67 protein-coding genes, 10 tRNA genes, 1 other RNA gene, 3 pseudogenes and 1 riboswitch are annotated in these 85,347 nt (G+C 71.6%); of the genes and pseudogenes, 44 read left to right on the top strand and 37 right to left on the bottom strand.

Translation table 11 applies throughout. From position 1 onward, the window contains the following. Positions 1-635: 635 nt before the first annotated feature. Positions 636-1,745 (bottom strand): DUF1152 domain-containing protein, encoded by a 1,110-nt coding sequence (locus ABZ919_RS36170; protein ID WP_361256731.1) that lies wholly within the window; start codon positions 1,743-1,745, stop codon positions 636-638. Positions 1,746-1,826: 81 nt separating this feature from the next. Between ABZ919_RS36170 and ABZ919_RS36165 the strand changes: the two genes are divergently transcribed. From ABZ919_RS36165 to ABZ919_RS36105, 13 genes are all read left to right on the top strand, one after another. Beyond that, positions 1,827-2,567 (top strand): GntR family transcriptional regulator, encoded by a 741-nt coding sequence (locus ABZ919_RS36165; protein WP_361256728.1) that lies wholly within the window; start codon positions 1,827-1,829, stop codon positions 2,565-2,567. Positions 2,568-2,844: 277 nt separating this feature from the next. After that, positions 2,845-3,279 (top strand): ATP-binding protein, encoded by a 435-nt coding sequence (locus ABZ919_RS36160; RefSeq protein WP_361256725.1) that lies wholly within the window; start codon positions 2,845-2,847, stop codon positions 3,277-3,279. Between the two features lie 84 nt (positions 3,280-3,363). Continuing rightward, on the top strand, positions 3,364-4,092 hold the full coding sequence (locus ABZ919_RS36155; RefSeq protein WP_361256723.1) for a GntR family transcriptional regulator: 729 nt from the start codon (positions 3,364-3,366) through the stop codon (positions 4,090-4,092). Positions 4,093-4,217: 125 nt separating this feature from the next. Further along, positions 4,218-4,568: a hypothetical protein gene (locus ABZ919_RS36150; RefSeq protein WP_361256720.1), complete on the top strand. Its 351-nt coding sequence runs from the start codon at positions 4,218-4,220 to the stop codon at positions 4,566-4,568. Between the two features lie 5 nt (positions 4,569-4,573). Next, positions 4,574-5,947: an FtsK/SpoIIIE domain-containing protein gene (locus ABZ919_RS36145; protein ID WP_361256717.1), complete on the top strand. Its 1,374-nt coding sequence runs from the start codon at positions 4,574-4,576 to the stop codon at positions 5,945-5,947. Positions 5,948-6,079: 132 nt separating this feature from the next. Continuing rightward, positions 6,080-6,703, top strand: a complete 624-nt coding sequence (locus tag ABZ919_RS36140) for a DUF2637 domain-containing protein (RefSeq protein WP_361256714.1) — start codon at positions 6,080-6,082, stop codon at positions 6,701-6,703. An 18-nt stretch (positions 6,704-6,721) separates the two neighbouring features. After that, the gene (locus ABZ919_RS36135; protein WP_361256711.1) at positions 6,722-6,913 is read left to right on the top strand and encodes a hypothetical protein; all 192 of its coding nucleotides are present in this window, start codon (positions 6,722-6,724) and stop codon (positions 6,911-6,913) included. Next, positions 6,913-7,104, top strand: coding sequence for a mobile element transfer protein (locus ABZ919_RS36130; protein ID WP_361256708.1), 192 nt, complete (start codon positions 6,913-6,915; stop codon positions 7,102-7,104). The genes ABZ919_RS36135 and ABZ919_RS36130 overlap by 1 nt, the downstream gene beginning before the upstream one ends. 10 nt (positions 7,105-7,114) lie before the next feature. Further along, the gene (locus ABZ919_RS36125; RefSeq protein WP_361256705.1) at positions 7,115-7,309 is read left to right on the top strand and encodes a hypothetical protein; all 195 of its coding nucleotides are present in this window, start codon (positions 7,115-7,117) and stop codon (positions 7,307-7,309) included. A gap of 14 nt (positions 7,310-7,323) precedes the next feature. Beyond that, a complete protein-coding gene (locus ABZ919_RS36120; protein ID WP_361256703.1) occupies positions 7,324-7,581 on the top strand; it encodes a SpdD protein in 258 nt (85 codons plus the stop codon). Positions 7,582-7,714: 133 nt separating this feature from the next. Further along, positions 7,715-9,022 carry a replication initiator gene (locus ABZ919_RS36115; RefSeq protein WP_361256700.1) on the top strand — a complete coding sequence of 436 codons (1,308 nt, stop codon included), beginning with the start codon at positions 7,715-7,717 and terminating at the stop codon, positions 9,020-9,022. Beyond that, a complete protein-coding gene (locus ABZ919_RS36110; RefSeq protein ID WP_361256697.1) occupies positions 9,015-9,248 on the top strand; it encodes an excisionase family DNA-binding protein in 234 nt (77 codons plus the stop codon). Before ABZ919_RS36115 ends, ABZ919_RS36110 begins: the two co-directional genes overlap by 8 nt. Positions 9,249-9,259: 11 nt before the next feature. Beyond that, positions 9,260-10,510 carry a tyrosine-type recombinase/integrase gene (locus ABZ919_RS36105; protein WP_361256694.1) on the top strand — a complete coding sequence of 417 codons (1,251 nt, stop codon included), beginning with the start codon at positions 9,260-9,262 and terminating at the stop codon, positions 10,508-10,510. 79 nt (positions 10,511-10,589) lie between these two features. On the opposite strand, the gene ABZ919_RS36100 is transcribed toward ABZ919_RS36105, so the two are convergent. After that, a tRNA-Ser gene (locus tag ABZ919_RS36100) sits at positions 10,590-10,677 on the bottom strand. Positions 10,678-10,773: 96 nt separating this feature from the next. Here ABZ919_RS36100 and ffs point away from each other — a divergent pair. The 6 genes from ffs to ABZ919_RS36070 all read left to right on the top strand — a co-directional run bounded on the left by ffs (position 10,774) and on the right by ABZ919_RS36070 (position 19,988). Further along, positions 10,774-10,872, top strand: an RNA gene (gene ffs / locus ABZ919_RS36095) — signal recognition particle sRNA small type. Positions 10,873-10,946: 74 nt separating this feature from the next. After that, entirely contained in the window at positions 10,947-13,316 is a 2,370-nt protein-coding gene (locus tag ABZ919_RS36090; protein WP_361256691.1) for a DNA polymerase III subunit gamma and tau, read from the top strand. Positions 13,317-13,866: 550 nt separating this feature from the next. Continuing rightward, entirely contained in the window at positions 13,867-15,129 is a 1,263-nt protein-coding gene (gene purD, locus ABZ919_RS36085; RefSeq protein ID WP_361256688.1) for a phosphoribosylamine--glycine ligase, read from the top strand. Between the two features lie 264 nt (positions 15,130-15,393). Then, positions 15,394-17,313: a hypothetical protein gene (locus ABZ919_RS36080; RefSeq protein ID WP_361256685.1), complete on the top strand. Its 1,920-nt coding sequence runs from the start codon at positions 15,394-15,396 to the stop codon at positions 17,311-17,313. A 201-nt stretch (positions 17,314-17,514) separates the two neighbouring features. Continuing rightward, positions 17,515-18,996, top strand: coding sequence for a N,N-dimethylformamidase beta subunit family domain-containing protein (locus ABZ919_RS36075; protein WP_361256682.1), 1,482 nt, complete (start codon positions 17,515-17,517; stop codon positions 18,994-18,996). Positions 18,997-19,088: 92 nt separating this feature from the next. After that, positions 19,089-19,988: a phosphoribosylaminoimidazolesuccinocarboxamide synthase gene (locus tag ABZ919_RS36070; protein WP_361256680.1), complete on the top strand. Its 900-nt coding sequence runs from the start codon at positions 19,089-19,091 to the stop codon at positions 19,986-19,988. A 62-nt stretch (positions 19,989-20,050) separates the two neighbouring features. Here the strand turns inward: ABZ919_RS36070 and ABZ919_RS36065 are convergent. The 5 genes and pseudogenes from ABZ919_RS36065 to ABZ919_RS36045 all read right to left on the bottom strand — a co-directional run bounded on the left by ABZ919_RS36065 (position 20,051) and on the right by ABZ919_RS36045 (position 21,961). Continuing rightward, positions 20,051-20,126: transfer RNA gene (locus ABZ919_RS36065), tRNA-Gly, on the bottom strand. Between the two features lie 23 nt (positions 20,127-20,149). Then, a pseudogene (locus ABZ919_RS36060) lies at positions 20,150-20,612 on the bottom strand (LuxR C-terminal-related transcriptional regulator); the annotation flags it as partial. A 616-nt stretch (positions 20,613-21,228) separates the two neighbouring features. Then, positions 21,229-21,301 (bottom strand) — tRNA-Gly (locus tag ABZ919_RS36055). A gap of 82 nt (positions 21,302-21,383) precedes the next feature. Then, positions 21,384-21,455 (bottom strand) — tRNA-Gly (locus ABZ919_RS36050). Positions 21,456-21,643: 188 nt separating this feature from the next. Beyond that, positions 21,644-21,961 carry an Lsr2 family protein gene (locus tag ABZ919_RS36045; protein WP_031164632.1) on the bottom strand — a complete coding sequence of 106 codons (318 nt, stop codon included), beginning with the start codon at positions 21,959-21,961 and terminating at the stop codon, positions 21,644-21,646. Between the two features lie 310 nt (positions 21,962-22,271). On the opposite strand from ABZ919_RS36045, the gene purS reads away from it, so the two are divergent. From purS to purL, 3 genes are read left to right on the top strand one after another with little or no spacing between them, the layout of a single operon-like run. After that, the gene (gene purS, locus ABZ919_RS36040; protein ID WP_007383088.1) at positions 22,272-22,535 is read left to right on the top strand and encodes a phosphoribosylformylglycinamidine synthase subunit PurS; all 264 of its coding nucleotides are present in this window, start codon (positions 22,272-22,274) and stop codon (positions 22,533-22,535) included. Beyond that, on the top strand, positions 22,532-23,212 hold the full coding sequence (purQ, locus tag ABZ919_RS36035) for a phosphoribosylformylglycinamidine synthase subunit PurQ (protein WP_361256675.1): 681 nt from the start codon (positions 22,532-22,534) through the stop codon (positions 23,210-23,212). Before purS ends, purQ begins: the two co-directional genes overlap by 4 nt. Next, positions 23,209-25,467: a phosphoribosylformylglycinamidine synthase subunit PurL gene (purL, locus tag ABZ919_RS36030; protein WP_361256672.1), complete on the top strand. Its 2,259-nt coding sequence runs from the start codon at positions 23,209-23,211 to the stop codon at positions 25,465-25,467. The genes purQ and purL overlap by 4 nt, the downstream gene beginning before the upstream one ends. Positions 25,468-25,617: 150 nt before the next feature. On the opposite strand, the gene ABZ919_RS36025 is transcribed toward purL, so the two are convergent. After that, a complete protein-coding gene (locus ABZ919_RS36025; protein WP_361256734.1) occupies positions 25,618-28,344 on the bottom strand; it encodes a SpoIIE family protein phosphatase in 2,727 nt (908 codons plus the stop codon). Positions 28,345-28,681: 337 nt separating this feature from the next. Here ABZ919_RS36025 and ABZ919_RS36020 point away from each other — a divergent pair, with 337 nt between their 5' ends. From ABZ919_RS36020 to purM, 4 genes are all read left to right on the top strand, one after another. After that, positions 28,682-29,479, top strand: a complete 798-nt coding sequence (locus ABZ919_RS36020) for a sterol carrier family protein (RefSeq protein ID WP_361256669.1) — start codon at positions 28,682-28,684, stop codon at positions 29,477-29,479. Positions 29,480-29,558: 79 nt separating this feature from the next. After that, the gene (locus tag ABZ919_RS36015; RefSeq protein WP_361256665.1) at positions 29,559-30,011 is read left to right on the top strand and encodes an META domain-containing protein; all 453 of its coding nucleotides are present in this window, start codon (positions 29,559-29,561) and stop codon (positions 30,009-30,011) included. 202 nt (positions 30,012-30,213) lie between these two features. After that, on the top strand, positions 30,214-31,743 hold the full coding sequence (purF, locus tag ABZ919_RS36010; RefSeq protein ID WP_361256663.1) for an amidophosphoribosyltransferase: 1,530 nt from the start codon (positions 30,214-30,216) through the stop codon (positions 31,741-31,743). A gap of 34 nt (positions 31,744-31,777) precedes the next feature. After that, a complete protein-coding gene (gene purM / locus ABZ919_RS36005) occupies positions 31,778-32,845 on the top strand; it encodes a phosphoribosylformylglycinamidine cyclo-ligase (RefSeq protein WP_361256660.1) in 1,068 nt (355 codons plus the stop codon). Positions 32,846-32,927: 82 nt separating this feature from the next. Here the strand turns inward: purM and ABZ919_RS36000 are convergent, their stop codons facing one another. Next, the gene (locus tag ABZ919_RS36000; protein WP_361256657.1) at positions 32,928-33,176 is read right to left on the bottom strand and encodes a DUF3073 domain-containing protein; all 249 of its coding nucleotides are present in this window, start codon (positions 33,174-33,176) and stop codon (positions 32,928-32,930) included. A 301-nt stretch (positions 33,177-33,477) separates the two neighbouring features. Further along, positions 33,478-34,584: a Glu/Leu/Phe/Val dehydrogenase dimerization domain-containing protein gene (locus tag ABZ919_RS35995; protein ID WP_361256654.1), complete on the bottom strand. Its 1,107-nt coding sequence runs from the start codon at positions 34,582-34,584 to the stop codon at positions 33,478-33,480. 200 nt (positions 34,585-34,784) lie between these two features. On the opposite strand from ABZ919_RS35995, the gene ABZ919_RS35990 reads away from it, so the two are divergent. Further along, entirely contained in the window at positions 34,785-35,627 is an 843-nt protein-coding gene (locus ABZ919_RS35990; RefSeq protein WP_361256652.1) for a hypothetical protein, read from the top strand. Between the two features lie 557 nt (positions 35,628-36,184). Next, complete coding sequence (bldC, locus tag ABZ919_RS35985) at positions 36,185-36,391, top strand: developmental transcriptional regulator BldC (RefSeq protein WP_003949541.1); 207 nt, start codon at positions 36,185-36,187, stop codon at positions 36,389-36,391. Between the two features lie 460 nt (positions 36,392-36,851). On the opposite strand, the gene ABZ919_RS35980 is transcribed toward bldC, so the two are convergent. The 3 genes from ABZ919_RS35980 to hrpA form a co-directional block, all read right to left on the bottom strand. Further along, positions 36,852-37,043, bottom strand: a complete 192-nt coding sequence (locus ABZ919_RS35980) for a DUF6274 family protein (RefSeq protein ID WP_361256649.1) — start codon at positions 37,041-37,043, stop codon at positions 36,852-36,854. A gap of 223 nt (positions 37,044-37,266) precedes the next feature. Beyond that, positions 37,267-37,341 (bottom strand) — tRNA-Asp (locus tag ABZ919_RS35975). A gap of 97 nt (positions 37,342-37,438) precedes the next feature. Continuing rightward, on the bottom strand, positions 37,439-41,383 hold the full coding sequence (gene hrpA / locus ABZ919_RS35970) for an ATP-dependent RNA helicase HrpA (protein WP_361256646.1): 3,945 nt from the start codon (positions 41,381-41,383) through the stop codon (positions 37,439-37,441). Positions 41,384-41,473: 90 nt separating this feature from the next. Between hrpA and ABZ919_RS35965 the strand changes: the two genes are divergently transcribed. Then, positions 41,474-42,484 (top strand): ABC transporter permease, encoded by a 1,011-nt coding sequence (locus tag ABZ919_RS35965; RefSeq protein ID WP_361256643.1) that lies wholly within the window; start codon positions 41,474-41,476, stop codon positions 42,482-42,484. 197 nt (positions 42,485-42,681) lie between these two features. Here the strand turns inward: ABZ919_RS35965 and ABZ919_RS35960 are convergent, their stop codons facing one another. The 7 genes from ABZ919_RS35960 to ABZ919_RS35930 all read right to left on the bottom strand — a co-directional run bounded on the left by ABZ919_RS35960 (position 42,682) and on the right by ABZ919_RS35930 (position 45,719). After that, positions 42,682-43,086, bottom strand: coding sequence for a hypothetical protein (locus ABZ919_RS35960; RefSeq protein ID WP_361256640.1), 405 nt, complete (start codon positions 43,084-43,086; stop codon positions 42,682-42,684). Next, positions 43,083-43,280 (bottom strand): DivIVA domain-containing protein, encoded by a 198-nt coding sequence (locus ABZ919_RS35955; RefSeq protein ID WP_361256637.1) that lies wholly within the window; start codon positions 43,278-43,280, stop codon positions 43,083-43,085. Before ABZ919_RS35955 ends, ABZ919_RS35960 begins: the two co-directional genes overlap by 4 nt. Positions 43,281-43,355: 75 nt before the next feature. Further along, a tRNA-Phe gene (locus tag ABZ919_RS35950) sits at positions 43,356-43,429 on the bottom strand. A 24-nt stretch (positions 43,430-43,453) separates the two neighbouring features. After that, positions 43,454-43,528: transfer RNA gene (locus ABZ919_RS35945), tRNA-Asp, on the bottom strand. A gap of 36 nt (positions 43,529-43,564) precedes the next feature. Continuing rightward, positions 43,565-43,637, bottom strand: a tRNA-Glu gene (locus ABZ919_RS35940). Between the two features lie 80 nt (positions 43,638-43,717). Next, a complete protein-coding gene (locus ABZ919_RS35935; protein ID WP_361256633.1) occupies positions 43,718-45,250 on the bottom strand; it encodes a metallophosphoesterase in 1,533 nt (510 codons plus the stop codon). Positions 45,251-45,368: 118 nt separating this feature from the next. Further along, the gene (locus ABZ919_RS35930) at positions 45,369-45,719 is read right to left on the bottom strand and encodes a metallopeptidase family protein (RefSeq protein ID WP_361256631.1); all 351 of its coding nucleotides are present in this window, start codon (positions 45,717-45,719) and stop codon (positions 45,369-45,371) included. 229 nt (positions 45,720-45,948) lie between these two features. Here ABZ919_RS35930 and ABZ919_RS35925 point away from each other — a divergent pair, with 229 nt between their 5' ends. The 4 genes from ABZ919_RS35925 (at position 45,949) to ABZ919_RS35910 (ending at position 50,818) form a co-directional block, all read left to right on the top strand. Continuing rightward, entirely contained in the window at positions 45,949-46,470 is a 522-nt protein-coding gene (locus ABZ919_RS35925) for a hypothetical protein (RefSeq protein WP_361256628.1), read from the top strand. Between the two features lie 348 nt (positions 46,471-46,818). Continuing rightward, positions 46,819-49,029, top strand: coding sequence for a DEAD/DEAH box helicase (locus tag ABZ919_RS35920; protein ID WP_361256625.1), 2,211 nt, complete (start codon positions 46,819-46,821; stop codon positions 49,027-49,029). 111 nt (positions 49,030-49,140) lie between these two features. Further along, positions 49,141-50,646 carry an amino acid permease gene (locus ABZ919_RS35915; protein ID WP_361256623.1) on the top strand — a complete coding sequence of 502 codons (1,506 nt, stop codon included), beginning with the start codon at positions 49,141-49,143 and terminating at the stop codon, positions 50,644-50,646. A gap of 99 nt (positions 50,647-50,745) precedes the next feature. Further along, positions 50,746-50,818: transfer RNA gene (locus tag ABZ919_RS35910), tRNA-Lys, on the top strand. 34 nt (positions 50,819-50,852) lie between these two features. Here ABZ919_RS35910 and ABZ919_RS35905 read toward each other — a convergent pair. From ABZ919_RS35905 to ABZ919_RS35880, 6 genes and pseudogenes are all read right to left on the bottom strand, one after another. Beyond that, positions 50,853-51,258: pseudogene (locus ABZ919_RS35905) on the bottom strand (site-specific integrase); the annotation flags it as partial. A gap of 3 nt (positions 51,259-51,261) precedes the next feature. Next, on the bottom strand, positions 51,262-52,221 hold the full coding sequence (locus ABZ919_RS35900) for a hypothetical protein (protein ID WP_361256620.1): 960 nt from the start codon (positions 52,219-52,221) through the stop codon (positions 51,262-51,264). Between the two features lie 17 nt (positions 52,222-52,238). Then, a complete protein-coding gene (locus tag ABZ919_RS35895) occupies positions 52,239-53,573 on the bottom strand; it encodes a Dyp-type peroxidase (protein ID WP_361256617.1) in 1,335 nt (444 codons plus the stop codon). Positions 53,574-53,594: 21 nt separating this feature from the next. Beyond that, positions 53,595-54,605 carry a hypothetical protein gene (locus ABZ919_RS35890; RefSeq protein ID WP_361256614.1) on the bottom strand — a complete coding sequence of 337 codons (1,011 nt, stop codon included), beginning with the start codon at positions 54,603-54,605 and terminating at the stop codon, positions 53,595-53,597. A 16-nt stretch (positions 54,606-54,621) separates the two neighbouring features. Then, a complete protein-coding gene (locus ABZ919_RS35885) occupies positions 54,622-55,155 on the bottom strand; it encodes a hypothetical protein (protein WP_361256611.1) in 534 nt (177 codons plus the stop codon). A gap of 283 nt (positions 55,156-55,438) precedes the next feature. Further along, on the bottom strand, positions 55,439-56,071 hold the full coding sequence (locus ABZ919_RS35880; RefSeq protein ID WP_361256608.1) for an XRE family transcriptional regulator: 633 nt from the start codon (positions 56,069-56,071) through the stop codon (positions 55,439-55,441). A gap of 122 nt (positions 56,072-56,193) precedes the next feature. Between ABZ919_RS35880 and ABZ919_RS35875 the strand changes: the two genes are divergently transcribed. Next, positions 56,194-57,030, top strand: a complete 837-nt coding sequence (locus ABZ919_RS35875) for an EamA family transporter (protein WP_361256605.1) — start codon at positions 56,194-56,196, stop codon at positions 57,028-57,030. A 220-nt stretch (positions 57,031-57,250) separates the two neighbouring features. Further along, positions 57,251-57,958, top strand: coding sequence for a phenylalanine--tRNA ligase beta subunit-related protein (locus tag ABZ919_RS35870; RefSeq protein WP_361256602.1), 708 nt, complete (start codon positions 57,251-57,253; stop codon positions 57,956-57,958). Positions 57,959-57,965: 7 nt separating this feature from the next. Here ABZ919_RS35870 and ABZ919_RS35865 read toward each other — a convergent pair. From ABZ919_RS35865 to ABZ919_RS35855, 3 genes and pseudogenes are all read right to left on the bottom strand, one after another. Further along, a pseudogene (locus ABZ919_RS35865) lies at positions 57,966-58,510 on the bottom strand (TetR/AcrR family transcriptional regulator). Next, positions 58,507-59,160, bottom strand: a complete 654-nt coding sequence (gene ribA, locus ABZ919_RS35860; protein WP_361256598.1) for a GTP cyclohydrolase II — start codon at positions 59,158-59,160, stop codon at positions 58,507-58,509. The pseudogene ABZ919_RS35865 and the gene ribA overlap by 4 nt, the downstream one beginning before the upstream one ends. A gap of 152 nt (positions 59,161-59,312) precedes the next feature. After that, complete coding sequence (locus ABZ919_RS35855; protein WP_361256596.1) at positions 59,313-59,834, bottom strand: MarR family transcriptional regulator; 522 nt, start codon at positions 59,832-59,834, stop codon at positions 59,313-59,315. A 63-nt stretch (positions 59,835-59,897) separates the two neighbouring features. Here ABZ919_RS35855 and ABZ919_RS35850 point away from each other — a divergent pair, with 63 nt between their 5' ends. Continuing rightward, on the top strand, positions 59,898-61,031 hold the full coding sequence (locus ABZ919_RS35850; protein ID WP_361256592.1) for a dihydrofolate reductase family protein: 1,134 nt from the start codon (positions 59,898-59,900) through the stop codon (positions 61,029-61,031). Between the two features lie 50 nt (positions 61,032-61,081). On the opposite strand, the gene ABZ919_RS35845 is transcribed toward ABZ919_RS35850, so the two are convergent. Continuing rightward, positions 61,082-61,155: transfer RNA gene (locus ABZ919_RS35845), tRNA-Met, on the bottom strand. Between the two features lie 156 nt (positions 61,156-61,311). Between ABZ919_RS35845 and ABZ919_RS35840 the strand changes: the two genes are divergently transcribed. From ABZ919_RS35840 to ABZ919_RS35830, 3 genes are all read left to right on the top strand, one after another. Then, complete coding sequence (locus tag ABZ919_RS35840) at positions 61,312-62,493, top strand: PP2C family protein-serine/threonine phosphatase (protein ID WP_361256590.1); 1,182 nt, start codon at positions 61,312-61,314, stop codon at positions 62,491-62,493. A gap of 234 nt (positions 62,494-62,727) precedes the next feature. Then, a riboswitch (cyclic di-AMP (ydaO/yuaA leader) is annotated at positions 62,728-62,906 on the top strand. A gap of 7 nt (positions 62,907-62,913) precedes the next feature. Next, positions 62,914-63,942, top strand: a complete 1,029-nt coding sequence (locus tag ABZ919_RS35835; protein ID WP_361256587.1) for a M23 family metallopeptidase — start codon at positions 62,914-62,916, stop codon at positions 63,940-63,942. 70 nt (positions 63,943-64,012) lie between these two features. Continuing rightward, positions 64,013-64,957, top strand: a complete 945-nt coding sequence (locus tag ABZ919_RS35830; protein ID WP_361256584.1) for an aldo/keto reductase — start codon at positions 64,013-64,015, stop codon at positions 64,955-64,957. Between the two features lie 81 nt (positions 64,958-65,038). On the opposite strand, the gene ABZ919_RS35825 is transcribed toward ABZ919_RS35830, so the two are convergent. The 4 genes from ABZ919_RS35825 to ABZ919_RS35810 form a co-directional block, all read right to left on the bottom strand. Further along, positions 65,039-66,358 carry a PrsW family intramembrane metalloprotease gene (locus tag ABZ919_RS35825; protein ID WP_361256581.1) on the bottom strand — a complete coding sequence of 440 codons (1,320 nt, stop codon included), beginning with the start codon at positions 66,356-66,358 and terminating at the stop codon, positions 65,039-65,041. A gap of 42 nt (positions 66,359-66,400) precedes the next feature. Beyond that, positions 66,401-67,249 (bottom strand): tRNA (guanosine(46)-N7)-methyltransferase TrmB, encoded by an 849-nt coding sequence (trmB, locus tag ABZ919_RS35820; RefSeq protein ID WP_361256579.1) that lies wholly within the window; start codon positions 67,247-67,249, stop codon positions 66,401-66,403. Positions 67,250-67,277: 28 nt separating this feature from the next. Beyond that, on the bottom strand, positions 67,278-68,495 hold the full coding sequence (gene lhgO, locus ABZ919_RS35815) for an L-2-hydroxyglutarate oxidase (RefSeq protein WP_361256576.1): 1,218 nt from the start codon (positions 68,493-68,495) through the stop codon (positions 67,278-67,280). A gap of 69 nt (positions 68,496-68,564) precedes the next feature. Continuing rightward, complete coding sequence (locus ABZ919_RS35810) at positions 68,565-69,992, bottom strand: MFS transporter (protein ID WP_361256573.1); 1,428 nt, start codon at positions 69,990-69,992, stop codon at positions 68,565-68,567. A 722-nt stretch (positions 69,993-70,714) separates the two neighbouring features. On the opposite strand from ABZ919_RS35810, the gene ABZ919_RS35805 reads away from it, so the two are divergent. Continuing rightward, positions 70,715-72,793: an asparagine synthase-related protein gene (locus ABZ919_RS35805; RefSeq protein WP_361256570.1), complete on the top strand. Its 2,079-nt coding sequence runs from the start codon at positions 70,715-70,717 to the stop codon at positions 72,791-72,793. Between the two features lie 248 nt (positions 72,794-73,041). Further along, the gene (locus ABZ919_RS35800) at positions 73,042-76,389 is read left to right on the top strand and encodes a BTAD domain-containing putative transcriptional regulator (RefSeq protein ID WP_361256567.1); all 3,348 of its coding nucleotides are present in this window, start codon (positions 73,042-73,044) and stop codon (positions 76,387-76,389) included. 3 nt (positions 76,390-76,392) lie between these two features. Here ABZ919_RS35800 and ABZ919_RS35795 read toward each other — a convergent pair whose 3' ends face one another. Both ABZ919_RS35795 and ABZ919_RS35790 read right to left on the bottom strand, forming a co-directional pair. Next, complete coding sequence (locus tag ABZ919_RS35795; RefSeq protein WP_361256564.1) at positions 76,393-78,306, bottom strand: sigma-70 family RNA polymerase sigma factor; 1,914 nt, start codon at positions 78,304-78,306, stop codon at positions 76,393-76,395. A gap of 249 nt (positions 78,307-78,555) precedes the next feature. After that, the gene (locus tag ABZ919_RS35790) at positions 78,556-79,308 is read right to left on the bottom strand and encodes a helix-turn-helix domain-containing protein (RefSeq protein ID WP_361256561.1); all 753 of its coding nucleotides are present in this window, start codon (positions 79,306-79,308) and stop codon (positions 78,556-78,558) included. Between the two features lie 375 nt (positions 79,309-79,683). Here ABZ919_RS35790 and ABZ919_RS35785 point away from each other — a divergent pair, with 375 nt between their 5' ends. Both ABZ919_RS35785 and ABZ919_RS35780 read left to right on the top strand, forming a co-directional pair. Beyond that, on the top strand, positions 79,684-81,063 hold the full coding sequence (locus ABZ919_RS35785) for an NAD(P)/FAD-dependent oxidoreductase (protein ID WP_361256558.1): 1,380 nt from the start codon (positions 79,684-79,686) through the stop codon (positions 81,061-81,063). Between the two features lie 131 nt (positions 81,064-81,194). Further along, entirely contained in the window at positions 81,195-82,841 is a 1,647-nt protein-coding gene (locus ABZ919_RS35780; RefSeq protein WP_361256555.1) for a SpoIIE family protein phosphatase, read from the top strand. Between the two features lie 150 nt (positions 82,842-82,991). Here ABZ919_RS35780 and ABZ919_RS35775 read toward each other — a convergent pair whose 3' ends face one another. Then, on the bottom strand, positions 82,992-84,281 hold the full coding sequence (locus ABZ919_RS35775; RefSeq protein WP_361256553.1) for an MFS transporter: 1,290 nt from the start codon (positions 84,279-84,281) through the stop codon (positions 82,992-82,994). Positions 84,282-84,391: 110 nt separating this feature from the next. Here ABZ919_RS35775 and ABZ919_RS35770 point away from each other — a divergent pair, with 110 nt between their 5' ends. After that, entirely contained in the window at positions 84,392-84,943 is a 552-nt protein-coding gene (locus tag ABZ919_RS35770) for a MarR family transcriptional regulator (RefSeq protein ID WP_361256550.1), read from the top strand. The last annotated feature ends 404 nt before the right edge of the window (positions 84,944-85,347 follow it).

The raw sequence follows: 85,347 nt of genomic DNA, 5'->3' as shown, positions 1-85,347 counted from the left end.
CAAATCCTTTTTTTGTGCTTTGGTTCGGGTATTACAGTGGTGTGCTCTCCGTTTCGGGCCCCCCGCCCCCCGGGTACGCCCTCACACCGGGGGGGGGCGGCGGGCCCGCCCCCCCCCGACGTCACTTCCGGCGCACGGCGCCTACCGATCAGATCTTTAGCGCGATCTTTATCCCTGCCAGAAGTTGCGGGTGTCCAGTACCCACCACCTTCCCCAGCTCCCATCCCGTCTGCCGTCGACCCACACACCGTGGAGCGGGCGTGGTTCAGGGGCGTCAAGGTGGAGCGCGCCACTGTACGAACGACCTTGACGCCCCTGGGCCGCGGCTGCTCGGCTCTGCCTGGGTCGACGGCAGACGGGATGGGAGCCCCCCGCGCACGCCACTCACCGGCCGGCACTCGCGAACGGAGCCCCCTCCATCTCGGAGCCTGAGCGCCCCCGCCGGAGGCTCGTTCTGACCGTGGCCGCTCCGTGCGGTGCTCGACTCATGGCCTTCGGCCCTATCCACACGTGGGCGCGCGTCGGCGCAGCGTGCGCGGAGCGGGCCGAAGGCAGGAGCGCAGCGCGCAGCGGAGCCGGGAAGCGCGCCCGGCGGAGCGGAGCGCAGCCGGGGCTTGAACCCGTGAAGAAAGTTGTTACTCAGGCTTCGTCGTGATGTTCGTCGTGATGTGCCACAGGGGCTCGTCGTACTGCTCTGGGCGGCTGTTGATGAGCAGTTGGCGCAGGGCATCGCGCTGGGAGCCGTTGAGGTTCAGGGCCTCGGTGATGTGGCGGAACGTCGTGTGGGTGACTCCGCGGCTGCGGGCCGCCGTCTCGAACTGGTCGAGCTGGAGCAGCAAGGCCTCGGTGTCGAGCTGTACCGGCGGCTGGTCCTTCAGCCACGCAGCCTTGTTGCGCTCGTAGTCGATCTCGGAAAAGCCGCAGATTTCGCGGCTGTAGGCCTCGACCTCGTCCAGGGTTGCGGTCGTCATGACGGCGCGGGCCAGGGTGTTGCGGCTCAGCGCTTCGTCCAGGTCGACCTCGTGCACCCTCGGGCTCTCGCCGGTGAGTGGCACGGGTAGGCCGGCGTCTCGAATCTCGCAGGTGCCCCGGACGCCTCGGGCTGTTGCAGCGAGCATCGCCGTCGCCTCGGAGGGGTGCCACTCCAGGACCGCGCTGATCGCCTCTACGTCCTTCGCCGTGAGGGTGTGTACGACGGCACCGAGCACGGGGCGAAGGTCATCTGCGGAGAGTTCGCCGTCCAGACCTGGCCCGGCAACCAACAGGCGGATGGACGCGTTGACCTGGCAGGCGGCAGCGAGGGTGAGGGCATCGCCGAGTGGACTCTTCAGTGTGGGCTCGTCGCCTCGCGCAAGGATGTCGCCGCCGACGTCCAGGAGGTCAATTGACTCCGGCTCCAGGTGACTGACCAACTCTTCCAACTGGCGCGTGACGCCCTCGGCGCCCTGGTGAGGGTCGAGCAATGCGAAGGTGTGCGGGAGCTCTGCCGCGAGTCTCGGGAGGGTGGACCCTGCCGGAGCGACCGGGCGGGCTTCGGCCGGCACTGCCGAGACAGCTGGGGTGATCTGGCTGAGGCCGGTGAAGGCGTGGGCTCCTCGCGGACCCGGTACCGGATCGATGAGCAAGCGATCCCACGCGTACGTGAGGACCACGGCCTGGTCCTCGTCGCCGTACAGGGCGGCGTCAAGCATTGCGGCGGCGACAGCGTCGCCCCCTCCTCCTGCTGCGACGATCAACCGCGTCATACCAACCAGCCTACGGGTTTCAAAGTTGGCCACTCGCCCTATAGTGGCTAGAGGCCATAGCCACTTGGACAGGGAGGGAGCATGCCTCAGATTGAGGAAGCTCAGCCGAAGTACCTGCAGATCGCCCACTTCATTCGTGATCAGATCCTTCGAGGAGACCTGCGGGCAGGGGACGAGGTCCCATCGGAACGGCAACTCGCCTTGGACTGGAAGGTGTCCAGGCCCACCGCGGCCCGCTCACTGGAGGCGCTGAGCCATCAGGGCCTGGTCGAGAAGCGGCAGGGATCTGGGACGTACGTCCGTAGTCTCGAAGTGAACCGACGAGCGCGGGAGTTGTACGGCCGCGCTCGCCAGACCGGGAAGATCTACACACCTGGGGAGTACGCCGTCATCACGTCTGCCGGCTGGGCGGACGCACCGGACCACGTGGCCGAGGCCTTGGGGCTAACCAAGGATCGACGGGCCGTGCATCGGCGCCGCGTGACCAACAACCAGGACGGGCCCATCACACTGTCCACCTCGTGGTTCGCCCCGGACGTCGGCCAAAGGGCCCCGAAGATCTTGGATCCTGAGCGGATCCAAGAGGGAACCCTCATGTACGTCGAGAACATGACGGGACGCCAGGGGAGCTACGCCGAGGACCGCATGTGTGCGCGGACCGCGACGGACGAAGAAGCAGCTGACCTCCGACTTGCCGCCGGTTCAGCTGTCCTGATTGTCCATCACGTCGTTTTCGACCTCCAGGATCGACCGCTGGAGTTCGCCGAAGCCACCTACCCGCCGCACCGCTGGGCGTTCGAACAGGGCTACCCACTCACCTGATCTGCCTCCAGTTGCGTCGAAGCGCTTGCAGAGCGTGAGTGGCTAATGCCACCATCCAGTAAGTGGCTAAGGCCACTTCGCTGGAAGGGGGCACGGCGTGACGAGTCGGCGGCCGGAACAGGACGCGCGCTTAGCTTGCCGGGGTTGCCGGGGGCGCGGTTGGAAGCGCGTCAGCACGCGTACCACGCTGGCGCATTCCACCGTCAACGACCGTGCCCGCGCCACATCGAAGCGACGGTGCCTCGACTGCGACGGCACCGGCAAGGAGTGAGCACGGATGGCCTACATGCTCGACCGTGACCCATGCCCCGAGTCGCCTCGGCTCGGAGCGATGACCTTGCATCCGACTGCTCAGTCGGTGCCACGCGCACGACGGTGGTTCCAGAAATTCATTGCTCCGTACTGCCCCACCTGCTCGATCGAGGACTGTGTCCTGTTGATCTCGGAGTTGGTGACCAACGCGATCCTCTACGGCCGGTCGGATGAGCCCTGGGTCGTTCGGGTGGAGTGGTACCGCGAGGGAAGCTCGCTCCGGATCGAGGTACACAATCCGGGCTTCCCCGCGAATGTGCGGATGCGTCGGCCGGAGCAGGACGACGCGCACGGTCGGGGCCTGCTCCTGGTCGACTCCATCGCTGACTCGTGGCACTGGGGCTCCAGCCGCTTCGGCGGCACCGTCGTGTCCTTCGCGATGGCTGATGCCTGGCAATGAGGGCACCCGCCTCTGGCGGTGCGTTGCCGGGCACCGCTAGTCTGGTTGACCAGTTGACTTGGCCAATCTCGATAGGCGGCGTTCATGGCGTATGAGGTGGAGGCACCGAAGTACGTACGCCTCGCGCAGACCATCCAGCGTCGCATCGAGGACGGCACGTACCCGCCCGGCACGAGGGTCCCCAGTGAGAATCAGCTGGTGCAGGCGTTCGGGATGTCCCGGCCGACGGTCGTGCGGGCTCTGGAGCTGCTGAAGCGTGACGGCTGGCTGGAATCGCGTCAGGGCTACGGCACGATCGTCCGCGGGCGCCCGGCCGTCGTGGAACAGAAGGATCGTCGAGGCCGTGAGGCGCTGGAGCGCGACGAGTCGCAGACACCGGGGCGCCTCGTTGAGGTCGGCGAAATCCCTGTGCCCGCCCGTGTCGCCTCTGCGCTCGGTCTACCCAAGCGGGCCAAGGTGCTCGTGCGTCGATTCTTGGTCGAAGAGGATGCCGAAACCGTCGAGCTCGTCTCCACCTACTTCCCCGCCGGCCTGGTCGACGGTACCGAGCTCGCAAGCGAAGACGTCCTGGTCGGCGGTGTCCGTGGGCACCTGGAGGCCCGGAAAAAGATCCGCTTCGACCATGTGACCGAGCGGGTCTCGGCTCGGCTGCCCGAAGCGAACGAAGCTGCTCTCCTCGGTCTACCCGAAGGGGTGCCGGTTCTCAGTGTCCTGGTCATCGCCTGCGACGCTGCCGGTCAAGCCTTGCAGGTCTCCGACGTGCTATTGCCTGCCGACCGGCAAGAACTCGAAGACACCTACCGCTTGAACTGAGCCCGGGCACGGCGCGCCTCTTCCGCCGTTTCCACGTGACAAGTCAACTTGGCATCTCCAGCTTCGAGCTTGCTAAGTCAACTTGTCAGGCGACAGGTTGAACGAACTCGAAGGAGACACTTCTTGTGCGTGTGATCCGTGTTGACGCCTCCTCCGCCACGATCCTGCTGACCGAAGCGCCGGCGCCGAAGGTGCGCGACCGGCAGACCGGTGAGATCGCCAAGGACGCCGTGTCCGGTGAGGCGCTGATGACCGTCGGCGTCGTCTACATCGATGAGGGCGAGTCGTCTCTGGTCCAGGTCACCGTTCCTGAGAGCGGTGTCACGGACGGTCTGACTGTCGGTGCTCCCGTGTCGCTGCCGGGACTCGTTGCCCGGCCGTGGGAGAGCGTGTTCAACGGCCAGCAGCGGCACGGCATCGCCTACCGGGCCACTGCCGTTACGCCGGGCGCGTTCCCGATGGCTCAGGCGGGCTGATCGACGTGACCGACCTGATGACTGTGGCCGAGCTGGGAGGGCCGCTCGCTGCAATAGGCGGCGCGGCCTATACCCGGCACGCTCACCCGGCGTTGTACTGGTCCACGGTTGGGCTGCCGGTCTCGGTGGCCCGGTTCGTGGCCTCGTACTCGTCCACCATGGACGCCTGTGGCCTGACCGTCGAACCGTCCCGGTGGCGGGCGCTGGCCGTCAAGGCGACCACTCGTCGTGAGGTGCGGCCGGTCCCGCCTCGCCGGGGTCTGATCCGACCCACCTCGACCGGTCTCCGGATCCGGTTGCGGTTGGCTCCGGGGCAGGAACCGGCTGACGTAGCGGCCTCGGCGGAACGACTCCGCCACGCTTGGGGCGTCCACGCCGTGTACGTACGGGACATCAAGCCCGGTGTGGTCGAACTCCGGCTCGTCGGCTTTGACGTCCTGCGGAAGGTGCGGATGCCTCGCCGGAATGACGGCGGTCTTCTCCAGGTCCCGGTGGCTCTGCGGGAGGACGCAACCGCCTTCCTTCGCGACTACCGCACCGTGCCGCATGAACTCGTCCTCGGCGCCACGCTGTCCGGCAAGTCCATGTTCCTGCGGAACCTGCTCACTGGGCTGGCGGCTCAACCGGTGGTCCTGGTCGGCATCGACTGCAAGCGCGGTGTCGAGCTGGCCCCGTTCGCCGCCCGCCTCTCCGCGCTGGCGACCGACCCGGACCAGGCGGCCGAGCTGCTGCCCGTGCTCGTGAAGGAGATGGAGGACCGATACGACCTGATCAAGGCCCGGCAGGGCATCGCGCCCGGCACCCCGGACGAGGAGATCACCTCGGACATCTGGGGCCTGCCTGAGGGCGAACGCCCTGCCCCCGTCGTACTGTTCATCGATGAGGTGGCCGAACTCTTCCTCGTGGCCACGCGGAAGGAAGAGGAGCGGCGGGACGAGATGGTCACCCAGCTGATCCGCCTCGCCCAGCTCGGCCGAGCGGCCGGCATCTATCTGGAGGTCTGCGGGCAGCGCTTCGGTGCCGAGCTGGGCAAGGGCGCGACCATGCTCCGCGCTCAGCTCACCGGACGTGTCTGCCACCGCGTCAACGACGAAGCCTCCGCCAAGATGGCGCTCGGCGACATCGCCCCCGATGCGGCCTCCGCCGCCTGTGCCATCGCCGCTGACAAACCGGGCTTGGCCGTCGCAGGGGATACCTCCGGCGGCTGGTCCAGGATCCGTACCCCTTACCTGTCCCTCGCTGATGCTGCGGCCGTGTGCCGAGAGTCCGCGCACCTCGCCCCGGACGTACCGGCGCTCACGCCCTTCAGGCCGTACGTGCCGCCCGCGCCCGTAGAGCCCACGAGACCGGCCACCGCCCCTCGTCCGGTCACCGAGTAGCCCACCGCAACCAACGGCCGGCGTGGCCGTCCCGCGCCAAGTCCCTACCCCCGCCATGTCTGGAGAAGGGAGATCACTCGCCATGCGCCCCCGCTGCGAGGACGACTCCGACTACCCCGGTGAGTCGTTCTGATGGCCCGGCCCGCCCCGCGCGTGGACGCGGTCCTGGTGCAGGCAGTCATCGCCGGTGCCCTGTCCTTCGCTCACCTCCATGACCTCGCTGCCGCCGCCGGACAGGCCGGCTGGAAGGCCTGGGCTTACCCGATCAGCGTTGACCTGCTGCTGGTCGCTGCCTGGCGGCGGCTCCGCTCCGGCGGGTCGAAAGCGGCGGCCTGGTGCTGGTTCCTCGTCGCGCTGGTCGCGTCGCTCGGCGCCAACGTCGCCACCGCCGGACTCCTCGACCTGGGTGCCGTACCGGCCTGGCTGCGCATCCTCGTCGCCGGATGGCCTGCCGTCGCCTTCCTCGGCGGAACCCTCCTCGTCCACGGCTCCCCGAAGCCGGAAGGAACAGCGGCCCACGGACAGGAAGGCAACCCGGCCCCGGCCGTTCCCTCAGCGCCTGAACTGCCCGCTGCAGAGCCCGAATCGCCCCCGCCCTCGACAACCCCCGTCCCGCCCGCGCTCGTCGCCCTGGGCCGCAAGGTCGCCGACGAACACCGCGCTCGGACCGGATCCGCAATCGACACCGCGACCCTTCGCGCCCGGCTCGGCGTCCCGCTGCCCCTCGCCGAAGCCGTCGCAGCCCAGCTCACCTGACCCGGAGGAACTTTCCCCTTGCGTCCGTCCACGCTGCGTGCGCTGAAGCGCGCCGCCGAGCTGACCCGCCAGAACCGCCTCACCGAAGCCGTGCTGATCGCCGAACCGGTGATCCTCGCCGCCGACAGCTACGAGGGCGACGAGATCTTGCGCTGGCTCGCCGAGCACGTCACCGACTTCACCGGCGAAACCGACAAGGAGATCCGCTGATGACCGCCAACCGCCGCTTTCGGAACGTCGTGCGCATCGGCCCGGTCCAGGTCGCCACGTACTACGACGGCCGAGGCCGTGAGAAGCACACCGCCGCCTGCACGGCTCCCCGCTGCGGCTTCTCCACGGACTACGACAGCCGCGCCGCCGCCGAGCTGGCCGCCCGCACCCACCGCTGCGCCGTCCGCTGAGGGAGCTCCCGTGACCGTCTCGCTGCCGCTCGTCTTCGTCCTCGGCGTCATCGCCTGGGCTGCGATCAAGTTCCTCGGCATCCGCCTCTGGGTCGCCGTCGTGATTGCCCTGTTCGGCTTTTACCTCTCCCACACCTTCCTGGCCCCGGCCATCGACACCGGCACCCGTTCCGGGGTCGGCGTCGTCGACGGCACTCACAAGTGACAAGGAGGTCCGCCATGTTTCGCCCCAAGCTGCCCGACATGCCGACCCTGCCGACCACGGCCGTCACGCCGCAGCAGATACAGCCCTCGGCTCCTTCCGCCGGCCGTCCCCTCGCCCCCTTTGTGGGCGTCGGCGTCGGCGCTGTCGCCGCGGTGGCCGTCGTCGGCATCGTCCTCACCGCGCTCCTGGCGGCCGTCGCCATCTCGGCCGTGGCCGTGGCCATCGCCGCCGTGGTCCTGCGCTCCCTCGTCAGCAACGCGCACAAGCGCTGACCGGCCTCCGGGGCGACAACAACGCCGCCAAGCATCCCGTCGCCCCGGGGCCGTCCCTTCCCGACCGCCGAAACAGTCGAAAGGAAGTCCCATCATCACCCGGCAGACTCCGCCCCCGCTGGCGGAACTCTCCATGCTGGCCTCCCTGGGCACCATGCCCGAGCTGGCTCGTCAGCTGTCCGGCCTGGGCGGCTGCACCAACCCCGTACGCCTCGACGGCCACCGCACCGAATACGACGTCGACACCACGACCGGAGAGATCGGCCGCGTCCTGCACCACCTCGACTCCGGCTCGCTCCCTGCCGGTCAGCTCCTGGTCCGATGCAACAACCGCCGTGCCACCCGCTGCGCGGCCTGCGCCGAGACTTACCGCCGCGACACCTTCCACCTGATCACCGCTGGCCTCCGCGGCGGCAAAGGCACCCCGGAACAGGTCGGCACCCACCCGCGCGTCTTCGCCACCTTCACCGCCCCCGGCTTCGGCCCGGTCCACAACCGTCCCACCAGCGGGAAGGGCTGCCGCTGCGGCATCCGGCACGACGAAACAGACCCCGTCCTGGGCACGCCGTTGGACCCGGACAGTTACGACTACGAAGCGGCCGTGCTCTGGAACGCGCACGCCGGGGCCCTGTGGCGGCGCTTCTCGATCTACCTCCGCCGCGAGGTCGCCAAGCGCGCCGGACTCACCCAACGCGACTTCCGCGATCACGCGCGTATCTCCTTTGCCAAGGTCGCCGAGTACCAAAAGCGCGGTGCCGTCCACTTCCACGCGGTCATCCGTCTCGACGGCCCGGAGGGTGGCGACACGGCTCCGCCGGCCTGGGCCACGACCGAACTGCTGGCCGGCGCCATCCGCTCGGCTGCCACTGCGGCGCGCATCGACGGCCCGGAGATCGACGGCCGGTCGCACACCTTCGTCTTCGGCCGACAGCTCGACGTCCGCCCGATCCGCTCCGCCGACTTCGACGGCGGCCAGGAGCTGACCGAGCGGGCCGTAGCGGCGTACATCGCCAAGTACGCAACCAAGGGCGCCGAGACAGCCACGGGCACCCTCGACCGGCCCATCCGGTTCCTCGCCGAACTGGCACAAGCACGGATCACCGAACACGCCCAGCGCCTGATCCGAACCGCCTGGACCCTCGGCGCACGCCCCGAGCTGGCAGACCTCCGGCTCCGCGCCTGGGCCCACATGCTCGGCTTCCGCGGCCACTTCTCCACCAAGTCCCGCCGCTACTCGACCACGCTCGGGGCTCTCCGCGATGCCCGCGCCGAATGGCGCCGCGCACAAGCCACCCCGGCTGTTACGCAGCAGGACGGCGAGACCACGCTCGTCCTCGCCCACTGGGTCTTCGCCGGAACCGGCCTCAGCGCTGCCGAGGCCTGGCTCGCCGCATCCCTCGAACCCGCCCCCGGAACGGAAGGAGAACCGACCCATGGTTGAGCCCCGACCGACCGTTGCCCTGCCGGAGACGGCTGATCCCACGCTGGTGCTCCTGACCGTGGAGGAGGCGGCTCGGCGGCTCCGTATCGGCCGTACGACGTGCTTCCGGCTCGTCCTCGCCGGTGAGATCGAGTCGGTCACCGTCGGGCGGCTTCGTCGAGTCCCCGTCGATGCCGTGCTCGCCTACGTGGCCAAGCTGCGCCATCAACCTGCCGAAGCGGCCTGAGGGGGAGCGGCATGGCAGAGCAGAAGCGCACTCGTCAGCCCAACGGTGCCTCCTCGATTTACCTCGGCAAGGACGGCAAATGGCACGGACGAGTGACGGTCGGCGTCCGCGATGACGGCAAGCCTGACCGCCGCCACATCGAGCGAAAGACCAAGGCCGAGGTGACCAAGGCCGTTCGCGAGATGGAGCGGGCGCGGGATGAGAAGAAGCTCAGGAAGGTGGGCAAGAGCTGGACCGTCCAGTCCTGGCTGGAGCACTGGGTCGAGAACATTGCCAGGCCGTACGTCTCCGAGAACACGTACGACGGGTATGAGGTCGACGTACGCGTGCACCTGGTGCCCGGCCTCGGTGCCCACAAGCTGGACCGCCTGGAGCCCGAGCACCTGGAGCGCTTCTACCGGAAGATGCAGGATTCCGGGAGCTCCGCCGGCACCGCCCACCACGTCCACCGGACGATCCGGGTCGCCCTCGGTGAGGCGGTGCGGCGCGGGCACGTCGCCACAAACGCGGCTGAGATCGCCAAGGCTCCTCGCCTCGAAGAGGAGGACATCGAGCCGTACACGATCGAAGAGGTTCAAAGCCTCCTCGTGGAGGCGGCCAAGCTCCGCAACAGCGCGCGCTGGGTCGTCGCCCTGGCTCTCGGTCTCCGCCAAGGGGAAGCGCTCGGGCTGCACTGGGAGGACGTCGACTTGGCCGCAGGGTATGTCCGTATCCGCAAGAACCGGCTGCGGCCCAAGTACGCGCACGGCTGCGGTGCGGATCCGTGTGGCAGGAAGGCGGGCTACTGCCCCAAGCGGTCGCAGATCCGCCGCGAGCACAAGTCGACCAAGTCACGCGCGGGGCGGCGCACCATCGGGCTGCCTGACCCGCTGATCAAGATTCTCCGCCAGCACCAAGAGGTACAGGACCGGGAGCGGATCGCGGCCGGGGCCGACTGGGAGGGCAAGGGGTACGTCTTCGCCTCCCCGATCGGCGGGCCGCTGAGCCCGAACACGGACTTCCACGTCTGGAAGCGGCTTCTCCGGGACGCGGGCGTACGAGACGGCCGTCTCCACGACGCTCGCCACACCGCCGCGACCGTGCTCCTGATCCTCGGTGTCCCGGACGTCGTGATCGACGCGATCATGGGCTGGGAGCCTGGGGGAGCGGCGCGGATGCGCGCCCGCTACATGCATGTGACGGGAGTCATGCTCCGGAAAGTCGCTCAGCAAGTCGGAGACGCGCTCTGGGCGCTGCCTGGCACCGAAGAAAAATCCGACTGAGACGGAAACTGAGACGGACAACGTCGAAGGGCCCCACTGCGAACAGTGGGGCCCTTCGACATCGTGCCCGGTGAGGCACTGGCGGAGGATACGAGATTCGAACTCGTGAGGGGTTGCCCCCAACACGCTTTCCAAGCGTGCGCCCTAGGCCTCTAGGCGAATCCTCCGCCGGAAACATTACATGACCGAGGGGAGTGCTCGCGAACCCGTTCCCGCTGGCCGTCATCGGGTACAGCCCGTGGGCTGCGATCGGGTAGGGTGGGCGCAGCCCCTCACGCGGCGCTATCTGACTGAACTCCCCCAGGGCCGGAAGGCAGCAAGGGTAGGTTGGCTCTGGCGGGTGCGTGGGGGGCGCTTGCGTTTCCGGCCGCGCCGGATCCGCCCGGGCGTCCGCGGCCGGGACCGGTTGTCAGTGGGCGCCTATAACCTCGTATGCGTGTCGTCTCTCGCGCTGTACCGCCGCTATCGCCCGGAGACCTTTGCCGAGGTCATCGGGCAGGAGCATGTCACCGACCCGCTGCAGCAGGCGCTGCGGAACAACCGGGTCAATCACGCGTACCTGTTCAGCGGGCCGCGTGGGTGCGGGAAGACGACCAGCGCGCGCATCCTCGCCCGCTGTCTGAACTGTGAGCAGGGTCCCACTCCCACCCCCTGCGGGGAGTGCCAGTCCTGCCAGGACCTCGCGCGCAACGGCCCGGGCTCGATCGACGTCATCGAGATCGACGCGGCTTCCCACGGTGGTGTGGACGACGCCCGTGAGCTGCGCGAGAAGGCGTTCTTCGGCCCTGCGAGCAGCCGCTACAAGATCTACATCATCGACGAGGCCCACATGGTCACGTCGGCCGGCTTCAACGCGCTGCTGAAGGTCGTCGAGGAGCCGCCGGAGCATCTCAAGTTCATCTTCGCGACCACCGAGCCCGAGAAGGTCATCGGCACGATCCGGTCGCGGACCCATCACTACCCCTTCCGGCTGGTGCCGCCCGGCACCCTGCGGGACTACCTCGCCGAGGTGTGCGGGCGGGAGGACATCCCGGTCGAGGAGGGCGTGCTCCCGCTCGTCGTGCGCGCCGGCGCCGGTTCCGTGCGTGACTCCATGTCCGTCATGGACCAGCTCCTCGCCGGTGCCGGAGAAGAGGGTGTGACCTATGCCATGGCCACCTCTCTCCTCGGGTACACCGACGGGTCCCTTCTCGACTCCGTCGTCGAGGCCTTCGCCACCGGGGACGGGGCGGCGGCCTTCGAGGTCGTGGACCGTGTCATCGAGGGGGGCAACGACCCGCGGCGGTTCGTCGCCGACCTGCTGGAGCGGCTGCGTGACCTGGTGATCCTCGCCGCCGTGCCGGACGCCGTGGAGAAGGGGCTCATCGACGCCCCGGCCGACGTCCTGGAGCGTATGCAGGCCCAGGCCTCCACCTTCGGCGCCGCCGAGCTGAGCCGCGCCGCCGACCTGGTCAACGAGGGCCTGACCGAGATGCGCGGCGCCACCTCGCCCCGCCTCCAGCTGGAACTGATCTGCGCGCGCGTGCTGCTCCCCGCCGCCTACGGGGACGAGCGCTCGATGATGGCCCGCCTCGACCGCCTCGAGCGCGGCGTCAGCTTCACGGGCGGCGCAGGCGCGCCCGCCATGGGGTACGTCCCCGGGCCCGAGGCCCATGGCGGCGCCCCCCTGCCCTCCGTACCGCCCGGCGGCGGCCCGGCGGCGGCCCGCGCTGCCGTACGAGCGTCCGGCGGGCCGGGTGCCGGTGGCCCGGGCGTCGCCGGCCCTGCCGGTGGTCCCGGTACGGGTGGTGCCGGTGCCGGTGCCGGTGTCGGTGGTGCGGGCGTCGGTGGTCCCGCGGGCGGTCCTGATACCGGTGGGCCGGCCGCCGGTGGCCCGGCTCCCGCTGCTCCCGCACCTACGGCCCCCACGCCTTCCCAGCCTCCGGCGACGCCCGCGCCCGCCCCGGCAGCGGCCGCCCCGACGGCACCCGCCCCGGCAGCGGCCGCCCCGACGGCACCCGCCCCGGCGTCCGCCGCCCCCGGCGCCTGGCCCACCGCGGCTGCCGCCGGCAGCGGCCGACGTCCCGGTGGCTGGCCCACAGCCGCGGCACCGGCGGGCGGCGCGCCGCAGGGGCCCACCCCGGACCGTCCCGCTCCCGCCCAGCAGCAGCCCCCGGCGCCCCTCGCGGCCCCGGCACCGTCCGCGGGCGCCCCCGCCGGCGGTCTCGACCCCCGCACGCTCTGGCCGAACATCCTGGAGGCCGTCAAGAACCGCCGCCGTTTCACCTGGATCCTGCTCAGCCAGAACGCCCAGGTGACCGGCTTCGACGGCACCACCCTCCAGCTCGGCTTCGTCAACGCCGGCGCCCGCGACAACTTCGCCGGCAGTGGCAGCGAGGACGTGCTGCGGGCGGCGCTCGCCGAGCAGTTCAACGTGCAGTGGAAGATCGAAGCGATCGTCGACCCGTCCGGCGGCGGCTCCGCGCCCCCGTCCGGCGGTGGCGCGGGCTTCGGCGGCGCAGGGGGGCACGGCGGTGCTCCCGTCGGGGGCGGCGGGGGCTACGGCGCCCCGGCCGCACCCCGCCCCGCGGCTTCCCAGCCGGTCCCGCAGGCGTCCGCGGCCCGGCAGTCCGGCCCCGCGGTCGCCCCGGCGGCTGTCGGCCCCGGGCCGCAGCCCGCCGCCGCGCCCGAGCCGCCTCCGGTCGCCCCCGAGGACGACATCCCCGAGGACGACGACCCGGACCTGGACGAGTCGGCCCTCTCGGGCCACGAACTGATCGTGCGGGAACTGGGAGCGACGGTGGTGGAGGAGTTCTCGAACGAGTAGGGCTGCCGAGCGGGGCCCTCGCGGCGTCGGCCGGGGCACGTCTCCCGGCGTCCGACGGGTGCATGCCTCCCGGCTCCCGGCCGGTGCGCTTCGGCTCCCGCCGGTGGATGCCTCCGGGCTCCCGCCGGTGCACCACTCCCCGCGTCCCGTCAGGGCGCCCCTCCTGGGCTCCGGCCGATGCACCCCTCCGGACTCCCGGCCGGTGCACTTCGGCTCCCGCTGATCCACCCCTCCCCGCGCGTCCCGTCAGGGCGCCCCTCCTGGGCTCCCGGCCGATGCACCCCGGCTCCCACCGGTGCACCCCTCCGTCCCGCCAGGGCCCTCCGTCCCGCCAGGGCCCCCTCCGGCCCCGGGCGATGCACCCCGGGCCCCCCAGGGGCCCCCTCCCCGCGTCCCGCCAGGGCCCCCTCCCGGCCACCGGCCGATGCACCCCGGGCCCCCCAGGGCCCCCCTCCCCGCGTCCCGCCAATGTGCCCGGTGCGCCCTTTGGAGGAAAGCCCAACAAACCCGGCTCCCGGACTTCGGCAACCTTGCCATTAGGCTGACCCCCGTGAAGGTCCTCGTCATCGGCAGCGGCGCCCGCGAACACGCCCTGTGCCGCTCCCTGTCCCTCGACCCCGACGTCACCGCGCTGCACTGCGCCCCCGGCAACGCCGGCATCGCCGAGGTCGCCGAGCTGCACCCGGTCGACGCGCTCGACGGCAAGGCGGTCGTCGAACTGGCCGCCGGCCTCGGTGCCGACCTGGTCGTCGTCGGCCCGGAGGCACCGCTGGTCGCCGGTGTGGCCGACGCCGTCCGCGCCGCGGGCATCCCGGTGTTCGGCCCCTCGAAGGAGGCCGCCCAGCTGGAGGGCTCCAAGGCCTTCGCCAAGGACGTCATGGCGGCGGCCGGGGTGCCGACCGCCCGCTCCTACGTGTGCACGACGGCCGAGGAGGTCGCCGAGGCCCTCGACGCCTTCGGCGCCCCCTACGTCGTGAAGGACGACGGGCTCGCCGCGGGCAAGGGCGTCGTCGTCACCGACGACCTGGAAGCCGCCAGGACCCACGCCGCCGCCTGCGACCGCGTAGTCATCGAGGAGTTCCTCGACGGCCCCGAGGTGTCCCTGTTCGCGATCACCGACGGGGAGACGGTCGTACCGCTCCAGCCCGCCCAGGACTTCAAGCGCGCCCTGGACGGCGACGAGGGTCCCAACACCGGCGGCATGGGCGCGTACTCGCCGCTGCCGTGGGCCGAGCCGAAGCTGGTCGACGAGGTGCTCCAGACCGTCCTGCAGCCGACCGTGGACGAGCTGCGCCGCCGCGGCACCCCCTTCTCCGGGCTGCTCTACGCGGGCCTGGCGATCACCGGCCGCGGTGTCCGGGTGATCGAGTTCAACGCCCGCTTCGGCGACCCGGAGACCCAGGTCGTGCTGGCCCGGCTGAGGACCCCGCTGGCCGGCCTCCTCACCGCCGCCGCCACCGGCAACCTCGCCGACCTTCCGCCGCTGCGCTGGAGCGATGACGCGGCCGTCACCGTCGTCGTCGCCTCGCACAACTACCCGGACACCCCGCGCACCGGCGACCCGATCACCGGCCTGGACGAGGTGGCCGCCGAGGACGCCCCGCACGCGTACGTCCTGCACGCCGGGACCAGGCGGGACGGCGACGCGGTGGTCAGCGCGGGCGGACGGGTGCTGTCCGTCACCGCCATCGGCAAGGACCTGACCGAGGCCCGCGAGCGGGCGTACCGGGCGGTGGGCCGGATCGGCCTGGACGGCTCCCAGCACCGCACCGACATCGCCGCGAAGGCGGCGGCCCAGGCGGCAGGCGCCTGACCTGCCCTCCTCCCGATGCGGGCCCCGGATCCCCGATCCGGGGCCTGATCTTTGCTTTCTGTCACCCACCTCTGACCAAGGCCATTCCATCGAGTGAGCAATCGCCCATACGGCTGACGGGGGCCGGGGGCCCAACTAGGGTGCCGCGCAAGCGTTCCGGCACTTGGCCCACCGGCATTGCGATGTCAGTGGCGGGTGTCACAGTGGGGGAGTGAGCACCACCAGGACAGCACGGGATCGGCAGCGAGGGGGTGAGGGCGGGACGTGACCGGAATCGGTGCGGAGGCGGGCGCGCAGGCCGCGCGCTCCCGGGCCCTCGCCGTACTGCGGGTCCGGGGCCGGGCGCTGGCCGTGTCCCTGTTGCCCGCGGCCGCCGCGGTGATCCTGCTGACCGGCGGTTCCACCGGCCACTTCGTCGGCCGGGGCTGGGACGTGGCCCGCTGGGTCGTGGGTGTGCTCGCCCTGCTGGTCCTGCTGGCCGCCGCCGGCATCGCCCTGGTCGTGGCCCGGGCCCGCCCCGCCGTCAGTCCGACGGTCCCGATCCAGGAGGACTCCGCCCCGGACCTGTACCGGATGGTGCGCGACCTCGCCGACCGTCTGGACGTGCCGGCCCCCTCGGCCATAGCGCTCACCCCGGACTGCGACAGCTGGCTCGAGGACCGCACGCACTCCGCTCACGGCCCGCCTCCGCGCCCCGTGCCCGACGAGGACGAGATAGCGGGCCCGGGCCGCCGCCGCGCCCCCGTCGCCCCGGTGCTCGTCATCGGCTCCCCGTTCCTGTGGTGGATGCGGGTGGGCGAGCTGCGCGCGGTCCTCGCCCCGGTCATCGCCGGTACGGGCCCTTCGGCCCACCCCGACATAGCCGCCGCCCGGCGCTTCGTGCGCGGTCTGGACGCGGCCGTGGCGGTCGCCTCGACACCCGGCCGCTGCCCGCTCACCCGTGGCGTGTGCGCGGCCCTCGGCTGGGTGGCCCGGCTGATGCTGCGCGGCTGCCGGGAGCACGCGACACAGATGGAGCGCGGGGTCGCCGCGGCGGCGGCCGAGCGCGCCCAGACCGTGGACTACGGCCTGCGGATCGTCGCCCAGGAGCAGGTCGGTCTCGCCTACGCCGGCTGGGACCGGCTGCTGACCAGGGTCGCGCTGCCCGCCTGGCGCATGGGCCGCTGGCCCTCCCGGCTGGACGCCGGCGTGGTGGCGGCGCTCACCGAGCTGTCCCGGCGCGACCGCCTGGCCGAGGGCTTCACCTCGCGGCTCGGCGAGCGGCCCGCCTGCGACCTGCTGGAGGAGCCCGGGGTGGTGGACGAGGCGGCCTCGTTGCTCGCCGCGCGCCTCTTCCACGGCGGGCCCGCGGAGTGCGGTCCGGACTGGGCGCCGGTGGACTGGCAGGCGTATCCGGAGGAGGTCGTGGACCGCACCTGGCGCGCCGGCGCGGCCCGCCTGCACCGCGTCCTGGACTCCCTCGGCGTCCGCCCCAGTCCCGACCCCGCGGCCGCCCATCCCGGCGGCCCCACCCTGGCCCGCGTCCTGGACCACCTCGCCGAGCCGGGCACACGAGCAGCGGCACAGGAGACCCCGCTCGTGCCGCTCGCCCCGCCGACCGGCCCGCAGGCCGCCGGCGGCGAGGACACTCCGCAGGGGCCGTCCGCACCCGGCCACGAGAGCGGCACGTTCGGGGGCGGGAACCCGGGCGGCGGAAGCGAGGCCGAGCCGGAGGCCTCCCGCGCCGAAGCGCCGCCGGCGTCCCACGAAGCCGAGGCGGTACCGGCGCCCGACGACCCCGGCACGGAGCGCAGCGCCACCCTCGCCGCCGGCCTGAGCGCCGAGCTGGCCCGTGAGGAAGCCCGTGCGCCGAGAGCCGGGGCGACCGCTTCCGGCCAGAGTCCCGACAGCGCCCTGTGGGACGACGGCGGGCTGCCGCTGTTCCCGCTGCAGCCCCCGCGCACGGCCCGCGACCTGCTCACCGAGCACGTCACGGCGATGGTGTGCTGCGCGGCCGTCGACACCGCCGGCGCGGTCCCCGCCCTGGACTGGCTCGACGGCCCCTCCCTGCTGCTGGGCGGCGAGCGGGCCACCGACCTCACGCCCAAGGTGCTCAGCCTGATCGAGGAGGGGGACCCGGGCCCGCTGCGCGACTGGCTGGCCGCGTCGGGGATACGCCCCGAGAAGCCGGTACGGCTCGTATAACAGGAGCCCTGTCTTCCACTTCAGGTCAATTCGCAACGACTAGTGACCGCCCCCGTGCGTTATGTGATGTGCTGGGAGCGACCACGCACCTGGCAAGGGCGTGCGACATACGACAGCACGGCCGAGCACAGCGCCCACCACCGAGCACAGCGAGCACCACCGAGACAGGACGACACGGGGGCACGAGGGAGGGGACCGACCATGGCCTCGGACCACATCCGCCGCTGGGAGTCCGGAGCGCTCGCGCATGCCGTCACGGACCCCTTCGGTCAGGGCCCGGTGCCCTGGCTGCGCGGCAGTGAGACCTACTTCGACGACACCGGTCATGTGGTGCCGTGGTACGTCGACCCCGGCGCGCAGCCGCTCACCGGGGTCGGGCCCGCCCCGCGCGTGCCCGGACCCCGTTCCGCCGACGACGTGCGCAGGCAGATCAAGGGCTTCACCTCCACCGGGGCGGTCGCTCCGGGCGAGGCGATCGACTTCCACATCACGGTCGACCCGCCCCAGCAGTTCAGCGTCGACATCTACCGGATCGGCCACTACGGCGGCGACGGCGCCGCGAAGATCACCACGAGCCCGCGCCTCTCCGGCATCGTGCAGCCCCCGCCGCTGGCCGCCGACCGCACGGTCTCCTGCCACCACTGGTGGCTGTCCTGGCGCCTCCAGGTGCCCTCCCACTGGGGCATCGGCGCTTATGTGGCCGTGCTCACCACCGACGACGGCTACCGCTCCCACGTGCCGTTCACGGTCCGCGACGACCACCCCGCCGACCTGCTCCTGCTGCTGCCCGACGTCACCTGGCAGGCGTACAACCTGTATCCGGAGGACGGTCGCACCGGCGCCAGCCTCTACCACGCCTGGGACGAGAAGGGCAGCCTGCTCGGCGAGGCCGACGCGGCCACCACGGTCTCCTTCGACCGCCCGTACGCGGGCGCCGGCCTGCCCCTGCACGTCGGGCACGCCTACGACTTCATCCGCTGGGCCGAGCGCTACGGCTACGACCTCGCCTACGCCGACGCCCGCGATCTGCACGCCGGGCGGGTCGACCCCGGCCGGTACCGGGGCCTGGTCTTCCCCGGGCACGACGAGTACTGGTCGGTGCCGATGCGCCGGGCCGTCGAGGACGCCCGTGACCGGGGCACCTCGCTGGTCTTCCTCTCCGCCAACACCATGTACTGGCAGGTGGAGTTGGGACCGTCCCCGTCCGGTGTCCCGGACCGGCTGCTGACCTGCCGCAAGCGCAAGGGCCCCGGAAAGCCGGTGCTGTGGCGCGAGATCGACCGGCCCGAACAGCAGGTGGTCGGCATCCAGTACGCGGGCCGGGTGCCCGAGCCGCACCCGCTGGTCGTCCGCAACGCCGGGCACTGGCTGTGGGAGGCGACCGGCGCGCACGAGGGCGACGCGATCGACGGCCTCGTCGCCGGCGAGGCCGACCGGTACTTCCCGCGCACCCCGCTGCCCGCGCACGAGGAGCGCATCCTGCTCGCCCACTCCCCGTACACCGACAACGACGGCGTCCTGCGCCACCAGGAGACCTCCCTGTACCGCGCCCCCTCCGGCGCCTGGGTCTTCGCCTCCGGCACCTTCGCCTGGTCCCCCGCCCTGGACCGCCCCGGCCATGTGGAACCCCGTATCCAGCGCGCCACGGCCAACCTCCTGGACCGCATCTGCAAACGCGACTGACCCCCTCGGGCCCGTCTGCGACCCCCTGGCCGGAACCCATCACCCCCATAAGGGAGAATCGAGGCACTTGGACAGAACCACGGGGAGGAACCGTGTCCGGATTCGTAGAAAAGCCCGAGCCGACTCAGGTTCCGGGCCTGGTGCACCTGCACACCGGAAAGGTGCGCGAGCTGTACCAGAACGAGGCGGGCGACCTCGTGATGGTCGCCAGCGACCGCATGTCCGCCTACGACTGGGTGCTGCCGACGGAGATCCCCGACAAGGGCCGCGTCCTCACCCAGCTCTCCCTGTGGTGGTTCGACCAGCTGCGCGACCTGGCCCCGAACCACGTGATCAGCACCGAGCTGCCCGAGGGGGCTCCGGCCGACTGGGCGGGCCGCACGCTGGTCTGCAAGTCCCTGAAGATGGTCCCGGTCGAGTGCGTGGCCCGCGGCTATCTCACCGGTTCGGGCCTGCTGGAGTACAACGAGTCCCGTACGGTCTGCGGCCTCGCCCTCCCCGAAGGCCTCGTCGACGGCTCCGAACTCCCCGGCCCGATCTTCACCCCGGCCACCAAGGCCGAGGTCGGCGAGCACGACGAGAACGTCTCCTACGAGGAGGTCGCCCGCCAGGTCGGCGCCGACACCGCCGCCCAGCTGCGCCAGGCCACCCTCGCCGTGTACTCCCGCGCCCGCGACATCGCCCGCGACCGGGGGATCATCCTGGCCGACACCAAGTTCGAGTTCGGCTTCGACGGCGACACACTCGTCCTCGCCGACGAGGTCCTCACCCCGGACTCCTCCCGCTTCTGGCCGGCCGACCAGTGGCAGCCGGGCCGCGCCCAGCCGTCGTACGACAAGCAGTTCGTCCGGGACTGGCTGACCTCCGCCGAGTCCGGCTGGGACCGGAAGAGCGAGCAGCCCCCGCCGTCGCTGCCCGAGGAGGTCGTGGCGGCGACCCGGCAGAAGTACGTGGAGGCCTACGAGCGGCTGACGGGCTTGAGCTGGAGCTGACGCCCCGCCCCCGGCGCGCCGGGGGCGACGCAAAAGGCCCCCGGGGAACCGGGGGCCTTTCCTGGAGCGGACGACGAGGCTCGAACTCGCGACCTCAACCTTGGCAAGGTTGCGCTCTACCAACTGAGCTACGTCCGCGTTGCGCCGTGGCGCGAGAGCAACTATACCCAACCTCGCTCCTGTGCGAGACGCACCGCGGCACGTCGGTTCTCGGCGCCGAGTTTCGTGACCGCCGAGGAGAGGGGGTTGCGCACGGTCCCCGGTACCGGCGGGCCCGCTCTGCGATCTCCGCGACCGGCGTTCCGGCGGCCGCCGGCTTTCGCACCTCGGCCTGCCGGGCGGTCGGCGGGCAGGCCCCGGCGCAGATCACGCCTGCGGCCAACTCCGGGTCCGCCGAACGGTTTCCGGCGTGCGCGGTGCGGCTGCTCGCGCGGGCCGCCGGCGCCGACCGTCGTCGGGGCGGACCCGCGCACACCGGTCCCGAGCGCCCGTTCTGGACGGCCGGGCCGCCCGCGTCCGGCGGTGATCCGTACCTGGCAGCCGTGCAGTTCGAGGTGCAGGGATGGGTGGCGATGTGGCGACCTTCACACCGTCGGCGCCCGGCATCCGGAGATCCGGCACGGCCCCAGCGGGCGCTGGGCCTGGGCATCGCCGGTACCCCGCACCACCGGCCGCCTCCGTCTCCGGCACCGTGGCCGCGGTGACCTCGGCCGCGGTGCCGGAGACGGCGGTACGGCCCTCGTGCCGGACGGCGAGCCGGTCGGCGAGGCCCCTCGGCGAGGCCCCTCGGCGAGGCCCTCGGCATCCTGCAGGCAGTACGTGGGGAGGGGCAGGCCGTCCGCGCGGCCGTACGAGCGTCCGGCGCACCAACTCCCGGGTGTCACGTCGGGCTTGCGTGCCGAACCCGGCCGTCGGCTCGTCGAGGAGGAGCACCTCGGGAACGCCGAGCAGGCCGCGCGTCGAAGCGATCCGGCGCCGCTGGCCGCCGGAGAGCGGCTCGCCCCGGACGCCGGCCCTGCCGCTCGGCCCCGGGCTCCAGCGCCTCCGCCTCGGGTCGCGTCCCGCTCGTGGCGGGCATCGTGCTCCAGCACCCGGATGCGGCCCCGGCGGGCGAAGATCTCCCCGCGCCACCGGGAAGGTGATCTCCGCGTACGGCGGGTGAGCGGGTGAGAGCGGGGGCGGGCGGACGAGCGCGGACAACGAGAAGACCCCGGTCCGATGGACCGGGGTCTTCTTCCCGAGCGGACGACGAGGCTCGAACTCGCGACCTCAACCTTGGCAAGGTTGCGCTCTACCAACTGAGCTACGTCCGCACTGCTCCCGACCGGCTCCCACCGATCGGTGCGAGCACCAGCCTACCTGATCCACAGGAGTGGTCGTGACGACCGGTGCCGGAGCGGGTGACAGGAATCGCACACTGCGCCTTCCCCCTGGAAGGGGGATGTTCTGCTACTGAACTACACCCGCACGTCCTCGGGGTTCCGGTTTCCCGGCCTCACCCCTCGGCGTGTCACAGACATTAGCTGATCAACAGGGGGGTTGCGCAAGTCGGCTCCCCGCTTGCTGCCCGTTGGGCCCAAGTGCACGGCCCTCAGGGCCCGCTGACGGGCCCTGAGGGCTGCCCCTTCGCGGGCTTCGCCGCCCCTGGGCGGGGCTCACTGCGCGGCGCTGAACGCCTCGTAGACCTTCTTGGGGATGCGCCCGCGGGCCGGGACGTCCATCTTGTTGGCCTGGGCCCAGGCCCGGACGGCCGCCGGGTCGGGGGCCACCTCGGTCTGCTTGTACGCCTTGCCGGAGCGTGACCGCTTGCGGCCGGCCTCGACATAGGGCGCGAGCGCCTTGCGCAGTTTCTTGGCGTTGGTTTCGTTCAGGTCGATCTCGTACGACTTGCCGTCGAGTCCGAAGGCGATCGTTTCCGCCGCTTCCGAGCCGTCGATGTCGTCAAAGAGCGTGACCACGACCTTTTGCGCCACGAATATCGGTCCCTTCGTGCGGCACGTCGATACAGCTCAACGGCGATGACGTGCCGAGTATCGGCTATTGCCAATTCATTTGTACAGTGCCCGGCAATGCAAAGTGAAGCCCGACTAAATCCGTCCGCGTGTCCGAAGCCAATAGGTGAACGGGGCGGACTGTCGAACTTTCCCAGAACTTTTCATGGCGGTGCGGCTTCGACACCCGATCGTGATGCGCCTCACGTAGTTTCCTACAACTCTACTCGCGTAGAAATTTTGTGCGGGTAGTCTGAAGGGACCTGCTCAGCACCACACACCGGGAGTGCCAGTGGCACGCGTCGTAGTCGACGTCATGCTCAAGCCGGAGATCCTCGACCCCCAGGGCCAGGCGGTCCAGCGTGCGCTGCCGCGCCTGGGTTTCGACGGGATCTCGGACGTCCGTCAGGGAAAGCGTTTCGAACTGGAAGTTGACGGGCCGGTCGACGAGGCCGCGCTCGCCCGCATCCACGATCTTGCGGAATCCTTCCTCGCCAACACGGTGATCGAGGACTTCACCGTCAAGGTCGAAGAAGTGGCGGAGGCGGCCAAGTGACCGCTCGTATTGGCGTCGTCACTTTCCCGGGCAGCCTCGACGACCAGGACGCCCAGCGTGCCATCCGCCTCGCGGGCGCCGAACCGGTCGCCCTGTGGCACAAGGACAAGGACCTCAAGCAGGTCGACGCCGTGGTTCTGCCCGGCGGTTTCTCCTACGGCGACTATCTGCGGGCCGGGGCCATCTCCCGGTTCTCGCCGGTGATGGAGCCCGTGATCGAGCAGGCGAAGGCCGGCCTGCCGGTCCTCGGCATCTGCAACGGTTTCCAGATCCTCACCGAGGCCCATCTCCTTCCGGGCGGCATGCTCGGCAACGACCACCTCCACTTCATCTGCCGCGACCAGAAGCTGCGGGTGGAGAACGCGGAGACCGCCTGGACCGCCGACTACCGTGCGGGCCAGGAGATCCACATTCCGCTGAAGAACATGGACGGCCGGTACGTCGCCGACGCGTACACGCTGGACAAGCTGGAGGCGGAGGGCCGGGTGGTCTTCCGGTACCTCGACTTCAACCCGAACGGCTCGCTCAACGACATCGCCGGCGTCACCAACGAGGCCGGCAATGTCGTCGGTCTGATGCCGCACCCGGAGCACGCCGTGGAGCCGCTGGTCGGTACGGGCCGCACCGACGGGCTGCCGTTCTTCACCTCGATCCTCAAGAAGCTGGTCAACGCATGAGCCGGACGCCTCTGGACACGGTCGAGCACGCGGCCGCGACCCCCGACGTCGAGCTGCCCTGGGCCGAACTGGGCCTGAAGAAGGACGAGTACGAGCGGGTGGTGGAGATCCTCGGCCGCCGCCCGACCGGCGCCGAGCTCGCCATGTACTCGGTCATGTGGTCCGAGCACTGCTCGTACAAGTCCTCCAAGGTCCACCTGCGCCAGTTCGGCGAGAAGGCGCCCGAGTCGGACGCGCTGCTCGTCGGTATCGGCGAGAACGCCGGCGTGGTGGACGTCGGCCAGGGCTACGCGGTCACCTTCAAGGTCGAGTCGCACAACCACCCGTCGTACGTCGAGCCCTACCAGGGCGCGGCCACGGGCGTCGGTGGCATCGTCCGCGACATCATCGCGATGGGCGCCCGCCCGGTCGCCGTCGTGGACCCGCTGCGCTTCGGCGCCGCGGACCACCCCGACACCAAGCGGGTCCTGCCCGGCGTGGTCGCCGGCATCGGCGGCTACGGCAACTGCCTGGGCCTGCCGAACATCGGCGGCGAGGTCGTCTTCGACGCCTGCTACCAGGGAAACCCGCTGGTCAACGCCGGTGCCATCGGTGTGATGCGGCACGAGGACATCCACCTCGCCAAGGCCTCCGGCGCGGGCAACAAGGTCATCCTGTACGGCGCCCGGACCGGCGGCGACGGCATCGGCGGCGCCTCGATCCTGGCCTCCGAGACCTTCGACGACGCCAAGCCGTCGAAGCGCCCCGCGGTCCAGGTCGGTGACCCCTTCCAGGAGAAGCTCCTCATCGAGTGCACCCTGGAAGCCTTCCAGGAGAAGCTGGTCGTCGGCATCCAGGACCTCGGTGCCGCCGGTCTGTCCTGCGCCACCTCCGAGCTCGCCTCCAACGGCTCCGGCGGCATGCGCGTCACCCTGGACGACGTCCCGCTGCGCGACTCCACGCTCTCGCCGGAGGAGATCCTCATGAGCGAGTCGCAGGAGCGCATGTGCGCGGTCGTGGAGCCGGAGAAGGTCGACCGCTTCCTGGAGATCTGCGCGAAGTGGGACGTCATCGCCACCGTCATCGGTGAGGTGACCGACGGCGACCGCCTGGAGATCTTCTGGCACGGCGGGAAGATCGTGGACGTCGACCCGCGGACCGTGGCCCACGAGGGCCCGACGTACGAGCGCCCGTACGCCCGCCCGGACTGGCAGGACGCCCTCCAGGCCGACGACGCGAACAAGCTGCCCCGTCCGGAGACGAGCGAGGAGCTGAAGGACCAGGTCCTGCAGCTCGTCGGGTCTCCCAACCAGGCCTCCAAGAGGTGGATCACCCAGCAGTACGACCACCTCGTGCAGGGCAACACCGTCCTCGCCCAGCCGGAGGACTCCGGCATGATCCGCGTGGACGAGGAGACCGGCCTCGGGGTCGCGATCGCGACGGACGGCAACGGCCGCTACGCCAAGCTCGACCCGTACGCCGGCGCGCAGCTGGCCCTGGCCGAGGCCTACCGCAACGTGGCCACCACCGGCGCCAAGCCCCTCGCGGTCTCCGACTGCCTGAACTTCGGCTCGCCGGAGGACCCGGCCGTGATGTGGCAGTTCGCGGAGGCCGTGCGCGGTCTGGCGGACGCCTGCCAGCAGCTCGGCACCCCGGTGACCGGCGGCAACGTCTCGCTCTACAACCAGACCGGCGAGGCGGCGATCCACCCGACCCCCGTGGTCGCCGTGCTGGGCGTGATCGACGACGTGGCGCGCCGCACCCCGGTCGCCTTCCAGGAGGAGGGCCAGCTGCTGTACCTCCTCGGCGACACCCGCGAGGAGTTCGGCGGCTCGGCCTGGTCCCAGGTGGTCCACGACCACCTCGGCGGCCTGCCCCCCAAGGTCGACCTGGAGCGCGAGCGGCTGCTGGCCGAGATCCTGATCTCCGCCTCCCGCGACGGCATGATCGACTCCGCGCACGACCTGTCCGACGGCGGCCTGGTGCAGGCGGTCGTGGAGTCCGCGCTGCTCGGCGGCAAGGGCGCACGGCTGGTCGTACCGGACGGCCTGGACGCGTTCACCTTCCTGTTCTCCGAGTCGGCCGGCCGCGCGATCGTCGCCGTGCCGCGCTCGGAGGAGGTCCGCTTCAACGACATGTGCGGTGCGCGGGGCCTGCCGGCCACCCGGATCGGTGTCGTCGACGGTGACACGGTGGAGGTCCAGGGCGAGTTCACGCTCCCCCTGGAGGAACTGCGCGCGGCGCACGAGGGCACGATCCCGGCGCTGCTGGCCTGACCGCCCGGCGGCAGGGGACCGTACGAAGGGACCGTACGAAGGCGCGGCCCGCCGACGCGGTGCCGGTGGTCCCGCGTGACGACGGCCTGCACCACCCCGCGAGGTGGTGCAGGCCGTCGTCGTGTCCGGGGCGGTGCCTGCCGTCCCGGCTCACAGCGCGGGATCGCCGAACTGTTCGAGGAGGACGTCGGCCGGTGTGTGCGCCGAGGCCGAGGACGCGGCGTCGTGGGTGGTCTGTTCCGTCCAGATGACCTTGCCGTGGGACGTGTACCGCGTTCCCCAGCGCTGGGCGAACTGCGCGACGAGGAACAGCCCCCGTCCGCCCTCGTCCGTGGTCGCCGCCCGGCGCAGCCGCGGAGAGGTGCTGCTGGCGTCCGAGACCTCGCACGTCAGACAGTTCCCGTACAGCAGCCGCACGCCGACCGGCGGGCTTCCGTAGCGGATCGCGTTCGTGACCAGTTCGCTGAGGATCAGTTCCGTGGTGAAGGCGATCTCCTCCAGCCCCCACTGCTCCAGCTTCTCCTTGCACTCGGCCCGCACCGAGGGCACCACCGCCGGGTCCGGCGGCACGCTCCACTCGGCCACGCGCGAGCGCGGGAACAGCCGGGTGCGGGCCACCAGGAGCGCGATGTCGTCGGGGCGGTGCGCGGTTCCGCCCAGCGCGCTGATCACCGCCTGGCACGTCTGGTCGGGCGTGCGCTCCGGGGCTCCGTCCAACGCCCGGCGCAGTGCATCCAGCCCGATGTCGAGGTCGCGGGTACGGTCCTCCACCAGGCCGTTGGTGTACAGCACCAGCTGTGTGCCCTCCGCCAGGCGCAGCTCGGCGGTCTCGAAGGGATAGCCCCCGAGACCCAGCGGCGCCGACACGGGCACGTCGGGACAGCACACCGTTCCCTCCGGACTCAGCACCACCGGGACGGGGTGCCCCGCGCTGGCGGTCGTGCAGGTCCCCGTCACCGGGTCGTAGATCGCATACAGACAGGTCGCACCCGTCACGCCCTCGCCCTCGCGGCCTTCGGCGCCACCGCCGGCGAAGTCCTCGTTGTCCATGCGGACCACCAGGTCGTCCAGGTTTCCGAGCACCTCGTCCACCGGGAGGTCCAGCGAGGAGAAGTTGTGCACCGCGGTGCGCAGCCGCCCCATCGTCGCGGCCGCGTGCAGTCCATGCCCGACGACGTCCCCCATCACCAGCGCCACCCGTTCGCCCGGCAGCGGGATGACGTCGAACCAGTCGCCGCCCACTCCAGCCTCGGCCGGCAGATACCGCCAGGCCACCTCCAGCGCGTCCTGTTCCGGCTGCCCCCGGGGCAGCAGGCTGCGCTGCAGTGTCACGGCCATCGCGTGCTCCCGGGTGAACCGGCGGGCGTTGTCGATGGCCACCGCCGCCCGCGCCGTGAGCTCCTCCGCGACGGACAGGTCATCCGGGTCGAACGGCGGGGACTTCGCCGTCCGGTAGAAGTTCACCACGCCCAGCGACACGTTCCGGGCCCGCAGCGGCACGGTCACCAGCGAACGTATCCCCGTCTCCAGGGCCTGCCGCGTCCGCTCGGGAGCGTGCTGCCGCCAGGCGCGCGCCCGCCGCAGGTCCGGCTCCAGCACAGCCCGGCCCTGCTGCAGCGCCAGCATCTGCGGAGTCCCCGGAGAGAACGTCATGAGCTCCTCCGGCGGGTAGGGCGCCGACATCTGCGGCGGGCCGAGGAGCGCCGCGCGCCGCAGCCGCTGCCAGCCTTCCGCCGTCGGCTCCCACCCGTGCAGCACCGGTTCGAGCAGGTCCACCGTGGTGACGTCGGCGAACCGCGGCACCACGGTCTCGGCCAGCTCCTCGGCCGTCCGCCGCACATCCAGCGTCGTCCCGATCCGCATCCCGGCCTCGTACAGCAGCTGCAGCCGCTCCCGCGCCACGACGGCCAGCCCCGACACCGCCGCGAGTTCCGTGGTGTCGCGCAGCGTCACGACGCTGCCGTCCCGGCCGTCGTCCGGGAAGGTGGGCCGCTTGTTCACCGCCAGCAGCCGGCCCTCCACCTCATACACCTCGTCGGTGACCGCACCCGGCGAGGTGAGCAGGTCCGTGATCGGCTCCGGCAGTCCCAGTTCCCCCACCGGGGCACCCCGTGCGTCCGGCGGCAGGGCCAGCAGTCGCTGCGCCTCGTCGTTGGCGAGCACCAGGCGCCCCTCGGCGTCGGTGATCAGCACTCCTTCCCGCACGGCGTGCAGGACCGCGTCGTGGTGCTCGTACATGCCCGCGAGCTCGCCCGGGGCGAGGCCGCGGGTCTGCCGCAGCAGCCGCCCGGACGCGAGCGTGGTTCCCGCCCCGGCCAGTACCAGTGCGGCCGCGCCCGCACCGAGGGTGAGCAGCAGTTGCGGCATCCACAGGCGTGCCACGTTCTTCACCGTCAGGCCCGCGGAGACCAGCCCGACGACCGTGCCGTGCGGGTCGGTCACCGGTACCACCGCCTGCACTGCCGTGCCCCTGCCGGCCGGCAGGGGTGGTCCGCCGGCCTGTTCGACGACGGTACGGCCGTGCAGCGCCGGTTCGATGTGGCCGACGAACTTCTTCCCGATCTCCTGGGGGTAGGGGTAGGTGTAGCGGATCCCCCGGGTGTCCGTGACGACGACGAAGTCCATGTGCGCTCGCTTGCGTGCCTGTTCGGCCCGCGGTTGCAGCAGCGCCGTGGGGTGCCGGCTCTGCAGTGCCGCGGCCGTTCCGGGGGCACTGGCGAACGACTGGGCGGCGACCACCGACGCCCGGCGTCCCTGTCGCAGTGCGTCGTTCGAGGCCTGCACCACCAGCCCTGCCGTCGCGGCGGCCACCAGCAGCAGCACGATCAGGACCTGGAAGAGGAAGACCTGCCCCGCCAGGCTGCGCGGGTCGAGCAGGCCGGCTCGACGTCGACGGGAGCGCCCGGTGCGCGGATCACGGGAGCGTATGCGAAATAGCCCGAAAGGCACCTCCACGTACCCTTCATAACACTTCCGTCACGGACCGGCTGACCGACGGCTGACCGACGGCTGACCGACATGGGCGCGCCCCACCCGCCGGCCCGGCGCGTGGTTCGGGGCACCCGGTCCGGGGCGCGGCCGCCTCACGCAGGAGAGCGGCGATCCGCCGCCGGCGTCGGTCACGGCCGGGGCGCCGTCGAACGGGCGCACCGCGCCTGCGGCCTGGTCGGAAACGACCTGAAGGGCCATGCCGCGAAGGCATAGGCTCACCGCCATGCCACCGGCCAAGAAGCGCGTCCGCAGCTACGATCCCGCCAGGACCCGCGCCGCGGTCCTCGCCCAGCTCGCACACGTCCGCGACGCCGTCCCCCGGCTCACGCCCGGGCAACTGGCCCTGCCCACGCGGCTCGGCGAGTGGACCGTGCGCGAGCTGATCGCGCACATCGGCATGGCCGTCACCGCCGTGCACCGCGCCCTGGACCGGCCGGCCCCGCCCAAGCAGGACGTCACGCCCGCCGAGTGGCCCTTCGCCACCGCGGCCCACGCGCGCGCCATCGACGAGTTCACCCGCCGGCTCGCCGCGGACCGTCCGGACCTCGCCGCCTACCTCGCCGACGTCGACGCGTCCCTGCGCACCCACCTCGCCGCCCACTCGGGTCCCCGGCTGCTGGAGACCGGCGCCGGCGCGCTGCCCCTGGACGACTACCTGGTCACCCGGACCGTCGAACTCGTCGTCCACACCGACGACCTGAACGCCGCCGTGCCCGGCCTGCAGGTGCCGTACGACCGCCAGGCGCTGGCCGCCGCCACCCGGGTGCTCGCCGACGCCCTCGCGGTGCGGGCGCCCGGCGGCTCCACCGAGGTGCGGGTGCCGCCGTACGCCGTCGTGCAGTGCGTCGAGGGGCCGCGGCACACCCGTGGCACCCCGCCCAACGTCGTGGAGACCGAGCCGCTGACCTGGCTCCGGCTCGCCACCGGCCGGGTGAGCTGGCCGGACGCCGTCGCCGAGGCGCAGGTCAGCGCGAGCGGGGAGCGGGCGGACCTCGGGGCGCTGCTGCCGCTGATGTCGTAGAGGTTCCCGCCGGGGCCCCACGGCGGAACCGGTCGCACCGCCAGCCCGTCGAATCAGCATGAACCGGTACAAGCAGCGCATGACCCTTGCGGTGGCCGCCGTGCTCGTCCCGCTCACGGTGGCCTGTGGCACCGGAAAGGCGGACAGTGGTGCGGTGAACGTCCCCCAGCCGGTGAACGCCCCACAGCCGGTGACCGGCGTCGACTGGCGGGTCGACAGCCTCACCGTCGGCGGTACGACCCGGCACGCGCCCGCCTCCGCCCGCCTGCGCGTCGACGAGGACGGCAGGGCGGCGGGCAACCTCGGGTGCAACCAGTTCAGCGCCCGGGCGACCGTCCACGGCGACCGGATCACGTTCGGCGACCTGCGGACGACCCGGATGGCCTGCGCTCCGGACCGGATGGAGTTCGAGCGCGCTCTTGCCCGCGCCCTCACCACCGGTACGCTCACCGCCAAGGTCGACCACATGAAACTCACGCTCACCGACGGCGACGGTGACCGCATCAGCCTCAGCCGCAACGCGCCGGGATGATGTGCGACACCTCACTCGTGCACCAGGCCAAAGGGATCCGCGACCGCCGCCCGCAGGGCCACCGCAGGTCTGCGCAACGCCCCAGCCACCCCGCTGACCAGTGGAAACGAGGAAACCGACAAGGTGATCGGCAAACACTGGCGGGTCAGGGACGCGTATCCCCAATTCGGACCAGTGGTCGACCTCGCCTACACTCGGTGGCGTGCCACGTGGTGACGGTCGACTCAATCACGATCTGCTTCCCGGCGAGAAGGGCCCCCAGGACGCTTGCGGCGTCTTCGGCGTCTGGGCTCCGGGTGAAGAGGTCGCAAAGCTCACGTACTTCGGGCTCTACGCCCTCCAGCACCGGGGTCAGGAATCCGCGGGAATCGCGGTCAGCAACGGCTCCCAGATCCTCGTCTTCAAGGACATGGGCCTGGTCTCCCAGGTCTTCGACGAGACCTCGCTCGGTTCCCTCCAGGGCCATATCGCGGTCGGACACGCCCGCTACTCGACCACCGGCGCCTCCGTGTGGGAGAACGCCCAGCCGACGTTCCGCGCCACCGCGCACGGCTCGATCGCGCTCGGCCACAACGGCAACCTGGTCAACACGGCCCAGCTCGCCCAGATGGTCGCCGAGCTGCCGAACGACAACAACAGCCGTTCCAGCCGGGTCGCGGCCACCAACGACACCGACCTGCTGACGGCGCTGCTCGCCGCCCAGGTCGACGAGGACGGCAAGCCGGTCACCATCGAGCAGGCCGCCCACCAGGTCCTGCCGAAGGTGCGGGGCGCCTTCTCGCTCGTCTTCATGGACGAGCAGACCCTCTACGCCGGCCGTGACCCGCAGGGCATCCGCCCGCTGGTCCTCGGCCGCCTGGAGCGCGGCTGGGTGGTCGCCTCCGAGTCCGCAGCCCTCGACATCTGCGGCGCGAGCTTCGTGCGGGAGATCGAGCCGGGCGAGTTCGTCGCCATCGACGAGAACGGCCTGCGCAGCTCGCGATTCGCGGAAGCGAAGCCCAAGGGCTGTGTCTTCGAGTACGTGTACCTGGCCCGCCCGGACACCGACATCGCCGGCCGGAACGTGTACCTCTCCCGTGTGGAGATGGGCCGCCGGCTCGCCAAGGAGGCCCCGGTCGAGGCCGATCTGGTCATAGCGACCCCGGAGTCGGGCACCCCGGCCGCCATCGGTTACGCGGAAGCCTCCGGCATCCCCTTCGGCAACGGCCTGGTGAAGAACGCCTACGTCGGCCGGACCTTCATCCAGCCCTCGCAGACCATCCGCCAGCTGGGCATCCGCCTGAAGCTGAACCCGCTGAAGGAAGTCATCAAGGGCAAGCGCCTGGTCGTCGTCGACGACTCGATCGTGCGCGGCAACACCCAGCGGGCCCTGGTCCGCATGCTCCGCGAGGCCGGCGCCGCCGAGGTCCACATCCGGATCTCCTCGCCGCCCGTGAAGTGGCCCTGCTTCTTCGGCATCGACTTCGCCACGCGCGCGGAGCTGATCGCCAACGGCATGACCATCGAGGAGATCGGCACCAGCCTCGGCGCCGACTCCCTCGCCTACATCTCCATCGACGGCATGATCGAGGCGACCACGATCGCCAAGCCGAACCTGTGCCGCGCCTGCTTCGACGGCGAGTACCCGATGGAACTGCCGGACCCGGAGCTGCTCGGCAAGCAGCTGCTGGAGACCGAGCTGGCGGCCGGTACCGCCAACACGGCCGCGGCCGACGCGATCCGCCGCCCGTAACACCCTGCAGTACGACACGAAAGCTCTCACAGTCATGTCTGAGACAACCGGTGCCAGCTACGCAGCGGCGGGCGTCGACATCGAGGCGGGCGACCGCGCCGTCGAGCTGATGAAGGAGTGGGTGAAGAAGACCCAGCGCCCCGAGGTCCTCGGCGGCCTCGGCGGCTTCGCCGGGCTCTTCGACGCCTCCGCCCTCAAGCGCTACGAGCGCCCCCTGCTCGCCTCCGCCACGGACGGGGTCGGCACCAAGGTGGACGTCGCCCGCCGCATGGGCGTCTACGACTCCATCGGGCACGACCTGGTCGCGATGGTCATGGACGACATCGTGGTGTGCGGTGCCGAGCCGCTGTTCATGACGGACTACATCTGCGTCGGCAAGGTCCACCCCGAGCGTGTCGCCGCCATCGTCAAGGGCATCGCGGAGGGCTGTGTGCTCGCCGGATGCGCCCTGGTGGGCGGCGAGACGGCCGAGCACCCGGGCCTGCTGGGCGAGGACGACTTCGACGTCGCCGGTGCCGGTACGGGCGTCGTGGAGGCCGACCGGCTGCTCGGCGCGGATCGCATCCGCAAGGGTGACACCGTGATCGCCATGGCGTCCTCCGGGCTTCACTCGAACGGGTACTCCCTGGTCCGCCACGTCCTCCTGAACACCGCGGGCCTGGCCCTGGAGTCGGAGGTCGCGGAGCTCGGCCGCACCCTCGGCGAGGAGCTGCTGGAGCCGACCAAGATCTACTCGCTCGACTGCCTGGCGCTGACCCGCACCGCTGAGGTGCACGCCTTCAGCCACATCACCGGCGGCGGGCTCGCGGCCAATCTGGCCCGCGTGATCCCGGACGCGCTGCACGCGACCGTCGACCGCGCCACCTGGACCCCGGGTGCGATCTTCGAGCTGGTCGGGAAGACCGGGAACGTCGAGCGCCTGGAGCTGGAGAAGACCCTCAACATGGGCGTCGGCATGATGGCGATCGTCCCCGAGGAGTCCACCGAGGTGGCCCTCGCGACCCTGGCCGACCGCGGTGTCGAGGCATGGGTGGCCGGCGAGATCACCGAGCGGGGCGACAAGGACACCGGCGCCGAGCTGGTCGGGACGTATGCGCTCTAAAGGCGCCACGAGCCGAACCTGCGGGTAGCACAGAACCCGGTCGGTGGCAGTGCCACCGACCGGGCAGGTGCTGAGTACTAGGTCAAGCGCCGCGACGGTGCTGTGAGGGACCCTCGTCCTCGTCCTCGTCGTCGTCCTCATAGAGGTCGGCGTATCGAGAATAGAGATCGTCGTCGTTCTCATCGTCCTCGAACGGCTCGCCGTTCGGCGGCTGGCTCGAAGTCGATGCGCCCAGTTCACTGGCCAGCCGTGACAGGTCAGTCCCACCGCTGTTGTACTTCAGCTGGCGGGCGACCTTCGTCTGCTTGGCCTTGGCCCGGCCGCGCCCCATGGCTCGACCCCCTCGGTGACGGGGCTCGACGGCCCCAGAGTCTGACACGCGTTCATGATCGGAACGGACCCTCCGTGGAGAGACCGGTCCGTAGGGCTTCCACGGTACCTGAGCCCGCGCCCATACGGTACGTCGCCCGCAGCACGCGCGTGTGCCCAAGACCTTCGAGGCGCCCCGTCCTCGCTGGTCAGTGGCGATTTTAACCACTTCTCGGGGAACGACCCGCCGGTGGAAGTGAGAGTTCTCTCGAAGTTCCCGCCGGCGGGTACCGCTCAAACGTGCGATACGCGCCCGGTGCCCGTCACTGCTCCGTACGTCCCGCGCGCGCCTCGGCCATCCGCTGCTCGGCGATCCGGTCGGCGGCCGCGGCCGGCGGAATGCCGTCCTCCTTCGCACGTGCGAATATGGCCAGCGTGGTGTCGAAGATCTTCGACGCCTTGGCCCTGCACCGGTCGAAGTCGAACCCGTGCAGTTCGTCGGCCACCTGGATGACCCCGCCGGCGTTCACCACGTAGTCCGGCGCGTAGAGGATCCCGCGGTCCGCGAGGTCCTTCTCGACGCCGGGGTGGGCGAGCTGGTTGTTGGCCGCGCCGCACACCACCCGGGCGGTCAGCACGGGCACGCTGTGGTCGTTCAGGGCGCCGCCGAGCGCGCAGGGAGCGTAGATGTCGAGCCCCTCGACGCGGATCAGCGCCTCGGTGTCGGCGACCGCCGTCACGCCCTCGGGGTACTGCTCGAGGATCCGCTGGACGGCGTCCGTGCGCACGTCCGTGACGACGACCTCGGCTCCCTCCTGGCGCAGGTGCTTCACCAGGTGGTGGCCCACCTTGCCGACACCGGCGATGCCGACCTTGCGGCCGCGCAGCGAGGGGTCGCCCCACAGGTGCTGGGCGGAGGCGCGCATGCCCTGGTAGACGCCGTAGGCGGTGAGCACGGAGGAGTCGCCGGCGCCGCCGTTCTCGGGGGAGCGGCCGGTGGTCCAGCGGCACTCGCGGGCCACGACGTCCATGTCGGCGACGTAGGTGCCGACGTCGCACGCGGTGACGTAGCGCCCGCCGAGCGAGGCGACCATGCGACCGTAGGCGAGCAGCAGCTCCTCGGTCTTGTCGCGCTCCGGATCGCCGATGATCACGGCCTTGCCGCCGCCGTGGTCGAGTCCGGCCATGGCGTTCTTGTACGACATCCCGCGCGCGAGGTTGAGCGCGTCGGCGACGGCCTCGGCCTCGTTCGCGTACGGGTAGAAGCGGGTCCCGCCGAGGGCCGGGCCCAGGGCGGTGGAGTGGATGGCGATCACGGCCTTCAGACCGGTCGCGCGGTCCTGACAGAGCACGACCTGCTCATGGCCGCCCTGGTCCGAGTGGAACAGGGTGTGCAGGACATCAGCAGGTGCGCCGGTTACGTCGGTCACTGTGGTGACTCCTGTGTAAATAGCGGCGGAGTGGGGACGGACCCCGTGCGGGTGGCGGGGTGCCGTGGCATGAGCGTAGAGCCTCGGCACGACCACCATCCGCGCAGTGTTCAGGATCACTCTCCCGCACCGTCTTGGCACGCATGACCGTGGCACGATTTGCAGTGTTTCGAGCGGGTCCCGATGGGGAGGGAGCAGGCGTGCCGAAGGTGTCCTCCGTGGTCGTCCCCTATGCCGCGTATCTGCGCGTGTACGAGCCGCTGGGCGCCTTCCCGGAGCCGGAGCGCAGCCACTGGGCCCGTTACGCCCGCCGCCCCGACCGGCCGTCCTACCAGGACGAACTGCGCCGCTCCCTGGCCGACTTGCTGCCCACCCCGCCGGTCGTGGTGCCGGTGCACGAGAGCAGCGACGCCTTCGTGCTGGACGTCGACGGCGTGGTCTGCGTGTGCCCCTGGCGGACCCGGCTGCGCGGCTGGCAGGCGCTCGGCGAGCTGGCGGAGGAGCTTCCCGTGCCGGTCCTGGACGCGGTGCTGCCCCCGGTCGTGCGCCGCCAGGCCGCCCAGGACTACGAGCGCTGGCTGGCGCGCAACCCCGACGCCCGCCCGTGGATCCGTACGGCCACCTGGCAGGTGCCGCTGAACTGGTTCGTGCTGGTCTCCGACGAGGAGCGGCGCTACGAGAAGGGCACCGCGGAGGTGCCGCCGCTGCTGCGCTACCGCACGCCCATGGTGCAGGCCCGGCGCCGGGTGGCCCGGGGGCTGCGCACGCTGCGGGACACCGTCGACGAAAGTCCCCTGATCGACGGTCTGGTGGACGTCGGCCGCTGGCTGGAGGAGTTCCATCCGCGCTCGCTGGTGGAACTGGACTACGGCGGTCTGGTGCACGTGCTGCCGGCCGGCGAGCTGGAGGGCGACCACTCCGCGGCCGACGTGGCCGAGGGCATCGAGGCGCTGCGCCGGGGTGACGGGGCGGCGGCCGGCGAGGCCTACGTGCGGCTGGTGGAGCGATGGCGTGCGGTGCGGGACCGGCGCTCGGCGAACTGAGGGACGCGACCGAGTGACGTGACGGGGCACCTGACCGAGTGACCTACGTCACGGCTCGAACGGCCTCGAACGACGTACGGTCTATGACACTTGTCCCTGTGCCGGGACGATGGTCCCGATCTGGACTTTTGTCTCAAGGGTGACGGACGGCACTTACAAGAGCCTTGCCCTAAGTGCCGCCCCTCATGCCAAAATAGGACAAGGGGCCCGGGGAGGGCTCCGTCCGTCCAACTGTGCTCCATTGTGGGCGGATTCTCGGCATTGCGCGCTTTGGGGGGTCTCGTGACTCCTGATCGCCCCTGTGACTGATCGTCACAGTGGCGTGACTGTCCGCTATGGCATGGTCCATCGGCTTCCGTCGCTGATGAACACCTGGGAGGGCAATTCCATCGGTTTGGCCGACGCGGCTGGACAGATGGTGTAGTTGTAGTGCCGAGGACAAGCCGTTCGTCCTATAACCGACTCGACTCGCGTCCGCCATTTCGGGCAACGCGGGTCAAGGTGCAGAATTTAGAGGAAAGAACCGAGAAGGTTCGGTTCTCCCGAGGAGGCCGCTCATGACCGCTCGCACCCCTGATGCCGAGCCGCTGCTGACCCCGGCTGAGGTCGCCACGATGTTCCGCGTCGACCCCAAGACGGTCACGCGGTGGGCGAAGGCCGGCAAGCTCACTTCGATCCGTACGCTCGGCGGGCACCGCCGCTACCGCGAGGCCGAGGTCCGCGCTCTGCTCGCGGGCATCCCGCAGCAGCGCAGCGAGGCCTGAACAACTGCATAAACGGGCAAACCGGCAGGTCCCCCAACCGGCCGCGGCGCCCGAACCCCTAGCTCCAAGCGACGCGGGACCTGCCCCAACAGGCCCCACGCCCGAGCCGAAGAGAACGTTGTAGGCAGCGACACAGGGTGCGTCGTAGATCGCGCTGGACTCCGCCGGGTCCAGCGCGATCTTTTTTGTGCGCCGGCCGGGGTGGGGGCGGGCCCTTGTGGGCGGCCTTGTCGGAGTCTGGGCAGCGGTGTCGGAACCCTTGCGCGCGCCCTCGGTGGCAGGTGCAATTGCACATATTAAATTGACCCGTTGTAGGACGAGGGTAAGTACCGCCCTTTCAAAAACTCATGCGGTGACTCCCATCACACGCTCGGGCAGTTGTTGCCGACCGTACGCTTGCGCTAGTGGAGCGGCCCGTTCCAGCGTCCCGCGCGGGCAGGGCCGTTGGGGCCGGCAGGGGTCACGCGCTGCGGGGACTTTCGTCCTCGGCTTGTCCGTCGCTCGCTTCCGGGACCCGGGAGGGCGCGTCCATCGCCAGCCGCAGCAGGCGATGGCAGACGGGGCAGTGGCGGGTGAGATGCCGGTAGGACGATGCGGCCGCCAGATGGGCCCTCAGCAGCGCCCGCGTCTCGTGCCTGGCCGATGCCGCCATACGCCACCTCCGCGGACCGCACAGGGGAACGGGCCCTGGTCCCTGGGTACCGGCGGAATGTGACGTCGTCAAGGGCGCGAGCGGCTCGGCCGGTTGGGCGGCGCTCCTCCGGTGCCGACGCCACGCACCGCCCGTACACCGAAGGGCCCGCCTCCGACGCCGGAAGCGGGCCCAAAGCGATGAGGCCCGCTCCCCTTACGGGGGGCGGGCCTCACTCCTGATGCGGTCCTGACGGGATTTGAACCCGCGGCCTCCACCTTGACAGGGTGGCGAGCACTCCAAACTGCTCCACAGGACCAGGTTTCGCGGCGCCTTGCTCGGTGCACTGCGCTGCGAGAAGAGACTGTACAGGAGGTGGGGCCGCCTGGTCGAACTCACCCGCTGTGTTCGAGTGACTACGACACGATGGCGTCGATCGCCTTCACGATCCGCTTGTCGGAGACCGGGTACGCCGTGCCCAGCGCGTGGGCGAAATAGCTGACCCTGAGCTCCTCGATCATCCAGCGGACGTCCAGGACCGAGGACGGCACCGGCCGGCCCTTGGGGAGCTGCTCCAGGAGCCAGGCGTACTCGTCCTGCATCTCGTGGACCTTCTCCATGCGCGTGGTGTCCCGCTGGACGTTCGTCGGCATCTGCTGCAGGCGCCGGTCGGCGGCCACGAGATAGCGCATCAGGTCGGGCAGGCGCCGTATGCCCGCCCAGGTGACGAAGCCCGGCTTCACGAGGGCGTCCAGCTGCTTGCGGACGTCCGTCAGGTTCGCGAGCAGCACCGGGCTGTTCACGGCCTTCAGACGGCGCTCACAGGCCTGCCAGGCCGCCAGGACCTGCTGCACCTGGGCGACCGTGCGGACCGTCGTGTCGACGATCTCCGCGCGCACCTTGTCGTACAGCTTCCGGTACGACTCCTCGTCCCACACGGGCCCGCCGAAGTCCGCGATCAGCTTGTCCGCCGCCGCCGTCGCGCAGTCGTCGAACAGGGCCTGGACCGAGCCGTGCGGGTTGGCGGACAGGGCGAGCTTCTGCTGGTTGGTGAGCTTGTCGGACGCGAACTTCGCGGGGTTCACCGGGATGTTCCGCAGGATCAGGCGCCGGGTGCCCTTCCACATGGCCTCCGCCTGCTCGGCCTCGGTGTCGAAGAGGCGGACCGAGACCGTGTCGCCGTCGTCCACCAGTGCCGGGTACGCCTTGACCGGCTGGCCGGCGCGACGGGTCTCGAAGACGCGGCTGAGCGTGCCGATGGTCCAGTCGGTCAGGCCCTTGCGTTCCAGGGAGGGGCCGCCCTCCCGCGAGGCGGTCGCTGCCGCCGCCTGGGACAGAGCCTGCCGCGCCTTCGGCTTCAGCTTGAGCTTGAGCGCCTCCAGGTCCTTGTCCTCGGCCAGCTTCCGGCGCCGCTCGTCGACGATCCGGAACGTGATCTTCAAGTGGTCGGGGATCTTGGACCAGTCGAAGTCGTCCGCCTCGAAGGGCACGCCGACCATCCGCTTCAGCTCGCGGGCCATCGTCACGGTCAGCGGCTCCTGGAGGGGCACCGCCTTCTCCAGGAAGGCCCTGGCGTAGTTCGGCGCGGGCACGTAGTTGCGGCGGACCGGCTTGGGGAGGGACCGGATCAGCTCCGTGACGACCTCCTCGCGCAGCCCCGGGATCTGCCAGTCGAAGCCCTCGTCCGTGACCTGGTTGAGGACCTGGAGCGGGATGTGGACCGTCACGCCGTCGGCGTCCGCGCCCGGCTCGAACTGGTAGGTCACCCGGAACTTGAGCGCGCCCTGCCGCCAGGAGTCCGGGTAGTCGGCCTTGGTGACCGCCTCCGCCGACTCCCGGATGAGCATCTCCCGCTCGAAGTCCAGGTAGTCGGGCTGCTCGTGCCGCTTCCGCTTCCACCAGGAGTCGAAGTGCGCGCCGGACACGACGTGTTCGGGCACCCGCTGGTCGTAGAAGTCGAAGAGCGTGTCGTCGTCGACCACGATGTCCCGGCGCCGCGCCCGGTGCTCCAGCTCCTCGACCTCGCTGAGGAGCCTGCGGTTGTCGGCGAAGAACTTGTGGTGCGTGCGCCAGTCGCCCTCGACCAGCGCGTTGCGGATGAACAGCTCACGGCTCGTCTCCGGGTCGATGCGGCCGTAGTTCACCTTGCGCTGGGCGACGATCGGAACGCCGTACAGCGTGACCTTCTCGAACGCCATCACGGCCGCCTGGTCCTTCTCCCAGTGCGGTTCGCTGTACGTCCGCTTCAGGAGGTGACCGGCGAGCGGTTCGACCCACTCCGGTTCGATCCTGGCGTTGACCCGCGCCCAGAGCCTGGAGGTCTCCACCAGCTCGGCCGACATCACGAACTTCGGCTGCTTCTTGAACAGGGCCGAGCCCGGGAAGATCGCGAACTTGGCGTTGCGGGCGCCCAGGTACTCGTTCTTGCTGCCGTCTCGGACGTCCTTCATCCCGATGTGGGAGAGCAGCCCGGCGAGGAGGGAGGTGTGGATGCGGTCGGCCGGGGCGTCCTCCTCGGCGAGGTGGATGCCCATCTGCTTGGCGACCGTGCGCAGTTGGGTGTAGATGTCCTGCCATTCGCGGATGCGCAGGAAGTTCAGGTACTCCTGCTTGCACATCCGGCGGAAGGAGCTGGAGCCCCGCTCCTTCTGCTGCTCGCGGACGTACCGCCACAGGTTCAGATAGGCGAGGAAGTCGCTGGTCTCGTCCTTGAAGCGGGCGTGCTGCTGGTCGGCCTGGGCCTGCTTGTCGGCGGGGCGCTCGCGCGGGTCCTGGATGGACAGCGCGGCGGCGATGACCATGACCTCGCGGACACAGCCGTTCCTGTCGGCTTCCAGGACCATGCGGGCCAGGCGCGGGTCGACGGGCAGCTGGGCCAGTTTGCGTCCGGTGTCGGTGAGCCGCTTGCGGACGTCCTTCTGCGCGGGGTCCAGCGCGCCCAGTTCCTGCAGCAGCTGGACGCCGTCGCGGATGTTGCGGTGGTCCGGCGGATCGATGAAGGGGAACTTCTCGATGTCGCCGAGTCCGGCCGCGGTCATCTGGAGGATGACCGAGGCCAGGTTCGTCCGCAGGATCTCGGCGTCCGTGAACTCCGGTCGGGCGAGGAAGTCGTCCTCGGAGTACAGCCGGATGCAGATGCCGTCGGAGGTACGGCCGCAGCGGCCTTTGCGCTGGTTGGCGCTCGCCTGCGAGATCGGCTCGATGGGCAGCCGCTGCACCTTGGTGCGGTGGCTGTAGCGGCTGATGCGGGCGAAGCCGGGGTCGATGACGTACTTGATGCCGGGGACGGTGAGGGAGGTCTCCGCGACGTTCGTGGCCAGCACGATCCTGCGCCCGGTGTGCGGCTGGAAGACCCGGTGCTGCTCGGCGTGGGAGAGCCGCGCGTACAGGGGGAGGACCTCGGTGTACCTGTACTTCTTCTTCTCCAGCGCGTCCGCCGTGTCCCGGATCTCCCGCTCGCCGGAGAGGAAGACGAGGATGTCTCCCTTCCCCTCCGCCATCAGCTCCTCGACGGCGTCGGTGATGGCGGTGATCTGGTCCCGGTCGGCGTCCTCGGAGTCCTCCTCCAGAAGCGGCCGGTAGCGCACCTCCACCGGGTACGTACGCCCGCTGACCTCGATGATCGGGGCGTCGCCGAAGTGCCGGGAGAAGCGCTCGGGGTCGATGGTCGCGGAGGTGATGACGACCTTGAGGTCCGGCCGCTTCGGCAGCAGCTGCGCCAGATAGCCGAGCAGGAAGTCGATGTTGAGGGACCGCTCGTGTGCCTCGTCGATGATGATCGTGTCGTAGGCGCGCAGCTCGCGGTCGGTCTGGATCTCGGCGAGCAGGATGCCGTCCGTCATCAGCTTGATGAACGTGGCGTCCGGGTTCACCTGGTCGGTGAACCGCACCTTCCAGCCGACGGCCTCGCCGAGCGGGGTCCGCAGCTCGTCCGCGACCCGCTCTGCGACGGTGCGGGCGGCGATCCGGCGGGGCTGGGTGTGTCCGATCATGCCGCGCACGCCGCGGCCCAGTTCCAGACAGATCTTCGGGATCTGCGTGGTCTTCCCGGAACCGGTCTCACCGGCGACGATGACGACCTGATGATCGCGGATGGCCGCCGCGATCGCGTCCTTCCTCTGGCTGACCGGCAGCTGCTCCGGATAGCCGATCGCGGGCACACGGGAGCGCCGCTCGGCCATCCGGGCCTCGCCCTTGCCGACCTCCGCCTCGATCTCGGCGAGGACGGCGGCGCGGGCTTCCGGCTTACGGATCTTGCGCGCGCCCTCGAGCCGGCGGCCGAGCCGCTGCGCGTCGCGCAGCGACAGTTCGGTCAGTCGGGGAGCGAGGGCGCCGAGAGCGGGGGCGGGGTGCGTAGACATACGCCGTCCAGGATCTCACCCCGTCGGAAAAACACGCGAGCGATTTGACTCGGGGCGCCGGTGGTCGGCCGAGCTGCCAAAGTAGCCGGTATGTCCGATTCGCGCTGGACGGCCTTCAAACAGTCCCCCTTCCTGCCCGCGACGGTCCTCCTCCTGCTCATCGCCGCCGCAGCGGGCCTCTTCGCCGGCTCCTACACGTACGCCATGGCCAACCCGACCCCCCACAACATCCCGATCGCGGTGACCGGCGCCTACGACCGGCCGACGGCCCGGCGGTTCATCGGGGGGATGGACCAGGCCCTGGACGCCTCGCTGAAACTGCACCCCTACGGCAGCCGGGAGGCGGCGGTGCAGGCGGTGGACCAGCAGGAGGTGTTCGGGGTGATCGAGGCGCCCGCCGGCGGCCGTGCGATCGCGCTGGACGTGTCGGGGGCGTCCGGGTCCACGGTCGCCCAGGTGCTCGCGGAGGCGGCGGTGAAGGTGGGCACGGTCAGCGGCACGCCCGTGACGGTCCATGACCTCAAGCCGTTGCAGAAGGGCGACCCGCGGGGCCTGGCGATCTTCTACATCTCCTTGGCCGCCGTGATCGTCGGCATGGTCGGATCCATCCAGCTCAGCGTGCACGCGCGGGCCCTGAACCCCCTGGAGCGCATCGCCGTCACCGCCTGTTACGCCCTGCTCGGCGGGTTCACGATCGCCGCGGTGGTGGACTGGTGGCTGGGGGCGCTGAAGCTGCCGTTCACGGAGTCGTGGCTGATCCTCGCGCTGACGATGTTCACCACGGGCGTGGTGTTCACGATGTTCAACACCCTGTTCGGGCGATGGGCCATGCTGCCGACCTGGGGTCTCCTGGTGCTGCTGGGCAACCCCTCGTCCGGCGGCGCCGTCTCCTGGCCGCTCCTGCCCTCCCCGCTCGGCACCATCGGCCGCTGGCTGCCGCCCGGCGCCTCGGTGAACGCACAGCACACCGCGGTGTACTTCCGCGGCCACCAGCACGCCTTGCCGTTCCTGGTGCTCGCGGGCTGGGCGGTGCTGTCCTGCGCGGTCTTCGCGATCTGGCGGGACCGGCATCCGGGCGGCCGCCCGGTCGAGCCGGGCTAGTGCTGTGACCGGAAAGGTTTGCCGGAAGGCTCGCGGCGTCCGGTGCTGGGGGCACCTCCCACGCCCTTCAGGCAGTGGGGGAGCATCGCAAGGCGGAGCGTCGCCCGCGTACGGGATGTACTCGGGTGATGCGACAACGCGGCGAGGTGCCGTGCCGGGCGTCGCGAGCCGGTGAACCTTTCCGGTCGCAGCACCAGCTAGGCGGGGGGAGTGGTGTGCTGGGTGGGTACGGGCGCCGTGGGTGTTGTGGGTGCCTTCGGGGCCACCGGAGCACCGGGGGCCGCCGGGTCGGCCGAGTCCGGCGGGGCTGCCGGTGCGCTGTGCTGCCGGGGCCGGCCGCCGCCTGAGAGGGCGAGGGAACGCGCGGTGTTGGAGACGGCCTTGATGCCCAGGTAGGCGGTGGTCATGCTGCTGACCGCGGTGAACGCGGCGGTCAGGACGCCGACGATCACGGACTTGTCCCCGTTGAGCAGCCACACCCCGACGATCGCGACCGCGGCGATCGCGAGATTGCTCACGACGACCGCGAGCAGCCCGTACCGCGCCCGGACCTTCTCCAGCTGGGTCTCCGCCGTCACGGCGACGGTCTGGTCCCGGTTCATCTCCCCGTCCCCTCGTGCAGCAGCTGTGCGATGTGCGCGTCCACCTGCGCCCGGTCGTACCCGCGCCGGACGATGTCGAAGGGAGGCGGTGCCTCGGGTGCCGTACCGGAGGCCGGCCGGGTCAGATAGGCGTCCACCTGGGCGCGGTCGTAACCACGCCGTGCGATGTCGAAACCCCGGAAGTCGTCTGCCACGGATCCCTCCATCAGACCAGCACGACCAGCCTCGTACGACGAAGGCCCCGTTCGTCGAACGGGGCCTTCTGGCTGTGGCTGGGGCCGGGGTCGAACCGGCGACCTTCCGCTTTTCAGGCGGACGCTCGTACCAACTGAGCTACCCAGCCACGGTGTTTCACGTGAAACACCAGCGGTCCTGACGGGATTTGAACCCGCGGCCTCCACCTTGACAGGGTGGCGAGCACTCCAAACTGCTCCACAGGACCAAGCGTGTGTGCAACAGTGTCGCACACGGTATTGCGTGCCCCCAACGGGATTCGAACCCGTGCTACCGCCTTGAAAGGGCGGCGTCCTAGGCCGCTAGACGATGAGGGCTATCGGCCCGCCTGGGCGCTTCTCAGCGCGTCGGGGACGTGAGAAGCATATGGGATGGCGGGGAGTATCGCCAAAACGGTTTACGGCGGCGGGGCGGACGACCTGGTGGAGGAGGGCGAGGGGGTGCCTGTCGAGGGTGCGCCCTTCGGCCTGTTCTCGTCGGCCAGATGACGGCTGACCTCGGCAGTCGTCTCGCCCAGCCCGCCCAGTTTGATCGCGTCCCAGGCCTGGAGGCGGCGGCTGTCGCGGTCGAAGTAGAGGATCGAGGCCTCGATGGGGGCGGGGTACGAGCGTTCCACCGCCCGCAGCCCGCTTCCGCCCGTGGAGCCCTCCATGCGCAGCCGGGTGCCGTAGGGCAGCATCTCGTCCCCCTCGTGGTGCAGATGGCCGCAGAGCACCAGCGGCACCCCGCCGTCCGTCTCCCGGGCCGCCGACGGCTCATGGGCGATCGCCACGTCGACCGGTGTGCCGGCCGCCCGCTGGTCGCGCAGCGCGCTGGCCAGCCGGTCGCCCGCCAGCTGCTCGGCCGCGTCTCCGCCCGCCGCCACCGAGCGGTCGGGGGTGAACTGAGGGTCGCCGATGCCCGCGAACCGCAGGCCCGCGACCGTCTGTGCCCGTCCGTCGTCCAGGACGTGCACGTTCTTCATCCGCTCCAGATAGCGCTGGGTGGTCCGGGAGTCGTGGTTGCCGCGCACCCAGACGTACGGCACCCCGAGGTCCTGGATCGGGTCCAGGAAGCCGTTCTCCGCCGCAATGCCGTGGTCCATCGTGTCGCCGGAGTCGACGATCACGTTCACCTTGTACTGCTCCACCAGCGAGGCGATGATCTTCCAGCTCGCCGGGTTCAGGTGGATGTCCGACACGTGCAGCACCCGGATGGTCGAGGGGTCCGGCTGGTAGGCCGGGAGCGTGGACGTGACGTCGTACAGCTTCGTCACGTTCGTCACCAGGCGGGCGAGCTCCTTCTGGTAGACGTCGAAGTCGGTGACGATGCTGCGTGCGTTGCCCACCACCGCCGGTGCCGAGGTGAGCAGCCCGGAGAACTTCGGTTCCAGGACCGACTTCGGATTCCAGGTGGCGTACGCGCTCGCCCCGGACGCGGCGAGCAGGGTCAGTGCGAGGCCGCCGGCGGCCAGGGCCCGGCGCGGGCTGCGGTAGACGGCGAGACCGAGGGCCGTGGCTCCGGCGAGCACGGCGGCACAGGAGCGCACGGCCAGGTCCAGCGTGCCGTGCTCGACGTCCCTGGCGACCTCGTCCTGGAGGCCGGAGATCCGCTCGGGGTGGTCGACCAGGGCCTGGGAGCGGAGGGGGTCGAGCTGGTCCACGTTCACGTCCAGGCGGACGGGTGCCACATGGCTGTCGAGGGTGAGCGCGCCCAGCGGAGAGATGTTGATCTTGGTGCCGCCGGTGAGTGACGGACGCAGCGCCATCGTCGTGTTCACCGGGCCGACCGGCGCCCGTACGTTCCCCACGATCAGCAGGCCCAGCCAGGCGCCGGCGAGGACGACGGCCGTCAGTCCGAGGGCGCGGAGCCAGGGGCGGGGGCGGGTGGCGAGTTCGAGGACGGGGAGCCGGCGGGTGTCGCGGCGGGCTGGCCGTATGCGGTTCGTCATCGAGCGGAGGGCTGCGGCAGGGACGCGGACCATTGGTGCCGTATGCCCACGTACCGGCGCGGATATGCGGTGCCGCACCGCTGTCGCAGCGGCCCTCGTACCGGAGATTGCGGTGAAGTCAGCCCCAGCCCAGTTGGTGGAGCCGTGCGTCCTCGATCCCGAAGTGGTGCGCCACCTCGTGGACGACCGTCACGGCCACTTCCTGGACCACGTCCTGCGCCGTCTCGCAGGAGCGCAGGATCGGGCCCATGTAGATCGTGATGCGGTCCGGGAGGACTCCGGCGTACCACTCGCCGCGCTCCGTGAGCGGGGTCCCCTCGTACAGCCCCAGCAGCTCCGGGTCGTCGCCGGGAGGTTCGTCCTCCACGAACACGGCCACGTTGTCCATGACCCGCGTCAGTTCCGGCGGGATCCGGTCCAGGGCCTCACTCACCAGTTCTTCGAACCTGTCGCGTGTCATCTCCAGCACATGACCATTGTCGGGGAGGACTTCGTCGGTCGGGAGGTCGCGGGGCCCGCCCGTCCCACGGACCTGCGCCGCCGTTCTGCGGGCTGCGGAGCATGGCGGGGAGGTCGTCCGGGCCCGCGGCTCCGTGACCGTCCGGTGGACGAACCAGACTGTGCCGGACGCGTGTCCTCCTGCGGGTGGCGGGAGTTGGGGAAGTTGACTCCTTTCCTTGCCTCCGGAGGTGGCCGCCGTGCGCCCCTTGCCCGTACCCGTCCGGCTCACCGTCACGGTGCTGGCCCTCGCCGTTGCCGCCGGCTGTGTGAACGTGGGTGACGACGCGGGCCGGGCCAGACCCTCGCACTCGGCGGGGCAGCACGGCGGCACGGCACGCGACGGCGGCCCGGTGGACGGTGTCGGCGGCTTCGGCGGCCACGACGGCGCGGCGGGTGATGCCAGACACCGGCGCGGCGGCAAGGCGAAGCCGGGAGAGGAGTCGGCGTCCCCCTCGGCCGGCCCGTCCGGCGGGAAGAGCGCGCCCGCGGCCCCGGCGAAACCCGGCGGGACCGCCAGGCCGGGGGATCCGGCGCCCACCGAGGTCCCGACGCCGCCGCCGGCCACCTCCGCCCCGCCCGAGCCTCCGCCCACCACCCCGGCGCCCGCGACCTCCGAGCCCCCGTCCGCCGAGCCGTCCTCCTCGGCGCACGAGCAGACGGGACCGCAGCTGGTGCAGCGCGAGCCGGCGCCGGCGCCCGGGGCGGGCGCCGCGGAGTGATCTCGGAAGGGGCGAAGGGAGTCGCGCCCGTTCACCGGTCTGAGGGCCGTGCGGTGAGCACGGCAGTGCCGCATCCCGTCGCCGCCCCGCACGCCGTCGTGGGGGGCGGGCGGCGGCACCAGGAATGGAGAGGTCTCCTGACCTGCGGAAATGCGGCAGGTTTGCTTTCGGGGGTGGTGAGTGCGTATGGTGGCAGATCGTTTGATCCCATTTGCCCGGCGCCACCACAGAGCGCGCCGTGTGGCGCGTACTCTCCTTTGCCGTGGCGGACCGCATCGAGGCGGTCGTGAGCGAATCACGGAGTTGACGGGCGCGTGCCGAAGAGACTCCGGAAGGTTTCGCATTCGCATGTCCGTGTCCAGTACTGATCAGTTCGTCGTGTCCGAGAACGAGCTCGCCGAGCTCGACAAGGAACTCGCCGACGCGACGACCGAGGTCACCGAGGCCCCCGAGGCCGCTGACACCACCCCCCAGATGACCTTCGCCGACCTCGGCCTGCCCGAGGGCGTGGTGCGCAAGCTCGCACAGAACGGCGTGACGACCCCCTTCCCGATCCAGGCCGCGACCATCCCGGACGCCCTGGCCGGCAAGGACATCCTCGGCCGCGGCCGCACCGGCTCCGGCAAGACCCTCTCCTTCGGTCTGCCCACCCTGGCCCAGCTGGCCGGCGGCCGCACCGAGAGGAAGCGGCCCCGTGCGGTCATCCTCACCCCCACCCGTGAGCTGGCCATGCAGGTCGCCGACGCCCTCCAGCCGTACGGCGACGTCGTCGGCCTGAAGATGAAGGTCGTCTGCGGCGGCACGTCCATGGGCAACCAGATCTACGCCCTGGAGCGCGGCGTCGACATCCTCGTCGCCACCCCGGGCCGGCTGCGCGACATCATCAACCGCGGCGCCTGCTCGCTCGAGGACGTCCAGATCGCCGTCCTGGACGAGGCCGACCAGATGTCCGACCTGGGCTTCCTGCCCGAGGTCACCGAGCTGCTCGACCAGGTCCCGGCCGGCGGCCAGCGCATGCTGTTCTCCGCCACGATGGAGAACGAGATCCAGACCCTCGTCGACCGCTACCTGAACAAGCCCGTCTCCCACGAGGTGGACGCGGCCCAGGGCGCGGTGACGACCATGTCGCACCACATCCTCATCGTGAAGCCCAAGGACAAGGCGCCGGTCACCGCCGCGATCGCCTCCCGCAAGGGCCGCACGATCATCTTCGTCCGCACCCAGCTGGGCGCCGACCGCGTCGCCGAGCAGCTGCGCGAGGCCGGTGTGAAGGCCGACGCGCTGCACGGCGGCATGACCCAGGGCGCCCGCACCCGCACCCTGGCCGACTTCAAGGACGGCTACGTCAACGTCCTGGTCGCCACCGACGTCGCCGCCCGCGGCATCCACGTCGACGGCATCGACCTGGTCCTGAACGTGGACCCGGCCGGTGACCACAAGGACTACCTGCACCGCGCCGGCCGCACGGCCCGCGCCGGACGTACCGGCACGGTGGTCTCCCTCTCCCTGCCGCACCAGCGGCGCCAGATCTTCCGTCTGATGGAGGACGCCGGCGTCGACGCGGCCCGCCACATCATCCAGGGCGCCGGCGCCTTCGACCCGGAGGTCGCCGAGATCACCGGCGCCCGCTCCATGACCGAGGTCCAGTCCGAGTCCGCCGCCAACGCCGCACAGCAGGCCGAGCGCGAGGTCGCCCAGCTCACCAAGCAGCTGGAGCGCGCCCAGCGCCGCGCGTCCGAACTGCGCGAGGAGGCCGACCGGCTGGTCGCCCGGGTCGCCCGCGAGCGTGGCGAGGACCCGGAGACGGCGGTCGCCGAGGCCCAGGCGACGGCGGCGCAGGAGCTCGCGGTCGCGGCCGAGGAGCCGGTGGAGCGGGAGACCGGGCGCGAGGAGCGTCCGGCGGCTCCGGCACCGTACGAGCGCCGGGAGCGGCGTGGCTTCGACCGTGACCGTGGCGAGCGGGGCGAGCGCGGTTTCGACCGCCGGGACGACCGTGGTGACCGCGGTGGCCGTGGCTTCGAGCGCCGCGAGGAGCGCCGCCCGTCCGACCGCGAGCGCGGTTTCGAGCGCCGTGACGACCGTGGTGACCGCGGTGGCCGTGGCTTCGAGCGCCGGGACGACCGTCGCGACGACCGCCGTGACGACCGTCGTCCGTTCGACCGTGACCGGAACTTCGACCGTGACCGCGGTGGCCGCTCGTTCGAGCGCCGTGACGACCGTGGTGACCGCGGTGACCGCGGTGGCCGTGGCTTCGAGCGCCGGGACGACCGTCGCGACGACCGCCGTGACGACCGTCGTCCGTTCGACCGCGACCGGAACTTCGACCGTGACCGCGGTGGCCGCTCGTTCGAGCGCCGTGACGACCGTGGCGGCTTCCGCCGCGACGAGCGCGGCGGGCACCGGGGCAGCGACCGCCCGTTCAACCGCGACCGCCGCGACGACCGCCCCGGCTTCCGCTCGGGCGGCCACGAGCGCCCCAACGGCCGCCGTGACGACCACCGTGGCAACGGCTCCTTCGGCCGCCGCGACGACAAGCCCCGCTGGAAGCGCAACGGCTGACGCCGTGTGACCGTGTGACCCGACGAGGGCCCGTACGACTCCGGTCGTACGGGCCCTTTTCCGTGGCCACGTGACGCATGTCACGCCCCCATCGAGGGAATTGCTGGGGGCATGACAGAAGACGAGAGAGTGAATGGGCTGTCGGACGAGGAGCGGCTGGCCCAGCTCGGTTACACCCAGGTCCTCGCCCGCCGGATGTCGGCGTTCTCCAACTACGCCGTCTCCTTCACGATCATCTCGGTCCTGTCCGGCTGCCTGACCCTCTACCTCTTCGGCATGACCACCGGCGGCCCCGCGGTCATCACCTGGGGCTGGGTGGCGGTGGGCCTGATGACGTTGTTCGTCGGCCTGTCGATGGCCGAGATCTGCTCGGCGTACCCCACCTCGGCGGGCCTGTACTTCTGGGCGCACCGCCTGGCACCGCCCCGCTCGGCGGCGGCCTGGGCCTGGTTCACCGGCTGGTTCAACGTGCTGGGCCAGGTCGCGGTGACCGCCGGCATCGACTTCGGCGCGGCCTCCTTCCTCGGCGCCTGGCTGAACCTCCAGTTCGGCTTCGAGGTGACACCGGACCGCACGGTGCTGCTGTTCGCGGCGATCCTCCTGCTCCACGGCCTGCTGAACACCTTCGGTGTGCGCATCGTCGCGTTCCTCAACGGTGTGAGCGTCTGGTGGCACGTCCTCGGTGTCGCGGTGATCGTCGGCGCGCTCGCCTTCGTCCCCGACCACCACCGTTCGGCGTCCTTCGTGTTCACGAAGTTCGTCAACGACACGGGCTGGGGCAGCGGACCGTACGTCGTCCTGCTCGGTCTCCTGATGGCGCAGTACACCTTCACCGGCTACGACGCCTCCGCGCACATGACCGAGGAGACCCACGACGCGTCCACGGCGGGCCCGAAGGGCATCGTCCGCTCGATCTGGACGTCCTGGATCGCGGGCTTCGTCCTCCTTCTGGGCTTCACGTTCGCGATCCAGTCGTACGACAAGGAACTGGCTTCGCCGACGGGCGCGCCCCCCGCCCAGATCCTCCTGGACGCGCTGGGAGCGACGACGGGCAAGCTCCTGCTGCTGGTGGTGATCGGCGCGCAGCTCTTCTGCGGCATGGCCTCCGTGACCGCCAACAGCCGTATGATCTACGCCTTTTCCCGTGACGGCGCGCTGCCCTTCTCCCGTGTCTGGCACACCGTCAGCCCGCGCACCCGGACCCCCGTGGCGGCGGTCTGGCTCGCCGCGCTGGGCGCTCTGGTCCTCGGTCTGCCCTACCTGATCAACTCGACGGCCTATGCCGCGGTGACCTCGATCGCGGTCATCGGCCTCTACATCGCGTACGTCATCCCGACCTTCCTGCGGGTCCGCAGGGGCGCCGCCTTCGAACGCGGGCCGTGGCACCTGGGCCGCTGGTCGGGGCCGGTAGGCGTCGTCTCGGTCCTCTGGGTGCTGGCGATCACGCTCCTCTTCATGCTGCCGCAGGTCTCCCCGGTCACCTGGAAGACCTTCAACTACGCGCCCGTCGCCGTGCTGGTCGTCCTCGGCTTCGCCGCGGCCTGGTGGCTGGCCTCGGCCCGCAACTGGTTCCTCACCGAGGAGCGGGCCCCGGCCCCGAACCTGGTCGAAAAGTGACCATCCGGGGCCCCGCCCCCGTCCCGACGCGGCCGGGTCGCCGATACCCGATCGGAGACTCGGCCGCGTCCGGCTATGCTCGGACAGGCAACATCGCCTGGGCCCTTAGCTCAATTGGCAGAGCAGTGGACTTTTAATCCATTGGTTGTGGGTTCGAGTCCCACAGGGCCTACGGATGCGGGGGAGGGTTCACCCCCTCTGACCTGCTACGCAGCGCTCGGGTCGGCTTCGGTCGGCTCGGGCGCTGCCTCGTTTTCGGGGTCTTGCGTGAGCGGACGCGCCCGTGGGTCGCGGACCCGCTGGGGCCGGGGCGGACGGTTCGGCATGCGCCGGACGGGACCGGGGGATCAGCTTCGCTGCCTTCTCGGCGATCTCACGGTCCAGCTCGGGGAGCAGGCTCGTGTACGTGTCCGAGGTCAGCGTGATGGTGGAGTGCCGGAGCGTCTCTTTCACCGTGTGGATGTCGCCGCCGCCTCCGTGCGTGAGCGTCGCAGCCACATGGCGCAGGTCGCGCAGGATGACGGGCGGCAGGTCGGTCATGGCGAGAATGCGGCGAAAGGTCCCCGACACCGTCTCGGGGTGGAGCCAAGAGCCGTCCTCCTTGGTGAAGACCACCTATTCCACCCCCGTACCCCCTGCCACCGCGCGGCCGTCGGTCCCGGTACCCGGCAAGCCCGACCTAGCCGCCTGGTCAGCGAGTTCCTGCGGCGTCTCCGAAGCACTCCTGCGCCTGCTGAGCAGCGTGGCGATCGGGAGGGCTGCCGCGAGGCCGCTGAGGAGGATCGCGGCGAGTGCGCCCAAAACGGCGGGCTGGTCGGCGAAGGCGAGGCCGATGGCGGCCAGGGCGGGGCCGGCGTTGCGCACCGAGGCGACGCCTCCCATGGTGGTGCGGCGTGCCATCGGGCCGGTGGCCAGCAGGGTTCCCACGGCAAAGGCGAAGACGGCAAGCAGGAAGCCCGCGAGCAGGGCGAGTGAGCCGAAGAGGTCGGCGACGTCGTGCCAGTTGCCGAGCAGCATGCCTGTCAACACGATCAGGAACGTGATGTTGGAGACGGCGGCTGCCGTGGGGTGCCATGCCCGTGCGGTGGGTTCGGCGTAGCGGCGCAGGAGCAGGCCGATGGCGAAGGGGACGAGTTGCAGGAGCGCCACCGTTCGCACCAGCGCGCCGACGTCGAGGGAGACCTTGGTGCCGATGTCGGCGGCGGCGAGGATGGCGTTGGCGGTGGGGGCGAAGGTGAGGCTGCCGAGGGAGGCGAGTAGTACCTGCATTGCCGCGCCCGCGACGATGTCGCCCTGCTGGACGGCCGCCAGTTTCGCCCCGAAGGGGCCGCCGGGGGAGGAGGCGATCAGGACGAGGGCGATGAAGGCGGCCGAGGGGACACCGAACAGTGCGCCGATGCCCCAGCCGAGCAGCGGGATGAGCACCATGTTGGCGATCAGCGCCAGCGACAGCAGGGGGACGTCTGCGAAGACGCCGCGCAGTGCTGAGACGGTGGCGCGCAGGCCGGCGGCGAACATGGTGGCCGCGATGAAGATGACGGTGACGGCGTTGAGGACGAGATGCAGGGTGCCCATGGCGCTTGTCCGCCCTGTCAGTCGTGGAGGTCTGCGAGCCAGCGCAGGGCGCTCAGGCTCGGCAGGAAGCAGTACTCGCCTCCACGGGTGACGACGAAACGGGGCAGCGGGGCCAGGCGGCGCCGCACCGGTCGTCGGGGGATGGTGTAGCCGGTCTGCCCGTCGGCGGCGCCGACGACGGGGTCCTTCGTGTTGCCGGCTCCGAAGAAGACGCCGTCGTTCATCCACTCCGACTGGACGAACTCGAACTGCCGGCCCAGGTGGGCGCCGATGAACGCGAACATCAGACCGCGGTCCGCTCCGTCGTCCTCCAGCACGCCTTCCGGTAGTGGCGGTCCGTAGACGGCGCCGCGCCGGAGCATGCGGTGCAGCCGTACGTCCCCGGCCACCGAGGCGTCGCGCGGGTTGGCCCGGCGGATGTGGCATCCGCCAGGCGTGGTGAATCCCATCGGGTCGTCCTGCTCGTACAGGAAGGTGTTGCGGCGATGGGGGTCGAAACCGAGCGCGGGATCGTCGTGCTGCGGGGCGAGCGCCAGCGGGGCCCCACTGCGCCAGCGCCCCATGATCTTTGCCGCGATCAACTCCTCGTCCTCGGGGCTGGCGGAGTGGTCCCTCAGATACCGCCTGAACGCGGCGACGTCCTGGTGGAGCTTGCGGAAGACCGCATAACTGCCGTTGCGCCCGAGCACGGCCGGCTGAGGCGTCTGGACGCCGCCGATCTCATCCGGGTAGCCGAGGACGAACTCTCCGCTCTTCAAAGGCGCTTCCAACTCATTGGACCCTGGGATGCCGCTGCCTTCGATGGCCGGATGGCTGACGCCGTCGAGGTAGCCGAAGTGTTCCTTCTCGGTGGGCAGCGCGTAGCAGTCCTGCCTCCAGATGGCCGTCACGCCGGGCAGGCGCTCGTAGGCGGGGCGGGCGCGGTCGATGGCCTCCTCCAGGCGAGGGGGGTCGGGTGCGATCGCTGTGATCACCACATGGACGTCGCGCGTACCGAGGGGTGCTTCCCAGTGCTGCGGGCTGCTGGCGCCCTCGTCACGCAGTGCTGGGGCGCGGGCTGCCATGCCCTGCCGGAACTCCCAGGCGAACGACTCCAGCGAGGAGCGCGGCACTCCCAGGGCCTCCAGGCCCCCGTAGGTGACGGCGACACTGACCCAGGTGTCCCCCAGGGGGCTGGAGGTGTCGGCGGCTGAGGTCGCCGCCGCGCTCGCCCGCCGCATCAGCTCCCGGCCCTGGGTGCGGTCGTCGATGCGGAAGACGAGGTACGTCGCCGCGTACGGGGTGGGGCGTGGGCTGAGGACCCCGCGCTGGATGTCGTCGAGTTCGAGTGTGACGTGGGTGGGTGCGCTCACGTCGGCCTCCCTGCGGCATCGCTATGAGACGAGGTTGCGCCAGAAGTTCCGCAGGCTGTCGTCGGCGCCGAAGAGCGTGCTGAAGATCGTGGAGTCGGCCAGCAGCACATCGGCCGCGCGGTCGCCGCCGGGGGGCATCCACAGGAACATGTTGAACTCGGTGTTCCCCTCGTCGGTGAACGGATGGGGCCGGGAAGTGTCGATCGGCTGCCGGGCCAGCACATGGACGGCCTTCGGCTCATCGGTCGTTACCGCGTAGTGCGGCAGGTGCATGTGGAAGTTGAAGTTCGTGACCCCGTTCAGCCACCCCTTCTCGTCCAGATCCCTGAGGGTCGACAAAGGAGCGATCCGGTTGCCCTCACCGGTGGCGGGACGCAGCCCGTACCGGTTGATGACCGGCACGCCCAAACCCTTCATCAGATCCCGGACGTAGGTGGCGAACCGCTGCTGGCGCGGCACCAGGGGATCGCCGTGGTGGCGGTACTCCACCTCCCGTACGGACAGATCGTCCGACGCGCCGACGTCGTGGTGGGGACCCAGGACCAGGCGGGCGTCCTCCCGGGCGAGGAAGGCCCTCAGCGCCTCGATCTCCCCCGGCTCGGCTTCCTGCCCGGTGATCATGTGGTCCAGTCCGAAGACGAACAGCACGTCCGTGTCGTCGAGCACCCGCTCATCCAGCGGGGTATGGAATCCGGCCTGGTCGATGCGCTGGTAGACCGGGACGGGATGCCCCGTCACCTCCTCGACGAAGTCCTGGAACGACACCCAGGCCCAGAAGAACAGCTCCAGCGACCCCGCGATGCCCTGCTGGAACCGATAAGGGTCCGACCACTTCGGGTCCTCGTACGCAGGCCACGCCACCCGGCGCACCTCCGTCAGTGTGGAGAACCGGTTGTCCAGCTCGGCTGCGTTCCGGCCCGCCTCGGCCGGATAGCTCCACGACACGTAGACACTCACACGCCGCCCGGTCGGCGTGTACTTCCTCGGAACGTGCCGCTGGTTGTAGACCCGCGCTGTTCTGGTCTCGCTCATCGCCCAGCTCCCAGCCTCACTGCATCTGGTCGAGCATCTCCGACAGAGCGCTCTTGATCCGCAACGCCTTCTTGATCTCGTCCGCCGTCACGTACGGATACTCCCCGTACTCGATGAAGCTCGGACAGTGATGCTCACGGACGAACCTGACGAACGCCTCCGGATTGGTCCGCCAGTCCTCCGGGAACCCCTCCAGATGCTCGAACGCCGTACTCACACCCGCCTTCGAGAACAGCGCGATGGCGTCCTCGGTGTACTTGTCGAAGTCGGTGTCGAAGATCCCCTGATACATGAAGCGCGTGTCATCGTCGAACAGAACCCAGCGCAGGTAGTGCAGCTTCAACGGCGCCAGAAGGTACGGATCCTGTTCCAGCGCCTCGGCCAGCGCGTAGCCGTACTGCCGCATCGCATCGGCGTGACCGGGCTTGACGGGCGCGACGATGGTGAACCCGTAGCACGCTGGCGTCCTGGGGAAAACGGGCCCGTACTTCCCCTGTTCGAGATGATCCGTCTCCTTGGGGAGGACGACCGCCTGAGGCTTGATCTCCATGTCAGCTCCTCGCGCCATCCAGTGGCCGGGACGGATCCATTCTGCCGCCCGATCACGGGACGCGCCCACCGGCAGCAGGTGATCGGACCCTGTGCGGCGGCGGTCGGTCTTCGCACGGAAACCGCTGTTCAGCCGGGCTCTTCTGCGTTGCGGTGCGTGAGCGGACGGTGCGGCACGAGCCGCACCGGGCATCACAGCACACCCGTTTCGACCAGGTGGTTCCGGAAACCGAAGCAGCATCCGGATCCACCCGGCAAGCCGCTCGTGCCGCGGGTCCTGCTGGTCAGTCCCGTCCGCCGCTGTCGCGACCTGAGCTGAGTCCGCCGGCCTGGAACGTGGTGGAGGCGGGGCCCGGGGGCAGGTGGACCGTCATGATGAGGTGGCAGGGCGCGGTGCCGGCGCCGCGGTAGGTGTGCGCGGTGTCGCCGTCGAAGGTGGCGGTCTGGCCGGCTTCGAGGCGGTGCTCGGTGCCGTCGACGACCAGGGCCATGCGCCCGGCGATGACGCTGACGGTCTCCACCACCCCCGCCTGGTGGGGGTGGCTCGGGTATTCCTCGCCCGGTTCCAGGCGCCAGCGCCAGACCTCGACCGGGGCCGGACCGGACGTCGTCAGCAGGAGGCGGGCCTCGCTGCCCTGCTCTCCGGTCCACAGTGGGGCGACGGTGTCGGCGGAGACGACGCGGACGCGGCCCTCGGACGGTCCCTGCATCAGGGCGGACACCGAGATGCCCAGGGTGTCGGCCAGCCGGACGAGGGTGGCCAGGTTGGGGTTGCCCTGGGCCTTCTCCAGACCCACCAGGGCGCCCTTGCTGACCTGGGCGCGCCGGCTGAGTTCGTCCAGGGACAGGCCCGCGCGGACGCGGGCCGCCCGGACGTTGTGCGCGACCGTCCGCAGCGCGGCGGCTGTCTCGGCCACCTGATCACCATCCTCCGCCTGTTGCCTTGAACATCGAAATGTACTCCACGGTCGTTCGATTGACAGCGGATGGTCGGTTCGGTGTACCGTGCAGTCGTTCTATTGCCGGTGAGAGGTGTGCTGTGATCGCTCTGCTGCTGGCCCTGGGCAGCTCGCTCGCCTACGGATGCGCCGACTTCCTCGGCGGCCTCGGCGCCCGCAAGGCCCATGTGCTGCGCACCGTCATGGTCGCGGCCCCGGCCAGCCTCACGGTCGAGCTGCTGCTGTGGCCGGTGCTCGGAGCGTCGTTCGGTGCCGGTGCCTTCGTCTGGGGTGCCGCGTCCGGTGTCGCCTCGGCCGCCGCGTTCGCCCTGCTGTACCGCACCCTGGCGATCGGCCCGATGAACGTGCTGTCACCGGTGACCGCGCTGGTGTCCGCCGTGCTCCCCGTCGCGGTCGGGCTGCTGCAGGGGGAGCACCTGGGCCCGGCCGGGCTGCTGGGGCTGCCGCTCGCGCTGGTCGCGGTGGTGCTGGTCAGCGCCGGGCACGGCGCGGGTTCGGCCCGCCCCTCGCGCACGGCGCTGCTGCTGGCCTTCGGCGCGGGTGCCGCCATCGCACTCCAGCTGGTCTTCCTGCACCAGGCGCCGTCCGGCAGCGGAGTGGCCCCATTGATCGTCGGCCGGGCCGTCTCCTCGGCCGTCACGCTGGCCGCGGCCGGGCTCGTGCGCCGCAGGCTCGGTCCGGAGCGGCCGGCGTACGCGACATCGGCGGCCGCGGGAGTCCTGGACTCGGTGGCGAACCTGCTCTTCCTGCTCGCCGTCCGCAGCGGGGACCTCACCGTGGTCGCCGTGGTCACCGCCCTCTATCCGGCCGGCACCGTCCTGCTCGCCCGCGGCGTGCTCGCCGAACGCATCCACCGCGGCCAGCTCGTCGGCCTGGGCACCGCCGCAGTCGCCGTCGGCCTCCTCGCCCTGACCTGACCTGACCTGACCTCAGCCGCGCCTGCCACTGCCCGTCGCCGTCCGTGACCACTTCGCCGTCCGTGACCACTTCGCCGTCCGTGAATACTTCGCCGTCCGTGAATACTTCGCCGTCCGTGACCACATCTCCGCCCCTGACCTCATGGCCGTCCTCACCCCGTGGCCGTCCTCGTGTGGCCGTCCCGACCCCGTGGCCGTCCCCGACGAAACGGAGACCCCCATGCCCGCCTTCCGTATCGCTCCCGCCGTCGCAGCAGCCTTCCCCGGCACGCTCATCGCCCTGGTCACCGCCACCGGTGTACGCGGTCACGAGAGCTGGCCGCGCACCGCCGCCGCCCTGGAGGAACTGGAGCGGCGACTCGCCGACGGCACCTGGCGGCCCGCCGACGAGACCGACCCCCGTATCGAGGCCTGGCACGCCGCCTACCGCTCCTTCGGCACGAACCCCCGCCGCGTCCGACCCAGCGTCGACGCGCTCGGCCGCCGGCTCGCCAAGAAGGGCACGCTGCCGCGCATCAACCCGGCCGTCGACTCCTACAACTCCGTCTCCGTACGGCACGGTCTGCCCGCCGGCGCCTTCGACCTGGCGCGGGTCACCGGTGACGTGGACATCCGGTACGCGGACGGCGGCGAGTCGTTCACCCCGCTCGGCGAACCCGGCACCGTCGAACACCCCAGGCCGGGCGAGGTCGTCTACGCCGACGCCACCGACGTGCTGACCCGCCACTGGAACCACCGCGACGCCCACCGCACCCGCGTCACCGAGGACTCCACGCACGTCGCCTTCGTCCTCGAAACCCTGCACGCCGACCGGGACGGCGACCTCCTCAAGGCCGCCGCCGACGAACTGCAGGGCCTGCTCGCCCCGCACGCCGACCGGACCGCCGTGCACCACCTCAGCCCGGAGCGGCCCCGGGCGACGGTCTGAGCCGGCCTCAGCCCTCCGCCACGATCCGCTCGACCGCCGCCGTCACCAGCTCCGCCCGCTCCGCCTCGGAGAGCACGTCCGGCAGGGTGAGAGGGTGAGCTGCTCCACGATCAGCCAGTTCAGGGTGAGCTACAGCAAGGTGACGGCCCTGGCGTCGCCGGGGAGCCCGGAGGCCTCGTGGTGGGCGACGTTGGCGTCGAGGTCGGCGCGGACCCGCTCGGTGAGCACCGTGCGCAGCTCCGGGCGGCGGGCGGCCTCCAGCCGGAGTTCCAGCAGCACGAGGTAACCGGTGCGGAAGGAGGCGGCCCGGCCGACGAGTTCACGCATCAGCTCGGCGTACGTCTCCCGGTCGCGGCCGGCCGACCACTGGCGCGCGAGGGTGGCCTCGTCCGGCCGCAGCCGTTCGTAGACGCGGGCGCCGGCCCGGGTGAGCAGATCGTCCCGGCTGGAGAAGTAGGTGGACGCCGTACCGGGGGGGACGGCGGCCTCCCCGTCCACCGCCCGGAAGGTCAGCCCGCGCGCCCCTTCCAGAGCTGCCCTCGGCGAGATCAGCCCGTGGTCAGCCCGGTCAGCCCGGTCAGTTCGGCCAGTTCGGCCAGGGGCAGCGTGTGCTGGGTCTGCAGGACCTTCGCGCGCAGGTAGCGGACGTTGTGGGCGGTGGTGAAGACGCCGGTCGGCACCCGGTCCCGGACGACGACGCCGCGGGCGCGCAACTGCTCGGCCTTGTCGGGGTTGTTGGAGAGCAGGTCCAGCTCACCGATGCCGAGAGCGGCGAGCATCTGCGCGGCGGCCGTGTAGTCCCGGGCGTCCTCCGGCAGGCCGAGCGCGGCGTTCGCCTCGTAGGTGTCGAGGCCCTGGTCCTGCAGGGCGTAGGCGTCGAGCTTGTTGTAGAGGCCGATGCCGCGGCCCTCCTGGCGCAGGTAGAGCAGGACGCCGCCGCGCTCGGCGATGCGTTCGACCGCCTCGCGCAGCTGGGGTCCGCAGTCACAGCGGGCCGAGCCGAAGACGTCGCCGGTCAGGCACTCGGAGTGCAGGCGCACCAGCGGGGTCGGGCCGGGGTCGCCGAGCACGACGGCGACGTGTTCCCTGCCGTCGGCCAGGCCGTGGAAGGTGACGAGTTCGGCGTCGGCGCCGTAGCCGTCGTGGAAGCGCAGCGGTACCCGGACGCGGGCGCGCGGCGTGGCGGCGGGGGTGTCGGGCATGCGGGTCCCTCCGGGTAACGGGCGGCAGTTGCTTCAGATTTGAAACAGCGGATGCGAAGGGACCCTACCGCATGCTTAAAACTTAAAGCAATCGACCGCCGGATCGACCGCCGGATCGACCGCCGGATCGACCGCCGGATCAAGTCGTCCGATCAGTCGTCGGAGGAGGAGCACGACGAACGGCGCCGCCAGGGGACGTCCTCCGCCCCCGGCGCGGCGTCGTCACCCTGCAGTCCGCGCGCGATCCCCGTGCAGATCGCCTCCAGCTGCCCCACCTGCTCGGGCGTGAGCCGGTCGAAGAGGGTGCCCCGCACCGTCTCGACGTGTCCGGGGGCCGTACGCTCCAGCACGGCCATCCCCTCGTCCGTCAGCACGGCGATGCTGCTGCGCTTGTCCCAGCGGCAGTCCTCGCGGCGCACCAGCCCGTCCCGCTCGAGGCGGGTCACCGCGTAGGTCAGCCGACTACGCGTGATCTTCAGCGTCTCGGCGAGATCGGTCATCCGCAGCCGCCGGTCGGGCGCGTCGGAGAGGTTGGCCAGCACGGAGTAGAACAGATGCGGCATGCCGGCGTCCTGCTGGAGCTGTCGGTCGATCGCGTCCTCGAGGAGGTGCGTCGCGGCGAGATACGCGCGCCAGGCGCGCTGCTCCTCGGGAGTGAGCCAGCGGGTCGTCATGCCGCCAGTGTAAGTTTGTTTCAAACTTGAACCAAGAATGACCTTCGCAGGGAGCCCGCGCCGATGTCGTACCCGTACGTGCTGCTGTCCGCCGCCGTCTCCCTCGACGGCTATCTGGACGACACCGGCCCCGACCGCCTGCTGCTCTCCAGCCCCGCCGACTTCGACCGGGTCGACGCGGTACGGGCTTCCGTCGACGCCATCCTGATCGGCGCCGGAACGATCCGCGCCGACAACCCGCGGCTGCTGGTCAACTCCGCCGAGCGCCGCGCGGCCCGCGTCCGCGAGGGCCGGGCCGAGTACCCGCTGAAGGTGACCGTCACCGCCACCGGCGACCTCGACCCCGAAGCCCAGTTCTGGCACACCGGCGGCGACAAGCTCGTCTACACGACCGACGAGGGCGCGGAGCGGGCCGCCGGCCGCCTCGGTGCCAGTGCCGGCATCGTCCCGCTGGGCCCCGAACTCGACTGGCGGGCCCTGCTGTCCCACCTGCACGACGTGCGCGGCGTCGGGCGGCTGATGGTCGAGGGCGGTGGCACGGTGCACACCCAGCTGCTCCAGCAGGGTCTCGCCGACGAGCTCCAGCTGGTTCTCGCGCCGCTGTTCGTCGGCGACCCCGCCGCCCCCCGCCTGTTCGGCCCGGGCGGCTACCAGGCCGGGCGGCTGCGCCTGACCGAGACCCGCCGGATCGAGGACGTGGTCCTCATGCGTTACCGGCCCACGGCCCCCGGCGCCGGCCCGCTCCCCACGGCCGCCGACCGGCACTGGCTGCGCACCGCCTGCGAACTCGCCGCGCAGTGCCCGCCCTCGAAGACGGCGTTCAGCGTCGGCGCGGTCGTCGTCGCGGCCGACGGTACGGAGCTGGCCCGGGGCCATTCGCGGGAGAGCGGCGACCCCGTGGTGCACGCGGAGGAGGCCGCGCTCGCCAAGGTCGACCCGGCGGATCCGCGGCTGGCCGCCGCCACGGTGTACAGCAGCCTGGAGCCTTGCGCCCGGCGCGCTTCCCGGCCCGCGCCCTGCGCCGAGCTGATCCTTCGCTCCGGGGTGCGGCGGGTGGTCACGGCCTGGCGGGAGCCGGACACGTTCGTCTCCGCGGCCGACGGTACGGGGGTCCTGCAGAAGGCGGGTGCCCAGGTGGTCGTCCTGCCTGAGCTGGAGGAGCTCGCCAAGGAGCCGAACCGGCATCTGCGGGGATGAAAACACTCAGGGCCGGAAACCATCACTGGCTTCCGGCCCTGAGTCTTCAGTAGCGGGGACAGGATTTGAACCTGCGACCTCTGGGTTATGAGCCCAGCGAGCTACCGAGCTGCTCCACCCCGCGTCGTTGTGACTCCAGAGTACCCCATGCTCAGGACCGGATGCACATCGCGTCTCCCCGGCCGCCGCGCGGAACGTCATCCGCTCGGTCCACCGAGGTCGCCCGGCGCGCCTGCCGCGGCCACGCTGGACCTACGTCGGAACAACTGGGAGACGAGCGGTGCGCCCTGGTGAGGTGGAGGAGAGCCGGTACGCCAGGGCGGGAGGCCGGTTCCCCGGCGATCCCGTGCCCGACCCCGGCTCCGGTGACGAGCCCGTGCCGGTGCGCCGAAGGCGCCGCCCGACTCCGCGCTCCCTGGCCCGTGCCCTGCCCGCGCTGCTGATCGCCGGCGGTGTCCTGTACGGCACGCTCACCCCGAGGGAGATCACCGCCGTCCCGTTCTTCACGGCCGCCCCGCTGATCGCCGCGCCCCTGTCCTCGCTGCGGACCACCGTCCTGACCGGCATCACGGCCGTGGCCGCGATGTACGCGGTGCGTGCCCGGGGCGGGGAACATCCAGCCGCCGGCGTCGTCACGGACGTCGTCACCGTGGCCACGGTGGCCCTGCTGGCCGTCGCCATCAACCGCGTGGTCCGCCTCGGCGACCGGCGGCTCGCCTCGGCCCGGGAGATCGCCGAGGCCGCCCAGCGGGCCGTACTGCCCGAGCCCGCCGAACGGATCGGCGGCTTCGAGATCGCCGCCCGCTACGAGGCGGCCCAGCAGGACGCGTCCATCGGCGGTGACCTGTACGCCGTGCAGGACAGCCCGCACGGGCTGCGGCTGGTCGTCGGAGATGTGCGCGGCAAGGGCCTGGGCGCGGTCGCCGCCGTCGCCGTCGTGATCGGGGCGTTCCGGGAGGCGGCCGAGCAGGAGTGCACGCTGGAAGCGGTCGCGCAGCGGCTGGAGCGGGCACTGGCCCGCGAGGGCGTCCGGCGCAACGGCATCGACGCCCTGGAGGGCTTCACCACCGCCGTCCTCGCCGAACTCCCGCACGGCGAAGGCGTCGTACGGCTCGTCAACCGCGGTCATCCGCCGCCGCTGCTGCTGCACGCCGACGGCACCCTGCGCGTGCTCGGCGCCCCCGAGCCCGCGCTGCCGCTCGGCATGGGCGACCTCGGGATGTGGCCCGACCGCGCCCAGGAGGAGGACTTTCCCAGCGGGGCCACCCTGCTGCTCCACACCGACGGCCTCACCGAGGCCCGGGACGCGCTCGGCCGGTTCTACGACCCCGAGCGGCGGCTCGCCGGACGCACCTTCCCCGGCCCGGGCGTCCTGCTCGACCGGCTCGCCGACGAGGTGCGGCGGCACTCGGGTGGCGGGACGGCGGACGACATGGCGTTGCTCGCCGTCCGGCATCCGTGATCGTCTTCACCCACGGTGACCGGACGTGCGCCGTCCGCATCACGACTGAGTCACCATCAAAAACAACGAGACTCCTGAACGGCGGTCAACTCGTCCGGTTTGCAGTACTCCTGGCCGTTAAGTTCCCAGGTGAAAGCGTTAATGATCAAGCCGAACGGCTTGGAAAGTGCCCAGTGGGTCTATTAACGTTCGATAACGCAGCGCGGTCGTCCCAGCCGTCACAAGAGACGGCTCCGTGCGCACGCGCCGAATCCCACAAGGGAGCCGGGGAACCACCAACCCTGGGGTGAATCACGCGGATGCCGCAGTGGACTCTGTGAACGCACCGAGTCCACGACCGGTATACGCGCGTAGGAGACCTTCCTGCTCCGAACCCGTCAGCTAACCCGGTAGGCGGAGGAAGGAAAGGAGCACGCCCGCGTGGCGTCCAACCCGCCTGCCCCACAAGCCCCGTTCGTTCCTGCGGGGGCCGAGCCCGAGACCTTCGGCTACGGCGCCTACCGCCCCGAGGAGGGCCCCTGGGAGGAGTGGAATCCCACCGAGGACTCCCTCTCCCCGGCCCGCGGACGGCACCGCGTCGCCAAGCAGCGCGGCGGCTTCGCGCGCAGCTCCACCGTCCTCGGCGTCGGCGTGATGGCCGCGGTCGGCGCGGGCGGCATGGCCAGCGCCAACACCGGCAAGCCCCCGGTCTCCATATCCCTGCCGGACCTGGACTCCGTCGAGCACATCTTCGGTGGCGGCTCCTCCGACGCTCCCAAGGCCACCAGTGCCGGGCTGAGCAGGGTCGGCGTGAGCACGGACAGCGCCGAGAGCGGCAATGCCGGCGAGGCCCTGCGCAACCGGATCATGGCCCAGGCCGAGCAGCAGCAGAACAAGGCCGACAGCAGAGCCACCGCCGCCGCGCTCGCCGCCGTCGAGAAGCAGACCGCCGACGCCGCGGCCAAGGCGGAGAAGGACGCCGCCGCCAAGGCCACCGCCGCCAAGGAGAAGGCGGAGGCCGACGCCAAGCAGGCCGCCGAGGCCAAGCGGCTGGCCGAGCTGGCCAAGCAGTACACGCTGCCGGTCGTCTCGTACACGATCACCGGCACCTTCGGCCAGCCGGGCGCGATGTGGTCCTCCGGCTACCACACCGGCCTCGACTTCGCCGCCCCCACCGGCACCCTCATCAAGGCCATCCACGGCGGCACGGTCACCCAGGCGGGCTGGGCCGGCGCCTACGGCTACCGCACGGTCCTCACCCTGGACGACGGCACCGAGCTGTGGTTCTGCCACCAGTCCTCGATCAACGTCTCCGTCGGCCAGAAGGTCTCCACGGGCGAGGTCATCGGCCGGGTCGGCGCCACCGGCAACGTCACCGGCCCGCACCTGCACCTGGAGGTCCACCCGAACGGCCAGGCCACGGCCATCGACCCGGCGCCGTGGCTGCGGGAGATGGGCCTCAACCCCTGACTCCGCTTTCCCGGCGATCCCGACGCCGGCGACGGAATGAGATCATCCTCCGCCGGCGTTGGCGTAAAGCATGACTTCTCTACGCAAAATCGGTTCCTCCGACCTCGAGGTCTTCCCGCTCTCCCTGGGCGGCAACGTCTTCGGCTGGACCGCCGACGAGGAGACCTCCTTCGCCGTCCTCGACGCCTACGCGGCCGCCGGCGGCAACTTCATCGACACCGCCGACTCCTACTCCGCCTGGGTCGAGGGCAACGAGGGCGGTGAGTCCGAGACGATCATCGGCAAGTGGGTCAAGGCCCGCGGCAACCGCGCCGACGTCGTCATCGCCACCAAGGTCAGCCAGCACCCCGAGTACCAGGGCCTGTCCGCCGCCAACATCAAGGCCGCCGCCGACGCCTCCCTGCGCCGCCTGGACACCGACCACATCGATCTCTACTACACCCACTTCGACAAGCCCGAGGTCCCGGTCGAGGAGATCATCGGCGCGCTGGACGAGCTGGTGAAGGCCGGCAAGGTCCGGCACATCGCCGCCTCCAACATCAGCCCCGAGCGCCTCAAGGCCTCCCTCGACTTCTCCGACCGAGAGGGCCTCGCCCGCTACGTCGCCCTCCAGCCCCACTACAACCTGGTCTCCCGCGACACCTACGAGGGCCCGCTGCAGGATCTGGCCGCCAAGGAGGGCCTGTCCGCCGTTCCCTACTTCTCCCTCGCCTCGGGCTTCCTGACCGGCAAGTACCGCCCCGGTACGACGGTCGACAGCGCCCGCGCCGGCGGAGCATCGAAGCACCTGGACTCCGAGCGCGGCCGGCAGGTCCTCACCGCTCTGGACGAGATCGCCGCCGCCCATGACGCCCCCGTCGCCACCGTCGCCCTCGCCTGGCTGGCCGCCCAGCCGACGGTCACGGCCCCCATCGCCTCGGCGCGCACGGTCGACCAGCTCCCGGCGCTGCTGGGCGTGGCCGACCTGAGGCTGACGGAGCGGGAAGTGGCCCGGCTGACGGAGGCATCGGTCTAGGGCACCGGCCCTCTCCCGGCGCAGGGCGTTCCGCCACGACGGCGCGATCGGGCCGTGCCGAACCCGGCACGGCCCGAACGGCTACGACCGATACGGGTTGTAGGCGGTATACGGAACCACCGGATACCCGTAGACCGGCCCCGGCCCCGGCGCCGCGGGCGTCGGTGCCCAGTACACCGGTGCCGGCATCGCCGCCCTCGCCGCGTATTCCAGGGCCGGCCGGGCCACGTCCCGCCGCTTCCACAGCTCGTCCAGCAGCTCCCGCTCCCGTACGACGAAGTCGGCCCCGGTCTTCCCCTTGCGCCCCCGGTACCGCAGGAAGGCCAGCGACGTGGCGTACGCCTCGTACTGCGCCACCGTCCGCGCCGCTGGCCGGCCTCCGTGGTGCCGGGCGTAGTCACGGGCCGTCCGCCGCGCCCGCATCGATCCGAGCGCCAAGGGCTCGGCCGGCCCCAGCCAGCCGGCCAGCGCATACGCCGGCAGCTCCTCCCGCACCGTGCGCAGCTCCCGCTGCCGTGTCCAGACCGCGAGCCAGGTCAGCAGCCCGAACACGGGCACCATGAACCCGCCGTAGACGGCGAAGAACCCGAACTCGCCGAAGGTGGAGGAGCTGTTCCAGAGGGCGTGCATGCTCATCGCGAGCAGCAGCCCGCACGGCGGCAGCAGCGCCCGCCGGACACGCTGCCGCTCCCCGGAGAGCGCGGCGACGCCGAAGCCGATGCCGGTGAGGGTGGTGAACAAGGGGTGCGCGAACGGGGACATCACGATGCGCACGAAGAAGGTGGCGGCGGTGACGGAGGCGATGCCGCTGCCGCCGCTGAGCTGGTCGGCGCCGAAGGCCGTACCCAGGTAGAGGATGTTCTCGGTGAACGCGAACCCGGTGGCGGTGATGCCGGCGATCACCACCCCGTCGACGATCCCGGTGAAGTCGCGTCTGCGGAACAGGAAGACGAGCAGTACGGCGGCGGCCTTGGCGGACTCCTCCACAATGGGCGCTATCACGGTGGCGCCCAGGGTGTCCGCACCGGCCGGATCGGCGGTGGCGGTGGCTATCCACTTGGTCGCGAAGCTGTTGGCGACGATGGCTATCAGTGCCGCCGCGCACGCCCCCCAGGCGAAGGCGAAGGCCAGGTTCCGCCACGGGCCCGGCTCCACCCGGTCCAGCCACCGGAAGGCGGCCAAGAGCCAGGGCACGGGCAGCACGGCCAGCCCGAGTCCGACGAGGAACCCCTCCGTACCGGTCTGGCTGCGCACGAGGGCCAGGATGACCAGGCCCGACAGCGCCAGCAGTGTGATCAGCGCCCCGTACCGCAGCCACTTCCGCTGCCACCAGTGCGGATGGCGCAGCACAAGGCCGTCGGGGCCCGGGGGGTACGTCGGAAACGGAGGACAGGTGGCCACGGCATCGACCCTAACGGTGGCGGGACGAGGGGCTGGAGCGGTTTATCGGTCCTGACGCGGTTCGCGTGCTCGGTCCTGGTGCGGTACGCGACGGAAGAGCAGATCGTTCACCACATGTCCCTTGTCCAGCCCCTGCCCCTCGAAACGGGTCAGCGGCCGGGACTGCGGACGCGGCGCGAAACCGCCGTCCGCCCGGGTGTTCTCGAAGTCGGGGTGCGCGGTGAGTACCTCGAGCATCTGTTCGGCGTACGGCTCCCAGTCGGTCGCGCAGTGCACGATCGCGCCGGGTCTCAGCCGGGTCGCGGCCAGCGTCAGGAACTCGGGCTGGATCAGCCGCCGCTTGTGGTGCCGCTTCTTGGGCCAGGGGTCCGGGAAGTACACCCGCAGCCCGTCGAGGGAGTCGGGGGAGAGCATCTCCCTGAGCAGGATGATCGCGTCCCCGTTGCCCACCCGGACGTTGGTCAGTCCTTTGCCGTCGGCGAGAGCCAGCAGATTGCCCTGGCCCGGAGTGTGCACGTCGACGGCGAGGATGTTGGTGTCCGGGTCGGCGGCGGCCATCTGCGCGGTGGCCTCTCCCATCCCGAAGCCGATCTCCAGCACGACCGGCCCGTCGTTCCCGAACAGCTCGCCCAGGTCGAGGATGCGCTGCCCGTCGATGTCGAGGCCCCACTTGGGCCACAGCCGCTGCAGCGCGTCCGCCTGCCCCGCGGTCACGCGGCTGCGCCGCGGCTGGAAGCTCCGGATCCGCCGCTCGAAGTGCGACCCGGCGGGATCGGCCTTGGGCCCGTCCGGAAACCTCGGCTCCCCCTTGGCCCGGGTGTGCCGGACGGGGATGCCGGGGGCGTGGGGGGCCGGCGAGGGGGCTTCGGGGGTGTTCAGCGACTCAGACACAGTGCTTCCGATTTTACGGGTACGGGCACTACGGCCGACCGAGCATGTCCAGCACCCGGCGCCCGACCTCCCTGCCGATCGGAAGCGAGGCGGTGGCGGCGGGCGAGGGCGCGTTCAGCACGTGCACCGCACGGGCCCCCTCCTTGATCAGGAAGTCGTCCACCAGCGTCCCGTCCCGCAGCACCGCCTGCGCCCGCACCCCGGCAGCCGCCCGGACCAGGTCGTCCGACTCCACCGCGGGCAGCAGTCTGCGCACGGCCTCCAGGAACGCCCCCTTCGACAGCGAGCGGTGCAGTTCCCCCGCGCCGTATCTCCAGTGCCGCCGGGCGATCGCCCAGGACCCCGGCCACGCCACCGTACCGGCCAGCTCGCGGGGTCGTACGACGCCCCAGCCGTACCCCTCCCGGGCCAGCGCCGGCACCGCGTTGGGTCCGATGTGCACGCCGCCGTCGATGCCCCGGGTCAGATGGACGCCGAGGAACGGGAACGCCGGATCCGGCACCGGGTACACCAGCCCGCGCACCAGTTCCGGCCGTGCCAGCTCGTAGTACTCCCCGCGGAAGGGCACGATGCGCACCTCGGGCTCGTCCCCGGTCAGCCGCGCCAGCTCGTCGCAGTACAGCCCGGCGCAGTTCACCAGCACGCGCGCGCGGACGACCTCCCCGCCCGAGGTGAGGACGGCCACGCCGCGCTCGGGCCGCCGGTCGACCCGGACGACCCGGGCGCCGTAGCGGATCTCGGCCCCCGATGCGTGGGCGAGCTGCCGGGCGACGCCCACAAAGTCGCACACCCCGGTGGTGCCGACGTGTATCGCGGCGAGACCGCGCACCTCCGGCTCGTACTCACCGATCTGCGCGGGGCCCAGCTCCCGCACCGGAATGCCGTTCTCACGGCCCCGCTGCACGAGTGCGTGCAGCCGGGGCAGCTCCTCCCGCTCCGTGGCGACGATCAACTTGCCGGTGACGGCGTGCGCGATGCCGTACTCGGCGCAGAACTTCACCATCTCGGCGGCACCCCGCACCGCGTACCGCGCCTTGAGCGAGCCGGGGCGGTAGTAGATCCCGCTGTGGATCACCCCGCTGTTGCGTCCCGTCTGGTGCCGGGCCGGCCCCGGCTCCTTCTCCAGCACGGTCACCCGGGTGCCGGGTGCGGCCCGCGTGATCGCATACGCCGTGGACAGCCCGACGATCCCGCCGCCGACCACGAGCACGTCACAGTCGTACGCACCGACCCGCACCTGCACCACCTCCGACCTCGATAGTGCACTGCGCCACTGACAACGCCTTCAAACGCCGGGAGTGTCCGGTGTCACAGCTCAGGCGGGGGCCATCATCAGCAGCGGCCGGGCCCGCTCCCTGAGCTCCACCACCCGCGGCTCGTCCCCGTACGGCTCCAGCCGGTGCAGCAGGTCCTTCACGTACTCCGTGGTCCGGGCCGAAGAGATCCGACCGGCCACCTCCACGGCCCGCACCCCCTGCTCGCAGGCGGCGTCGAGATTCCCGGACTCCAGCTCGGCGACGGCCGAGACCACCAGCCGCAGCCCGTGCGACCGCACGAACTCCTCCGTCGGCTTCGACAGCGCCTGCTCGGTGAACCGCCGCACCTGCCGGGGCGCCTTCAGATCGCGATAGCACTCGGCCGCATCCGCGGCAAACCGATCATAGCCATAAAAACCAAGCCAAGAAGGATCATTGTCCCCTTCCCTGGACCGCTCGAGCCATCCCTCGGCCGCCTTCAGTGCGGCACCCGCCGCCTGGGCGTCGCTCGCACGCGCGTGTGCCCGCGCCTCCACCAGCCGGAAGAAACTCATCGTCCGCGCGGTCGCCAGCCCCCGGTTCCGCTCCAGCGCGGCCTGCGCCAGATCGACCCCCTCGTCGCCGAAGCCGCGGTACGTCGCCTGCAGCGACATCGAGGCCAGCACATAGCCGCCCAGCGGCACGTCCGCCGCCGCGCGCGCGAGCCGCAGCGCCTGGATGTAGTACCGCTGCGCCGCCTCCTGCTGGCCGGTGTCGAAGGCCATCCACCCGGCGAGCCGGGTGAGTTCCGCGGTGGCCCCGAACAGTGCCCGGCCCACCTCGTCGGAGTACGAGCCGAGCAGCAGCGGCGCCGCCTCCACCCGCAGGCACTCCGGCACCATCGACGAACGCCAGTCCCCGCCGCCGTACTTGGAGTCCCACCGCCTGGCGTCCTCGGCGGCCTCCTGCAGCTTCTGCACATCGCTGTGGCCGACTTTGATCGGTGCGCCGGAGCCCTCCGCGGAGCCCGCCTCCCGCGCGACCGAGCTGTCGGCGGGGGTTATCAGCCATCGTGAGGCGGGCGTTGCGTATGCGCTCACTGCGAACGACCCCGCGAGCGACTGCCAGATGCCGCCGGAGCCGGCCCGGCGCCCGGCGAAGTCGAGACGGTACAGCTCCGTCGCCGACCTCACCGCCTGTCCTACGTCTCTGGGGAAGGCGAGGCCCACTTCGGGCGCGGGATCCGCGTCCGCCAGACCGATCTCGTGGAGCGGCACCGGGCGGCCGAGCTTCTGCCCGATGGCGGCCGCGATGAGGTGCGGCGCCGCACCCTGCGGCACCATCCCCTTCGACACCCAGCGCGCCACCGAGGTCTTGTCGTAGCGAAGAGTCAACCCGCGTTGCGCCCCAAGGTCGTTGACGCGCCTGGCGAGTCCTGCGTTGCTGATTCCCGCGAGGGCGAGAACGGCGCCGAGCTTTTCGTTCGGCCCGCGTTGCTCCCTGGACATGCGCCACCCCTCGACACAGACGGCTGCCGCGCGGGCATAACCACGCGGCATTCGTAAACCCAGCGTAGTTCGCCGCATCCCAAGCGTTAAGGGGCATTGTTCCGGTTGGCGGGATTGTGGTCCGTACGGAAGTGCGGTCCTGTACGCACTGTGCACGGTCTGTCGCCGCGTGCCCCCGCCCGTGTGGCCGTGCGCCCGTCCGTGCGCCTTTCTCCGGCCATCGGGGGAGCGGTTCCATGGGTCTTGCGTGGGTCGGCCCGCTGTACTGGATCCAGTGGGCTGGGGGACACCGCCACCTTCATCCCCGCGGGTGGCGGACCGGTCCGGGAGGCGATGCCCGCCTCCCGGACTGTGCGCGTGTCCGCGCCGCCGTGCGTCCGGCAGGCCTGTACGGAGCGTGCTCAACTCCGGGCCGTGTTCGCATGTTTGGCTGAAAATCGACCTCGCCCGTGAGGGTTGATTTCCGCTCCGACCATGCAACTTGAGGGCGCGAAGGGCGTCTTCAGGGAGCGCACAGGGGGCGCATTCGCGTCGTACTCATCGTGAACGCCCGATGACCGACCGGCTCGGTGCCTGTCGGCCTTCCTCGTCGGGCCGTAAGTTCCGTTCGCGTTTCCCTCGATCGAAGCCGGTGCCGCCGCCCCTCCACAACGCGCCCTTCGTGGCAGCATGGGGATCCGGTTCGTACGGTGCACTGTTGTCCACAGCCTGTGGAGGCGTCGATGCGGTGGTTGGTGGGTTGGAGCAGCACCGCCGCGGGCGTCGCCGGGTTCGGCTCCGCGGGCGCCACCGGCTACGACGGCGAGACCCTGCACCCCGTCGGCTCCCAACTCCTGTGGGGCGACCCGGATCCGCTGTGGGCCGTCGGCGACTGGCGCCCGGACGAGGTGCGCGTGGTGAAGGCCGACGCGGACAACCGCATCGCCGTCCTCGGCATCTGCGGCGCCTCCGACGAGGAGCTGCGCCGCGGCCTGTTCACCGCGCGCGGGGGCGCACTGCGCCATCTGACGGCCTGGCCGGGCAGCTACACGGCCGTCGTCAAGGTCGGCCGCCGCATCACCGTCTGCGGCGATCTCGCCGGCGCACGCCCGGTGTTCCACACCCCCTGGGCCGGCGGAACCGCCTACGCCACCGCCGCACTGCCGCTCGCCGACCTCATCGAGGCCAACCTCGACTTCGGCCACCTGGCCGCCCTGCTCGCCGCCCCGGACGTCCCGGCCGCGCTGCGCGACACCACCCCGTACGAGGGCGTACGGCGTGTACCGCCGGGGCACGCCCTGGTGCTGCGCGCCGGGGTGCGTGAGATCGCCGGGTACGAGCCGGTGGCCTCCCTCGCCGTGGCCGCGGCCCCGGCCGATCCCGACCGCGCCGTGGACGCCGTCCGGGACGCCCTGGTGGAGGCGGTGCGCGTGCGGTTGTCGGCGCCCCGGCACGTGCCCGACCTCGACCCCGGCCCGGTGCCCGGCATGGGGCCGGCCGAGCGGCGGGCCCGGCGCGGGATGCCCGTGCCCGGCATCGGCGCCGACCTCTCCGGCGGTCCCGCCTCCGGCACCCTCGCGCTGCTGGCCGCCGGGCTGCCCGGCAGACCCGGCACCCTCCTCGGCCACGGCACCGGGGCGGGCGAGCGGCTCGTCGCCGTCACCTTCAACGATCTGACCGTCGGCGGCCGCGAGGCCGAACTGGAACGCGCCGGCGCCCTCGCCGCCAACCCCCGGCTGCACCACGTGGTGGTCACCGGCGCCGAGGAGACCCTGCCGTACGCAGAACTCGACGGCCCCCTCACCGACGAACCCGGACCCTCGCTGGTCACCGCCGCCCGGCACCGCGCGCGGCTCGCCGCGGGCAGCGCCGACCACTTCACCGGCCACGGCGCCCGACAGGTCCTGGACGCCCATCCCGCGCGCCTCGCCGACCTCCTCATGGACCGCAAACGGCGCCACCTGGTCCGTCCGGTCGCCGCGCTGGCCAAGGCCGACGGCTCGGTGATGGTCCCCGCGCGCGTGTACGGCGCGGCCCGCCGGCTCGCCCGCACGCCCTACCGGAACGGACTGGAAGTGCTGGCCGAGCGGCTGATGCGGCGCGGCTTCGACGAACCCGAGGGAGCGGTCGGCGCCTCCCTCGCCGCACTGAGCTGGGCCAGACCCGGGCCGGCGGCCCGCTGGCTGACGGGGGAGGCGCTGGCCGAAGTATCGGTTCTGCTTCAGGCGGAGGCCGACCGCTCCGCCGCCGGTCCCGGCCAGCGCCCCGGCGACTATCGCGCGCGTGCCGCCCTCGCCCGTCACGCCGCCGACCTGCGCGTCCTGGAACAGGCCGCGGAGATCCGCTCCCAGCGCCTGCACGCGCCGTTCCTCGACAACCAGGTCGTCCGTGCCTGCCGCGCCCTCCCCGAGGCCCTGCGCGTCCAGCCCGGCGCCCGCGCCGCCATCCTCCGTACGGTCCTGGAAGGCGCCGGCGTCACCGACCTCCCGCCCGGCTGGGGTGCCCCCTCCCACGCCTCCTCGGCGGCGGCCGCACGCACGGGCCTGCGCGTGGCGTCCGGCCCCCTCCAGGACCTGTTCGCCACCCCCCTCCTCGCCGACGCCGGCCTGGTGGAGGCCCGCGTCATCCGCAAGGGCCTCCGCGACGCCGCCACCGGCGACCCGCTCCCCCTGGACGGCCTCGCCGACCTCGTCTCCCTGGAACTCTGGCTCCGCCGCCTCCTCTCCCGCCGCGGAACCTGCTGGACGGGAACACCGGCACGCGCGCGTGCGGTGCCCTCCGGGATCCAGCCGCGTCGGGGAGCCTTGGCCTCCGGCGCATGAGGGGGCTGTGAAGGAGGCCGCCCCGCCGTGCGGCTCCGCGGGCCCGTCGCCACGCCGTTCGGCTCTGCGGGCCCGTCATGGCCGGTCGCGCGGTGTCCCGCGCCCCCCGGGGAGCTGCAGCCGGGCCCCGCCGGCAGGTTCCGTGACCGCGGGCAGCCGTGCCGCCGGGGCAGTACCAGGGCAACGATCGAGGCGCGGCCGACGAAACCCCCGTGCCCCGCCCCGGGCCTCCCGGCGACAATGACCAGGTGCGGTACGGAATCCTGGGCGTGACCCAAGCAGCGGACGACCGGGGCACCCCCGTACCCATCGGCGGCCGGCGCCTGCGCGCACTGCTCACCGCCCTGGCCCTGCGCCCCTCCCGGACCGCCACCCCCGACACCCTGATCGACGAGGTCTGGGGGGACGACCCGCCCCACGACGCCCCCGCCGCCCTCCAGGCCCTGGTCGGCCGCCTCCGCCGCACCCTCGGCCGGCACACCGTCGCCTCCACGCCCGGCGGCTACCGCCTGGAGGCAGCCGAGGACGACGTGGACCTGTACGTCTTCGAGGGCCTCGTCCACACCGGCACCAAGGCGCTCACCGCAGGCGACCCGGCCACCGCCCACCGCGCCCTCACCGAGGCCCTGGCCCTGTGGCACGGCCCCGCCCTCGCCGACCTCCCCGACCGCACCGCGGCCACCCGCCCCGAGGCCCTGCGGCTGGAGGCGACCCGGGCCCGGGCCGCCGCCGCCCTCGACCTCGGCCGTGCCCCGGACGTCGTACCGGAGCTGACCGAACTCACCGCGGCCCACCGGCTCGACGAGCCGCTGCACGCCCTCCTCATCCGCGCCCTGCGCGACGCGGGCCGCCCCGCCGACGCCCTCGCCGCGTACGAGTCCGTCCGCCGCACCCTCTCCGACACCCTCGGCGCCGACCCGGGTCCGGAACTGCGCGCCCTGCACGCGTCGTTGCTCCACCAGGAGGAACCGGCGCAGCCGAAGGCGCGGCGCGCGCCCGCTCGACCCCCCGAGCGCACCGGCAACATCCGCCCCCGCCTGACGTCGTTCGTCGGGCGGGAACCGGAGCTCGAAGCCATTCGTTCCGATGTGCACAGGGCCCGCCTGGTCACGCTCACCGGACCGGGCGGCTCGGGGAAGACCCGTCTCGCCGAGGAGGCCGCCGCAGGGCTTTTGCAGGCGTGGCTGGTCGAGCTGGCCCCGCTCGACCGTCCGGAGGCGGTGCCCGGCGCGGTGGTCAGCGCGCTCGGTCTGCGCGAGACCGTGCTGCTGACCAACGAGCTGGCGCCCCCGCAGGCCGACCCCGTCGCCCTGCTGATCGAGTACTGCGCCGCGCGCAGCCACCTCCTGGTCCTTGACAACTGCGAACATGTCATCGGCGCCGCCGCCGCCCTCGCCGAGACCCTCCTCACCCACTGCCCGGGGCTCACGATCCTCGCGACCAGCCGCGAACCCCTGGGCGTCCCCGGTGAGTCGGTGCGCCCGGTCGAGCCCCTGGTCCCGGAGCAGGCGCACCGCCTGTTCGCCGAGCGCGCGAAGGCCGTCCGTCCCGACGCCGACGCGGTGCTCGTCGACACCCAGGCCGTCGCGGAGATCTGCCGCCGTCTGGACGGGCTGCCGCTCGCCATCGAGCTGGCCGCAGCCCGGCTCAGGCTGCTGACCCCGCGGCAGATCGCCGACCGGCTCGACGACCGCTTCCGCCTGCTCACCTCCGGAAGCCGCACGGTCCTGCCGCGCCAGCAGACCCTGCGCGCGGTCGTCGACTGGTCCTGGGACCTGCTGGACGAGCACGAGCGCACGGTGCTGCGCGAGGTGTCGGTGTTCGCCGGCGGCTGGGACCTCGCGGCGGCCGAGGCCGTGTGCACCGGCCCGGCGGCCGACCTGATCGGCGCCCTCGTGGACAAGTCCCTCGTCGTGGCCGCACCCTGCAGTCCCGACGGCTCCGGCGGCATGCGCTACCGATTGCTGGAGACCATCCACGAGTACGCCACCGAGCGCGCGGCCGAGGTCCCGGGACTGCGCGCCGCGGCCGAGCGACGGCACCGCGCGTGGGTACGGGCGCTGGTCGAGGAGGCCGAGCCGCGCCTGCGGTCGGCGGACCAACTGCCGTGGATCTCTCGCCTGGAGACCGAACTCGACAACGTCCGGGCGGCGCTGGACCGTTCCGTGAGCGCCGGTGACGAGGCGGAGGCGGGCGCGATCGTGCTGGCCATCGGCTGGTTCTGGTGGCTGCGCAACCACCGCCGGGAGGCGGTGTCCTGGGTCCGGCTGGTGCTGCGCCTGGGCGTGGCCCTGGACGCCCTCGCGCCCTCCGGCCCCCCCGAACCTTCCGGCACCCTCGCGCGCCCCCTCGAGCCCTCCGCCGGCGACGACCTGGTGGTCCTCGTGGAGTCGGCCGACCCGGTCGGCGCCCTGCTCGCCGTGCCCGACGGAGAGGCCGGGCATCCGCTGCGGGAACTGCGGATGGACCTGCGGATGCTCGACCTGTTCCTGACCTCCGAGTCGAGCAGCGAGCACCTCGCGGCCGACCCGCGCGCCCCGGAGTACCTCGCGCGTGTCCGTGCCGCCTTCGAGTGCGGCGGTCCCCAGGCCGCCCGGCTCCCGGGCATCGTCTGGCCGCTGACCTCCTACTACCTGGGCGGCCCCTCGGACCTCGGCCCGGACATGGGCAGGGCCGTCGCCAACTGCCGCGCCCACGGCGGCGACTGGGAGACCGGCGTCTCGCTCATGTACCGCACGCACGTGATCGTCGACTCCCCGGGCAACCTGCGCGGCGTGGACGAGGACCTGGCCGAGCTGCGGACGCTCAGCCGGCGCGTCGGGGACCGCTGGATGCGGGCACAGGTGTGCAGCGCCGCCGGTGAGGCCGCCATGGCCCGCGGCAGGTTCGCCGAGGCGCGCGGTGAGTACGAGGAGGCGTTGCGGCTGGCCTACGAGGTGGGGGCCTACGCCGAGTCGCCGTTCCTGATGGCCCGGCTCGCCGAGATCGCCTACCGCTCCGGCGACCCGGGGGCCGCCCTCGCCGCCCTGGACGAGGCGGGAGTGGCCGCCGACCGGTACGCGGTGCCGGAATCACGGGCCTTCGTGCTGCTGATGCGCGCCCACATCGCCCTGCACGACGGGCAGACCGCCCGTGCCCGCGAGCTGTGCGAGGCGACCCGCGCGGTGACCGGCGGCGGCACCCCGCCACCGCAGTTCGTGGCGGGCCTGCGCACCGTCGAGGCGCTCCTCGCCGCCGACGCGTCGGGTCCCGCGCACGGCCTGCCGATCATCGCGGAGGCCCTGCGGGAGGCCGTGGCACAGCGGTGCTCCGAGGCGATCACGGCGGTGCTGGTGGACACGGCTGCCGGTCTGCGGGCCCGGTGCGGCGATCTGGCGGGTGCCGTCCGGCTGTTCGCCGCCGCGGACCACTGGCGTGACGGCAATCCGCGTCCCGAGCCGGAGTGCAGCGAGGCCGCCCGGGTCCAGGCCGAGGCCCGCACGGTCCTGTCGTCCGAGCAATTCGCGGCCGAGCGGGCCCGGGGCGCGTTGTTCGGCGCGGCCGAGGTGCTGCGGGACCTGGCCGGCGCGCGGGCGCCCGCGGAGCACGGCCGGTGACGGCTACCGGCAGGTGAACCGGGCCCTGGCCCAGTCCGCGAGCGCCGCCTCGTCGAAGACGTTGCTGTGCGGCCGCACGACGAGCCGTACGGTCCGCCGTCCGGTGAGGTCCACATGGACGGGCACGGCCCGGTCGTGGCCGTCGACCGTCCCGGACCGCCACAGCCGCACCTCGTCGGCGTACACGGAGAAGGTCACCTTGCCGAGGCCGAACGTCAGGTCGTCCACCCCGGCCAGTGCGTCGTAGGAGGTGCACTGCCGGTTGAGGGAGATGGTGACGGACGACTCGCCGTGCACGGTCGCCCCGCGCGCGTACTGCCTGCCGTCGATCGACATGCCGTAGCGCTGCCACACCCAGCTGCTCCCGGCGATCCGGATCTCGGGCCGGGTGCCGTCGCCGTCGACGTCGTAGGTGAGGTCGCTCAGTTCGTAGACGGTGGGCGCGGGCGGCGGCGTGGGCGTCGGGGTGGGCGTCGGGGTCGGTCTGGGTTCGGGCGTGGGGGTCGGGGCGGGGGTCGGAGTAGGAGTCGGTTCGGGCCGGGGAGCCGGCGTGGGCGTGGGTTTCGGGGCCGGCGCCGGCGCGGGCGCCGGCCGGGGCGCGAGCACCACCGGTTGCGGCGAGGGCTTCTTCCGTGTCGGGGCCGGCTCGGGCGCAGGGGGCTGGACGACGGGCGCCGACGGCGACGGCTCGGCGACCTCCTTCGCGGGTGGATGGCCGTGGTTCACGAGAGCCAGCGCCACCGCGGCGGCGGCCACCGCGACCACACCGGCCGCGATCCCCGCCTTCACCGGCGCCCCGAGTCCCTCGGAGACCGCGGCCCCACCCGCGCCGCCGGCCCCGCCGGACGACCCGGTGGCCGCTGCGGCACCCGCCGCCCCGGCCCCGGCGCTGCCGGCGACGATCGCGGCGGCCTTGGCGTACCCGGCGGCCCCGAACCAGCCGATGACCGCGACCGGGACGACACCGGGGATGCCGCCGGCGACCTCCTCGATCTGCGCGGCCGCCAGCCGGCACTTGGCGCATTCCTCCAGGTGCTTGCGCAGGCCCCGTTCGGCGCGGATGCGCAGTTTGCGGCGGGCGAAGGTGCCGAGCTGGTCGGCGTAGCGGGCGCACTCCCCGTCACCGGCCAGGGAGGCGCTGACATGGGCCTGCAGGTACGCCTGCTTCAGTCCCTCGCGGGCGCGGCTCGCCAGCACGCGCGTGCCGTTGGCGTCCAGCCCGAACAGCACGGCCACCTCGCTCGGGGACTCGTCCTCCACCTCGGTGTGCCACAGCACGGCCTGCCAGCGCTGGGGCAGCGAGCGGAAGGCCCGCATGGCCATGGACTGCTCGGCCTCGTGCATCGCCCGCACATCGGCGCCGAGCTCCGGGCCGGCTCCGAAGGAGCCCATGGATGCGGTCCCGTCGGACACCTCGGAGGCGCTCGAGGCCTGCTGGGCGAAGACGGCGAAGTCGTCGACGAGCTGCTCGCGCCGGGCGGACCTGGTCCAGTGCGCGGCGACGCGCCGCAGCGAGGTCAGCAGATAGGCCCGCACGGCGTGCTCGGGCCCCGACCCGCCGCGCACCGCCTGCAGCATCCGGGCGAAGACCTCGGCGGTGAGGTCTTCGGCGGTGTGCCCGTCCCGGCAGCAGGTGCGCGCATACCGCCGTACGGCATCCGCATGCCGCCGGTAGAGCTCCTCGTACGCGGAGTCGTCGCCGCCGCGCATCCGCCCGATCAGCTCGCCGTCGTCGGGTGACGCCTCCCGGGGCGGTGGCAGCACGCTGCGGCCGCGCTGGGCCGGCACGCTCGCGTCGCCCCGCGCGCCGGGGGAAGCCGGACGCCCGCCCTGTTTCGGCACCTGGGGCGGGGTCGGACCGGCGGCCTCCGCGCCCGCGTCGTCCCCGCGTGACTCGTCCCACCCGTCAACGCCCATCGCGGAAAGCCCCCGGCACCGGCCCAGCCCAACCCGTCACCGGCTCAGCGTGCCACACCGTCCTTCGGCCGAGGCCCGCAAGTTCACGGCATCCACTCGTCCGAGGGCTGTGGTCATCACCGGCCCACGGCCACTACCCGGACGAGTGAGCCGTACCCCACGGGGTGCGGGGGACGGCACGAACAGTCACCTACGACCCGCAGGCCCCACGACTGCGCACGCCGCCCACCGAACCGGCTCCCGGCCCCCCTACGCGGGCCGGGACCGCAGTCCCTCCAGCAAGATGTCCAGCAGCCGGGCGGACGCCGCCGCCTGCTGCGCGGCATCGGGCAGGGACGGCGCCGCCGTGGCGATCACCAGCAGCACATCCCCGACGGACACGTCCGCCCGCAGCTCACCAGCCGCCCGGGCCCGCTCCACCAGCTGCCCGACCACCTCCAGCAAGGCCCCGACGCCACTGTCGTCGCCGGCCCCGGCGGCCTCTCCCGGCACCAGCCGCAGCTCACCGGCCCCCGGCTGCACCCGCTGCTGAGGCACCCGCGCCTCCTCGACGGATCCGGCCGGATCGGCGGAGCCGGCCAGCACCTGCGGCGGCAGCAACCGCCCCGCCCCCGACGCCACGGACGTCCGCAGGAACCGGGACAGTGCCGACCACGGCTCGTCCTCCTGGCCGAGCGCGGCCCGCGCCTGCTCGGTCAGCCGCGCGGTCTCCTCCTCGGCTATCCGCCGGACCAGTACGTCCTTGCTGGGAAAGCGCCGGTACACCGTGCCGACACCCACCCGCGCCCGCCGTGCTACGTCCTCCATCGGCGCGCCGTACCCCAGCTCGCCGAAGACCTCACGCGCCGCACGCAGCACGTGCTCCAGATTGCGCTGTGCGTCCACCCGCAGCGGTGTCGCACGCGGCCCGTCCGCGCGCCCGTTGCCCACCGCCGGGCTCACCGCCCCGCCGGCCGAGGCGATGGCGGCTGCAGATGACCAATGCGTGTCCTGAACATGCATGTGTTCCCCCGGTAAATGACGTCTCCCCCCGGAGACTCCCCGTCAGAATCCGGAGTGCCTGGAACTGACGCCGGTCTCGACCGGGTCCGCCCGTCGCGGCACCCGTTCGACCACATTCCCTACACCCCGTCGACACACGAACATAGTTGAGAGGAAGTCAATTCAGAAGGGGCAGGTTCCGCACAGTGCGCCCCCCGATCGGAGTACGGGTCTGGTACATCCTGTTTCTCCGTCTTCGTTCCCCATCGCCCGCCCTCGCTGACCTGCCCCCTTTCGTCCCGTCCCGACGGCGCGCCCGGTCCCGCGCACACCAGGCCGCCGGTCACACAAATTGCCGGGGCTGTGGACAAACAACTGCGCCGGGTGCGTCATGGGATGGTGAAGGAACGTGCGCGCATTCTGGTTGTCGGCGGTGGCTACGTCGGGATGTACACGGCACTGCGTCTCCAGCGGAAGCTGAAGGGCGAGCTCAGGCGGGGCGAGGTCGACATCACCGTCGTCACTCCCGACCCCTACATGACGTATCAGCCGTTCCTTCCCGAAGCGGCCGCGGGTTCGATCTCCCCTCGCCATGTCGTCGTACCGCTGCGTCGTGTCCTGGACCGGTGCCATGTCGTCATCGGGGAGGTGACGTCCGTCGACCACGCCGTGCGCACCGCCGCCGTCAGCACGCTCGCCACCGCGGAGGAGGGCAGGCCGGCCGAACTCCTCGGCTACGACGAACTGGTGCTCGCCCCCGGCTCGATCTCCCGCACGCTGCCCGTCCCCGGCCTCGCCGAGCACGGCATCGGCTTCAAGACCGTCGAAGAGGCCATCGGCCTGCGCAACCACGTCATCGAGCAGATGGACATCGCCTCCTCCACCCGCGACCCCGCGATCCGTGACGCCGCCCTCACCTTCGTCTTCGTCGGCGGCGGCTACGCGGGCGTGGAGGCACTCGCCGAGCTGGAGGACATGGCCCGCTACACCGCCCGCTATTACCACAACGTGCGCCCCGAGGACCTGAAGTGGATCCTCGTGGAGGCCTCGGACCGGATCCTGCCCGAGGTCGGCGCGGAGATGGGCCGCTACACCGTCACCCAGCTGCGCCGCCGCAACATCCAGGTGCGGCTCAATACCCGCCTGGACTCCTGCGCCGACCGCGTCGCCGTGCTCAGCGACGGCCAGCGCTTCCCGACCCGCACGGTCGTGTGGACCGCCGGCGTCAAAGCGCACCCCCTGCTCGCCGCCACCGACCTGCCGCTGACCGAGCGCGGCCGGCTCAAGTGCACCGCCCAGCTGACGGTCGACGGCACCGAACACGCCTGGGGAGCCGGTGACGCGGCGGCCGTACCGGACGTCACCGCCGCCGAACCCGGCACGGAGACCGCCCCCAACGCCCAGCACGCCGTCCGGCAGGCCAGGGTCCTCGCCGACAACATCGCCCACGCGCTGCGCGGCGAGCCGCTGGAGACGTACGCCCACGCGTACGTCGGCTCGGTCGCCTCCCTCGGGCTGCACAAAGGCGTCGCCCAGGTCTACGGGCGCAAGCTGAAGGGCTACCCTGCCTGGTTCATGCACCGCGTCTACCACCTCAGCAGGGTGCCCACCTTCAACCGAAAGGCCCGTGTGCTGGCGGAATGGACCCTGGCCGGGCTCTTCAAACGGGAGATCGTCTCGCTCGGTTCGCTCGAACACCCGCGAGCGGAGTTCGAACTCGCTGCCGGTGGAAAGCCTCCTCACAGCCCCTCGGACGACCCGAAGGGGTCGTCCTGACCGGACCCAGGAACTCCCCAGCACGCCCAGGCGTCTGACGGATGTCGCCGCGGCGCGCACCCTGCCAGACTGCCCCACGTCCTCGGACGGGCCACCCGCCCGCCCTCAGCACCCACGAGGCTTCTTCCCAAGTGAACTTCACGCGCTGGAGCGCCCGGCTCCCCGGAACGCAGCGCCGCGCCGCCGCGCGGACCGAGACCCCGGTCTCCCCGGACCGGCGGGGGGAAGGCTCCGTGCCCGCGGCCCGCGCCGAACAGCCGGCCGGCGACACACCCCCGGTGCCCGCCGTCGACGAACTGCCCGCGCGCGACGTCCTCGACCGCGTCCCGGCCCTCGTCGCCCTGGTGCACGGCCCCGACCACCGCATCGCCTACGTCAACGACGCCTACGAGGCGGCCTTCGGCGTACGGCCGATGGGCGCACCCGCGCGGGAGGTGCTCCCCGAACTCGCCGAGCTGGGCCTGCTCCCGCTGCTCGACCAGGTGCTGCGCAGCGGCAAGCCCCGCAATCTGAAGTCCCGCAAGGCCGTCGACGGCCGCTCGTACACCTTCACCTGCACGCCGGTCGCCGAGGACGGCGCCCGCGACGGCGGCGTCCTCGTCTTCGCCACCGACGTCACCGACCACGCCGAGGCCGCCGAACGCCTGCGCGCCAGCGAGCGCCGCCAGCGCGAGACCGCCGTGACCCTCCAGCGCTCGCTCCTGCCGCAGGAGCTCGAACAGCCCGACGACCTGCGCATCGCCGCCACCTACCACCCCGGTGGCACGGAGGCGGCGGTCGGCGGCGACTGGTACGACGTGATCACCCTCGGCGGCGGCCGCACGGCCCTCGTCATCGGCGACGTCATGGGGCGCGGCGTGCGCGCCGCCGCGGTGATGGGCCAGCTCCGCACGGCCGTCCGCGCCTACGCCCGCCTCGACCTGCCCCCGCACGAGGTGCTCCAGCTCCTCGACGGCCTCGCCACCGAGATCGACGCCAACCAGATCGCCACCTGCGTCTACGCCGTACACGACCCCAATGAGGGCCGGCTGGTGTACGCCTCCGCAGGGCACCTTCCGATCCTGGTCCGCGACGAGAACGGCACGGTCACCCGCGCGGACGAGCCCACCGGGCCGCCGCTCGGCACCGGCGGCTGGATCCACGCGTCCGGCTCCATCGCGCTGGGCCCCGGCTCCACGGCGGTCCTCTACACGGACGGCCTGGTCGAGCGCCGCAACGAGGACCTGGACGAGGGGATCGCCTCCCTGGCGCGCGCCCTGGCCGGCGCGACCGGCACCCCCCAGGTCGTCTGCGACCGCCTGGTCCGCTCGGCCGGCGTCACCGCCGACCACGACGACGACGTGGCCGTCCTCGTCCTCCAGCACCCCGCCCGTACGGGCCCCGACGGCGAGCTGTTCCGCAACGCGGCGCTGGAACTCCTCGGCGGCGTCGAAGCGGCTCCTCGCGCCCGTGCCTTCGCCTCCGGCGTGCTGACGAGCTGGCGCTTCCCGGTCGAGCTGCACGATCTCGGCGTGCTCGCCACGAGCGAGTTGGTCGCCAACTCCCTCCAGCACGGCACCCCGCCCATGCGGCTGCGCCTCCGCCGCACCGACCGCCGCCTGATCATCGAGGTCACCGACGGCGACGACCACCTTCCCCGGCGCCGCCGCGCCGAACCCAGCGACGAGTCAGGACGGGGCATCGCGATCGTGGCGACCATCGCGTCCCACTGGGGCTGCCGCAGGACGCCGGGCGGCGGCAAGGCGGTGTGGTGCGAGTTCCTGCTGCCGAAGGGCTAGTGCCGTGCCGGGCGTCGCGAGCCGGTGAAGCTTTCCGGTCGCAGCACCAGGCGCCGCGGGGAGTGCGGCCCGCCGCCGGGTGCGGTGTCGCCGTGGCCGCTCGCGCACCTCCCCGCGGCCCGTCTGCTTCCCCGTGGCCCGTCGGGGCACCTACGCCTCCGCGGACACCGGCTCCGCGGGCGCGCCACCTCGGGCCACCACCCGGGTCCCGCGAGCCGGCCAAGGCCGGTCCTGCGCCGGGGTGAGCCGCCTACCGAGCCGCAGCGCCAGCACCGTGATGCCCAGCGAGAACAACAGGAACGTCACGATGTACGGCGCGTGCAGCGAGGCCCCCAGCGGGCCGCCCACCGCCGGACCGACGGCCAGCGCCAGCTGCTTGACCAGCGCGAACGCCGAGTTGTACTGCCCGGCCATGCCTTCCGGCGCAAGATCAGCGACGAGCGGCGCGACCGTCGGCGACAGCATCGCCTCGCCCAGCCCGAACAGCGCGTACGTCGACACGAACGCGGCCGTCGCCATCTCCTGGCTGCCGTGCCCCAGCCCCGCGTAGCCGGCGGCCAGCCAGGCCCCGGCCCAGATCAGACCGACACCGGCGATGACCCGGGACCGCCGGCTGCGCTCCACCAGCCTCAGCACGGCGAACTGGGCGACCACGATCATCAGCGTGTTGGCGGCCAGAGCTGTTCCGAGCGCGGAGGTGGATATCCCGGCCGCCTCCACGCCGTAGGCGCTCAGCCCCGACTCGAACTGGCCGTAGCAGGCGAAGAACAGCACGAAGCCCAGCACACACAGCTGCACCATCGCCCGGTTCGCGAGCAGCCGCTTCCAGCTGCCCTTCGCCGACTTTGCGGGCGCGCCCTCGACGCGGAGCGCATGCGGCATCCGCACGGTCGCCATCAACGCGACCAGCAGCAGGAAGATCGCCGCCTCGATCGCGAACAGCAGCGTGAACGAGGACACGTGCGTGGTGTCGACGAGGTGGCCGCCGATGAGGCCGCCCACACCGAGCCCCAGGTTCTGCAGGAAGAACTGCATCGCGAAGGCCCGCGACCGGGTGTCGGCGGTCGAGCAGTCCACGATCATGGTCGCCAGCGCCGGCTGCATCACGGCCTGCCCGGCACCGAGCGCCGCGGCAGACAGCAGTACGGCGGCGGCGCTGCCCGCGAGGCCCAGGCAGAGCGCACCGAGAGCGGCGGTGACCAGGGCGGCGAGCAGGACCGGCAGTGGGCCGCGCCGCACGATCGCCCGGCCGGCGAACGGCAGCACGATCAGCGCGGCTATGGCGAAGACAGCGAGCACGAGTCCCGCCGTCATGGCCCCGAGGCCTCGCACCTGCGCCACGTAGACGTACAGGTACGGGACCGTGAAACCGAGCCCGAACGCGCTGAGTGCGTTGCCCACGTGGATCCGGCGCATCGCTGCGCCCATCGCCCTGGTCACGTTCACCTCTCTCACTAGTTAGGAGTGAAGACTTCAAAGCTAAAGTTCGAAGCTAAAGAGTACACACCGAAGGACTTCAAGGCAAAGGCACCGCGTGCGATACTGCGGCCATGGCCGACACCGCCCCCGACGTCACAGAGCCGACGCTCGAAGAGCAGATCGCCGCCTACCAGCGGGAGTTCCGGGACCTCGACCCCCAGGTCGAGAAGATCGTGTCGGCGCTGTCCCGGCTCAACCGCCGCATGAACGTCGCCTACGGCCGCCAGACCGCCGACCTCGGCATCAGCAGCGCCGAGTGGGAGGTCCTCAAGGCACTGGTCCTCTCGGGCGCCCCCTATCGCATGGGCCCCAGCGACCTAGCCAAGCGACTCGGCCTCACCCCGGCCGCGATGACCCACCGGATCGACCGCATGGTCTCCGAAGGACTGGTCACCCGGGAAAGGGACGAGTCCAACCGTGTACGGGTCATCGTGGAGCTGACCGCAGAGGGACGAGAGAAGTGGCTGGAGGCGATGCGCCTGGCGACCGTCTTCGAGGAGGACCTGCTCCAGGACCTCACGCCGGCGGAGCGCGCGGTGCTCGGCGAGGTCCTGACCAGGCTCTTGCGCAGGGTCGAACACGCTCAGCCGGACGCCGGCGGCCGCCTCAGCGACCTCGACTGAGACCGCTGTAAAAGATCTTGACAGCGGGTGTTGACACGCCCCTACGGGACCCGTAAAGTTCTTCGGGTTGCCACGGAACCGTAACGGTTCTTCGGCAGCATCCGCCGCCCCGAGCGGCACCCCTCACACCTTCAGCACGATCTCCCGGACGGGTTGATTTCGGCGCGCCCGAATTCAATTCGAATGGAAGCCGCGCCCCGATTGGGAATCGCCGAGCGGATCCGCTAAGGTTTGAGACGTCGGAACGGCCCAAGGGCCGGGAAGACAAACCCCCCTGACTGGGAGTCAGACGCCGAAAGGATCTGATAGAGTCGGAACCGCCGGAAAGGGAAACGCGAGAGCGAGAACCTGGAAAGCACCGAGGAAATCGGATCGAAAAGATCTGATAGAGTCGGAAACACCGA

This window comes from Streptomyces sp. NPDC046759 (genome assembly GCF_040645475.1).
Classification (GTDB): Bacteria; Actinomycetota; Actinomycetes; order Streptomycetales; family Streptomycetaceae; genus Streptomyces.
This window is presented reverse-complemented; position numbering and strand designations above follow the sequence as displayed.

What these genes read in the sequence shown, in the direction of transcription:
- ABZ919_RS36170 (WP_361256731.1), bottom strand. Translation starts at nt 1,745, where the DNA reads ATGACGCGGTTGATCGTCGCAGCAGGAGGAGGGGGCGACGCTGTCGCC.
- ABZ919_RS36165 (WP_361256728.1), top strand. Translation starts at nt 1,827, where the DNA reads ATGCCTCAGATTGAGGAAGCTCAGCCGAAGTACCTGCAGATCGCCCAC.
- ABZ919_RS36160 (WP_361256725.1), top strand. Translation starts at nt 2,845, where the DNA reads ATGGCCTACATGCTCGACCGTGACCCATGCCCCGAGTCGCCTCGGCTC.
- ABZ919_RS36155 (WP_361256723.1), top strand. Translation starts at nt 3,364, where the DNA reads ATGGCGTATGAGGTGGAGGCACCGAAGTACGTACGCCTCGCGCAGACC.
- ABZ919_RS36140 (WP_361256714.1), top strand. Translation starts at nt 6,080, where the DNA reads ATGGCCCGGCCCGCCCCGCGCGTGGACGCGGTCCTGGTGCAGGCAGTC.
- ABZ919_RS36130 (WP_361256708.1), top strand. Translation starts at nt 6,913, where the DNA reads ATGACCGCCAACCGCCGCTTTCGGAACGTCGTGCGCATCGGCCCGGTC.
- ABZ919_RS36120 (WP_361256703.1), top strand. Translation starts at nt 7,324, where the DNA reads ATGTTTCGCCCCAAGCTGCCCGACATGCCGACCCTGCCGACCACGGCC.
- ABZ919_RS36115 (WP_361256700.1), top strand. Translation starts at nt 7,715, where the DNA reads ATGCTGGCCTCCCTGGGCACCATGCCCGAGCTGGCTCGTCAGCTGTCC.
- ABZ919_RS36110 (WP_361256697.1), top strand. Translation starts at nt 9,015, where the DNA reads ATGGTTGAGCCCCGACCGACCGTTGCCCTGCCGGAGACGGCTGATCCC.
- ABZ919_RS36105 (WP_361256694.1), top strand. Translation starts at nt 9,260, where the DNA reads ATGGCAGAGCAGAAGCGCACTCGTCAGCCCAACGGTGCCTCCTCGATT.
- ABZ919_RS36075 (WP_361256682.1), top strand. Translation starts at nt 17,515, where the DNA reads ATGGCCTCGGACCACATCCGCCGCTGGGAGTCCGGAGCGCTCGCGCAT.
- purL (WP_361256672.1), top strand. Translation starts at nt 23,209, where the DNA reads ATGAGCCGGACGCCTCTGGACACGGTCGAGCACGCGGCCGCGACCCCC.
- ABZ919_RS36020 (WP_361256669.1), top strand. Translation starts at nt 28,682, where the DNA reads ATGCCACCGGCCAAGAAGCGCGTCCGCAGCTACGATCCCGCCAGGACC.
- ABZ919_RS36015 (WP_361256665.1), top strand. Translation starts at nt 29,559, where the DNA reads ATGACCCTTGCGGTGGCCGCCGTGCTCGTCCCGCTCACGGTGGCCTGT.
- purM (WP_361256660.1), top strand. Translation starts at nt 31,778, where the DNA reads ATGTCTGAGACAACCGGTGCCAGCTACGCAGCGGCGGGCGTCGACATC.
- ABZ919_RS36000 (WP_361256657.1), bottom strand. Translation starts at nt 33,176, where the DNA reads ATGGGGCGCGGCCGGGCCAAGGCCAAGCAGACGAAGGTCGCCCGCCAG.
- bldC (WP_003949541.1), top strand. Translation starts at nt 36,185, where the DNA reads ATGACCGCTCGCACCCCTGATGCCGAGCCGCTGCTGACCCCGGCTGAG.
- ABZ919_RS35980 (WP_361256649.1), bottom strand. Translation starts at nt 37,043, where the DNA reads ATGGCGGCATCGGCCAGGCACGAGACGCGGGCGCTGCTGAGGGCCCAT.
- hrpA (WP_361256646.1), bottom strand. Translation starts at nt 41,383, where the DNA reads ATGTCTACGCACCCCGCCCCCGCTCTCGGCGCCCTCGCTCCCCGACTG.
- ABZ919_RS35965 (WP_361256643.1), top strand. Translation starts at nt 41,474, where the DNA reads ATGTCCGATTCGCGCTGGACGGCCTTCAAACAGTCCCCCTTCCTGCCC.
- ABZ919_RS35960 (WP_361256640.1), bottom strand. Translation starts at nt 43,086, where the DNA reads ATGAACCGGGACCAGACCGTCGCCGTGACGGCGGAGACCCAGCTGGAG.
- ABZ919_RS35935 (WP_361256633.1), bottom strand. Translation starts at nt 45,250, where the DNA reads ATGACGAACCGCATACGGCCAGCCCGCCGCGACACCCGCCGGCTCCCC.
- ABZ919_RS35920 (WP_361256625.1), top strand. Translation starts at nt 46,819, where the DNA reads ATGTCCGTGTCCAGTACTGATCAGTTCGTCGTGTCCGAGAACGAGCTC.
- ABZ919_RS35915 (WP_361256623.1), top strand. Translation starts at nt 49,141, where the DNA reads ATGACAGAAGACGAGAGAGTGAATGGGCTGTCGGACGAGGAGCGGCTG.
- ABZ919_RS35900 (WP_361256620.1), bottom strand. Translation starts at nt 52,221, where the DNA reads ATGGGCACCCTGCATCTCGTCCTCAACGCCGTCACCGTCATCTTCATC.
- ABZ919_RS35890 (WP_361256614.1), bottom strand. Translation starts at nt 54,605, where the DNA reads ATGAGCGAGACCAGAACAGCGCGGGTCTACAACCAGCGGCACGTTCCG.
- ABZ919_RS35885 (WP_361256611.1), bottom strand. Translation starts at nt 55,155, where the DNA reads ATGGAGATCAAGCCTCAGGCGGTCGTCCTCCCCAAGGAGACGGATCAT.
- ABZ919_RS35870 (WP_361256602.1), top strand. Translation starts at nt 57,251, where the DNA reads ATGCCCGCCTTCCGTATCGCTCCCGCCGTCGCAGCAGCCTTCCCCGGC.
- ribA (WP_361256598.1), bottom strand. Translation starts at nt 59,160, where the DNA reads ATGCCCGACACCCCCGCCGCCACGCCGCGCGCCCGCGTCCGGGTACCG.
- ABZ919_RS35855 (WP_361256596.1), bottom strand. Translation starts at nt 59,834, where the DNA reads ATGACGACCCGCTGGCTCACTCCCGAGGAGCAGCGCGCCTGGCGCGCG.
- ABZ919_RS35850 (WP_361256592.1), top strand. Translation starts at nt 59,898, where the DNA reads ATGTCGTACCCGTACGTGCTGCTGTCCGCCGCCGTCTCCCTCGACGGC.
- ABZ919_RS35830 (WP_361256584.1), top strand. Translation starts at nt 64,013, where the DNA reads ATGACTTCTCTACGCAAAATCGGTTCCTCCGACCTCGAGGTCTTCCCG.
- ABZ919_RS35810 (WP_361256573.1), bottom strand. Translation starts at nt 69,992, where the DNA reads ATGTCCAGGGAGCAACGCGGGCCGAACGAAAAGCTCGGCGCCGTTCTC.
- ABZ919_RS35805 (WP_361256570.1), top strand. Translation starts at nt 70,715, where the DNA reads ATGCGGTGGTTGGTGGGTTGGAGCAGCACCGCCGCGGGCGTCGCCGGG.
- ABZ919_RS35795 (WP_361256564.1), bottom strand. Translation starts at nt 78,306, where the DNA reads ATGGGCGTTGACGGGTGGGACGAGTCACGCGGGGACGACGCGGGCGCG.
- ABZ919_RS35790 (WP_361256561.1), bottom strand. Translation starts at nt 79,308, where the DNA reads ATGCATGTTCAGGACACGCATTGGTCATCTGCAGCCGCCATCGCCTCG.
- ABZ919_RS35785 (WP_361256558.1), top strand. Translation starts at nt 79,684, where the DNA reads ATGGTGAAGGAACGTGCGCGCATTCTGGTTGTCGGCGGTGGCTACGTC.
- ABZ919_RS35770 (WP_361256550.1), top strand. Translation starts at nt 84,392, where the DNA reads ATGGCCGACACCGCCCCCGACGTCACAGAGCCGACGCTCGAAGAGCAG.